Below are 81,935 nucleotides of genomic sequence, written 5' to 3'. Positions count from 1 at the left end.
GGCGCTTTCCACTTTGACGATGTCGGAGATTTGCGCAACATCCAGCAGAGCGGCCACGCGCGGCATAAAGTTTTTGCCGTTGGTGGTCGCCGGGGCCAGAATGTGGCTGTAATCACCGGCTAAAGACACAACCAATGTGCCCATATTTTCCGCGAGTTCATGATCATAAGCCGCGTCATCGGCCAGCAGAACTTTGGACACACCGTCGATTTTCGCAGCGGCATCGCCTGCGGCCTGACAGCCGTTCCCGGCAACCAAAACGGTAATGTCACCCAAGGCCTTAGCCGCTGTAACGGTGCTCAATGTTGCGTCTTTGATGGACGCATTATCATGTTCAGCAATAACAAGAACGCTCATCTTAGATCACCTTCGCTTCGTTTTTCAGTTTATCCACCAGTTGCGCAACGCTGTCGACCTTAACCCCGGCAGAGCGTGCAGCAGGTTCTTCAACCTTGAGAACTTTGAGGCGAGGCGTCACATCTACACCGAAGTCAGCCGGGCTGACCGTATCCAGCGGCTTTTTCTTGGCTTTCATAATGTTCGGCAGCGCGGCATAACGCGGTTCGTTCAAACGCAGATCCGATGTTACGATGGCCGGCAAATACAGCTTCACCGTTTGCAAACCACCGTCCACTTCGCGGGTCACGTTGACAGCGCCATCGCCCAATTCAACCTTGGAAGCAAAGGTGCCTTGCGGCCAGCCCAACAGCGCCGCCAGCATTTGACCGGTTTGACCGTTATCATCATCAATGGCCTGTTTGCCCAGAATAATCATATCCGGGTTTTCTTTTTCAACAATGCCTTTGAGGATTTTGGCAACCGCGAGGGGCTGCAAATCTTCGTCTGTTTCGACCAGAATGCCACGATCGCCACCCATCGCCAAGGCGGTCCGGATGGTTTCCTGACATTTCTTTTCGCCCATGGAAACAACAACGACTTCATCAGCCTTGCCTGCTTCTTTCAGACGGATTGCTTCTTCAACCGCGATTTCGTCAAACGGGTTCATCGACATTTTGACGTTCGCTGTTTCTACACCTGTGTTGTCCGATTTGACACGGATTTTCACGTTGTAATCAATTACGCGCTTTACTGCGACGAGGACTTTCATGGAATTCCTTTCTCAGAAGTCGTTTCGTTAACGCCTGAGGCTTTGTTTTTAAGCGTGGGAGCCTACCCTATGCTTATCACGTTTTTCGCATTGCACAATACGGGTTGCCGAAATGAATGTCAACTCATGCAACTGTTGGACAATGCCTCTCCTCAGGCAGTGAATCTCCCCAGATTTAACGATGGGCACCCGGTTTCCACAAAACGTCTGATTTCCCCTTTTCATTGAGGAAACGAGCCATGACGAATGCGTGGTCCGATAGTCGGTTAAGGTATTGGACACAAAGGGAATTAATCGTGTCCCGTTTGGCAAGTTCCGTACAGAGACGTTCTGCGCGGCGGCACACGGTCCGACATAAATGCAAATAGGCGGATGCGGCACTGCCACCGGGCAATACAAATGACGTGAGCGGGTCGAGTTGATCGTTCATGTCATCAATTTCCGATTCGAGACGTTTGATCTGTTCACCAACGATACGCAAAGCCCCTTCGCTTTTGCGTCCGTCTTCGGGGGTACAAAGATCGGCACCCAGATCAAACAGATCGTTTTGAATACGTTCCAGCATTTTGTCGCATTCACCGTTTGTGTGTAACCGGGCCAGACCGAATGTGGCATTGGTTTCATCAACGCAGCCGTATGCGTCGACGCGCAGGTCGTGTTTGGCAATGCGGGTCCCATCGCCAAGCGAGGTTTCGCCCTTATCGCCACCACGAGTATAGATTTTGGTTAATGTCACCATGGGTCAATCCAGCCTTTTATTTTGGTAAATGTGCAAAAAAAGTGCAGGGCAGACTTTTGAAGTTTTTGGGCTGCGGGTCAAGACTAAAGAGGTAAAAAAATGTTAAGGGGGCGAACAAAATAACATATCGATTGTAAATACGTTATGAATTAGAGGTCAGGTTGTCATTTCGGGCCATATTGATCAGGCGATAGGTTCCCTTGCCCGCCTGTTTGGCCTGATACATTGCCGTATCGGCACACATAACCAGATCGTGAATATCGCTTTCATGTCCAAAGAAGCGAACGACACCAATAGAAAGCCCGATTTTAGCCATTTTCCCCTCTTTCTTATAAGGCGTGGAAATGGCGGTTTGCATTTTTTCAACAACGGCTTCGATGGCGCGTATATCTTCAATCCCATGCGCGATAATGGCGAATTCATCCCCGCCTAAACGGGCACCTATATCGCTTTCGCGCAGGACATGGCGCAATCGTAAACCGACCTGATCAAGAACCCAGTCCCCAAAATTATGACCGTGGGCATCGTTAACCGCCTTGAAACCGTCGAGATCAAAATAAAAAAGGACGCCGGGACGGTCGGTTCGTGCCGCCAGCGCAATCGCATTATGAAGATGTTCTTCAAACAGGCGGCGGTTGGCCAATCCGGTCAGGGCATCGTGATGGGCAAGATGGGCAAGGGCTTCTTTGGTGTGTTTATGTTCGGTAATGTCGAACGCCCACCAAAGAATGGCTTCATGCCCACCATATTCGATCAGGCGTGTTGTGATTTGTGCCCAGAACGGATTGCCGTTCGTGCGTTGACATTGGGTTTCGATATTATCCAGATGTTTGCCCCTGCGCGTATCGACCCAATGGCGGCGATGCATACGCGGTTCTTTGTAGAATTTGCGGGTGTCGAAACCGATGATGTCGTTGCGCGGAATTTCATACATCTGTGCCAGTCGTTTGTTGGCAAATAACAGTTTGAAGGTTTTAACGTGGCTGATCCCAATGGCGATGGGGCTGGTGCCTAAAATCCGGCGCAGGCGTTCTTCGGAAATGCGCAAGGCTTCCTCGGCTTGACGATGTTGGGAGATATCCAGCATCAACCCGTTCCAGACCGTATCGCCATTGACCCCTAAATGGGTGCGACCACTGGCGCGAACCCATTTGATGGTTTCATCGTTGCGGTGGCGGATTCTGACATCGGTTGTCCAGAGATCGTATTCCTGAGCGGCGCGTTCCAGTGTTTCACGAAAACGCCCACGGTCCTGACGAATAACGATCCGTTCAAATAAGCTTGGATCATTTTGCATATCGGCGGGGCTCCAACCGGTGAGGTCGGCAACGCCCTGACTGATATAACTAAAAGACAGTTGCCCGGCTTCTGTGCGCCGGATTTGATAGACAATGCCGGGAATATTGGCCCCGACATCGCTGAAACGGCGTTGGGTTTCTTTTAAAGACCAGGCGACTTCTGTTTGGGTGAAGGCATTGCCAAGCAAGTTGCCGACAACTTTCAAGGTATCGACATCCTGGTCAGACCAGCAACGTGAATTTTCAAAAGTATGTATGCCGATAAACCAAACGGCATCATCGGCTTGCAGAACCGGAACGAGGATGCAGGCTTTGGTGCCGCTGGTGCGCAGGACCGCGCATTCTTCCAACACATCGGGGGCCAGATCGCTGAGACGGTCGATCTTGACGACATCGCCGTTGCGCAACTGATCCAGAACCCAGTGGCACATTTCGTGACGTTGTGGCGTTTCCGGTAAATCTGGAATATGGGGATTGCGCCATATATAACGAAAATCCATGCTGCGATTTTGGACATCAACACGTGCGGCATAGCTGGCATCGACATCGAAATAAAGCCCGGCTTCGTGCACCGCATTCAGGGCGGCTTCGTCCGGGGAAAGTTCAATGAATTTTTTGGCAATGGTGCTGTAAAGCCGTTCACGTTCTTCGGAAAGACTGATCCCGGCACGACGACCAACCATGAGCATGCAGGCGGTTAATCCACCGGTATGTTCTGAAGGAAGGTCGGTGATGCTGACGCGGAACGTTTTGGTGACGGCTTCCCCATCGGTAATGGAGAGGAGCGCCTGTTGGTTTTGGTCAATCTCGCCAAGTTTGAATTGGCAGGCGCAACAGCTGTCTTTGTCACGAACGTTGCAGCTTACAGCCGTATGGAAGGCGTTGTTTGCATAAAGCAGTCTAAAACCGTCGCGGCAATCCGGTGTTCTTTGAATGACAAGATATATGTCCGGACTGTAGCGCGCGGCCTGCCCAACCAAGCCTTCGAAATTCATCTTATTCCCAACTAGAAAGCGCTTCTACGTAATTTCTGCGCGAGAATAACACCGTTTACGTGTTCATAAAAGAGTCATTTTAATTTGTATTACCAATTTAAGTTGCCATGTCCCTTCAAAAGGCAGAAAAAAAGGCCCTTCCCCGTTGGTTGAGGAAGGGCTCAAGTCGGCTTCGCTGTCTGCCTTTTCCTTTGGGGATCCCAATGGAAGGCGCGCCTAAAAGATAAGTGGATGGCAGGGTCCATGTTAGGGCTTATCGCGCGCCAGTTCACGATCAGCCTTTATCCCAAAAGGAGAGGGAAGGATAAAAACTGCACATGAAATCTGGCGCAAACCCCTCTGATATAAGAGGTTTGCGCTGTTTTTGATTTAGCGACGAGTCAAAAGACCGCGTGCGATAACGCCTGCCTGAATTTCAGCCGCCCCTTCAAAGACATTGAGGATACGGGAGTCACACAGAACGCGAGAGATCGGGTATTCGGTCGCGTAGCCATTGCCGCCATGAATTTGCAGGGCGTTATCGGCGTTGGTCCACGCCACGCGGGCGGCCAGCAGTTTGGCCATACCGGCTTCGATATCGCAACGCACATCGTGATCTTTTTCCCAACCGGAGAAATAAGTCAGCTGTTTTGCAATCATGGTTTCCACAACCATCCAGGCGATTTTGGAATGAACACGCGGGAATTCAAAGATCGGTTTACCGAACTGAACACGCTCGGTCGCATAACGCAGGCCGAATTCCAAAGCTGATGTTGCCACGCCGGAAGCCCGTGCGGCTGTTTGAATACGTGCGGATTCAAACGTTTCCATCAGTTGTTTGAAGCCTTGACCTTCTTCGCCGCCCAGCAATTGAGCTTTTGGAACTTCAAAGCCGTCAAAGGCCAGTTCATATTCTTTCATACCGCGATAGCCGAGAACGTGGATTTCACCACCGCTCATACCTTCAGCCGGGAAGGCGTCATCATCAGTGCCACGGGGTTTTTCTGCCAGCAGCATAGACAGGCCTTTGTAACCTTTTTCATCCGGGTTGGTACGACATAGAAGCGTCATTAAGTCGGAACGCGATGCGTGGGTAATCCATGTTTTGTTGCCCGTGACCTTGTAAACATCACCTTCCAGAACGGCACGTGTTTTCAGAGAACCGAGGTCGGAACCTGTGTTTGGTTCTGTGAAAACCGCAGTGGGGAGAATTTCGCCGCTGGCAATTTGCGGCAAATACTTTTCTTTTTGTTCTTCGGTGCCGCCCAGACGGATCAATTCCCCGGCGATTTCGTTACGGGTCCCAAGCGAACCAACGCCGATGTAACCGCGTGACAATTCTTCGGTGACAACGCACATGGCGGTTTTACCCATGCCCAACCCGCCATATTCTTCGGGGATAGTCAGGCCGAACACGCCCATTTCGGCAACTTGTTCGATGATTTCCAGCGGGATCAGTTCATCGTTATCGTGCCATTTGGGGGCTTGGTCGATGACTTGTTCGTTGACGAAACGGCGGAACTGATCGCGGATCATTTCCAGTTCTTCGTCCAGACCGGTTTGTCCGAAGGACCCGGTATCCAGACCGTCTTTGGCATATTCAGCAATTTTACGGCGTACCGCAGGTGTGTTGGCTTTGTATTTGAAGGCGGTCACATCCTTGGTCATATATTCGTGGCATTCTTTGGCGGTGAGGCCAAGATCGTGCGGACGGATAACTTCAACCTGTGAAATTGCAATACCGTGGGTCAATTGCGTACAATATTCACCAAAGGCACATTGCAGGATCAATTGTTCAAATTCGCTGAAATGGCCTTCTTCTTGCAGCTTTACGCCCCATTTGTGCATTTGGCGCAAGGCTTCGACATAAGTTGCCATCCAGGACAGGCCATGAGCAGCGGTTTGTTCAATTTCCAGTTTCTGGGAATCGATACGACCGTCTGTCATAACTTTTTCAGAAACAGCGTCTTTGGCTTGTTCCAGTAATTTATCGGCGGCTTCGACTGCACGCGCACAGGAGCCGAGAAGGTCGGAGAGGATAAGATCGCTCATGGATCGGTCCTTTCAAAAAGAAATAGAGATGAAAGCTTTCCCCTAATAAAGATAGGGGTTTCTCAAGGAGAAACGGCCCCGAACCGGGTTCGGGGCGCGCCTCGCTAATCGAAATTAATCGAGGTTTTCTTCCAGTGTTTTCAGGCCGGTTGTTTTGGCGTTGACCAAAACTGCCATGTTGCCCGGCAAGTGCTGGTTCGCCAGCATTTTCATGTGTGCTTCGGGGATTTCATCCCAAGGGAAGACTTCGGACATACAAGGGTCAATTCGGCGCTCTACGACCAGTTTGTTGGCTTGTGAGGCTTGTTTCAAGTTGGCAAAGTGGGAACCTTGGATACGTTTTTGACGCATCCAGACGAAACGGGCATCCATCGTCAGGTTAAACCCAGTTGTACCGGCACAGAAGACAACCATACCGCCGCGTTTCACCACGTTACAGGAAACCGGGAACGTTGCTTCGCCCGGGTGTTCAAACACGAAATCCACATCGTTGCCTTTACCGGTGATTTCCCAGATGGCTTTACCGAATTTGCGGGTTTCTTTCATGTAATCGTTGAAACCTTCGCCGTTTACCGTTGGCAATTGGCCCCAACAGTTGAAGTCTTTACGGTTCAGAACGCCTTTGGCCCCCAGACCCATAACGAAATCACGTTTCGATTCGTCAGAAATAACACCGATTGCATTGGCACCGGCAACGGCACACAGCTGAATGGCGAAGGAACCAAGACCACCGGACGCCCCCCAAACCAGAACGTTGTGACCGGGGCGCAGAATGTGGGGACGGTGACCGAACAACATCCGATAGGCGGTTGCCAGCGTGAGTGTATAACAAGCGGACTCTTCCCAAGACAGATGTTTGGGGCGTTCCATCAATTGTTGTGCCTGAACGCGGCAGAACTGAGCAAAGGAACCATCCGGTGTTTCATAGCCCCAAATCCGTTGGGAAGGGGAGAACATCGGGTCGCCGCCGTTACATTCTTCGTCGTCGCCATCATCCTGGTTACAATGAACAACAACTTCGTCGCCCACATGCCAGCGTTTGACTTTATCACCAACGGCCCAAACGATACCGGACGCATCGGAACCCGCGATATGGTAATCTTCACCGTGAACGTCGAAGACGGAGATCGGCTTGCCAAGGGCAGCCCAAACGCCGTTGTAGTTGACACCGGCAGCCATGACGTAAACGAGGACTTCGTGGCTATCAAGCTTCGGTGTTTCGACGACTTCCAATTGCATGGCCGTGTCGGGGTTGCCGTGGCGTTCGCGACGGATAGCCCAAGCGTACATTTTTTCAGGCACATGACCAAGCGGCGGGACTTCACCGATTTCGTAAAGGTCTTTCTTTTCCTGATTCGCTGTGACTTCGGCGAGGTAACTCATATCGGGATACTCCCATCGTTTTTTCAAAGACGTTTCATAAATCTGACCGCGTTGTTTTTTATGCGGCGTTTAACATTACTATCTGGTTTACACCATTTTGACAGGCGGGCAAGTTTTTTTTGCATTGCGACACAAAAAAGTGGTTACACTTGCAACTATATTGTAAAAAATCTTAGTTTATAACGCATTTCTAGCTTTTTTTGCGATGCAGTAAGTGGTAGATTGCAAGCCAATGAGGATTCGACCGGGCAATAATCAAATCAAAACGCTGTCGCCCACGGATATTTTATTACGCTTAGGAGCGCCCAAGAAATGACTGAAAAACAAACGGTTCAAAAGGATCGCCCGTGGCTGTTTCGGACCTATTCCGGTCACAGTTCAGCCGTGGAAACCAATAAACTTTTCCGCACGAACTTAGGTCGCGGTCAGACGGGTTTGTCTGTTGCTTTCGATTTGCCGACGCAAACGGGCTATGATTCTGATCATGTCCTTTCGCGTGGTGAGGTTGGTAAAGTTGGTGTGCCGATTTCTCATTTGGGCGATATGGAAACCCTTTTTAAGGATATTCCACTCGAAAAAATGAATACGTCCATGACGATCAATGCCCCGGCAGCGTGGCAGTTGGCGCTTTATATCGCGGCGGCCGAACGTCAGGGGGCGAAACGTTCCGATCTGGCAGGCACAACGCAGAATGATATTATTAAAGAATATCTGTCTCGTGGCACCTACATTTTCCCGCCGGAACCAAGCTTGAAGCTGATTACCGATATCGCGGCCTTCACCTATCGTGAAATCCCGAAATGGAATCCGATGAACGTCTGTTCCTATCACTTGCAGGAAGCTGGCGCGACACCCGAACAAGAACTGGCCTTTGCCTTGGCAACCGGGATTGCGGTCTTGGATTCTGTTAAGGCCTCCGGTCAGGTGCCGGATGAAGATTTCCCCAAAGTTGTCGGTCGTATTTCGTTCTTTGTGAACGCGGGTATCCGCTTTGTCACCGAAATTTGTAAAATGCGTGCCTTCACCGAATTGTGGGACGAAATCTGTCGGGAACGCTACGGCGTGGAAGAAGAAAAATATCGCCGTTTCCGCTATGGTGTTCAGGTGAATTCCTTGGGTCTGACCGAACAGCAGCCGGAAAACAACGTCTATCGTATTTTGTTGGAAATGCTGGCGGTGACTTTGTCCAAAAACGCGCGTGCGCGTGCGGTGCAGCTTCCGGCCTGGAACGAGGCGCTGGGCCTGCCGCGTCCGTGGGATCAGCAATGGTCTTTGCGTTTGCAACAGATTATGGCCTATGAAACCGATCTGCTGGAATATGGCGATTTGTTTGACGGATCGGCAGAAGTCACCCGTAAGGTTGAAGAACTAAAAGCCGGTGCGCGTGATGAACTGGCCCGAATCGATGAAATGGGGGGATCTATTCCCGCAGTTGAAACGGGTTATATGAAGCAAAAACTGGTTGAAGCCAATGCAACCCGTTTGGCGGCCATTGAAGCCGGGGAACAAATTGTCGTTGGCGTAAACAAGTTTGCTGAAGGGGAAGACAGCCCATTAACCGCAGGGGATGGGTCTATTTTAACCGTTGATCCGGCGGCAGAAGCAGAACAGATCGAACGTTTGAAAGCGTGGCGTGAACAACGCGATAACGCCAAGGTCGATGCGGCGCTGGCAGAATTGAAATCAGCCGCGCGTGAAGGTCGCAATATTATGGAACCGAGCATTGCAGCGGCCCATGCCGGTGTGACCACAGGTGAATGGGGCACTGCCTTGCGCGAAGTTTTTGGTGAATATCGCGCGCCAACCGGTGTCGGTGGGGCATCCAGTGCCGCACATGGTGACCAACTGGCGGAAGTGCGGACCCGTGTGGACGCTATTTCCAGTAAAATGGGCCGCCGTGTCAAAATGCTGGTGGGGAAACCGGGGCTTGATGGTCATTCTAACGGGGCCGAACAAATTGCCGTTCGCGCACGTGATGCCGGTATGGAAGTGGTTTATGAAGGGATTCGTCTGACCCCGGCGCAAATCGTCAATGCCGCCTTGGAAGAAGGCGTTCATGTCATTGGTTTGTCCATTTTGTCCGGTTCCCATATTCCTTTGGTGACAGAGGTTTTGGAACGCATGAAAGAGGCCGATATCAACGATATTCCGTTGGTTGTCGGCGGGATCATTCCACCGGAAGACGAGGCGGTCTTGCTGAAAGCCGGTGTCTCGCGCATCTATACGCCCAAGGATTATGAAATCAATATGATCATGGCGGATATTGTCGGTCTGATTGAACAGAACGAAGCCGCCTAACAAGGTGACATCCTCGAAAAAGCCCTTCTGCGCCTGATGCGGGAAGGGCTTTTTTTTATTGCTGATTGAGGATTGTCAGATCATAGAAACGACGAAAACGGGGCAGGTTTTCGGGAACCATCCACGATTCCAGAATTGTGCGCAATTCCGGACTGGCGGCTTTTTCTTTTAAAATTTTGTTGGCCGCCGAAATGACCCGTTGTCCTTCAGGACTTTTCGTACAGGCGAGATAGCCGAAACGCTCAAGGCGATCTTCTTTGATCGGGATGTTATAGAGTTTGCGCGTCCCTGTATGCATTTTGTTGTAATAGGTTACGCTGTTCTCAATATCGAGAAAATGAATAATGCGGCCCTTTTCAATCATCGTGAATAGCTGCTGGGTGCCCATTCGGCTGCGTTTGGCTTGACCGTTTTGTATGGCCTGATCAATGATACGGTCAAGGATCGGTCCATAGGAACGTTCTGCCTGTACGATGAGGCCATCCGGGTCAGCCTTTATAAAATCACTTAAACTGATGCCTTCTTCGGGATAGTCAATAGGATGTGTACTGACAAGAATATGGGCGTAGGCAGGTTTCATCGCGTTGGAATAAGCAAGAAAGGCTTCCCGGTTTTTTGTCTTTAACAAAAGAGGGTTACAGACAAGATCGCCCTGTTCAGCTTGCGCATAAAATCGCGCCATGTTCATGGGGACGCGGATATGTTGGTATTGGGGCAGATAGGTTTCAAAAAAACGGATCCATTGGTCCGATATGCCTTGCTCTTTATAGGCACCGTCATTGATGTAGAAGGGAATGAGATCGTTGGTTGCCCAGTTCAGGGTCGGTTTGGCCGAGGCACCGGTGTGAAATCCCGCCAGAAGAAGGAGGAAAGCGGCGCTTAACAAGAAGGTGTTTAGAAATGTTTTTATATGCCGCATAAGGTCTGGATTCCTTATATGTTTTACTCAAACATATAAAAGTATGTATCCTAGTCAGCGCAATGGCAAGTCGATTATATATCGGAAAATTTTATCTTTTTATTATATTTCAGCTTAACAATGTTACACGGTCTTCGCTTTATAGGCGCACAGGTCATAGACTTTGCATTGTCCACATTCAGGTTTGCGGGCTTTGCAGATATAACGACCATGTAAAATCAACCAATGATGGGCATGCAGCATATAGGTTTTGGGTACGGCCTTGATTAATTTTTTCTCGACTTCCAATGGGGTTTTGCCCTTGGCCAGCCCGGTGCGATTGCCGACTCGGAAAATATGGGTGTCAACCGCGATGGTGGGAACGGCCCATGCGATATTGCGCACGACATTGGCGGTTTTGCGTCCAACACCGGGGAGTTTTTCAAGCGCGGCTTGATTGTTGGGCACAATACCTTCATGGTTATCCACCAACATTTGCGCCGCTTTTATAACGTTTTTGGCTTTGGAATTATATAATCCAATGGTTTTGATATGTTCTTTCAAGCCCGCTTCGCCCAAATCCAACATGTCTTGTGGTGTTGAGACTATCTGGAAGAGCTTTTCAGTCGCTTTATTGACACCGATATCGGTGGCTTGTGCCGACAGGGCAACAGCCACCAATAAAGTATAGGGATTGGTGTAGTTCAACTCGCCTTTGGGTTCGGGGTTATCTTCCCAAAGACGACGGAAAAATTCTTCACGATTAGCCTTGTTCATGGATCAGTCTTTCAGGCCCAACACATCTTGCATATCATAAAGTCCGGCCTCGGCAGATTGGGTCCATAGCGCACCAGTGACAGCACCGCGTGCGAAAATTACCCGGCTGGAAGCCTTGTGGGTAATCTCGAAACGTTCGCCTTCAATGGCAAACATGACTGTGTGATCGCCAACCACATCACCACCGCGCAATGTGGCAAATCCGATGTCACCTTTTTTACGCTCTCCGGTAAAGCCATCACGGACTTTATCTGCCACTGTGTCCAGATCGACACCGCGTCCTTTTGCAGCGGCGCGGCCCAGTCCAAGGGCGGTGCCGCTGGGGGCATCGACTTTATGTTTGTGGTGCATTTCGACGATTTCGATATCCCAATCGTCACTTAACATGGAAGCCACTTTTTCCGTAATGGCAAAAGCCAGATTGACACCAAGGCTCATATTCGGAGCCTGAATAATGGTTGTGGATTTTGCAGCTTCAGCAATGATGGCCTGATCATCTGCACTTAATCCCGTTGTGCCGATCACAAGTCCGGTTCCGTGTTTTGCAGCCAGCTTGGCATGTTCAATCGTGGCTGTCGGCGCGGTAAAATCGATAACGGCATCGGCCTTGGCAAACAGTTCATCTGCGTTGGCAGTAATGACGGCCCCGCTGGGCACCTCACCGGCAACAACGGCCGGGTCTTGCCCGATAAAGGGGGAGTTTTCGCGTTCTGTTCCACCGGCCAATTCGGCGCCCTCTGTATTGACAACAGCCTGAACCAACATACGCCCCATGCGGCCTGTACAGCCGACAATACCGATTTTCATTTTTAACGCTCCGCGAAGTAAGAAACTTTATAAATTTGACGGAGAAACTATCACAGCTTTAAAAATATGTGGGGAAAAAAGAGTCTGAAAAAAGGAATGCAGTTCCATTGACCGGATAAATTGTCTTTCCTGGCTCTATCTGGCCTTGCTCTTGGCAACGCTTTGTCCTATTTTGCGCGCAATATAGTACGCATCTTTTCGAGGCGATTTTGATATGAGCGACATTAAAAAAGTAGTATTGGCCTATTCCGGTGGTTTGGATACCTCCATCATCCTGAAATGGCTGCAAGACACCTATAACTGTGAAGTGGTGACCTTTACGGCTGATCTTGGTCAGGGGGAAGAAGTTGAACCGGCCCGCAAAAAAGCCGAGATGTTGGGCATTAAGCAAATCTTCATTGATGATTTACGTGAAGAATTTGTGCGCGATTACGTCTTTCCGATGTTTCGGGCCAATGCGGTTTATGAAGGTGTTTACCTGTTGGGCACATCCATTGCCCGTCCGTTGATTGCCAAGCGTCAAATTGAAATCGCCCGCGAAGTCGGTGCGGATGCCGTGTCTCATGGTGCAACCGGGAAAGGTAACGATCAGGTCCGTTTCGAATTGGGTTATTACGGCCTGCAACCGGATATTAAAGTCATTGCACCGTGGCGCGAGTGGGATTTGAATTCCCGCACAAAATTGATCGAATATGCGCAGCATCACCAAATTCCGGTGCCCAAGGATAAGCACGGCGAAGCACCTTATTCGATGGATGCGAACCTGCTGCATATTTCCTATGAAGGCAAAGCATTGGAAAACCCGTGGCAGGAATATGACGAAAGCATGTTCTTGCGTACCGTTTCACCGGAAAATGCACCGGACGTACCGACATATATCGAGATCGAATATGAAAAAGGCGACCCCATTGCCTTGAACGGTAAAAAACTATCCCCGGCGAGCATGCTGACCGCCTTGAACGAAGTGGCGGGTAAAAACGGGATCGGTCGTCTGGATCTAGTGGAAAACCGTTTTGTCGGTATGAAATCACGTGGCGTTTACGAAACACCGGGCGGCACCATTATGCTGGCGGCGCACCGTGCAATGGAATCCATCACACTGGACCGTAACGCAGGCCATTTGAAAGACGAATTGATGCCACGTTATGCCGAACTGATTTACAACGGTTTCTGGTGGTCACCGGAACGTGCAGCCTTGCAAGCCTTGATCAACAAAACACAGGAAAATGTTTCCGGTGTGGTTCGTCTCAAGCTTTATAAAGGCAACGTGATTGTTGTCGGTCGTAAATCTGATTTCTCTTTGTATTCCGAAGAACACGTCACGTTTGAAGAAGATGAAGTTTATGATCAACGCGATGCAGAAGGTTTCATTAAATTGAATGCCTTGCGCTTGCGTATGTCGGCGGTGAAACCGGACCTCGGCCAAGCGGGCTAAAAGCGGTTTTATAAAAAGATTGAAAAGGGAGGGCTTCGGTCCTCTCTTTTTTTATGGGCGAGAATATTCTTTACCTTGCCAAATGAATAAGGGATTCTGAATATTGTCCTGAAATGATGGAGTTGTGTTGTTGGTGAGACGGTTTTTCATCTTTGCAGTTTTATCCTGTCTGATCACTTTCCCGGTTCTTGCTCAAGAACAATGGGAAGTCGGGCAGGAATTCAGTGATTGCGCAGGTTGCCCCAAAATGAAAGTGGTGGGTCCCGGTTCATTCACGATGGGCGATGACCACGGTTATAAATATGAACGTCCCGCCCATCGGGTTACCATTGATTATGCGTTTGCCTTGGGGGTCTATGAAATCACCTTTGATGAATGGGAGGCTTGCGCACAGGAACTGGCCTGTAAAGAAGCCCCGGACGATCATGGTTGGGGCAAGGGACGTTATCCGATCATCAATGTGACCTATGAGGATATTGGGGATTATCTGCAATGGTTGAGTGAGAAATCCGGACGAACGTACCGTCTGCCCAGCGAGGCGGAATGGGAATATGCCGCGCGTGCCGGAACCACAACCCAATATTGGTGGGGGGATGAGGTTGGTAAAAATAATGCCAATTGCCGCAAATGTGGGTCGAAATGGTCCGGGTTTGGCTCTGCCCCGGTGGGATCGTTCAAGGCGAACCCGTGGGGGTTTTATGATATGCACGGCAATGCGTGGGAATGGGTTGCCGATTGTTGGAGCCCCCATTACGCCTTGGCCCCGGTTGACGGTAGCGCACGCATGGATGGAAATTGCAAGGAACCGGTGACGCGCGGCGGGTCATGGTATTATTTCCCCAAACTGTCCCGATCCGCCTATCGTTACAAAAATGCCGAGAATGTCTTTAGTTATAATATTTCATTTCGGGTTCTGGCAGAGCTGAAAAAGTGATCCCTTGTTGCATTCAGGCGATGATCGGCTAAATTGAATTTCACCTTTATCATCTTGAAAGCGATTTCCATGCTGCGCCTGTTTGCCATTTTGACTTTTTTACTGATTGCTGTACCTGTTCAGGCCAATGAGCCGTCATTAAGTGCAGACCAGCAGGCCTTGGTGGAAAAAATCCGCAGTTATCTGAACGATTTAAAAACATTAAAAGGCAGTTTTGCGCAAATCAGTTCGGACGGTACCTATGCCGATGGGAAAGTCTATATGTCACGCCCCGGTAAAATGCATCTGGTTTATAATCCACCTGTGAAAACAGAAATTATCGTGCGGCGTGGGACAATCATTTACCACGATAAAGAATATCAACAGGTGAATTATTATCCGCTAAGCTCAACCCCGCTTGCCGTTTTATTGGATGAAAAAATCAATTTTGAAAAAGGCGTTCAAATCGTTGATTTGGCCCAAGGCACTGGCGTGATTGAACTGACGCTGGTGGATCGGGAAGATCCGGGTATGGGCTCCGTTACACTGATTTTCAGTGATGCGCCGTTGGAATTGCGCAAATGGTCGATCGTGGATGCCCAAGGTGTGATGACGCAGGTTTCCTTGTTGAACGCGACCTATGGCGGGGCGATTGATGCCAAACAGTTTGATTTTGTTGATCCAAAATATGATGTACAAAACAACTAATAATCTATGTGTTTTTGACATATCAGGGTTGCATTATTTGCATTTATGAATCTGAATGTGTGACCCCATCTAAAGATTAGAATGGCTGTTCACCTACCATAGCCACTCGCAGGTGGTTCCCCTGCCACCTGAGACCTCTCAGCCATGAGAGAAAAAGCCTTTTGCGCCCGACTGCCCCCTAGTCGGGCGCTTTTCTTTTCTGCTACAAGTCTTTTTTAAATGATTTCAAAACAGGATTAGTCAATGAAACTGGTGACCTGGAATATTAATTCCGTGCGTATTCGTCTGGACCATGTGCGTCAACTGGTAGAAACCGCCAACCCGGATGTGATTTGTTTTCAGGAAACCAAGGTGCGTGATGAACTGTTTCCTGTGCTGGATTTACAAGCACTTGGGTTTGAACATATCCATTTTGCCGGGGAAAAAAGTTATAACGGGGTTGCCATTCTGTCCAAGATCCCGTTTGATGAGACCGCTGCCTTATCATGGTGTGGACGTGAAGACAAACGTCATGTCAATGTCCGTCTGGCAGGGGGGATTGAGCTGCATAATTTCTATATTCCGGCCGGTGGTGACGAACCCGATGCAGATGTTAACCCGAAATTTGCCCATAAGTTACAGTTTCTGGATGAAATGACGGATTGGGCGGCGCAGAGCTATGAAGAGGGGACCCGCCGGATTATGGTGGGGGATTTTAATATTGCCCCGCTGGAAACCGATGTCTGGGATCATAAAAAACTGAAAAATATCATTACTCATACGGTGGTTGAAATTGATCGCCTTGATCGTTTGCAGGCAGCCGGTCAATGGGTGGATGCCATGCGTATGCATATTTTACCGGATGAAAAATGTTTTACGTGGTGGAGCTATCGCGCACGTGATTGGCGCACCGCAAACAAGGGACGACGACTGGACCATGTATGGGTCAGCCCCGCCTTAAAGGACGGGGTAAAATCCTGCGAAGTTCTTTTGGATTTACGCGGGCTTGAGAAGCCTAGTGACCATGCCCCGGTCATGGTTGAAATTGATATCTAGATCTTCATAAACCCAGTAAGGCGAGGGCCATACCTGCGGTCAGGGCAAGGGCGAGAATAACGCCATTGCGGATGCTGACTTTCAAACTGTTTGCATCTTGGGCAGGCGGGTGGTTTTTCACAGGTGTTTTGACGGAAGTATCAAATTGAACCGGATCAGCATGGGCGGTAATGGTATCATCTTTCAACCATTGTTTCAGCCCGCTGACGATTGTGTCACGATAAGCGGCAAGGTCTTTGTTGTCGCCTTCTTCCTGTGTCCATTGCAGGCATTCTGCACAGGCACGGATATAGGCGCGCGCGCCTTGTGAATTGGGGGAATGGAAGATAACAGGGCGACCGAGAAAGGCGCTTTCGGCAATTTTGGGTTCAACCGGAATGGCGTTTTGGAAAACATGTTCTTTGAAATGGGCACGCACTTCGCGATCTACCAGTTGATGCAGTTGCTGGCTTGGGTCACTAAGGGTCATCAAGATGCGAAAATCAAGATCATGCCCGGCTTCAACACGTATATCGTTAATGGACGATTCCATTTGTTGTAATCCGGCAATGGCGAAGCTTTCGCTTTGTACCGGGACGATTACTTTATGGGCTGCCACCAGCGCATTGAGACTGAGAATCCCAAACGAAGGTGGGCAATCAATCAGCACATAATCAAAGGGAATGTCATCTTGTTCGAGACTTTCGCGCAACCAGTATTCCGGGTCTTCATCATCCGGGGAAACTGAACTGAGGGCGGCAAGCTGAAAGGTTGCGGGGACGAGAGACAGGTTTGGCAAATCTGTTTTATGAATAACGTCTTGAAGTTTCTTATCACCAAGAATCAGTTCATAACTACCGGCTTGAATGGCTTTGGCATTCAGGCCTAGCCCGGTTGCGGCGTTGCTTTGCGGGTCCATATCGATAATCAAAACGGCATTGTTGCCCGCCGCAAGGGCGCTGGCCATATTCAGTGTGGTGGTGGTTTTTCCCACCCCGCCTTTATGATTCATAATGGCAATGACAGCCGTCATTGAATACCTCAAGTCCAAATTCGATCAAACAAGAGTAAGGATTTATACCTGACTCGCCAAGCAGGAAATAATCTTGGTCAATTGATTAAGGTTGAGAAACGTGCCGATAGGGTGCGCAAGGCGTTTGGCTGCTTGCGTTACAGCTTATATGACGAAATGATGAAAAAAATTTATAAATCGGGGTATCTATAAAACATTCGATCGATAAAACTACGCCCCGCTTGGAAATAGGCGCGGCGTAGTTTTATGTTGATTTTAGCCGCGACGGGGCATCAGGACCCAGTAATCGAGGTCAAGAACCACGTCAGGGTGATATTTACCCTCGTCATCCTTGTAAGGGAAGTCATCTGCCGGGTGGTCTTTGGTGGCAACCAGACGCAGGCGCAGGGCCCCCATGTCGGAACGGCCCTTGATTTCCTGCTTATCCAGAACTTCAGACCAGGCAAAAATTGTATTTCCGGCGAAGGTCGGGTTGGCGTGTGCACCGGCATTGATGGCGGCAACTTTGAATGCATTGCCCAATCCATTGAAGGAAAGCGCGCGCGCCAATGAAATAATGTGACCGCCGTAAATCAGACGTTTGCCGAAACGGTTATCTTTGGCAGCAAACTGGTCGAAGTGAACTTTGGCCGTGTTTTGATAGAGACGGGTCGCCATTTGGTGTTCGGCTTCTTCAATGGTCATGCCGTCGATATGGTCGATTTTCTCACCAATTTGGTAATCTTCCCACAGGTGTGGGGAACCTGCCAGTTCCACATCGTAACTTGAAAAATCCAGACCTTCTGCGATCACAAGATCATCGACATCAACGGCTTTGGGCAGGTCGGGAATAATGGTGTCCGGTGTCGGTGCATTCAGATCTTTCTTTTTCACCATGACCCAACGGACATAATCCAGAACGACTTCGTCTTTTTGGTTAATGCCGATGGAATTGACATAGACAACACCCGTTTTGCCGTTGGAGTTTTCTTTCAATCCAATGACAGTGGAGGTCGTGCGCAGCGTATCACCGGCATAAACCGGGGCACCAAACCGTCCAACGGCATAACCAAGGTTGGCAACCGCGTTCAGGGAAACATCGGGAACCGTTTTGCCAAACACCATATGGAAGGCCAGCATGTCATCCAGCGGCATGGCTTCAAACCCCAAACCCATTGCGTAAGGTTCGGCGCTGTGCGGCATATGTCGAAAACCGTAAAGGGCGGTGTAAAGCGAGACATCGCCTTCTGTCACGGTGCGCGGTGTGGCGTGAACGATTTCCTGACCGAGGAAGAAATCCTCAAAGAAATTGCCCGGGTTTGTTTTTGTCATTTTAGGACGTCCTCATTTTTTTTGTGTCATTTGGAGGGGTTCTAGCATTTTTTGCAGCGCAATAAAAGGTGTTTTTAAACGCTTGCATTGAAATTATATTTCTTTGATTGCGGTGTTATTACGACTGTTTTACGTTTTTTGTTGCACTGCGTTCAAGTAAAAACGGGCTATATGGGTCATGCTGACGATAGGCGTCTTTCGCCTGCGCATCATTGTAGGTCGCATAACAATACTGGCAGCCATGCAGGCAACTGTTATAGGCACCGATATCAACCGATTGAACGCATCCGCAGGCTTTGCGTTGGCCTTTGTCTTTGCGCAAATGTTGGTCTGTTTTGGAAATTTTACGAATGAGATCGTCGTCGATGCATTTGCCATGTTCAATGGAAAAGGCGCGCCAGTCTTGTTCCTGCGCACAGGATTTTAAAGACAGCCCACAGGAACGCGCAATGGTCGATAAAGCTGCCAGCAACCGGTTGAGTTCCTCTTCTTGTTGGGCGATATCCTGATAGGTAAGGGCGCTGATTTTCTTGAGGTTGCGTTCTGTTTTGGCATAAAAATCGGTCAAGGCGAACATGACGCTATGGGTATGGCCCTGTAAGGCATGGGCAATTTTATCAAACCTGTCGATATGATAATCAATAGGGGTGAGATTGGATAAAAGAATGGGATCATAGCGCCAGATAACACGATCCGGCCCGATTTTTTGGGACAGGGTTTTAAAATGATGTATGGCCTGTTCGAGCGATAGTGTGCTGTTTTCAATTTCGCGCGGGTAGCCTGTAATCGTCATGTGAAAGTACGAGGCAAATGGACGTTTTTCCAGCATGTCAAGATGAGGGAAAAGCGGTGCCGGGTTGCGTGTCCAGAAAACAAAACAATCGACATCTTCGGGTCGCAGGGAAATATCACGAACTTGATTGGGGTTAAACGGGTTGCGTGTTTTTACAAATCCGGCCTGAACCCGATTGATAAACCAGTCGCTATAAAAGGCGGCAATGTCGGTGCGGCGGCTGATACTGACGATTTGTCCCATGATGTTGCCTATGCGTATCAGGCTGCATCCGTTGTATCGGCAAGATATTGCGAGATATCAACCTCGTCGATTTGTTCGGGTTTGAGGAATTTCTCTGCATATTCCAGATATTTCCCCGAGGTGAGGAACAGCTCAAACAGATCCTTGTCGAGATGGTCGTCCTTGACCATAAAGGACATGATCCTGATGGATTGAGACAGGGTTTTCGGTAATTTATACGGACGGTCTGCAGCCGTCAGGGCCTCGAAAATATCGGCGATTGCCATCATACGGGCAGGAAGGGACATTTCATCGGCACGCAGCTTGCGGGGATAACCGGTTCCGTTCATTTTTTCATGGTGCCCACCTGCATATTCCGGGACACGGCGCAGATGACGCGGGAAGGGCAATTGATCCAGCATAATAATGGTTTGAACGATATGATCGTTGATCTTGAAACGATCTTCTTCGGTCAGGGTGCCAGCCTTGATTTTCAGGTTATAAAGCTCGCCCAGATTATACAGATTATCCGGCGGCGTCATTTTGAAACCAAAGGGATTATCGGCGGCAAACAGCGATTTGTCACGGCGTGCGATAATATGGTCCGCACGATCAGCAAGAACCGATTCTTCCACAGGCAAGGGTGCTTCGGGTCCGCAGGCTTTTTTGCGGGTTTCTTCTTCATGTCCGATGCCGAGACGGTCGGATAACGTACGTGTCCAGGTTTGTTGGGCAATGTGATCCAGACGATCCATCCGGTCGGGGGCCATAAATTCACCGCCGACATTGCATTCTGCAACAAAGGCAAAATCATCATCCAGTTGGGCCAGCTTTTTGTCTAATGCCTTTTTCAGAACAGCTTCATCTTCGCCCTGATGCAGACCTTTCCAATAGTCAATTTCCGCATCGCGTTTCATCACTTCAAAGCGCATGCGGACTTCGTGGATACGGTCGTAAATGGTTTCCAGTTTCGTGGCTTTATCAACGATATATTCCGGGGTGGTGACTTTGCCGCAGTCATGCAGCAAGCCTGCAATATGCAATTCATATTGTTCTTCTTCGCTCATGTTAAAATCAGCGAATTGACCGGATTTTTGGTCAATTGCGGCTTGAGCAAGCATATCGGTCAGGACGGGCACGCGCTGGCAATGTCCGCCGGTGTAGGCAGACTTGGCATCAATCGCGCCGGCGATTAAACTGATGAAGGAAGCCAGTAATTCTTTTTGGGCTTCGACCAGCAATTGATTGTCGAGTGCGATTGCGGCTTGTGCGGCCAATGCCTCGACAAACGGTTGCAAGGACGTGTCGAAACCGATGACTTCGCCGGTGTCGCGGTCCTGCGCGTTTAACAATTGCAGAACCGCGATGACGCGGCGTTCATTATTGTACAGCGGGACGGTCAGGAATGATTTGGAACGATAGCCGGTGGCTTTATCAAAATTTTTGGTGCCCTGGAAATCAAAATCCTTGAAGACATAGGCATCATCAATACTGATCGTTTTTTTGGACAGGGCGCAATAAGATGCGACATTTTTATGGTTTTCTTCCCCCGTTTCAGGATCAAAAAGTTCGACCGGAGGGAGATTGATTTCTTTACCCGATGTTCCGCCGTTATAAATGCCGAGACTGTCATTACGCATAATCTCAAAACGCAGGCGTTGATCGTTATCGACCACGCGATAAAGCGTGCCGCCATCGGCATTGCACATGGACTTTGCTTCATCGAGAATTTTTTCCATCAAGCGAACGGAATTGCGTTCGGTCGACAGGGCCAGTCCGATGTCTAAAAGTTTGCGATAATGTTGTTCTCGTGAATCGACCATTGCGCCCGTATCTATGTCCGGTCTCTATTCGTTTGATTATCCTCACCTATTCTAACAGTTTTCTGCCTTTTGGAAATTAAAACCTTGTAAAAAAAGTGTACTCGTTAGTTTATAACTTCAAGATGTGGCCTTGTGGGTATCGTGGCGTATATGGCGACTGCTATATCCAGATAATCAATCAAAGCGTTTAACCGGCGTTGCGGGTTGTTGTCTTGGCAGTCGGGGTCTTGTTCGATCAGGGACAGGACAACGGAGAAATCATCTTCTGCGCGAGAAAGTACCGTGCAAAGGTTGTGATATTGCGTTTCTAAAAACAATGTGGTTTCGCTTGTGTCAGCTTCATCGGGGAGATGTTTTTGCAAGTCGAGGCGCAGGCTTTGCAAAAGGCTATGGGTTGTTTTGGCGGTGAGCATTATAAAATGTCCTGTCTTTTTTTCGATAAAGTTCTGTAAGTCTGTTGCGCAGCTTGTTATGAGATGACGTGACGGATTTTTTCTCGGAGTGTCAGATGCCCTTTGCTTCTTTGCGCGATTTTATGGACCGGCTTGAAAAAGAAGGCCGCCTTGTCCGCGTAAGCGAACCTGTGTCGCCTGTTTTGGAAATGACAGAAATTCAAACCCGCTTGCTGGCAGAAGAAGGCCCGGCTGTTTTGTTTGAAAATGTGGTCGATGAAACGGGCCGGAAATATGACATACCGGTTTTGGTCAATTTATTCGGTACGGTTGAGCGGGTGGCCTGGGGCATGGACCGCGAACCCCATCAGTTGCGCGAAGTCGGTGAGACGCTGGCCTTTTTAAAACAGCCGGAACCACCGGGCGGTTTTAAAGATGCGCTGAAGATGCTGCCTTTGGTGAAAACCGTTTTATCCATGAAACCCAAGACGGTCCGGTCTGCGCCTTGTCAGGAAGTGATTTTGGAAGGGGACGATATCGACCTTGCCAAGCTGCCGATCCAGACGTGCTGGCCGGGGGAACCTGCCCCTTTGATTACATGGCCTTTGGTCGTGACGCGGGGACCGGGGCAGGGAAAAACGGATAATTTTAATCTTGGCATTTATCGCATGCAGGTTTTGGGTAAAAACCGTTGCATTATGCGATGGTTAAAACATCGCGGCGGGGCGCAGCATTTTGCGCGCTGGGTTAAAGAAAAAAATGAACCCATGCCGGTTGCCATTGTGCTGGGGGCGGATCCGGGGACGATTTTGGCGGCGGTGACGCCTGTGCCCGATACATTGTCTGAATATCAGTTTGCCGGATTGTTGCGTGGCAAAAAGGTGGAACTGGTTGATTGTAAAACCGTTCCGTTGAAAGTGCCATCCGAGGCAGAGATCGTTCTGGAAGGTTATGTGCGCCATGATGAAGAGGCTGCCGAAGGACCGTATGGCGATCACACCGGATATTATAACAGCGTGGAAGATTTCCCCGTGTTTGAAATTACCGCTGTGACCATGCGCAAAAAACCGATCTTCTTGTCAACCTTTACCGGACGCCCGCCGGATGAGCCATCTGTGTTGGGCGAAGCCTTGAACGATGTCTTTGTTCCTTTGTTGCAACAACAGTTCCCTGAAATTGTTGATTTCTGGTTACCGCCGGAAGCCTGCTCGTACCGGGTGGCGGTGGTGTCGATCAAAAAGGCTTACCCCGGTCATGCCAAGCGGGTCTTGATGGGATGCTGGTCGTTTTTGCGCCAGTTTATGTACACCAAGTTTATTATTGTGGTGGACGACGATATTGATTGTCGTGACTGGAAAGATGTCTGGTGGGCGGTCTCGACCCGCATGGATCCGGTGCGCGATACCATGATGGTGGAAAACACCCCGATCGATTATCTGGATTTCGCCTCACCTGAAAGCGGTCTGGGCGGCAAAATCGGGTTTGATGCCACCAATAAAATGGGCAATGAAACCCACCGGGAATGGGGTGAAAAAATCCGTATGGATCAGGATGTGGTCGATAAAGTGTCTGATATGTGGGACAAGCTTGGCCTGCCCGGGTCCGGTAAACCCATCTGGAAAGACGGCGCTTGATTGTTTAGCTATTTGGAATATGTTTTTAGAAATAGACTCGATAGATTTAAGGATAAAATATGAGCCAGCATCAAAACAATCTCGACCTGCTGAATGACCTGATTGCAAAGGCGCGTCAAAAAGGGGCCGATGCGGCGGATGCGGTTTTGGTGCAGGGCACGTCTTTGTCCTTGTCCCAACGTTTGGGGCAACCGGAAAATCTGGAACGCGCCGAAGGTCAGGATTTGGGCTTGCGTGTCTTTATCGGTAAACGTCAGGCGATTGTTTCTTCTGCGGATTTCAAGGCTGACGCTTTGGATGAATTGGCGCAACGTTGTGTGGATATGGCCCGTGTGGTACCGGAAGATCCATTTTGTGGATTGGCGGATACGGACCAATTGGCAACAGAATTTCCCGATGTCGATGGATATGATCCGTATGAGCCGGACGAACAAACCCTGATTTCATGGGCAACCGAGGCTGAAGATGCTGCGCGCGCGGTTGAGGGTGTGACAAATTCCGAAGGGGCGGAAGCCTCGTGGTCGCGCAATGATGTGGCGATTGCGGCGTCCAACGGATTGGCCCATGCCTATCGCTCATCGGGGTGTTCGGTTAGTGCCTCTGTTTTGGCGGGAACGGGGACGCAGATGGAACGTGATTATGATTATACCTCTGCTGTTTATGCCGAAGACCTTGAAGATTTTGCGCTGGTGGGGCAACGTGCCGGGGAAAAGGCCGTTAAACGACTAAATCCGCGCCGTGTGACCAGCCAGCAGGTGCCGGTGGTTTATTCAACCCGTGTGTCGCAAAGCTTGCTCGGGCATTTAAACGGGGCGATTAATGGCAATTCGATTGCACGCGGGACAAGTTTTCTCAAAGACAAAATGGGACAGACCATTTTTAATCCCGATATTTCAATTGTGGATGACCCGCACCGAAAGCGGGGGTTGCGTTCCAAACCAATAGACGGGGAAGGACTTGCCAATAAAAAGCGCGAGATTGTTAAAGACGGTGTCTTGCAAAGCTGGATTCTGGATTTACGCTCTGCCCGTCAATTGGGATTGGAAAGTACAGCACATGCTGCGCGCGGGGTCGGCTCGCCGCCATCGCCCAGTGTCACCAATTTTTACATGGAAGCCGGAAAACATAGTCTGGAAGAATTGATCGGCGATATCAAACAGGGCTTTTATGTGACGGAATTGATCGGCATGGGGGTCAATGGTGTCACCGGGGATTACAGCCGTGGGGCTGCCGGTTTCTGGATTGAAAACGGCGAAATCGCGTTTCCGGTTTCTGAGTTGACGATTGCAGGGAATTTGAAGGATATGTTCCTGAATTTAACGCCTGCGGACGATCTGGAATTTCGTTATGGCACGAATGCGCCTAGCTTGCGGATCGAAGGATTAACCGTTGCCGGATCATCTGCCTGATTTTACTTAAGCGACCCTTTTAAGGCTTCAATAACAAGCAGGGCGTGGCGCAAGTCGCGCCCCAGTTTTTTGCGAAATGGTTTTAACAGGAACGTCAAAGGTATTGCCCAACGGATGACACCGCGAATATGGGGCCAAACGGCAGACGGGGATTTGTCTTGATAGATTTCCATAATGGCACGCAGTAAGGCCCCGTCACCGCCATCAAAGCGAACGGACGAGATCAAAAACCGCAAAATATCACGGGCTTGAGCGGCTGATGCGTCCATTGCTTCCCCGACATTTTCTTCGAAATCGATAAAACCGATTTCTCCATCCGGACACAGGATCATATCACGTAATTGTCCGGTGCCATGCCAGCCGCCAGCTTGATGCAGCGTGCTGAGTGCATTGGCAGCTTTTAAGATCAGAGTTTGCGGGTCGTTATGCCTGTTGATCTGCTCAAACAGGCTGTCGCCGATATCGTCCAGTAAAATCCATCCCGGGCGTTGGGCAATAACACTGGGAACGCGCACGCCGCGCGTCGCAATTTTGTGTAATCGTCGGGCTTCGGCGTTTAACCCGTCATCCATTGCATCGGAAACGGTGGCGCGCAGCATGGGGCATCGTAACAATCCGGCAAACAGGTTTTGAAACCGATGCCAATTGTTTGCTTGTTCACGCAGGGCGATTTTGATCCAGTAGCGTTTGCCTTGCCAGTCAAAGGGGACGCTCCGTGCGCCAACGCCCTGATCGACGGTTTGTTGAACGGCGCTTACGATTTTATCTTCCATAGGCGTTCTTTACTCTATCTCTTCTTTAAACACAAACAATGAAATGAAGCGGTAGCACAATCGACAAACCCGTGATATTGTCCGCAAAATTTGACGACCCCCTATGAGGAACAGCTCTCGTTGGAACCGAAAACACAGCTTGATACACGTACTTTTTCCCTGATGAAACGCCTCATCAAGGAAAGCGTACGTCCTTATATCACGCAATTGACGCTTGCCCTTTTGTTTATGGGTATTTCGTCGGCGGCGGCAGCCCTGAGCATGTGGCTGTTGAAGCCCGTTGTAAACGATATTTTCGTCAGTAAAAACGGTGATATGTTATGGCCCTTAGGTTTGGCAATTGTCTTTGTCTTTGTTGCCAAGGGGTTGGCGCAATTTGGGCAAACGGTGGCGATGTCGTGGCTGGGTTTGCGTATTATTACCGACCTTCAGGTGCGCCTGTATGATCATTTGATGGGGCTGGATCTGGCTTATTTCCATGCTAATCCATCCGGTACGCTGGTGTCGCGTTTTACCAATGATGTGTTGTTGATGCGGGCCACGGCAACCAAGGTTTTGACCAGTGCGGGCAAGGACAGCACCTTGCTGGTCGGCATGATCATTGTGATGGTCTCGACCAATTGGCAGTTGGCATTACTGGCCTTGGTCGTGTTTCCGGTCACAATCGGTCCGGTTCTAAAAATCGGGAAGCGGATCCGCAAAGTGACGGTTAATACGCAGGTGCAGATCGGGCAGCTTGTGACATTGTTGTCCCAGACTTTATCGGGCATTCGTCATGTCAAAGCCTATCGTATGGAAAAATATGAACGGACCCGTGTGCGTGATTTAACCGAGATTGTACGCAAGCTGGTTTTTAAGGCGGAGCGTACAAAGGCGCTGAATTCGCCGATTATGGAAGGGGTTGCCGGTTTTGCCATTGCGCTGATTATTGTCTATGGCGGATATCAGGTGATCGAAGGTGTGAAAACCCCGGGGGATTTCTTTGCCTTTATCGGGGCGGCCTTCATGGTTTACGAACCGGCAAAACGTTTGGCTCACCTCAATTCAGAAATGCAAGGCGGTTTAGCCGGGGCAGAACGCCTTTATCGTTTGTTGGAAGTGGACTCGACCATTAACGATGCGCCGAACGCAAAACGGATTTCGGTTCAAGGCGGAGATATTCGTTTTGAAAATGTTGATTTCTCCTATGAAGAAGAAAAAACAGCCCTGCGCAAATTAAACTTGCATGTGCCTGCCGGTAAAACCGTTGCCTTGGTGGGTCCGAGCGGGGCGGGCAAATCAACAGTTCTCAATCTGGTGCCCCGGTTCTACGATGTGAATGCAGGGACGGTCTCTATTGATGGACAGGATGTGCGCGAGGTAAGCATTGCCTCGCTTCGCAAAGCCTGTGCGTTGGTCAGTCAGGAAATCGTTCTGTTTGACGATACCATCCGCGCCAATATCCTTTATGGGCGTATGGACGCCAGCGAGGAAGATGTGATCAAGGCTGCGAAAAATGCGGCGGCGCATGAATTTATTATGGAATTGCCCGATGGTTATGACACGATGGTCGGTGAAGGTGGCCTTAAGTTATCCGGTGGGCAACGCCAGCGGATTTCCATTGCGCGTGCCATGTTGAAAAATGCACCGATCCTGTTGCTGGATGAAGCGACCTCTGCCTTGGATACGGAAAGCGAGCGCAAAGTTCAGGCGGCCTTGCAGGAATTGATGAAAGATCGCACAACGTTGGTGATTGCCCACCGTTTGTCTACGGTTGTAGATGCCGACCTGATCTATGTGATTGACCGTGGTCGCGTGGTTGAACAGGGCAATCATCAGCAACTGGTTGATATGGACGGAATTTATGCTCGTCTATATGCCATGCAGTTCAGCGAAGAAGCAACGGAGGCTTAAATGAGCCTTTTGAAATCCATCACAAAATCGGACGGGTTTCGAAAAATCCTGTGCTGGATCGGGGCGCAGTACATTCGCTTTGTGTATGCCACGGGCCGTTGGCAGGTGATCAATGGCGCGGTTGCTCAAGACTATTGGGATGCGGACAGGCCGTTTATTCTGGCCTTTTGGCATGGGCGCATTTTGTTGATGCCTTATTGCTGGAACCGCAAAAAAACCATTCACATGCTGATTTCCCAACATCGTGACGGGCAATTGATTGCACGCACTGTTGGTCATTTTGGTATTCAGACGATTGAAGGCTCGACTTCCAAGGGTGGTGCAACAGCCTTGCGTTCAATGTTGAAGTCTTTGAAAAATGGTGAGTGTATCGGCATTACACCGGATGGGCCGCGCGGACCGCGTATGCGGGCTTCAAACGGGGTGGTCAATGTTGCCAAGATGGCGCAAGTTCCGGTTATCCCTTGTGCGTTTGGCAGTGTTTCTAGAAAGCATGTGCGCAGTTGGGATCGTTTTTGTGTGGCCTTTCCCTTTAGCAAAGGTGTGTTCGTCTGGGGCAATCCGATCCATGTGCCCAAAGAGGCCAAAGGGACGGAACTGGAAGCCTACCGTTTAAAGGTGGAAGAAGAACTGACACGTATCACCAACGAAAGCGACCGCCTGACAGGCCATCCCCCGGTGGAGGCCGTATGATTTATTCGCTTTATCGCGGTTTAACAACGATTATGGCCCCGCTGATTTCCCGATATCTGCAAAAACGCTTGCACAAGGGTAAGGAGCATCCGACCCGCTATGCAGAACGCCTAGGGCAAACAAATTTGCGTCGACCAACGGGGCCCTTGATTTGGTTACATGGTGCGAGCGTGGGCGAGGCCATTTCCCTATTGCCCTTGATTAACGCCATGCGCCGTGATTACAGCGATTACCATATTTTATTGACAACCGGTACGGTAACATCGGCCGCCTTGATGGAAAAAAGATTACCTGATGGTGTGACCCATCAATTTATTCCGGTGGATCGTTTGCCTTATGTGCGCCGTTTTCTGGATCATTGGCGACCGGATGTGGCCATTTGGGCGGAAAGCGAGCTGTGGCCCAATCTGATTTGCGAAACGCGTAAACGCGGTGTTTCGATGGCGTTGATTAATGCGCGTATGTCCGATAAATCACTGAAAACATGGCAACGTGTGCCGGGGTTTGCGAAAAAGCTTTTAGGGGCATTCGACTTATGCCTTGCCCAAACCGACGAAGATGCGCAGCGTTATCGTGATTTAGGGGCGCAAAATGTGCAGTGTCCGGGCAATTTGAAATATGCGTCACCAGATTTACCGGTAGATGATGCAGAATTAGCCCAATTGCGAAATAAAATAGGGAAGCGCCCGGTCTGGATGGCGGCAAGTACGCATGATGGCGAAGAAGTTCTGATCGCTCAGGCCCATCGCCGTCTGAAAGAACGTTTGCCCGATGTGTTGACGATTATTGCCCCGCGCCACCCGGAACGGGGGCCGTCCATTGCGGCTGATCTGCGGGCGCAATCGTTATCGGTGGCGCAGCGCAGTATTGCAGAAGATTTAAACCCGGCTTGCGATATCTATCTTGCCGATACGATGGGGGAACTGGGTTTGTTCTACCGTTTGTCCCCGATCGTCTTTATGGGGAAATCGCTGGAACCTTTGGGGGGGCAAAACCCGTTGGAGGCCGCACGTCTGAATTGCGCCCTTCTGTGCGGCCCCTACATGACGAATTTTGCAGAAATTATGGCCCGTTTCGCCGAACAAGACAGTGTTATGATCGTCCATGATGAAACCGAGATGGTTAAGGCCGTGACGTTATTGTTGTCGGATGAAGCCTTGCGGGAAGAAAAGGCACAACGCGCCCTTAAGGTTGCTGTGGGGGAAGCTGCGGTTTTGCAGCGGACATTGTCGGCTTTGGCCCCGTTCATCGGTGGGGCAGGAAGGGGGCATGTATGAAACAGGCACCGTCTTTTTGGGCATATGGATATAACAGCCTGTGGGCAACGCTATTGTCGCCACTGGCTTGTCTTTATAATAAAGTCACCCGAACACGTGCGGAACGTCCGGCACGGTGGAAAGCCCCGATTCCCGTTATTTGTATTGGGAATTTGACAATGGGCGGGGCAGGGAAAACGCCAACGGCGATGGCAATTGCCCAGTATTTGCAAACAGCCGGGAAGAACCCTTATTTCTTGTCACGTGGATTTGGCGGGCATATGAAAGGTCCGCTTATGGTCGGTGGACATGGCACCCATGAAGTCGGCGATGAACCGTTGTTGTTAAAAGAAATTGCCCCGGTTTGTGTATCGCGTGATCGGGTTGCCGGGGCGAAATTGTGTGTTAAAAAAGGGGCGGACGTCATCATCATGGATGACGGCTTTCAAAACTCGCATTTACACAAGGATGTGTCCTTGCTGGTGGTGGATGGTGGCTATGGTCACGGCAATGAAAAAGTTTTTCCGGCCGGACCCTTGCGCGAAAGTTTACAAAGCGGGTTACAACGCGCCGATGGTTTGGTTTTAATCGGGGCAGATATCACCGGGGCACTGGAACGCGTACAGAAAATACGCGCCGATATCCCGGTGTTGCAGGCCTATATTCAGCCTTTGGAGCGCCCTGACCTGGTGGGGCGAAAGGTGCTGGCATTTGCCGGGATCGGTCGGCCGGAGAAGTTTTTTGAAACGTTGCGCACTATGGATTGTGATTTACTGGATTGCGTGCCTTTTCCTGATCACCATCCTTATTTGATCGACGATATCCGGCCATTGCGGGACCGGGCAAAGCTGGCCGGTGCGCGTTTGATTACAACGCGTAAAGATTATATGCGCTTGCCCAAAGAGTTTGCTCAGGAAGTCGATGTCATAAAAATCTCTCTGGTCTGGCAGAGGGTAGACATGTTAAAGGCAGTGCTTTCTAAAATTACGGATCCAGCCTGATGAAAGCGTTACGACAGAAATATATCAGTCACCCATTGCAGGGGGCGCTGGCCTATGGGCTTTATTTTCTGATCCGTCTTATGTCATTTGAGACAGCGTCCAATCTTGGCGGATGGCTTGCCCGAAAGATCGGTCCACACACCAAGGCCAATAAAGTCGGGCTTGAAAACCTGCAACGGGCTTTTCCTGAGAAAACACCGGCTGAAATTAACGAAATTTTGTTGGGGGTTTGGGATAATTTGGGCCGGGTTGCGTTTGAATTTCCCCATGTCGGCTCTATGAATGTCTATGAAGACACGGACCGTTTTGAAATCATCAATCCGCACTATGTGGATTTGTTGCGTGATGACGGCAAATGCGGAATGTTTTTTTCCGGCCATTTTGCCAATTGGGAATTGAGTGCGCGCGCCAGTGCACAACGTACACCAAGTTTGCCGATCCATATGATTTACCGCGAACCCGATAATCCTTATGTGCGTGATTTGTTTGCCAAACGTATGCCCACGCCGGAATGCAGCTTGTTGCCCAAAGGCACAAAAGGGGCGCGTCAGGCCTTGAATATTTTAAAGAATGGCGGGCATCTGGCTTTATTGGTTGATCAAAAAATGAACGATGGCATTGCGGTGCCCTTTTTTGGTCGTGATGCCATGACAGCCCCGGCCATTGCGCAATTTGCCCTGAAATTTGACTGTCCGATCATTCCGATGCAATTGGAACGGATTGAGAAGACACGTTTTCGCATGACCTTTTATCCGCCGTTGCAAATTGAAAAAACCGGTAATCGTCAAGATGATCTTATGAAGATTATGACGGAAATTAACCGTATTCTGGAAAACTGGATCCGGGAAAAACCGGAACAATGGCTTTGGCTTCACCGACGTTGGCCCAAAGGCGAATAACAATCTTTTTATTTGAAGTAAGAATACAGCAGGACGAGATTGTAATCTGCAATTTGTGTCCAGACGGTCAGGGTCGGCAGTTTGTTGATGGGGATATCAACAATGGTGTTGTCCGGATGATCCGCCATAAATTTCTGAATGTCGGGCTGGGCCTGAACGGCAGCCGGAAAGCTGACGATCTTTGTGCCGTTGGTCTTGAAAATAGAGACCACACATTTTTTACAGATTTTGGTCCGTTGCAATAAATGGTCCGGCGTCATAATCGCCACACCGACACCGGTGATGTAACCTTGATCATTAAAGATCGGGCGCGACAGGGGCAAGCTGTCATAGGCGACAATGGCGTTTTTAATCGGTTCACCGATATAAAGCTCGTTACTGGTTAAACGCAATGCATTGTTGATATAGGCGCGATCTTTCAGATCCAACGCGCGGGTCGGATAGCGAAAGCTGTCATGTTTCAGGTTGCCATTCACATCTGTGGTGAACAAGGCGCTGAGACCGGGAACGCGCTCAACATGGCGGTTCAGGGAATTATGAATGATCAGGTCGTTAATGGCGCTGGTTTCTTTGTGGCTGAACAGGCTGGTGATCCCGACCAATGTAATATCGACAGAACGCAACAGGCCTTGGGCATGAACAGCTTGATAAAGCGCAGATAACTTGAGTTCCCTGTCCATATTGGCGTATGCATGAACGCCACTGAACAGAAACATCAAGGTTAGAAGGAAAAAACGCACCATTAGACCACTCTAAGAAGAAACCGAGGCAACCATATCAGTACGTAACGTAGAACACAATCATAGCGAACTTATTGGAATAAAATTATTATTTATTCGCGAACTTGCTGACGCTGACGCGAACATTGTATTTTTTTAATATAATAACCCAGGTTTGAATTTTATGCTCATTAATTGTCCCATTCAGTTCGCCATTCGTATTTAACGCGTTGATTTTTTCAATAAAGTCCCCGGGGTAGTGGGTATTGGAGGGGTAGCTGACCAAGACTTCATTGCGATCATTGAACAGGCTGACAATACATTGCGGACATAATGCATCTTGTTTAATCAAAAAACCGGGATGGATAATGCCGGCAATGGCACCGAGGGCTTTTTTATCAGAATCCAGCAAAGCGCGCGCGAAGGGAACAAAGGCTGCGCCGGAAGATCGTCCGACCAGCGGGGAACCAATATATAAGTCGCGTTCCTCGGCGTTGAGGACCGTTTTGACATATTCGCGATCCGACAAATCAATGTCTTTTGCCGGATAGGTAAAGCTGTCGATCTTTAATTGACCCGTGCGGTTTGTTGAGATGATGGCGCGCAAGCCCGGTGTGCGTTCAACATATTTTGCCAATGTGGTGTGCAAAACCAGTTCTTCCGCCTCTGGGTTGCGCTCAATCAGTTCGCTGGCATCCAGCAATGCCAGATCAATTGCCTGAATGGTTTTCTCGGCATGGAATGCCTGAAATTCCGCGTAATCCCGTATATCGTCTGCGGCATAAGTGCTTTGTGCAGCGACGACAGAAAGAAGCAAGGCGACGAAATACAGCATATCGCTATCCATATTGAATTTCCAAGACTCGCAACCTACTCATCTTTTGGTTTCAAGACAAGTCCGCTTTTGCTTGACTCTGTGTTTGAAAGCCAGTAGAACAGCGCCAAATTCACAGGCCTCTTTGACATTATTGTCACCTTAAGGGGTGCCGCCAGTCCTCGAGTATCGGGCACTGGCGCGTTTTGCGTTGGGATTTAATATGTTTGAAAGTCTTCAGAGTCGCCTTGGCGGCATTTTTGATAAACTCACAAAACGTGGCTCATTGTCTGAGTCTGACGTTAGCGAGGCGATGCGCGAAGTACGCGTTGCTTTGCTGGAAGCCGATGTTGCCCTGTCGGTTGTGAAAGATTTTGTCAAAAAAGCTAAAGAAAAGGCAATTGGCGAAGAAGTCTTGAAAGGGATTAATCCGGGCCAGATGGTCATTAAGATCGTGCATGACTGCATGGTTGAAATGCTGGGTTCGGATGATACGGCGATTAATCTGAAGGCCGTTCCCCCGGTTGCGATTTTGATGGTTGGTCTGCAAGGTGCGGGTAAAACAACCACCTCTGCCAAAATCGGTCTGATGCTCAAGAAGAAAGAGCGCAAAAAAGTTTTGCTGGCCAGCCTTGATGTTTATCGCCCGGCCGCTCAGCAGCAGCTTGAGGTCCTCGCCAAACAGGCGGAGTTGAACTCGTTGCCGATCGTCTTTGGCGAACAACCGGTTGCCATTGCCAAACGTGCGATGGTTGAGGCCCGTAAGGGCGGTTATGACGTGGTTATCCTCGATACGGCAGGTCGTCTGCATATTGATGAAAAACTGATGGATGAAGTCGCACAGGTTCGTGACGTTGCCAACCCGGCGGAAACCCTGTTGGTTACGGATGCCATGACCGGGCAGGATTCTGTCAATGTTGCCAAGGAATTTAATGACAAGATCGGCATTACCGGTATTGCCCTGACCCGTGTGGACGGCGATGCGCGCGGTGGTGCGGCCTTGTCCATGAAAGAAGTCACCGGCGCACCGATCAAGGTGATGGGTGTCGGTGAAAAAATTAACGAGTTGGAAGCTTTCCACGCAGATCGTGTGGCTGGTCGTATCCTCGGTATGGGCGATGTGGTCTCGTTGGTGGAAAAAGCACAGGAAACCATCGAACAGGATAAGGCCGAAGCCTTAGCCAAACGGGTTATGAAAGGCTTGTTCACGCTGGAAGATATGCTGGAACAGCTCAATCAAATTCGCAAGATGGGTGATGTGGACGGATTGCTGGGTATGTTGCCCGGTATCGGCAAGATGAAAAAACAACTGGCCGAAGCCAAGGTGGACGACAAGATGATTGCCCGCCAACAAGCAATCATTCTATCCATGACGGTAAAAGAGCGTCAAAATCCCAAGATTATCAAGGCATCGCGCCGCCAGCGTATCGCGGCAGGCTGCGGCCTCACAGTTCAGGACGTGAACAAGTTGCTGAAACAATATCAGCAAACGGCAACCGTCATGAAAAAAGTCGGAAAGATGAATAAAAAAGGCCTGCTCGGCAAATTGGGCGGCATGATGGGTGGACCGGGGGGCGCGATGCCGCCGGGTGGGCTCAACGGTTTGCCCGGACTGGATGGTCTGGGTGGACAGGGTGGCTTGCCACCGGGACTGCCGCCTTTCAAAAAGTGAAGGCCTTTGATGTTTGAATTTTCGATTTAACCTTTTGTACTAAACCCAAACCATAGGAAAGACCAACAATGGCTCTTACAATCCGTTTGGCACGTGGCGGGGCTAAAAAGCGCCCGTTCTATCGTATCGTTGTTGCAGACAAGCGCGCTCCGCGTGATGGCCGTTTCATTGAGAAAGTCGGCACATACAACCCGATGCTGGCCAAAGACGACGAAAACCGCGTGAACATGAACATCGAACGCGTTGATTACTGGATCGCTCAAGGCGCGAAGCCGTCTGATCGCGTTCTGCGTTTCTTGGTAAATGCCGGTAAAGCCGAACGTGCTATTCCGCAGCAAACCAAAAAAGCGGAACAGTCTGAAAAGACTAAAATGCGTATCGAGGAAAAAGAAGAGAAACGCCGCGAAGCTGAAGAAGCTGCAAAAGCTGCTGCTGAAGAAGCCGCTGCTGCCGCTGCTGCACCGGCTGAAGAAGCTGCTGAAGCTTAAGTCTTCTTTTGAATTTTTTCGTTTTTGGATAGAGATTTACAGATCATGTCTTCACACACACCCATACAGGATAATGAAAGTGCGCGCGTTTGCGTGGCGGCTTTTTCGTCCGCGCACGGTGTAAGCGGGGCCATGCGTCTGAAAAGCTTTACTGAAAATCCAGATGACGTTGCGGCCTTTAAGGTGTTGCAAAGCGAGGATGCATCCCGAACTTATGAAATCGAGGTTGTCAGCCATACAGGCAAAGGCGAATTGATTGTCAAAGTTGAAGGTGTGCAAACGCGTGAAGCGGCTGAATTGCTGAAAGGCGAACGTCTTTATGTCTCACGTAGCGAATTACCTGATGCCGGGGACGAGGAATTTTACCACGCGGACCTAATCGGTCTGGCGGTCAAAACGACCAGTGGCAAGACCCTTGGAACTGTGCGTGCAGTGTTTGATTTCGGTGCGGGCGACATGCTGGAAATTCTCCCCAAAGAAGGGGCACTGATTATGGTGCCGTTCACCAAGGCAATTGTACCGATTGTGGATATTGAAAAAGGGCGTGTCGTCGTCGATCCACCGGAAGGACTGTTGCCGGAAGAGAAAAAGAAAAAACGCCAAAAGCCGCCAAAGGCGAAAGGCAAGGAGGACTCGCAATGAGCCCTCAATTGTTGCCTTGGACGGCTTGTGTGTTGACGCTTTTTCCCGAAATGTTTCCCGGTATGCTGGGGCATTCCTTGGTGGGACGGGGGCTGGAAGAAGGTCGTTGGTCATTGGATACCCTCCAGATCCGCGATTTTGCGACAGACAAACATAATACAGTGGACGATACCCCTTGTGGCGGTGGTGCCGGTATGGTGATGCGACCCGATGTGGTTGCGGATGCGTTGGAGGCGGCCTCGGTTCGTTTCCCAATGGCCAGGAAGGTGTTTTTAACACCGCGTGGCAAAACATTGACGCAGGAAAAAGTGCGCGAACTGGCTGAAGGGCCGGGCGTAATTTTGCTTTGCGGTCGCTATGAAGGCATTGATCAACGTGTTCTGGATGAGCATGATGATCTGGAAGAAATCAGTATCGGAGATTACGTTCTTTCCGGCGGTGAATCTGCTGCAACCGTGTTGTTGGATGCCTGTGTGCGTCTGCTGCCCGGTGTGATCGGCAAAGAAGCCAGCCACGAGGACGAAAGCTTTGAAGCCGGGCTTCTGGAATATCCGCATTATACCCGCCCGCGTGTGTGGCGGGGACGTGAAGTTCCTGAAACCCTGTTATCCGGGCATCACGAAAAAATTCTGGCTTGGCGTAAAAGTCAGGCACAACGCATTACGCAGGACCGCCGCCCCGATCTGTGGGAAGCCTACTGCAAAGAAACCAAAGGAAGTGCCTGAGATCGGCACCTCTCCATTGACTGAGATCACTCCTTTTTTAGAAGGTCGAGACCATGAATATTGTAGAACAACTCGGTAAAGAGCAGATTGAAAAGCAAACTGCTGAACGTGAAATCCCGAAATTCGGCGCAGGTGACACCCTGCGTGTGCAAGTTCGCGTAAAAGAAGGCGATCGTGAGCGTTTACAAGCGTTTGAAGGCGTTTGCATTGCACGTAAAAACGATGGCATCAACTCTGCTTTCACACTGCGTAAACTGTCTTTCGGTGAAGGCGTAGAGCGCGTATTCCCGCTGTACTCCCCGAACCTCGCAGAAATTAACGTGGTTCGCCGTGGTGACGTTCGCCGGGCGAAACTTTACTACTTGCGTGGCCGTACGGGTAAAGCTGCTCGTATCGCCGAGAAAAAAGACTGGTAAAAAAGTGTTGGCGTTTCTGTTTCAAAGAAATGGCAGCGCCCCTTTTCGAACAGACGACCTCTCGGTTTCTCTCTGCTTTGTGTAAGTAGAAGAGCCACTGTTGGCAAGCGCCGTGTCCTTTGCTCACTTGTCGAGCGTAAAGGACGCGGCGCTTTTCGCTTTTTTAGGGCCTGTGTGCAGAAACAGGCATAGTGCGTTTAGGGAATGTTTTTTCCGACCCACAGCGCGCGTCCGATAACCTGCATCTGATGAAGGTGATTGTTTTTGATAAGATAGGGCGGATAAAGGGCTTGATTGTCGCTGATAACCTCAACCCCGTCTATAATGTTGATAATCCGCTTGATGTTAATCTGGTCTTTAAAGATAAAGGCATAGATGCCGTCTTCAAGTTTGGTCTGGGCACGGTCAACAAGAACGTAATCCCCGCTACTCATGGTGTAATCCATTGAATCGCCATGAACTTTGAAAAGACAGAGTTGATCAAATTCCTGATGTCCCAGACGTTCTTCGAGAAAAGATTTCGAAAAAGGCATATGGTTTTGCAAGACCAGCCGTTCGTTGAAGGATTTGTCAGACTCTTTCAAGTCCTTGCTGATGACCGGAACATGAACAATGGCAAAGGTGTCGTCGACACGTGTGCCAAGTGGTTGTTTGGGTTTGGCCCCTGTGACAAGCCAGTCGATTGTAACGCCTGCGGCCTGGGCGATTGCGGCGATACCGATAATTTTGGGTTCGCTTGATCCGGCCAACCAGTTGGCGAATGTGCGTTCGGATACGCCTGATTTTTCACAAAGGGCGCGATTGCCACCGCATTCCTTGGCAATTTCTTTCAGGCGTACTTGCAATTGATCGGTCAAAACGAAATCTCCCTCGAAGTCGTATTATGGGGCCGTGGGAAAGATTTTTTATGTTGGTCTTGAGATTGAATATTGAAACATAAAATCTCTAGATTTGTTTTTCCCATATATGGCATACTCTATTCGTTGGGATGAAAAAGTTGGTTGGTTTGCCATTTAGAGTTCTCATCCCGATCGTGATAATTGTGTAACCAAAAAAATCCGGAAATATACCGGACCAGAATTTGGGGATTCTATGCCGTACTCAACATGCAGAACCAAAAACGCGCACCCGGAAGATGTAAAAGCCGCCGTTCGGAAAAAAGTTGGCTCAATGGCTTCCTTGGCGCGTTGTCATGGTGTATCAGACTCCGTCGTACGTGCTGCGCTTATTCGTCCCCAGCCGACTGGAAATAAAATTATTGCAGATTGTCTCGGTGTCCCTCTCCATTCATTATGGCCTGAGTGGTACAGTGAAGATGGTCGTCGCATACCCCCAAATCGACTGGCAGAATGATAATCATTTGTCCGGTGTTTTCCAAACACGAAACGGCTAAATTGGTAAAGAAATTCCAATATTCAACCGTAGCAATTCTTTTTGGTTCACCATTCTATTTGGGCGCTTATCAAATGCATATATAGCTTGTAATGAATTCCAGCCTGAATGGCTGAAATAACAAAAAAGTGCTTTTTGGTTGTGCGCTGACAGGTGGAATCATTCCATTCTGTGCGCAAGGCTTTCTTTCAGATCCCCATGTTATGGGGAAAGAACGATTCGCAGCCTTGAAAAAGAAGAAATATTCTTGCTTTCCAAAGGGCGATAGCGATATGAATTTGATTAATTTTCAACCCATAAACGACATTAAGATAAAGTGCGTGACCTTTCGCCTTAAAACTTTTATAGAAGGGGCGCATTTCTTATATAGATATTAGACATTCGAACTCATTCGGAGAAGAACGACATGGGCAACCCCCGTACACTCTTTGACAAGATCTGGGACAGCCATCTGATTGAAACACAGGACGATGGTACAAGTCTGATCTTCATCGATCGCCACATGGTACATGAAGTGACCTCACCGCAGGCCTTCGAAGGGCTACGTTTGGCGGGGCGTAAGGTACGCCACCCGGAACTGACCCTCGCTGTTGCCGACCACAATATCCCGACATCTGACCGTTCGAACGGTATTGTGATTACCAACGAGGAATCACGTATTCAGGTTGAAGCGCTGGAAAAAAATACCAAAGATTTTGGCGTTCCCTATTTTGCGATGGATGATATTCGTCAAGGTGTTGTGCATATCGTTGGACCTGAACAAGGGTTCACACTGCCGGGTGCCACAATCGTATGTGGGGATTCCCATACGGCAACGCATGGGGCCTTTGGCTCCCTTGCCTTCGGTATCGGGACGTCCGAGGTTGAACACGTTCTGGCAACGCAAACCTTGTTGCAGAAAAAATCCAAAAACATGGAAGTCCGTGTTGAAGGCGCTTTGCCGCCGGGTGTTACTGCTAAAGATCTGATTCTGGCGATTATCGGCAAAATCGGTACGGCTGGCGGGACAGGTTGCGTGATCGAATTTACCGGTCAGGCAATTATGGACCTGTCTATGGAAGGCCGTATGACGGTTTGTAATATGGCCATTGAAGGCGGTGCCCGTGGCGGTTTGATCGCTGTGGACGAAAAAACCATCAATTATGTAAAAGGTCGCCCGATGTCCCCGAAAGGGGCGGCATGGGAAGCTGCCATTGAATATTGGAAAACATTGAAGTCTGATGAAGGTGCGGTTTACGACGAAACCGTTATCATCAAGGCGGAAGATCTGGTTCCTTATGTGACATGGGGCACCAGCCCGGAAGATGCCTTGCCGATTACGGCAAAAGTACCATCCCCGGCTGAGGCACGCGATGCAGGCAAAGCCAGTGCGATTGAACGCGCCCTCAAATATATGGGGCTGGAAGCAGGCACGCCGCTGAATGAAATCGAAGTCGATCACGTTTTCATCGGTTCCTGTACGAACGGTCGTATTGAAGATTTACGGGCGGCTGCTGCGGTTGCAAAGGGCCGTAAAGTGGCTGACGGAATGAAAGCAATGGTGGTTCCGGGCTCCGGTCTGGTCAAAGAAATCGCTGAAGAAGAAGGTTTGGATCAAATCTTTATCGAAGCCGGTTTTGACTGGCGTGAGGCCGGTTGTTCCATGTGTCTGGCGATGAACGATGATCGTCTGGCACCGGGGGAACGTTGTGCATCCACATCCAACCGTAACTTCGAAGGCCGTCAGGGCCGTGATTCGCGCACCCATCTGGTCAGCCCGGAAATGGCTGCCGCAGCTGCAATCACCGGCAAACTGACAGACGTTCGCGACTTGTTGAAAGAGGGGAACTAAGAACATGGAAAAGTTCACCACACTGACCGGTATCGCTGCACCGATGCCGTTGATCAACATCGATACCGATATGATCATTCCGAAACTGTTCCTCAAGACCATTAAGCGTTCCGGTCTGGGTGTGCATTTGTTTGACGAAATGCGCTACAACCAAGACGGTTCGGAAAAACCGGATTTTGTTCTTAACAAAGAACCGTACCGTAATGCCAAGATCATTATCGCTGGGGATAATTTCGGTTGCGGGTCCTCGCGCGAACACGCCCCGTGGGCCATTGCTGATTTCGGGATCCGTTGTGTGATTTCTACAAGCTTCGCCGATATCTTCCATAATAACTGTTTCAAGAACGGTATTCTGCCGATCCGTTTGCCGAAAGAAGATATTGATAAGTTGATGGACGATGCCTCACGCGGGGCAAACGCGACCATCACAATTGATCTTGAAAATCAGGAAATTAAAGGCCCGGACGGCGGCACCATCAAATTTGATGTAGACCCGTTCCGCAAGCACTGTCTGATCGAAGGTCTGGACGATGTCGGGTTGACCTTGCAACGCGAAGAACAGATCAAAAATTTTGAAGAACAACGCGCGGCCTCTATGCCGTGGTTGGTTCGTTAATTAAGGGAAAGACAATATGTCCGATGCTAAAAACCTGTTGTTCTTGCCGGGTGACGGCATTGGCCCGGAAGTCATGGGTCAAGTCCGTAAAATCATTGATTGGCTGACAAAAAACCGTTCCGTCAATTTTAATATTACCGAAGGCCTCGTCGGTGGTGCCTGCTACGAAGCGCATAAATGCGCTGTTACAGACGAAACCGTTGCCGATGCAATGGCGGCGGATGCGGTTATGCTGGGTGCTGTCGGTGGCCCGAAATGGGATAACGTGGAACGTCATGCCCGCCCCGAAGCCGGCCTGCTGCGCCTGCGCAAGGAAATGGACCTGTTTGCCAACCTGCGCCCGGCGATGGTCTTTGATGCGCTTGTTGACGCATCAACCCTGAAGGACGAAGTGGTTCGTGGTCTGGATATCCTGATCATGCGTGAATTGACCAGTGGTGTCTATTTCGGTGAACCGCGTGGCGTGGAAGACCTGCCCGGTGGTGGTCGCAAAGGGTTTGACACACAAGTCTATACGGATGCAGAAATCATCCGTGCGGCGCATGTGGCCTTTGATCTGGCGAAAAAACGCGGCAATAAAGTCCATTCCGTTGAAAAAGCCAACGTTATGGAATCCGGTAAATTCTGGCGTGAAGTTGTGACCAAACTGCATGCAGAAGAATATGCAGATGTCCAATTGGAACATATGTATGCCGATAACTGCGCCATGCAGTTGGTGCGTAACCCCAAACAATTCGACGTGATCCTGACAGATAACCTGTTTGGCGATCTGCTGTCCGATTGCGCAGCCATGTTGACCGGTTCACTGGGGATGCTGCCGTCTGCATCTTTGTCCGGTAAGGATGAAAATGGCAAGGTCCGCGCGATGTACGAGCCGGTCCACGGTTCAGCCCCGGATATTGCAGGTCAAGACCTTGCCAACCCGTTGGCAACGATCTTGTCGTTCTCCATGTGCTTGCGTTACAGCTTTGACATGGGGGCAGAAGCCGACCTGTTGGATCAAGGTGTCCAAAATGTCCTGAATGCGGGTATTCGCACCGGCGATATCATGCAGGCTGGTATGCAACAAGTCGGTTGTGCAGCAATGGGCGATGCGCTGATTGCCGAGTTAAATAAACTCGTCTAACAGATTTGCTCAAGCCTTTTCTAAAGAACCCGGCAGGTGATTGAACCAGCCGGGTTCTTTATTTTTATGACTAGAACATAGTTTTTTTCTATGGTCTGGATTGATTAATAGTATTTCCTTTCATTTGACTAATTCTACATCATTGACCTGCCCATCTTTGGGGGGTGGGGTCGGGGTGTTATGCCCCGGATACCGTTTCACTAATGGAGAAGACAATGAAACGTATCTTTGTAGGATTATCGCTTATTGCAGCCACATGCGCATTCGTACAGCCGGCAATGGCGGCTGACGATCTACTGGCACGCGCAAAAGAAAGTTTTAAGGCTATTCCGACGACTGTGCCGGAAATTGCCGACAACAAAGTGACTTCCGATAAAGTCGAACTTGGTAAAATGCTGTTTATGGACCCGCGTTTGTCTGCCAGTCATTTGATCAGCTGTAACACCTGCCATAACGTTGGTATGGGCGGGGATGACAACCTGGAAACATCCATCGGTCATGGTTGGGCCAAGGGGCCGCGTAATGCACCAACCGCTTTCAATGCCGTGTTCAACATTGCCCAGTTCTGGGATGGTCGTGCAGCGGATTTGAAAGCACAGGCCAAAGGTCCGGTTCAGGCCGGTGTTGAAATGAACAACAAGCCCGAACGCGTTGTGGAAACATTGAAAAGCATGCCCGATTATGTCGCCATGTTTGCCAAAGCCTTCCCGAACGATAAAGATCCGGTAAGCTTTGATAATATGGCGCGCGCAATTGAGGCATTCGAAGCCACCTTGATTACACCAAATTCCAAATTTGACCAGTTCCTGATGGGGGATAAATCCGCCCTGAATAAAGTGGAAGCCGAAGGTCTTGATCTGTTTATGGAAAAAGGCTGCGTGGCGTGTCATGCCGGCACAAACTTTGGTGGCGAAGGGTATTACCCGTTCGGTGTTGTTGAAAAACCCGGTTCTGAAATTTTGCCCGAAGGCGACAAAGGTCGTTTTGCTGTTACCGAAACCGCCGATGATTCCTATGTCTTCCGTGCTGCACCGTTGCGTAACATTGAATTGACAGCGCCTTATTTCCATTCCGGTAAGGTTTGGGACCTGAAACAGGCGGTTTCCATTATGGGAACAAGCCAGTTAGGTGAAAAACTGTCTGAAAAAGAAGTTGAGTCTATCACAGCTTTCTTGCGCACTTTAACGGGCGATCAGCCAAAAATCGAGTATCCGATTTTACCTAAGTCAAGCGCGACAACGCCAAAACCTTTAGAAATGAAATAAGTAAAAAGTAAAGCAGTTGAAAAGAGGAAGAGGCGGCAAATGTCGTCTCTTCCCTCTTGGCGTTTTAAGCGTAAAAGGAACAGGTCCGTGAAGATTACACAGTTGCGTTATGCCTTGATGGTGGCTCAGGAAAAGAATTTTAGCCGGGCGGCCGAACTTTGTCATGTGTCCCAACCCTCCCTGAGTGTGGCAATTAAAAATCTGGAAGAGGAACTGGATGTCACGCTGTTTGAAAGAATTAAGAATTCTTTGAAAGTAACAGAGGAAGGCAATAAAATTTTACCTCAAATCGCCAAGGCTGTGGGAGAGGTCGACCGCATTAAGGAAATCGCAGACGGTCTGCGGGGGGAACTCTCCGGCACACTGCGTTTGGGGGCAATTTATTCGGTTGGTCCTTATATTTTTCCGAATCTGATTCCGAAAGTTCATCAAAATGCCCCAAAACTGACCTTGTTGATTGAGGAAAATTTCACCTCGACCCTGTTGGAGTTTTTGGCCCACGGTCGTATTGATATGGCACTGGTTGCCCTGCCCTTTGATCATCCGGGGATGAGCACGATCCCCCTTTATAAAGAACCCTTCGTTGCCGCTGTTCCCAAAGGACACGCTTGGGAAGGTCGCAATGACATTGGCGGGGATGAACTGGCGGATGAGAAATTGCTACTGTTGGGGAAAGGTCATTGTTTCCGCGATCAGGTGCTGGAAATTTGCGAAGCCCCCCATAGTTTTGAAGACAGCAGCAAAGGGGTCCATAATATTATTGAAGGCAATTCCCTTGAAACCATCCGCCATATGGTCGCGGTGGGGACCGGTATTACGGTGCTGCCGACTTCGGCGCTGGAAAATTTCTTGTGCAAATCCGAACATACCTGCCCGAAAAGCGCCAGCAAAACGGTGCGCTATGCCTATTTTAAAAATCCGGCACCGTCACGTGATATTGCCTTGGCGTTCAGAACATCCTATCCCAACATGCAAATTGCTGAAATGTTGAAAGAAACCATTTTGGCAAATCTGCCAAACGGTTGCTTCCCTTTAGATCCTGCCTGAAGGGGAGAGTTACGTTTTTCTCAACTAATTTCTTGACCTTTATAGTCAACTATCCCACTTATAGTCCGATGCCAAGGGGTGCCTGAATAGGGCTGAGAGTCCGAACATGTGACAACCCTTTGAACCTGATCCGGGTTATTCCGGCGTAGGGATGGACGTAATTTCCCCCAACGCTCACCTCCCGGATCTCCTGACCCAAATTGATTGGAGATCCTCAGACTATGAGCAACGACACTTCCAAACTTGATATCACCACCGGCCCTTTGCCGGGTTCCGAGAAAGTATTTTTTGGTTCTGACACGATGGACGATGTCACTGTCGCCATGCGTTGTATCCACCTTGAAGGTGGGGAACAACCGGTTGTGACCTATGATACGTCCGGTCCCTATAGTGATCCGAACGCGACCATCGATATCAACGTGGGCCTGCCCAAATTGCGCCGCCAGTGGATATTGGATCGTGGCGATGTGGTTGAATATGAGGGCCGTGATGTCAAACCCGAAGATAACGGCCTGTTAAAAGAAGACGACCAACCCGGTGTGGAACCGTTTGTGCGCGGTGATTTGAAACCGTTACGTTCCAAAGACGGATCGGCCGTGACCCAACTGGCCTATGCACGACGCGGCATGGTCACACCGGAAATGGAATATGTCGCCATTCGTGAAAACGAAGGCCGCAAGGAAGCTTACTTGCGTGACGGCGAACCCTTTGGTGCGGAAATCCCGGATGTCTGCACCGGTGAATTTGTTCGCAGCGAAATCGCGCGTGGTCGGGCGGTTCTGGTGTCCAACGTCAACCACCCGGAACTGGAACCGATGATCATCGGGCGAAACTTCCTGACCAAGATCAACGCCAATATCGGTAACTCTGCCGTGACCTCGTCTGTGGCTGAAGAAGTCGATAAAATGGTCTGGGCGACCCGTTGGGGGGCCGATACGGTGATGGACCTGTCCACCGGAACCGACATTCACAATATCCGCGAATGGATTATCCGCAATTCCCCGGTGCCGATCGGAACCGTGCCGATCTATCAGGCGCTGGAAAAATGCCGGGGCATTGCCGAAGACCTGACATGGGAAATTTTCCGCGATACCCTGATCGAACAGGCCGAACAAGGCGTGTCCTACTGGACCATCCATGCCGGTCTTTTGCTGGAACATGTGCCGTTGACGGTCAACCGTGTCACCGGGATTGTATCGCGTGGCGGGTCGATCATGGCGAAATGGTGTTTGCATTATCATAAGCAAAACTTCCTGTGGGATCATTTCGACGATATTTGCGACATTGCCAAGCAATATGATGTGGCGATTTCTTTGGGTGATGGCTTGCGCCCGGGGTCTATTGCGGATGCCAATGATGAAGCCCAGTTTGCCGAATTGCGCGCCCTTGGCGTTTTGCAAAAGAAATGTATGACCCATGACGTTCAGTGCTTTATCGAAGGTCCGGGCCATGTCCCCATGCATAAAATCAAGGAAAATATGGACTTACAGCTTGAAGTCTGTGACGAGGCGCCGTTCTATACACTAGGGCCGCTTGTTACTGATATTGCGGCAGGCCATGATCATTTGGCCTCAGCCATCGGGGCGGCGATGATCGGCTGGTACGGTTGTGCGATGTTGTGTTACGTCACCCCGAAAGAACATTTGGGTCTGCCCAACCGGGACGATGTGAAAGAAGGCGTAATGGCCTATAAGGTTGCCGCTCATGCGGCCGATTTGGCCAAAGGGCACCCCGGGGCGCGTCTGCGTGATGATGCCATGAGCAAGGCGCGGTTTGAGTTCCGTTGGCGCGATCAGTTCCATCTGGCGCTTGATTCGGAAAAATCACTGGAATTCCATGACGAAACCCTGCCGGCAGAAGGTGCGAAGATTGCGCATTTTTGTTCGATGTGCGGACCGAAATTCTGCTCCATGCGCATCAGCCATGAAGTAAAGGCAGAGGCGCAAAAAGGCATGGCGGAAATGTCGGAAAAATTCAAAAAAGAAGGCGGCGAGATTTATAAAAAGATCGATGCAGCGGAATAAACCTAGAAATTGAGATAAATTTTTTAAAGGGTGTCATCAGGCACCCTTTTTTTGCCCGCAAATACGTAAAAAATTCATACTCCCTTATGAAATTTGAAAAATTTGGGTGATTGGCCAATATTTATGCTGGAATTTCCTTGTAATATTCACATAATAGGTTGTGCGAGGGTAAGTTATACGCCTTTCCATCATAGGTTTATAAAAAGCCTCTCGCGTCACAAAATGAACGATATAAAAATGTTTGCTCGGGAAATGCATAAAAGACTGTTTCTGATTTTTTTGTTGGCTTCTTTGATCATGTCTGTCAAGGCATCCGCGCAAGAATGGGTTATGTCTGTACAGCATGCTGATCTTTCCCCGTTTAAACATCGTAATGGATTTGGCCCCGGTGGGATCAATGTGGATATTATGTCTGCAATTGCCCATGAAATCGGCGTGGATTTAAAATTTGTCGATTTTACGATTGCTGAGGGGCGCAAAAAATTTAAAACAGGCGATGTGACGGTTGATTGCTGTTTGAATGAAATCTGGTTTCCAAAACAACAAGATGTTCATGTCTTCAGCAAGCCGATCTATCATTTGATCGAGGTTTTTGTTTTTCCAAAAGGGAAAACCTTTCCTGTGCCGGATACGACAGTTTTAACCGATAAAACAGTTGCGGGCATTCGCGGGTTTACATATCCGGGGCAGGAAAATTATGGTCGCCGTGTAGATGGGGACAACCCGTTGGAAGTCTTGCGGCTGGTGCATGAAGGCAAGGTGGATGTTGGCGTGTTGGAACGTCATGCGGCCTCGTTTTACATAAATTCCAACAAATTTAAAGTCCAGTTTGGTGACCCTTATTATTCTGTTGAAGTCTCTGTGCGTTTGCATCGATCCTTGGAAAACCGATTGGAAGATATCAATCATGCGATTGATAGGCTGAAATCAAATGGCATGATTAAGCAAATCATTGCCCGCAATTTGCGATAAGATCCGTTTTTTCCAAAAAAATTAAATAAGGCAAAAAAAGGCAGATTTGGCGCATAATACTGCCCCATTTGCGGTGTTAAATAAGAAATATGGAAAGAACGGTGTGTTGAGGAATATCCCCCTCGCGATAATCCCCAAAGCCCTTAAACGGTTTTATCCCATCAAACACACACACTCGATACACCGCTTGGACCATAACCGAATCGATCATGCTAGAACTCATCAAATCATCCTCGGACTTGCCCCCCGGGGATGATTTGTTTTAACAATAGGCTGAACGGTATGAAGGGGAAAGTCATGGCGACTTTTGCAGGACGGGATTTGGTCTGTATCCGAGGGGAGCGACTGGTCTTTTCAAAATTGAATTTTGCGATGGAAAGCGGGGGCTGTTTGACCCTGATCGGTCATAATGGCGCGGGGAAGTCTTCCTTGCTGCGCATGATGGCCGGTTTGCTTCACGCCGCCAGTGGTGACATGTTGTGGGATGATCAAGTGGTTTCTGACGATATGGATGAACACCGCGAACGTTTACATTATGTCGGACACCATGACGCGATTAAGCCGGTTCTGACAGTGGAAGAAAACCTGAAATTTTGGGCGGGCCTGCGCAGTGATGCGTCTGAAGCCCAAGCAAACTTTAAAGAAGCCCTGGATATTTTTTCCATCGGTCATTTAATTGATGTGCCGGGACGTTTCTTATCTGCCGGACAAAAACGCCGCGCCAATCTCGCCCGTATCATTGCGTCGAAATCTCCTTTGTGGTTGTTAGATGAACCAACAACGGCGTTGGACAAGGAATCCATCAAAAAACTCGAAGATGTGATTGAAAGTCACCGCGCCAACGGGGGCATGGTGGTTCTTTCAACACATTCTGATATGAACATCAAAGACCAGCAAATTTTAAATGTCAGTGAATTCAGTGCTGCACGCGGTCACGAAAGCGCATCTTTACTGGCGGAGGGCATCTAATGGGTCGTTTTCTTTCTATTGTGCGCCGTGATTTGCGCCTTGCCCTGCGTCAGGGTAGTGACAGCGTGATGGTCGTGATGTTTTTTGTTTTGACGGTTGTGTTATTTCCGTTCGGGATTGGACCTGAAGGCAATATTCTCGCCCGTGTCGCCAGCGGGGTGATTTTTGTTGCGGCGCTTTTGGCCTCTATGCTGTCGTTGGAACGTCTGTTTCAAACCGATTATGAAGATGGCTCGCTGGAACTACTCACCCTAAGCCCCATGCCGTTGGAAATCATTGTTTTGGCCAAAATTACCGCGCATTGGCTGACAACAGGCCTTCCTTTAATGATTGCCTCGCCCTTATTGGCGGTTTTGATGAATATGGACGGCAACGGTTTTGCCATGTTGATGTTGGCCTTGTTGCTCGGCACCCCGGCGTTAAGTTTGATCGGGGCAATCGGGGCGGCCCTTGTGTTGGGGTCACGGCGCGGCGGGGTGTTGATCTCCCTGCTGGTTCTGCCGTTGTTTGTGCCCGTTTTGATTTTCGGTGTGGGATTAATTGAAGCCGCGATCGGCGGATTTGCGGTTAAATCACAAATCCTGATCTTGTCGGGTATCTTGTTTGCCTGCCTTGCCTTTTGCCCGTTTGCGGCTGCGGCTGCGGTCCGTCAATCGGTTGAGTAAGTGGCGTGCAGGGTTACCCCTGCATCCACGGTAGGCCGGCAACTTTCCAGCCATTGACAGTGCCCCGGTGGCGTTGGTCGTCGTGATCGCCTTCAAATCCACCTTCGATATTATAGCAGGTTTTGTAACCGGCAGCCGTTAGGGCGATGGCGGCATATTTGGAGCGTACACCGGAACGACAGAGCATGAGCAGTTCTGTTGTTTGGTTGGGGACCAGTTTGGCGACATCTTCGATAAAGGTTTCGTTGCGCATCCCACCGGGAAAGCGGTTCCATTCCACCAACAGATGTTCTTTTTCCAAGGAAGACAGATTGACCTGACCGACCCAGGCCCATTCGGCCTCGGTCCGTACGTCGATTAAAACGGCATCTTTGGATGATTGAAGGATTTCCCAAGCCTGCTTGGGGGTGATGTCTCCGGCATATGGTTCAGACACGGTGTACTCCCTTGGTATTGTGTCGCGATGCTTTCTTGTTACACCTGTTTACAGATCCTGCAAAAGTATCTTTTCCAAAATGTTCACGCAATTGTCTTTAGCGGCATAATGATTGTAAAGTTCATCCTAGACAAAGTGGATGAAAAGGCCATAATGCGCGGCGTTTCAAGTGCCATACAAGCAAGGCTAATTGCCCATGATCACCACACCAGAGATGTCCGTTGTTGTTCCTGTTAAAAATGAAGCGGAAAACATCCAGCCCCTGATTGAAGAAATCTGTGCGGCACTGGCGGGGAAAATCTCGTTTGAAATCGTTTATGTAGATGATGGCAGTGATGACGACACCCCGCAAAAATTACGCGATATGCAGACCAAACTGGATAACCTGCGTGTGGTGACGCACCGTCAATCCTGTGGTCAAAGTACGGCTGTACGTACAGGTGTGAAACAGGCCCAAGGGCGTGTGATTGCAACGTTGGACGGGGACGGGCAGAACGATCCGGCGGACATTCCGGCGTTGTATGACGAATTGGTCAAAGACGATAATCAGGATTTTCTGTTGATGGCGGGATGGCGGGCCAAGCGTCACGACAGCGCCTTTAAATTATGGCAATCGCGCAACGCCAATAAAATTCGTGCCGGTCTGCTGGGGGATAACACACCTGATACCGGATGCGGATTAAAAGTTTTTACGCGCGAAGCATTCCTTGACCTGCCTTATTTCAATCACATGCACCGTTTTTTACCGGCATTGATGATCCGGCGCGGTGGACGTGTGCAGTCGGTACAGGTTAATCACCGCGCGCGTGAACGTGGGGTGTCTAAATACGGCATGTGGAACCGCCTGTGGGTCGGCATTGTCGATATTATGGGTGTGATGTGGTTGCAAAGCCGGGGCAAGGTGCCTGAGATTGTACCGTCCAAGGAAGACGCATGAATTTTAAGGTCTTCATAAAGGGCCTGGTTTTCCTCTGTTCGCTCGCCGGGGCGGCTTATCTGTTGTCTTTGGGGATGGATGAAAGCTGGATCGACGAGAATGTGCGCGGTCAGGGCTTAAAAGGCTGGGTGATTTTTATTTCGCTGGGCGGTGTGTTGGCCGCTGTTGGTTTCCCGCGTCAAATTCTGGCATTTATGGGCGGTTATGCCTTTGGCGTTGTGAAAGGCACCACGATCACGGTGCTGGCCGTTGGTGTGGGCTGTATTTTGACCTTTACGTACGCACGGGCCTTGGGTCGAAATTTTGTCAAACGCAAATTTCCCCGCAAAGTGAAACGGATTGACGCATTTTTGTCGGAAAGTCCGTTCCTTATGTCTTTGTTGATCCGTTTATTGCCAGCGGGCAGTAACGTTGCGACAAATGCAGCCGCCGGGGTGTCCGGCGTGCGGGCGCTGCCTTTTGTGATCGGCTCGCTTATCGGATATATCCCGCAAACGATTGTCTTTGCCTTGGCAGGCAGTGGTGTGGACGTGGACCCGGTTTGGCGGATCGGGTTAAGCGCGGTGTTGTTTTTATGCTCCGGCTTGCTGGGGGTCTATCTTTATCGTCGATATCGTCATGGCAAAACATTGGGCCGCGAGATCGAAAGCCAGCTGAGCGGTGATGAAGACGAGGCCGAAGCCATTGTTCGCGAATGTGATCGCGGTTCTTCTTCATCGCAGGCTTGAAGCCAACCTTTTTCAATGTCATAAACGCCCGTCGCCTATCGGCAAGGAAAGTGTGGATAATGTTGCAGAAATACTGGTCGCCCGTCACGTTTACAGTCATGTGGTTGGTGTTGGTCGTGGTTGCGATCTGGACCCGTCCGGCCTTGCCGGTGGATGAAACACGCTATTTGGCGGTGGCGTGGGAAATGTGGCAACGCGGGGATTTTATTGTTCCGCATTTGAACGGAGAAACCTACAGTCATAAACCGCCTTTGCTGTTTTGGGTGATGAATGCGGGCTGGGCGGTTTTCGGGGTAAATGACTGGTGGCCGCCGTTGGTTGCGCCCTTGTTTGCATTGGCGTGTTTGTTTTTAACCCGCAGCATGGCACAAAAACTGTGGCCCGAACGTCCGATGATTGCGGACCTTTCCCCGATTATTTTGCTGGGGGCGGCCTTTTGGACTGTGTTTACCACCGTGACGATGTTCGACATGCTGGTGGCCGCCTGTACCCTGTGGGGATTGCTCGGCCTGTTGATGGTCTGGCGTGATGGCAATGTGAAAGGCTGGTGGTTTTTGGCCCTTGCCATTGGCTTTGGTGTTCTGGCCAAGGGGCCGGTGATCTTGCTGCAAATTTTGCCAATCGCCTTGTTGTTGCCGTTTTGGGATTGTGAAAAACGCATCAAGAATCGCAAGCGGTGGTATCTGAATATTCTGCTGTGTGTACTGGGCGGGGCGGTTATTGCCTTGGCATGGGCAATCCCGGCCGGCATTCAGGGTGGTGAAGAATATCGCAATGCCATATTTTGGGGACAAACGGCAGGTCGTGTGGTGCAATCTTTTGCCCATGCGCGCCCGTGGTGGTGGTATCTGGCGGTCATCGGTCCCTTGTTACTGCCTTGGGTCCTTTGGCCGAGCTTATGGCGCGGTTTGATCCAAAAGGCAGGCGTGATTTTTAAAGAAAGCCAGATCCGGTTTTGCCTGTTGTGGTTTGTGCCAATCTTCGTGGCCTTTTCCTTGATCAGCGGCAAGCAACTCCATTACCTGTTGCCGATCTTTCCGGCCTTTGCCTTTGTCTTGGCGCGTGTGCTGGATGAAGGTGAATTGTTTTCATCCCGTCTGGGGCGTTTACTGCCTACCGGATTTATGATTGTGCTGAGCCTGGTTTTAATGGCGGCACCTTATTTGCCGATCCGTAAATTGCCCGATTGGGTGGGAATATTGCCGACTTATTGGATGCTGATCCCCTTCATAATCGCCCTTTATATGATTGCCAAACCGGTTTTGAATAACAAATCTGCGGTGATTGGTTTTACCAGCATGATGGCGGGCTTTGTGGTTGCGCTTCATTTTGCGCTTGCGCCGTATCTTGCACAGTCTTTTGATCTGCATGCGATGGGGCGCGAGATCAAAAATATGCAGGACGATGGATACGAAGTCGCCTTTGTCGGTAAGTATCACGGCACGTTCCAGTTTCTAGGGCGTTTGGAAAAACCGATTGCAGAATTGGCAACCGATCGTGGGGATGATATGGCCGATTGGGTGCTTGCACATCCACGCAGCAAGGTGATTACACTTTGGAAACAGCCTGCCCCGGATGATAAGGCCGTGGATTTTGTGCAAGATTTTCGCGGTAGTAATTTCATTATTTTGGATGTGGAAAAACTGGGAGGGGAGCTTGATCTCCTCCATCGTCGCGGTAAAGAGTAAAATTTGCAAATGCTGCGGTGCAATATGGTTTTTTATCGACGGGTCATCAAAAAATAGTAATTCATGGCTTGACAGAAAGGGGGGCACAAATTACCTCTGTTAGCACTCGGACCTAACGAGTGCTAATCATTGACTCGTTCGGGTCATTACTTTGGTGACTATCACGGAGTTTAAAACCATGAAATTTCGTCCTCTGCACGATCGCGTCCTCGTAAAACGCGTAGAGCAAGAAACTAAAACCGCTGGCGGCATCATTTTGCCGGAAGCTGCACAAGAAAAACCGTCCGAAGGCGAAGTGATCGCTGTGGGTGCGGGTGTGCGCAATAAAGACGGCGAGTTTGTCGCGCTTGACGTAAAAGCGGGTGATCGCGTTCTGTTCGGCAAATGGTCCGGTACAGAAGTCAAAGTCGACGGTGACGATCTGTTGATTATGAAAGAATCCGACATCATGGGTGTGATCGAAGCTTAATCGGCTTTGTTCATCACATTTCATAGATAATTTTGACTGCTTAAAATAAGGGTCTAGCTCACATGGCTAAAGAAATTAAATTCGGCACAGAAGCTCGTGCAAAAATGCTCGAAGGTGTTGATCTTCTTGCAAACGCTGTAAAAGTAACACTCGGCCCCAAAGGCCGTAACGTTGTTCTGGACAAATCCTTCGGCGCTCCGCGTGTCACAAAAGACGGTGTGTCTGTCGCCAAGGAAATCACACTGGAAGACAAATTCCAGAACATGGGCGCGCAAATGATCAAGGAAGTTGCGTCCAAGACAGCCGATATGGCTGGTGACGGTACAACAACAGCAACTGTATTGGCGCAGGCAATCGTTCGCGAAGGCACGAAATCCGTTGCTGCTGGTATGAACCCGATGGACCTGAAACGTGGTATTGACATCGCGGTTGCAAAGGTTGTTGAAGACGTTAAAGCACGTTCCAAGCCTGTTTCTACAAACGAAGAAGTTGCACAGGTCGGTACGATCTCTGCCAACGGTGAAAAAACAGTTGGCGATCTGATTGCACAAGCAATGGATAAAGTCGGCAACGAAGGCGTTATCACTGTTGAAGAAGCAAAAGGTCTGGATACAACGCTTGACGTTGTTGAAGGTATGCAGTTCGACCGTGGTTACACATCTCCGTACTTCGTGACCAACTCTGAAAAAATGATTTGCGAACTGGACAACCCGTACATCCTGATCAACGAAGGTAAACTGAGCTCTTTGCAGCCGATGTTGCCGCTTCTGGAAGCCTCTGTTCAGTCTTCCCGTCCGCTGTTGATCATCGCAGAAGACATCGAAGGCGAAGCACTGGCAACTTTGGTTGTCAACAAGCTGCGCGGCGGTTTGAAAGTTGCTGCGGTTAAGGCACCGGGCTTTGGGGATCGTCGTAAAGCCATGTTGCAAGACATCGCCATCCTGACAAACGGTCAACTCGTTTCCGACGAACTGGGTGTGAAACTGGACAGCGTGACTATTGACATGTTGGGTACTGCCAAATCTGTGGTTATCACCAAAGAAGAAACCACAATCATTGAAGGTGCAGGCGACAAAGACGATATCGTTGCACGTTGCAACCAGATCAAAGCACAGATCGAAGAAACAACTTCTGACTATGACCGCGAAAAACTGCAGGAACGTCTGGCCAAACTGGCTGGCGGTGTTGCTGTTATTCAGGTTGGCGGTGCAACCGAGGTCGAAGTGAAAGAACGCAAAGACCGCGTTGACGATGCCCTGCACGCAACACGCGCTGCTGTTGAAGAAGGCATTGTTTCCGGTGGTGGTACAGCTTTGTTGTACGCAACCAAAGCACTGGAAGGTCTGGAAGGTGAAAACCCGGATCAGAAAGTCGGTATCGACATCATCCGTCGTGCGCTGCAAGCACCGATCCGTCAAATCGCGGAAAACGCGGGTCACGACGGTGCGGTTGTTGCGGGTAAATTGCTGGAATCCGATAACACAAGCTTCGGTTTCAACGCACAAACCGGCGAATATACCGACCTGGTGGCTGCGGGCGTTATCGACCCGGTTAAAGTTGTCCGTGCAGCGCTGCAAGATGCGGCCTCTGTTGCGGGTCTGTTGATCACAACCGAAGCCATGGTTGCTGATCAGCCGGAAGCCAAAGGTGGACCGGCTATGCCTGACATGGGCGGTATGGGCGGTATGGGTGGCATGGGCTTCTAAGTCCAGACCAACCATCAGCTTTACAAGCTTAGTAAAAAAGGGTCGTGCCTATCTGGTGCGGCCCTTTTTCCTTTGCAGGGCGGGGTGGTCTTTGATATAAACTTCTTCAAGTTTACGTTGACGTAAAGGTAAACATTTTTTAGGAGAAGGATATGAACGTTCAAGGTTTGGCTGCAATCGTTACAGGTGGTGCGTCTGGTTTAGGGGAAGCCACGGCACGCAAGCTTGCCAGCGAAGGGGCGAAAGTTGCCATTTTCGACATGAATGTGGACGCTGCACAAAAAGTCGCTGATGAAATTGGCGGGATTGCGGTTGAATGTAACGTGTCCGATGCCGCCAGTGCCGAAGCGGCATTTGCCAGCGCGCGTGAAGCACATGGCCCGGCCCGTGTCGTTGTGTCTTGTGCGGGCATTGCCCCGGCTTCTAAAATCGTGGGGCGCAATGGTGCTCACGATCTGGACCTTTTCTCGAAAGTGATTAACGTCAATCTGGTGGGGACATTCAACATGACCCGACTGGCCTGCGCCGATATGCTGGAACTGGACCCGGTAAATGGGGAAGAGCGCGGCGTGGTGGTCAATACGGCCTCCATCGCATTTGCCGATGGTCAAATCGGTCAAGCGGCCTATGCGGCCTCCAAAGGTGGGGTGGTCTCGTTAACATTGCCGGTGGCCCGCGAAATGGCCCCCAAAGGCATCCGTGTTATGACGATTGCACCGGGGATCATGGCAACACCAATGTTGTTGGGTATGCCTGAGGAAGTTCAGGATGCGTTGAATAAATCTGTGCCTTGCGGCCGTATGGGCAAACCGGAAGAATATGCCGATTTGGTTAACCATATCGTCAATAATGCGTACCTGTCCGGTGAAGTTATTCGTATGGATGGTGCCTTGCGTATGGCCCCGAAATAATTGGTTGTTTAAGCCGCATTTAAAATGGAACGGTCCTTACCTGTGTAAGGGCCGTTTTGTTTATTGGACTCCGCTGCAAAGCGTGTTAAACAGCGCGTCTAGGTTTTTATCTCGATGCAAAGAGGCCCAAGGTGCAATACGTTTCCACACGCGGCAAGGCGCCCGCACTTTCCTTTGATGATGTTCTGTTGACAGGTTTGGCCCGTGATGGCGGTCTTTATCTGCCGGAAAGCTGGCCCCAGTTCAGCGCCGATGATATCCGCGATATGCGCGGCTTATCTTATGCCGATATGGCTGTTCGTGTGATGTACCCGTTTGTGGAAGGGTCTATCGCGCATGCGGATTTTAACGAATTGGTGCAGGGTGCTTACAAGGATTTCGGTCATCCGGCGGTTGCTCCGTTAAAACAACTGGATTCTGACCAATGGGTTATGGAACTGTTCCACGGCCCGACCTTGGCCTTTAAAGATTATGCACTGCAATTACTGGGTCGTTTATTTGATTATGTGTTGAAAAAACGCGGGGAACGCGTGACCATCGTGGGCGCCACATCCGGCGATACCGGGTCGGCGGCGATTGAAGCCTGTCGCGACCGTGAATGTATTGATATTTTTATTATGCATCCGAAAGGGCGCGTGTCTGATGTGCAACGCCGCCAAATGACGACGATCTTGTCTTCCAACGTACATAATATCGCCTTGGAAGGCACATTTGATGATTGTCAGGATGCGGTTAAGGCCATGTTTAATGATATGGATTTCCGCGATAAATATAATCTTTCTGCGGTGAACTCGATCAACTGGGCGCGCATCATGGCGCAAATCGCCTATTATTTCTGGGCGGCTGTTCAGGTCGGTGCACCGGATCGCAAGACCCGTTTTGCCGTGCCGACCGGGAACTTTGGCAACGTTTTTGCCGGATATTGTGCCAAAAAAATGGGTTTGCCGATTGAAAGTTTTGTGATCGGGTCCAACCGAAATGACATTTTAACCCGTTATTTCAAAACGGGCGTGATGAAAATGGAAACGGTGGAACCCAGCTTATCCCCGTCTATGGATATTCAAATTTCATCCAACTTCGAACGTTTGCTGGCGCAACATTACAAGGCGGATGGTTCTGCCTTGGCACAGGCTTTGGCAGATTTCCGCGATACCGGCGAAGTTGATTTTGGTGCAGATCGCTGGAAAGCCATGTGTGAAGATTTCACGGCCCAATGTTTGAACGACGAAGAAACCAAACAGGCGATTAACGCCTTTTATCAGCAAACCGGCGAATTGCTGGATCCGCACAGTGTCATCGGTTGCGCCGTTGCGCGCGATGCGGTGAAAACCGATGCGGTCACCATTGCCTTGGCAACGGCGCATCCGGCGAAATTCCCGGCGGCGGTTGAAGAGGCTTCCGGTGTTCATCCGGCCTTGCCGGAACGTCTAAGCGATTTGTTTGATCGCGAAGAACGTTTTGACGTGCTGGAAAATGACTTACCCACCATTCAGTCCTATATTGAAAAGACCCTTGCCTAAATGAACGTTCGTATTACGACACTGGACAACGGCTTGCGCGTTGTCTCCAACCACATGGCGTCTGTCCAGTCGGTTTCCCTTGGGGCATGGATTGAAATTGGTGCCCGTCACGAAAAGCCGGAACTCAACGGCATTTCACATATGCTGGAACATATGGCCTTTAAGGGGACGACAACGCGCAATGCCTTGCAACTGGCTGAAGAGATTGAAAATGTCGGCGGGCATATCAATGCCTATACGTCGCGGGAAAACACGGCCTATTATGCCAAGGTATTGAAAGAGGATGTCGCCCTGGCGGTTGATATCATTTCAGACATCTTGCAGAATTCCGTGATTGATGGTGAAGAACTGGAACGTGAACGCAGTGTCATTTTACAGGAAATTTATCAAGCCAATGATACGCCGGATGATATCGTTTTCGATTATTTCCAACTGACGGCTTATCCTGATCAGGCAATGGGCCGACCGGTTTTGGGCGAGTCGGATATCGTCAAATCCCTGTCTCGTGATACGGTTTTGTCCTATATGCAGGATAATTATGCGACATCGCGCATGGTCTTTAGTGCGTCCGGCAATGTGGACCATGACACATTGGTCGCAATGGTCGAAGAAAAATTTACCGCGTTGCCGCGCGAAACACAGATATTGCCGGACCCGACCCGTTATGTCGGGGGACATTTTGTGGAAAATCGCCCCAATCTGGAACAGGTTCATCTGGTTGCCGGGTTTGATGCGGTTAAATATGATGATCCCGATTTTTACAGTCTGTCGGTCATGTCGACCCTGTTTGGTGGCGGTATGTCGTCGCGACTGTTTCAGGAAATCCGCGAAAAGCGCGGGCTGGTCTATTCGATCTACAGCTTTGTTTCTGCTTATGATGATGGCGGGATGCTGGGGCTTTATGCCGGGACGGGCCGCGATGAAATGAAAGAACTGGTTCCGGTGTTGGCTGATGAAATTACCAAGGTTTGTGAACGCGTGAGCGAAGATGAAGTGCAACGCGCACGTGCGCAATTGAAATCCAGTATTTTGATGTCTTTGGAAAGTACTTCAACCCGATGCGAACAATTGGCCCGCCAATTGACAGTGTTTAACCGTATTATTCCGGTGGAAGAAGTGGTCGAAAAAATTGATGCCATTGATGTGGATGCAGTTTGCAAGGTGGCCCGCCGCGTCTTTGCAAGCAAACCGACCTTGACCGCGCTTGGCCCCTTGACGGAAATTCCTGAATTTACAATTTAATTTCGCACAGCCAAGGCAACGCCAACGCTGACCACGGCCATACCGATCAGGGCACTGAGACCAAGTGTTTCGCCAAACAGGAAGAAGGCCTCCAACGCTGTTACAGCCGGGACCAGATAAAACATGCTGGCCACCTTGGAGGCTTCGCCTTGCTTGATCATCCACATCAATAAGCTGATGGCCCCGAACGAGGGCACGAAGATCAACCAGAACAGGGCGAAGATAAATTCCCCCGTCCACTGGATTTCCATGGTTTCAAGACCGGAGGCCAACAGGCCGTAAATCAGGCAGGCCGCAAAATACTGGATGAAAGTCCCGCTCATCAGCGGCATGGTTGTGCAATATTTCTTTTGATAGACCGAGCTTATGGTAATGCAGACAACCGCACCAAAAGCGATAAAAACGGCGTTTAAGGGGAAGCCTTCAAACAAGGCGGTATTGTTCAGGTCAATTTTTTCACTGAGGACCAAGACCGTTCCGATGATCCCCAGCACCAAGCCTGCCCATTGAACCGGGCGCACATTTTCCCCGAGAACAGGTTTGGCAATAAAGGCCGTCAGCAAAGGCTGAAACCCTGCAATCAAAGCTGTTAAGCCGGAAGGTAGGCCCATTTTGATTGCTGTAAAAACCCCACCAAGATACCCGACATGGATGAGAATGCCCGAGATTGCGACATGTCCACTTAAGCGGCGGCTTTTCGGCCATTCTTTTTTGAGGACCAGCAGGACAACAAGCAAAATGGCGCAGGTGAGTGTCATGCGCACAAACAGGAAGGTATAAGGTTCGGCATAGGGCAGGCCGAACTTGGCCCCGATAAAACCGGTGCTCCATAAAAAGACAAACAGGAGAGGGATGAAACGGGTCACAGTTCGATATTGGCAACGTCACGATAGACGTTTTGCAAGCACCCGGCAGCTTCGATATCGCCTTCTTTATGACGGGTTTCCAGAACGCGTAGGCAAGCTTGCGCGATGGCTTGGACCTCGATGGTGTCCAGTTCGTTGAAGAAAAGCTGCGGGTTGGTTTTCAGGCCAATGATGAACGGGTTAGACATGTGTCTCTCAATGCTCCTTTCGAAATCTGTGCCCAATCTAGTTTTTTCTGAGCAAAAAGAAAAGCTTCATATAGGCTGACTTGTCAAATCGTCTTTACGGGCCTAGTCTTTTTTTCGCACAGCTTGGTCGTTTTTGGGAAGAACACAATATTAGGTTGACGGAAATCGATGCGGGAACGATCGAGTCGTTGCAGGCAAGACAAGAACGGTCTGCCCGGCGTGTGATCACCCCCAAGGCCATTTCGAATTATTGGCGGAGAATTGGTAAGGACATAACGATGTTAATCAACGTTGCACAGGATATCTGGATTGGCGAAGGCGGTCTGGTGGATTTTTACAGCTGTCCCTATCCCACTCGTATGGTCGTTGTACGACTGGCAGATAACAAATTATGGGTCTGGTCCCCGATTGAACTGAGTACGGATTTAAAAACGGAAATTGATGCATTGGGGACGGTTGCCCATCTGGTCAGCCCCAATAAAATTCATCATCTGTTTTTGGGGCCGTGGCAACAGGCTTATCCAAAGGCTTGTTTATGGGGACCGCAATCGACCATTGATAAACGCAAAGACTTGCAGTTTACAGGGGGGCTTGGGGATCAAGCGCCGCAGGAATGGGGTGATGTCTTTGATTTGATCTGGTTTAACGGGTCGTTTTTTATGGATGAAGTGGTGTTTTTCCATCGTCCGTCCCATACCGTTATTATGGCGGATCTATCGGAAAATTTCAGCGAGACCTTCATTCAAAAACACTGGAACACGTGGCAGCGCGTGATTGCGAAACTGTGGGGGATCGTAGAAGGACGGGGGTATGCCCCGCTTGAATGGCGACTGAGCTTTTTTAAACGCAAAGCCACTCGCCAAGCCAAGGAACGTTTGCTGTCTTTACCCGTGGAAAAGGCCATCATGGCGCACGGGGAATGGCAACCCAGTAATGCCCGGGCTTTTCTGGAAAAATCCCTTTCGTGGATTTAATTTTTTTTGTGGGAGCGTTGGAAAAGGACCAAAGCAATCCCGCCTAATGTGGCAAGGGAGGCCAGAACAAGACGAAGGGTCAAGGTTTCGTCCAGCAGTACCGTTCCACCCAGGGCGGCAATGATTGGAACGCACAATTGAACGGTGGCAGCTTGGGTGGCTTTCAGGTAACGCAAGGCCGAATACCAAATGGTATAGCCGCAGCCGGAAGCGAATGCCCCTGAGGCAATTGCCAAAAGAACGCCGTGATTACTGAGAACAGTTTGATCCAGAAAAAACAGGTTCATCACAATAACGGGCACCACGCAGTAAACAAAGTTCATGGCGGTGCTTTCCAGTGGTTTGGTCGTGCCCCGTCCGGCCAGTGAATAAAGCCCCCATGCAATTCCGGCGATAATCATTAAAAGGCTTCCGATCAAGTCCGGTGCATTCAGACCGGGGGAAACCAGATAAATAATCCCGCTGACGGCAATTCCCAGGCCCAGCCAGGATAAAAGACTGAAATGTTCCCCGATTTTAAGGGCATAGACAAACATGGTAAGCTGAACGGCCCCGAATAAAATCAAAGCCCCCGTTCCGGCCCCTAGGGAAAGGTAAGCAAAAGAAAAGAACACCATATAGGTGAACAGCATGGCGGCGCTTTTGATGTTTCCGTCTTGTCTGGATAAGGGACGGCGGCGGATCAGGACGATCAGGCACAGCATCACAGCACCGGAAATAATCCGAATGGAGGTAAAAGAAGCTGCGTCAATTGCACCGGTTTCAAGGGCTTGCCGACAGAGGATAGAATTGGCTGCCAGTGGGATCAAGGCGCAAGCTGTAAGCAAAAAAGCGTGCATGGAATAACTTTAAAAAGAATAATCAAACTATTCCAAGCTAGAGAAATTTATCCACAGGTACAAATCTTTTTATATAAAGGAGGATGCGACTTTAGTTTATCCACACCCTCCTTCAAGGTCCTATTTCGTTGTACTTAATCGTTTCACCGCGTTGACAAAGCGATTGAGGGTTTGGGAAATTTCGCCGCGTTCCAGCATGATTTCGATCAGTTGGAAACAGGATGTATCATTTTGGGCAGCTTCTAAGGCCTCGATCAATTCTTTACGGGTGGTGACGCGCACACCTTTCCCGCCCATCGGGGCTGCCATTTGGGCGAATTTCCAATCATCCAGATCGTGATAATCCGGCCCCGGCTGGAAGGTGCGCAGCATTTCCCAGCTGCGGTTGTTAAACAGCAAAACAATCGGGTTCCAACCATATTGGCGGCAATTGCCCAATTCCCAGCCTGTCATTTGAAAGGCACCATCGCCAACCATGATCAACGGACGTTTGCCGGATGTGGCCTGTATGCCGAGCCCTGCTGGTACCCCCGGCCCCATCGAGGCATAATAACCCGGTGCAATCAAGGCGGTATTGGCGATATCCATTGCGGTAAACAAGCAATCTCCCATGTCCGATGCGATGGGCATTTTGCCATGTTTGGCAAACATATCGTTGACGGCGCAGGCGATATCAGTTGGCGCGATGGCTTTATCATCAGCGCTGAGATTACGCGGATAGACAGGGGCGGGGTGTCGTTTGGCATCGCCAATGGGCTGGGCGATTTCAATCAAGGCTTCGATCAAACATTCCAGCGTGACTTCACGGTAAGTGTGATGGGCGAAATTGACCTCACGGTCAAAGGCATGAACGCAGGCGCGCATGTCAATTTCGCGTTTGGAAACCCCGAAGTTGGTATCGGACAGGATGACGCCCAACATCAACAAACCATCAGAACGTTCAACCGCTTTGCGGACTTTTTCTGTACCGGCAAGGCCCAGATAAGTACCGATCAAGGGGACTTCGCTGTCGGCGAGAATGCCGCGCGCCATGAAAGAGGTGACAACCGGCACACCCAGAATATTGGTGAGTTCTGCCAGTTTCTTTTCCAGACCAAAACGACGAATTTCCACACCGGCCATAATGCAGGGCTGTTTGGCGGCGCGCAAATGTTCCAGAACTTCTTCGGCGCAGGCGCGTGCTCCATCCATATTGTCACAACCGGGATGAAAGGCGGGAACAGCCGCAATATCTTCGGACACCATGTCACGCGGTAATTCAATATAAACCGGGCGTGATTGTTGAATGCAGGTATCCAACGCGTGCGCGATTAAATGTGGCGCGGTCTGAACATCGTCCAAAATGACTTGCGCGCAGGTGATTTCTTCAAAAATCTTATATTGGGAATCGATTCGTTTGACCTGATGGTGCAGACCAAGGCCGCGCTGGCTTTCCAGTTTCCCCGGGGCACCGGAAATGACGACGAGGGGGGATTTTTCCACATAAGCCTGTGCCACCGGATTAACCATATTAAGGGCGCCTGCGCCATACGTCACGGCGGCAACCCCGAGACGGCTGTTGAAACGTCCCGCAGCATCAGCGGCAAACCCGACACCGGGTTCATGGCTGAGCGTATAAAGCGGAAGAATTTTGGTATCTTCCAGAATTTTGAAATAGGGAAGGGCAAAATCGCCGGGAATTCCTATAACCTCGGTAGCGCCACGATCTTTCAGGGCACAAAAAAGGGCTTCGGCAAGCTGCATGTAAAAGGCCTCTCTGATATGATTTCATTTGAAACTAGCTTATCAGAAAAAATTTGAAATGAATGCTCAAAGTTGGGCTGATTCTGATAATAACCAGTCGCGAAAGGCCTTGATTTTATACCTTTCCGTCGCACCTTTCGGGCACACAAAATAGTAGGCAACATTGGTGGAAATACTGTAATCAAACAAACGCACAAGCCGCCCGGCATCCAGTTCGCTCTGGATCAGGGCGGATCGTCCCAATGCCACCCCTTCGCCCACCATACAGGCCTGCATAACCATATGGGTATGTGAGAACTTCGGCCCTCTGGTATGATCGACGCCTTTGATACCGGCTTCCCTTAGCCAGTATTTCCACGCAAGGTGGGCTTCGGCATCGCTATGGATGGCGTAGTCATGGATCAAGGTGTGATGTTTCAGGGCTTGCGGTGAAACCAGTGAGGGGTGTTTTTCCAGATAAAGCGGAGAGCATACCGGAAAAACATCTTCCCCCATAAAACGTTCTTCATAGACATCGGGCCAGTTGCCCAATCCGTATCGAATGGCACAATCGACATCATCGCGGGCAAAATCGGTCAAACTGTCGTCTGCTGCAATGCGAACGTCAATATCGGGGTATTGATTAGTAAAATTTTGCAAACGCGGCACCAGCCACAGGGAGGCAAAGGACGGCATGACCGATACGGTCAAGACACCGTTGAGGTCGGATTTCAATAAACTTTCCGTTGCACGCGATAACTGATCTAAGGCATCGCGCACATCGGGATAATATTGCTGGCCATCATCTGTAAGCATCAAAGCACGGTTTAAACGCTTGAAAAGCTTGAGTCCCAAGTGATCTTCCAACGCTTTGACCTGATGGCTGACGGCGGCCTGAGTCACATAAAGTTCTTCTGCCGCCCGTGTAAAGCTGAGATGACGAGCAGCGGATTCAAATGCGCGCAATGCATTCAATGGGGGGAGTTTGCGGGCCATTGTTTCGATACAATCCTGTTATTCGGATTACTTTTACTTATGCTGTATAGCAAAAAAGATCGTTTGAGAACAGAAGAAAACATCTGTAGAAAGAAACCATAAGAGGCGCGCCTCTATTGACTAAACCTTAAACGTGATGGAGATCGTTATGTCAGTAGAAACTCTTAACATTATTGAATGCTGTTCACCCCATAACGGCGAAAAAGTACAGGCACGTTTGGGTACAACGCTGAAGACAGTACACAAAACGCTTTTTGTTTGGCTTCACCGCCATAAATCCCGCAAGTCTCTTGCGTATTTGAGTGACCACATGTTGAAAGATGTCGGTCTGACCAAAGCACAGGTGGAAGCTGAAATTGCCAAGCCGTTTTGGGTGAGATAAATTAATGCTTACGGTTACGTCATCCCGTCGCACCGGGATCTGAATACTCCCGTGAATTCAGGCTCTGGCTTTCGTGCCAGAGCGACGTTTTTTGAACAAGGCGAAATGAATTCAGCATGCCCAATGCCTTTCTTTATATAACAACGGTTTTGATTTGGGGCTCGACGTGGCTTGCGATCAAATATCAGTTGGGCGTGGTTGCGGTGGAAGCCTCCATCGCATACCGTTTCGCATTAGCCAGTATTTTATTGCTGGCTTTTTGCGTTTTGACACGGCGTTCGCTTGCGTTTGATCGTAAAACCCATATATGGTTCGCCCTTTTGGGCTTGTGCCTGTTTTCCGGCAATTACTTCTTTATGTATATCGCCAGTGGACATATTACCACCGGGTTGGTCAGTGTCGGCTTTTGCTCTATGGTGGTGATGAATATTATCTTAAGCCGGTTGTTCTTTAAAACGTCCATATCCGGGCGTGTGGTTCTGGGGGCAACACTGGGCATGGTCGGGACATTTATGGTTTTCTGGCCCGAGGTAAAACATTTTGACCCATCCGATAGCGGTTTCTACGGCATGACATTGGTTTTACTGGGCACGTTATGTGCCTCGTTTGGTAATATGGTGTCGGCCCGCAATCAGAAAAAAGGTGTTCCGGTGATGCAGGCGAATGCCTGGGGAATGGCCTATGGGGCCTTGTTCATGGCGATTTTTGCCAGCTTCAACGGGGTGGAATTTACCTTTGACCCCCGTTTTGAATATATCTGGTCGCTGTTCTACCTTGCCGTATTTGGATCGGTAATTGCGTTCGGGTGTTATTTGACGCTGCTTGGCAATATCGGGCCTGAAAAAGCGGTTTATAGTGTTGTGCTCTTTCCGATTGTCGCGCTGAGTTTGTCAACCGTTTTTGAAGGATATCACTGGCCGATGGCCGCAGTGGTCGGTGTGCCGCTGGTCTTGTTCGGGAATGTGCTGGTGCTTACAAAACTGGGGACGTTTCGCAAGGTTGCCCGCGTTTAAAGCCCGTTTGGAAAAGCGCGTTGATAGGCATCGCGAAAGGCGTTTACGATTTCCATCGATGTGTTCAAGCTAAATGCCATATAAAGCGGTCTGGAAATTTCATTCAGGTAATAAACCGACTCCAGAACATCAGGGGAAAGTCCCATTTTTTCAAGACGGTATTGGGTTGCCGTGATATCGGCAGGCATAAGGTCCAGACGGTTGTTCAGAAGAAGCTTAATCCCGTTTTCCTCGCTGGTCAGTTCGGTGATAGCGATTTTTTGTTTCTTCAAATATTGTCCTTTGACATCTTTGCGTAAAGCGCCGATTTGATAGTTCCTCAGTTCTGCAAGATTATGGACTTGAATGTCTTTGCGATCTTTATGTTTGAAAATATGAACATCAAAGCCAACAACAGGCCCTATCCAGTGGAATTTTTCTTCGCGTTCAGGTGTGCGGGCCATAGAAAAAATAAGGGTGTTGGGTGAATTTAACGCAATGTTATATGCGCGCGCCCACGGGTAGACGCTGATATTGGGGAAAAAATGGAGCTGGGCAAGAATTTTACGAACCTGATTGACCGCGATTCCTTGCGCGGCGCCTTCTTCGGCGAAGCTATAGGGTTCGTAAAAGGAGGTGATGACCTTCACTTTGGAGAAGTCCGGTTGAGCAAAGCTGTTTGTGCTGAAAAAGAAAACAGCGCAAAAAATCGCTTTTGCTAAACGTTTCATTATGTTGGCGTCCTTAAAATTCTTATCTTATTTAGATATAACGCTCTCCTAATCTTTTTTCTATACGCAATACTATCTATATTGCTGGAAATATTGTTTGGAATGCTTACATTTAGCGATTGATTATTTTAAAAATAAGGAATGCCACATGGGCAAAAAAGCATGGACGGTCATTATTTGCGGGGCGCTTATCTTGGCACTCGGCATGGGGATGCGTCAAAATCACGGTCTGTTTATTGAACCGATGCGTATGGATTTGGGCTGGCAGTTGGGTGTTTTTGCCCTCGCGCTTGCCATTCAAAATTTGATGTGGGGGATTGCCCAGCCGTTTGCAGGGGCTTTGGCCGATAAATATGGCACGATGCCTGTGTTAATGAGCGGTGTGTTCATTTATGTGCTGGGCCTTGTCGGGATGGCTTTTCCGCAAGGTCCGTTGATGTTTCATATGAGTGCGGGCGTCTTTATCGGTCTGGGTGTGGCGGCGATGGGTTTACCCGTGGTTTTAGGGGCCGTTGCCCGCATGGTGTCTGAGGAAAAACGCAGTACCGCCTTGGGTATTGCCTCAATGGGTGGCTCTTTTGGTCAATTCCTTTTTGCACCGATTTCTCAAAGTCTGATCAATCAATATGGCTGGTCTTTTGCGCTTGCCTGTTTGGCGGCGATTGCGGCTTTGGGTGTTTTTCTGGCCTTGCAGGTCAATGCAAAACCGGCGGATGGCCATATTGAAACCCATGAACCGAAACAAACACTGCGTGAAGCCTTGCATGAGGCGTTTGGGACCAACAGCTATATTTTATTAAATTTGGGCTTCTTTGTTTGCGGTTTCCATATTGCCTTTATCGTGACGCATCTGCCGATGTTTTTATCGACATGCAATATTTCACCGGATGTCGGGGCGACAGCTTTGGCTGTTATTGGTTTGTCTAACATGGTGGGCACCTATGTTTCCGGTGTCTTGGGCGGGAAGTATTCGAAAAAATATCTCCTCAGTATCATTTACTTCAGCCGCGCCGTTGCCATCCTTATTTATACATTAATGCCGATTACCGTCTTTTCAACAATGGCATTTTCTGTTGCAATGGGGGCATTGTGGTTATCGACTGTGCCGCTGACCAGTGGATTGGTCGGGGTCATGTTTGGCACCCGCTATATGAGCACCTTGTTTGCCATTACGTTGTTCAGCCATCAGGTTGGTGCGTTTTTCGGGGCATGGCTTGGCGGTTACTTCTTTGATCTGACCGGCAGTTTCCAAGGCGGCTGGCTGGCATCTATTGCGCTGGGATTATTTGCAGCCGTGGTACATTTGCCGATCAAGGAAATGTCGGTGCGTGATCGTCGGGTGACGGCTTAAACTTTTTTAGAACCGGATTGGCGAACCGTTTCATCTTTCCAGATGTACATGGTTTCGCCGATCAGGTGACTTGTTTGTTGCCAAATGGGAAGACGGGACAAGAGATAAAGATAAAAAGCACGTGAAAAAATGGATTTTCCCTGCTTGCGTTTTGCCCATTTCCATGCCCGGCCCGCACATCGTTTAAAGGCGAGACGTTGAAGGTCGGCGCTTATATCCGGGTTATCCATTAGAAAATAATACATCGTGGCAGACAGGTCGTGAATAACAGTGGCCTGTGCATCCAAAATACGGCCATCGGCATTTTCGGGGCCGAAAACAACCAGCAAATCTGTGCAAGCCATGCGATGTTTTTTGCTGAGACGCAGCGGGAGGGAGAAATCCTGAACGAAGACCCGTTCGTCACAGCCGCCGACATCTTTAAAAGCACGGGTACGGATCATGGTGGAGGTTGATCCCCCCATACCGACTTTAAAAAATTCAGAGAGAGGATTCTCTAAAATATCAAGAGATGCGTCGGTTTCTAGTGCATTTTTAGAATCGGTTTCTATATCCGGGCTGAGCTTCCATTCGGCGGCAATCTGGTCAAGGTTATGCGCGCGCATCATGTCAAGCAGGCGGCGACTGGCATAGGGGGTCATCGCATCATCGGCATCAACGATTTTGATGAATTCGCCTTTTGCCGCAAAACCGCCTGTGTTGGTGGCAACACTGACACCTGCGTTTTCTTGTTCAAGAATACGAACATTGGGCCAGTCTTTGGTGCGTTCGCGGATGATATCTAGCGAATGATCCGTGGACCCATCATCGACAAAGATAAATTCACGGCTGAAATCGCCCTCTTGTCGTTCCAGTGCATTCAGCATGGGGGCGATGTGATCGGCCTTGTTGTAAACCGTGATGACATAAGAAATGTCGATCATAATTCTACCACCAGATGATCGCGGTGGATCATTTCATCGCGACCGATATAGCCAAGTTTTTCTTTAATCTCGCTGGATTTGACACCGATGATTTTACGGGCATCCTCGGACCCGTATGCAATCAGTCCCCGTCCGATTTCGCGGCCATCCGGGCCTTTGACGCTGACGGCTTCCCCGCGCATGAAATCGCCGTTGACCGCCCGTACACCGATGGGCAACAGGCTTTTTCCGGCTTTCAGGGCTTTTACGGCACCGACATCGACGACAATTTCCCCCATTGCTTTCAGGCTGCCGGAAATCCATTGTTTGCGCGCATTGCGCGGTGTGGCCTCGGGCAGGAACCATGTGGCCTTTTCACCGTTTTCCAGTGCTTTCAGGGGATGGGCGCGTTCCCCCTTGGTAATGACCATACGGCACCCCGCGTTCAGGGCGATTTTGGCGGCGGCAATTTTTGTGGTCATGCCACCGGACCCGACATTGCTGGCGGCACCACCGGCCATTGCCTCGATCTCGTGCGTGATTTGTTCAACAACGGGAATGAAACGTGCGTCCGGGTTTTTGCCGGGATCCGCAGTGTAAAGCCCGTCGATATCAGAAAAAAGAACCAAGGTGTCGGCACTGACCATTGCGGCGACACGGGCGGCAAGACGATCATTATCGCCAAAACGGATTTCATCGGTTGCAACCGTGTCATTTTCGTTGATCAGGGGGATGGCCCCAACGCGCAGAAGGGTTTCAATGGTGTTGCGCGCATTGATATAGCGTCGGCGGTTTTCGCTGTCTTCCAAGGTAACCAGAATTTGTGCGACCGAGATTTGATGATGCCCGAGGACTTCCTGATAAGCATGGGCGAGCCGGATATTGCCACAAGCGGCGGCCGCCTGTTTTTCATCCAGACGGAGACTGCCGTTTGGCAGGTCAAGGTGTCGCCGCCCAACGGCAATGGCACCCGAGGTCACGATGACGACTTCTTGGCCGCGTGCACGGGCTTGGGCAATATCTTGTGCAAGGCTTTCCAGCCATTTGCGATGAACGGTCCCGTGTTTTGCATCCACAAGAAGGGCGGAACCGATCTTGATGACGATGCGTTTGGCATCTGTGATCTGCGTGCTTTTTTGAAGATCGCCCATGATAAAGTCTTACCTTGAATTTGGTCCAATACCAAGTTTGAGACGTTTATAAGCCAGTTCTTTCATCTCTGTCACGCTAAAGGATCAAAAGGCTTTGATTCTTCTTCAAAAAACTCTTCTTCCGGTTCTTCGACGGGACCATCGTCCCACGGGCCGGCGGTAAACTCAATCGGGCCACCGTCTTCGCCTTTGATAATCCGGTGCATTTCCAGCAACAGTTCCGGGACATTTGTGCGTGCCACACCGGAAATTGCGTGAATTTTTCCGTTATAGACTTTTGCCAACTCTTCTTTTTGTTCGGCAACCTGTTCGTCCAAAAGCGCATCGCATTTATTCAAGGCGACGACTTCAGGTTTTTTCGCCAGTTCAGGGCTGTAGGCTTCCAATTCGCGGCGAATTGTGGTGTAGGCGCCAGCGACATCGTCTTGCGTGACGTCGATCAGGTGCAGTAAAACGGAACAGCGTTCCACATGACCGAGGAAACGGTCCCCAAGGCCTTGACCTTCATGGGCGCCTTCGATCAAGCCGGGGATATCGGCAATAACGAATTCGCGACCATCCTTTTGATCCCCGGCATGGACAACACCCAGATTGGGGTGCAAGGTTGTAAACGGGTAATCGGCAATCTTGGGCTTGGCGCGCGACACAGCCGCCAGAAAAGTGGATTTCCCGGCGTTGGGCAAGCCGACAAGACCAGCGTCTGCAATCAGTTTTAAACGCAGCCAGACCCAGCGTTCCACACCCGGCCAGCCGGGTTCATTTCGCCGGGGCGCCTGATTGGTGGAGGTTTTGAACTGTGCGTTTCCGCGACCACCGTCCCCGCCGCGCATCAAAACGCGCCGCACGCCGGGTTCCAGAAAATCAGCCAGCACCGTTTCTTTATCTTCATCCAGAATTTGTGTGCCGACCGGAACTTTAAGGACAATGTCGTTGCCTTTTTTACCGGAACGATTGCGCCCCATGCCGCCTTCGCCGCGCTGGGCTTTGAAATGCTGCTGGTAACGGTAATCAATCAGGGTATTCAAATTGTCGACGCATTCAACAATGACATCACCGCCGCGACCGCCATCACCGCCGTTAGGACCACCGAATTCGACATATTTTTCGCGTCTAAAGGAAACGCAGCCATTGCCGCCGTCACCGCTTTTGAGGAAAATCTTCGCCTGATCTAAAAATTTCATGATGATTACCGTCCTCGCCCGGGCGGGGAGCTTTCTTGAGATGAAGGTGGTTATTCGGGGAATGTCAGAATAACCGTCTTGTTTGAACGAAAAAAGAGGAATGGAAAACCACCCCTCTCTTTCCTAACCTGTTATAAGCGAAAAATCGCTTATTCGGCAGCGTCTACGCTGACGTATGTGCGGCCTTTGGCTTTGGTGCGGAAGTTCACTTTACCTTCTGCTTTTGCAAACAGTGTGTGATCTTTACCCATGCCAACGTTGTCGCCTGCATAAAATTTGGTGCCGCGTTGACGGACCAGAATGTTACCAGCGAGAACGGCTTCGCCACCGAATTTTTTAACGCCGAGGCGTTTGCTTTCGGAATCGCGACCGTTACGGGACGAGCCACCAGCTTTCTTATGAGCCATAACTTGATCTCCTTAGTTTAACGGCCTTAGCCTTTGATAGACTTAATGCGCAAAACGGTCTGTTCCTGACGGTGACCTTTTGTGCGGCGATAGTTTTGGCGACGCTTTTTCTTAAAGATGATCACTTTATCACCTTTGCCTTGTTCGATCACTTCTGCTGTGACAGAAGCCCCTTTTACAAGCGGCGTACCAACAGTGGTTTTGCCTTCTGCACCAACCAGAAGAACGTCTTCCAGTGTGATTTCAGAACCGGCTTCACCAGCCAATTTTTCAACGACGATAACGTCATTTTCAGCGACGGTGTACTGTTTACCGCCGGTTTTAACGATAGCGAACATGGTTCGACATACCCTTTAATAAACGCGCCTTACGGTGCCGATCAATGCGGACTTTCGAACTTGATAATCAAGAACCTCAAGCAGCGTGCTACAACAAAATCCGACTATGCGCAAATGCGCACTCGGACATAAAGTGGGCGAAATATACGTATATTTATTCAAGAGTCAATGTTTCTGTGTTTTTTGGCAAAAATAAATATCTGAATGAAGTAGTTTTACTGATGTACTTTTAGAAGGGAGCTGCCTAAATTACAATGATAATAGCTGAAAAGAATAGAGGTTCTCAGATGGCGAATAATGACACCACTTTAACCGGGGTTGAGCGCGCATTTGGCGATAATGAGATTATTGTGAGTAAGACGGACCTGAAAGGCCGTATCACCTATGCAAACAAGGTGTTTCTTGATGTTGCCGGGTATCGATTGGATGAAGTGATGGGGCAACCACACAGTATGATCCGCCATCCCGATATGCCCAGAAGTATCTTCAAGCTTCTTTGGGATAAAATGACCAGTAAGGAAGAACTGTTTGCCTACGTTATGAACCGTTGCAAAAACGGTGATCATTATTGGGTTCTGGCTCATGTCACGCCGAGTTTTGATGCTGACGCCAATGTGGTCGGCTACCATTCGAACCGGCGTGTCGCAAAACGTGATACACTGGATAATGTCATTATTCCGCTGTACGGCAAGCTTCTGCAAATCGAGCAATCCCACCAGAATCGCAAGGACGGGATGCAGGCTTCCACACAGGCTTTGATGGATATATTAAATAATAAAGGGGTCGCATATGACGAGTTCATCCTCTCCATCTAAATCAAAAGGGAATGTTTTTTCCTATCTTGGCGTGGCAAGTTTGGTTGCGTTATTCGTCCAGATGGTTGTGACAACGGGCTTTTCGATCATTCCGGCCCTTTTAATCGTTGTGGCGCTGGTGTTTGTGCTGTTTGGTGTTTTTGCGGGTTCGGGGACGGCGTCTTTGGGGGCTGGGTCTGCGATTGATGAAGTGATCCATGTGTGTAATGAAATTGATCAAGGAAACTTCGAAGCGCGAATTACCCGTGGGGCACATGGCAAAGAACAGGAAATGTTCGATGCGGTGAATGCTGCGATTGACCGCACAGATGCCTTTGTACGTGAAGCGGCTGCTGCGATGGAACATGTGGCGCAGAAAAAATACTACCGCACCATTATTGAAACCGGCATGACCGGGGCTTTCCTGAAGGGTTCGCGCGATATTAATGGATCTATTGCCAATTTGGCGGACATGCAGAAATCGGCACTGACCTTGCAGGGGCAGGTCAATACCGTTGTGGAACGTGTGATTGACAATGCAAAATCCATTGTCAGTGAAGCTGAAAATATGGGTAAACGGATCGATAAAAGTTCTTCAGGGACGATTGATGTCGCCGATTCTGCGATTCAAACGTCAGAAAGTATTACATTGGTTGCGGCTGCGACGGAAGAATTGGCCTCTTCGGTTGCCGAGATTACCCGTCAGGTTTCTTATGCCAGTGAGACATCACAATTGGCGATGACAAATGTAAACAGCATTCAGGAAGATATTACGGCCCTGTCCACCGAAGCACGTAACATTGGGGAAGTTATTCAACTGATTTCCGATATTGCCGCGAAAACCAATCTATTGGCCTTGAATGCAACGGTGGAAGCGTCACGTGCAGGCGAGGCAGGAAAAGGTTTTGCCGTTGTGGCGGCTGAGGTGAAAAACCTTGCAGATCAAACAGCAAAGGCAACGGACCGTATTGCGCAGCAGATCGGCAATATTCAGGACGCGACAGAAGAGGTCGTGCGTAAATCCGGCGAAATTTATCACACCATCAACGAAATTAACGAGGTTTCCAGCGCGATTGCGGCTGCGGTTGAAGAACAGGGTGCCGCCACCAACGATATTTCGGAAAAAGTCGGTATCGTTGCTGATCAATCCAGCAAGGTGTCCGATCGTATCGGGGATATTGCGCAGGCTTCTGCCGGGTCTTATGCCGGTGCAATTACAGTGATTTGGGCGGCCGGGGATCAAATCGACCCGGTTCGAGAACTGGATGACGACCTGAAAAAATTCTTCAGTATGCTTTAATCCAGTAACATTCGGGAAGCCGGGAGAGGGATGATCTTTCCCGGCTTTCGCATGTCTCGGGCCAGACCCCGTCCATTGAGGTAGGCGCTTTGCTCCTGCAAGGCGCGCTCGATATCCTGCTTATTTTTTACCCCCCATGTACAAAGATGTTTTTTGTACTTATGGGCCATTTTCGCAATCGCGCTCAGGTGACTTGTGTGGTGGGTATTGGGGGAAGATAGCGACATATCATAGCTGACAAAGGATATGGCCTCATTTTCAAGAATATCGCGTGGGATATCTTGGTTTTCAATTTGGATGCCGATATGCGGCAGATCATTTTGGTGTAGTTGCAGGGCTTTAAAGAGAGCCTCGGTTGATTTAAGTTGACCAAGCCCGATAATTTCAATCCTGAGCCTGTGACGCATTTGTTCCGGCAGGTTATGTAACGGGTTGAGGGGGGAAGCCTTTTTTTCTGCCAAAATACTTTCCAGATGGAACGGTAAAAAAATCGTCTTTTGATCCAGTTGGCTGGTGTGTTCCAGATGTTGCACACCTTGTTTGGCAATGGCTTTGTCGATGCGGTGAATGGTTTTGGCAGGTGCAGAGGCCGGATAGAATTGATCTCCTTTGAAAAGGGTGTTGTCTTGATGACGAAAAGCAAACCCGACATAACAATCAATACGTTCTGTATGACGTTGCCACGTGGGATGAAAGGCGAGAACCACATCGCCTAGTTGGCGCAATCGGGTGGGTTGAACGCCCAGTGATTTGGGCGGCAGCGTTTGGGCTTGACGTTCCGCTGCGGTGTTTGCGGGGGAAGGTTGCGGCGTGTCGAGCCAGGACCGCGCTGTTTTGGCTTCATGGCTGTGTTGTGCTTTTTGCCCGATTGTTGATTGCCATTGCTGTGCAGGTGGCGGATTGTTTTTCGTCGGGGTTGATGGTGTGAGGTTGGTTTCAGTCGGTCTTGCGCGTGTGGGCTGTGTTGTCCAATCGCCGTAGTCTTTTTTTGCGGGACGTGGTGGCAAGGGGACATATTGGGTGGGGTCTGTGGCTTCAATACTGATTTTCCCATCCTGCCAGTTGGTATCGGTTGGGCCGGATATGTTTTTTTCCACCACCAGCTTGATGGCCTTTTTGGCCCGCTGAATATTGAATGTCCCGTCCGGGTTTACGATGTCTTGCGGTAAGACACGGGTCATCGGGATGTCTGGTTTTCGCTCGCCACTGGTATAGCGATCGCCTAAGAGACGGGCACCGATTTCGTCAATAATGCCAAGGGCGGCGTTATATTCCTCAACCGCATCATTTTTGTGAATGTGAAAGGCGTAAAACGCATCAACGTGCATATAGCCCACACCTTTTTCGCCACACCGTGTTTTTAGAATACCTTCTGTAACCGGGGGGATACTGGGGCGCAGCTCTTTGACCAATGCTTTGCGAAAGGCGGATGTATCCAGCAAGTAAGCGCGCGCACCGTGACGCCCGTGTTGAATGTGAATAACATCGTCACCGGAAACAGAAGGTTTCTTGCCGAATTTTTTTTCTTCTTCCATTTGTGCGGCATATTGTTTGGCAAACTCAGCCAGCCCCCCATCGTCCGCTAACATATCGGGAGGGGGGGAAGCAGAACCAAAGATTTGATCCATTATGGTTTGAAACAGACCGACCATGAAGACCCCAAATACAACATAACCCTTATACAACTGGATATATTTTCTTGAAAAACAAGAGGGGCTTTAAATGAATTTTATCCGTCTGATGTTTCGGCACGAGGCAGTAAAATGGTAAAGGTGGACCCTTCGTCCAGTTTAGAAATAACGGTGATCGTCCCGTTCATTTTTTCAAGTAAGGCTTTTGAAATCGTCAGTCCCAACCCTGTTCCCCCCTTGTGACGTTGATCGGAACTGTCGGCCTGAATAAACTTATTGAAAATTTTGTCGCGCATATCACGGGGAATGCCGCGCCCGGTATCAATGACGGAAATGGCGATTTTGTCATTGCGCGTATGGGCGCGAATTTTAACCGTGTGCCCTTCATGGGAAAATTTTATGGCGTTGGAAACCAAATTGGCCATGACCTGCATGAGACGGTCGGGGTCTGCAAGGATCTGATAACTGTCGCCCGATTGATCGTAATCCAGATCGACTTTGAATTTCCCGGCGTAAGAGCGATGATTTTCAATCACTTGTGGCAGGAAGCTGTCAAGCGAGATCACAGAAGGAGAAAAAGTCACATTCCCGGATTGCAATCGGTCCATATCCAGAATGTCATTTACCAGAAAGTTTAGACGTTCGCTGTTGTTCTGGGCGATGCGTACAAGTTTGCGGGCGGGCTCGGACAGTTCCTCTCCATAATGACCGTCAAGCAAACCGATGGCACCGTGAATGGCGGTCAGCGGAGTGCGCAATTCATGGGAGACAATCGAGGTGAATTCGGATTTGGCCTGTTCCAGTTGTTTGAGTTCCGTGACATCGGTATGGGCGCCGATCAGACGTATGGCGCGGCCTTGTTCATCGCGCAAGGCATAGGCACGCACCAAAATGAAAACCGTATGACCTTTTTTATGATGAAAACGCTGGATCATTTCAAAACGGTCCAGCTCACCGCGAAAATGTGCGTCCATCATGTCCATCGCTTGAATGCGATCCTCGTCGAAAATCAGATTGGCCCAGCTTTCAAAACTGTTTGAGATTTCATCTTCTTCATAGCCAAGCTGCGCTTTCCATTGTGGCGAAAACCACATTTGGTCGGTTTGCAGATCCCAATCCCAAATACCGTCCGATGTGGCGCGAAAGGCCATTGATAAGAGTTCTTCTTTACTGCGCAGGCTGGCTTGATGGACGCGTTCTTCGGTGACGTCCTGCAAGATGCCAAACAGGCTACGCACAACACCGCTGGCATCATATTCACAAACGGCGCGAACCGCGATGGTGCGTCTTTCATTGTCGTCGCGTTTGAGAACCAGTTCCGTACTGATTTCCCGACCATCATTTATGGCGTGTTGGATAAGTGACCAGAATTCCTTTTGGTGGCTGCCGGAAAACGCATCAATAAAATCGTCAAGGGTGATAACAGCCTTGTTCGGGCGCCGCCCATAGATGTTATAGACCTCGTTTGACCATTGAAGTTCCCCTTTGGAGACATCGAGTCGCCAATGACCGATCCGGGCGGTCTGTTCAGCCAATTCCAGCAGGCGGACATCGTTATCAATGGCAATTTGCTTTTGTTTGCTTGTGCTGATATCGCGTGCGCTTGCGTAGATGGCCTTGTGGGGTAACCCGCTCAGGCAAAGAGTCCAACTCAGCCAAATGTATTGACCATTTTTTTGGCGCCAGCGGTTTTCGATGTTTTGCTGGGGAAGGTTTTCAAGCACATTTTGTAAGGCCCCTCGCATGCTCGCGACATCTTCGGGGTGCAGAAAATCAACCAGTTGTGAACCGATTAATTCACCCTCAGTCCATCCGGTTGTCTTTGTCCATGCCGGGTTTATTTGGTTCAGGCAGGTGGTTTCATCGAAAATGCACAAGAGATCAAGCGCATTTTCGAACCAGTCATTCAGCATGTTTTGTTGGTTTTCTGACATTTTTCGTCACTTCTTCTAAAACTTTGGCAAGCAAGATACAGTAATTGTTACAAAAAACCAATTCACTGGTTGTGAATTATATAAACGCTCGGCTACACTGCTGATCGCAAGTAACCGGTTTGGCAATAAAACAAGGACGAAACGTGTCTGTATTTAGTTTGAAGAACCTCCTCATCTGCGCAACAATTTGTGCCCCGGCTTTGATTACCGGTTGCACAACGGCCAGTGAACCGCAAATGCCTCCGTTAAAACCGGGTGAGTCCTCCTTGTCAAATTATCTTGTGGGGCAATATGCGGTACGCCATCGTGATATGGAGAATGCAGCCGATTTTTTAAGTACTGTGCATGAATCGAAAGATTTCCCCACTGAATTGGACGATAACCTGAAACGCCAATTATTTGCCATTTATGCCAGCGAAGGCCGTTTTGAACAGGCGGCGAAGATTGCAGGTGAGATTAATAACGAAAATCTGATGGCGAAACTGGTTTTGGCCATGGAAGATGTGGTCGCGGGTGATATGGCGGCGGCACGCACCAAGGTTGATGACATACCGGGCAGCGGCCTTGGTGCCTATGTGAAACCGTTAATCCAGACATGGTTAATCGCAGCGACCGATGGGGTGGATGCGGCGTTGAAGGCGATTGCCCCGATGCAAAAAGAAAAAGGGCTGGAAGCACTTTATCATTTGCACACCGGTTTATTGTACGATTTTAAAGGCGATGTTGGGAACGCAGAAAAACATTATAAATTGGCGGCACAGGGTGAAAACGGTATGTCCCTGCGTCTGGCGGAACTTTATGCCGCCTTGCTGGTCAAACAGAATCGCGTGAATGATGCGCAAGCTGTCTATGGACAGTATTTCTTGGCGCACCCCGATTCCCTTTATATTCAGGCTTTGTTGGACGAACTCAATAGCGGCATGTTGGCGAAAACACCGGCAATTACGGTCAAAGACGGCTTGGCGGAGGCTTTATTCGGTCTGGCTTCTTCCCTGCGTTCGCACAGTACCCGGCAAGTTGGCTTGATCATGGGCCATATGACCCTGCATGTGAAACCAAAATTCCCGATTGCCCGTATTTTGGTGGCAGAAATTCTGGAAAGTGATCGCCGTTTTGCCGATGCCAATAAAATCTATGCGACGATTGATAAGAAAAACCCGTTTTCATGGTCTGCGCGTTTGCGTATGGCGCTGAACCTAGATGATCTGGGCGATCAAGACGGGGCCATTGCCATTTTGGAAGAGATGGTGGCACAACATCCCGATCGTCTGGAAGTTCTGGTGACATTGGGCGATGTTTTGCGTCACCATGAAAAATTTGAAAAAGCGGAAAAAATCTATGGGCAGGCAATCGATTTAATTGGTCAAGAGGTTGCGGCCCATCATTGGAATTTGTTTTATTCGCGCGCCATTTCGCTGGAACGTCTGAAACGTTGGGATGAGGCGGAACCTTTATTTTTAAAAGCATTGGAACTGGAACCGAACCAGCCGTTTGTTTTGAATTACCTGGGCTATTCATGGATTGAAAACGGTCGTCACCTTGAACGTGCGCAAGCAATGATCGAAGAAGCCGTTGCCCAACGCCCGCGTGATGGATATATCGTTGATAGCCTCGGCTGGGTGCTTTATCGACTGGGACAATATGAAAAGTCCGTTCCTCATCTGGAACGTGCTGTTGAATTGCAACCCAGTGATCCGGTGATTAACGATCACCTTGGCGATGCTTACTGGAAAGTTGGGCGCAACCGCGAGGCCCGTTTCCAATGGTATCGGGCAAAAAGTCTCAACCCAACACCGGATGTTCTGGAAACAATCGAACAAAAAATTGCAAATGGTCTCGAGACAGAATGAGCATTACGCAACAGGCCTATGCAAAGGTAAATTTATACCTTCATGTATGTGGACGGCGCGAAAACGGTTACCACGAACTCGATAGCCTGATCGTGTTTGCCCAGACGGGTGATCTGTTACATGTGGAAGCCGCAGACCGTTTGTCATTGGATGTCGTTGGCCCGATGGCGTCTTATATTGATGTGTCGGGTCCAGATAATCTGGTGATGAAAGCGGCTTTGGGGCTGCAAAAACTCTGCAAGACCGATTTGGGGGCGCAGATTACGCTGGATAAACGTTTGCCGGTGGCTGCCGGTATTGGTGGTGGCTCCGGTGATGCGGCCGCCACGTTGAAGGCGCTTTGTCAGTTATGGCAGGTGTTTCCCGACCCATTGGGATTGGAAGAATTGGCCCTGTCCTTGGGGGCGGACGTTCCGATCTGTATGAAAGCCCATGCCAATCATGTCGGCGGGATCGGTGAAGTGATAACACCTCTTCCCCCTATACCGGACTGCTGGATGGTTTTGGCTAACCCGATGATTGCGCTATCCACACCATCTGTGTTTAAGGCCCGCACAGGCGGGTTTACGGATGCGGCGCCGATGGGTGGGGAATATACGTTTGCGACCTTTATCAAGGCCTTAAAAGAACGTACAAACGATCTGATGGCACCTGCGGTTCAGATTGCGCCTGAAATTGCAAATGTCTTGCAGGCTTTATCTGTTCAGCCCGAGTGCGCATTGACCCGTATGTCGGGCAGTGGGGCAACCTGCTTTGGTTTGTTTGAATGCGAAAAGGATGCGCAAGCTGCTGAGAAAGCATTGCAAAAATGCTATCCGAAATGGTGGGTTTCCTGTGGAAAAATAATTTAATTTTTTTTCAATTACCCTCTTGCACTTTCTAAAATTTGGTCGTATGTTCCGCGCCACCACACAGATGGGGCATCGCCAAGCGGTAAGGCAACGGTTTTTGGTATCGTCATCCCCAGGTTCGAATCCTGGTGCCCCAGCCAAAAGAAAGTTATTGGAAAATAAATAACTTAATATTTAGAAAACCCGACTGTGTACGCCCTGTGTGTACTGGTTGGGTTTTTTAATTAAACGGGTTTCCCTAGAAAAGAGGGTGAAATTTAAAATGGGAAGAACGTGCCTTTATAATCACCGTTTTGATAAATTTGTACAGCTTCCTGATTTTTCATAATGCGGTTCATGCGCTTCCTGAAATAACTGAGTGCATAGGATTTTTTGGAAGGCATTTCCTTGTAGGCCTCGATTGCTTTCAAGGAAGCCAACCGCTGGAACTCCATATAGGATTGACTTCTTAAGTAATCATCTGCGCGACTTGGCGAAAACCATGACAAAAGTTCGATGCCTTTATTATGAGTGTCATTCAGGCGTTGCATCATCTCAGTGACTGTATTAGGCGCGGGCAGTACCTGATTGATGACGATGTTACGTCGTTGACGTTTTTCTTCCATTAAAGGACCAAACTTCCAGACAGGCTCATGGTGTGCGATTCTGTTTCTTAGTTGGTTAATTGCATACACTCTGCCAAAAAAGATATCTTGGTGGGCTCGTCGTTTCCAATAATTCGGGTTTGGTGCTGTTTGGCGATGTCCGATAATGATATTGGGGAAAATAGTATCCCAATTGATATTATTGTCATGAACGTCAGTGCGACAGTCATAGAGGTGCATCCAGAAACCATAGTTCAGAGCTGCAATGGTTTTATCTGGATATTGATATTGGCTGTGTTCTTGAATAGTGTTTAATGCAGACCTTTGGCGAATGCCTATATGATTATACCAATCATTAGATTGCTGAGTACCTTGTGCAATGCCTGTATAATGGCTACTTAATGCAGCGTGATAGCGATTGCGCATAGTGATTTCTATACTGGACACAAGTTTAAATAGTTCAGCCGCTAGTGTTTCGTTCCAGCAGTATAGGCCATATGTCTCGTTGTCTGTACGTGTATTGAAGAAACGCCTGTATGTGTTCAGTCTTGGCTCTGATATGGCTTCAACCGTATCTAACTAATTTTGCGGTTGCAAATGCTATTCCCCCTGCCTATACTATAAATGTAGCCGTTCGGAGCAAGTCTTAGGACCACTCTTATTTGATAACAGTACCTAATACCCGTTCGCAATGATATTATCGAAAAAGGTCGCTAACGCGGCCTTTTTTGTGTTTCAGGGATATATCTCATTATCTGTAGCCAGTCACAGCTTGACTTAATAAGAATCCAATGTGTACTATACACGTGTACCAGTCAGGCGGACTGAAAAACATTATTTTATTTTTTAAATCAATAACTTATGAGTGCAATAGGAGTTATTCTCCTGGTGCCCCAGCCAAAAAAAACGAGAGTTTTTGCTCTCGGGGTTTTTTGTTGTGTAAACAGGGTAAGATAATTAGAGCATATCCCACTTATTCGGGTTCACATCCAGCGGCTTTGAAATAGTTTCTGATTTCTTCTTGTTCGAGACTGTCAATAGCATCCCTGATAGCGTTCCAAAGTTTTTCTACTTCACGGGCACAGGCTTTTCTCAGAAGCGCCTTGATCTTTGAAAAAGCCATCTCTATCGGATTGAAGTCCGGGCTATAAGGCGACAAGAACAAAAGGGTTGCACCAACCTTTTCAATGGCTTCTCGAATGCCTGCTGCAATTAGATTTGATAGAAATAAAATAATTAACAAAAAGCAGCGGTGTTAATTGTCAAGCGCCGCTGCATAATGTTGTCTCATTCTTGCGTTTAAAATACCGATCATCTTTCTGATGACGGCGACGACTGCCACTTTTCCCGGTTTTCCTTTGGTGCGCAATCGATTGTAAAAATCTGCCATATCCGGATCAAAGCGAATTGCGGGC

75 protein-coding genes, 1 tRNA gene, 3 pseudogenes and 1 riboswitch are annotated in these 81,935 nt (G+C 49.5%); of the genes and pseudogenes, 44 read left to right on the top strand and 35 right to left on the bottom strand.

Annotation, left to right across the window (positions count from 1 at the left end; all coding sequences use genetic code 11):
- The 6 genes and pseudogenes from IEW74_RS12690 to ccrA all read right to left on the bottom strand — a co-directional run.
- Positions 1-357: pseudogene (locus IEW74_RS12690) on the bottom strand (electron transfer flavoprotein subunit alpha/FixB family protein); the annotation flags it as partial.
- Position 358: 1 nt separating this feature from the next.
- The gene (locus IEW74_RS12685; RefSeq protein WP_188665753.1) at positions 359-1,108 is read right to left on the bottom strand and encodes an electron transfer flavoprotein subunit beta/FixA family protein; all 750 of its coding nucleotides are present in this window, start codon (positions 1,106-1,108) and stop codon (positions 359-361) included.
- Between the two features lie 175 nt (positions 1,109-1,283).
- A complete protein-coding gene (locus tag IEW74_RS12680; protein ID WP_188665751.1) occupies positions 1,284-1,847 on the bottom strand; it encodes a cob(I)yrinic acid a,c-diamide adenosyltransferase in 564 nt (187 codons plus the stop codon).
- 142 nt (positions 1,848-1,989) lie between these two features.
- Positions 1,990-4,140: a sensor domain-containing diguanylate cyclase gene (locus IEW74_RS12675; protein ID WP_188665748.1), complete on the bottom strand. Its 2,151-nt coding sequence runs from the start codon at positions 4,138-4,140 to the stop codon at positions 1,990-1,992.
- A gap of 369 nt (positions 4,141-4,509) precedes the next feature.
- Positions 4,510-6,171, bottom strand: a complete 1,662-nt coding sequence (locus IEW74_RS12670; protein WP_188665736.1) for an acyl-CoA dehydrogenase family protein — start codon at positions 6,169-6,171, stop codon at positions 4,510-4,512.
- A 114-nt stretch (positions 6,172-6,285) separates the two neighbouring features.
- Positions 6,286-7,554 carry a crotonyl-CoA carboxylase/reductase gene (gene ccrA / locus IEW74_RS12665; RefSeq protein WP_188665733.1) on the bottom strand — a complete coding sequence of 423 codons (1,269 nt, stop codon included), beginning with the start codon at positions 7,552-7,554 and terminating at the stop codon, positions 6,286-6,288.
- A gap of 312 nt (positions 7,555-7,866) precedes the next feature.
- Between ccrA and IEW74_RS12660 the strand changes: the two genes are divergently transcribed.
- Entirely contained in the window at positions 7,867-9,852 is a 1,986-nt protein-coding gene (locus IEW74_RS12660) for an ethylmalonyl-CoA mutase (RefSeq protein WP_188665724.1), read from the top strand.
- A gap of 55 nt (positions 9,853-9,907) precedes the next feature.
- On the opposite strand, the gene IEW74_RS12655 is transcribed toward IEW74_RS12660, so the two are convergent.
- The 3 genes from IEW74_RS12655 to dapB all read right to left on the bottom strand — a co-directional run bounded on the left by IEW74_RS12655 (position 9,908) and on the right by dapB (position 12,334).
- On the bottom strand, positions 9,908-10,771 hold the full coding sequence (locus tag IEW74_RS12655) for a TIGR02285 family protein (RefSeq protein ID WP_188665721.1): 864 nt from the start codon (positions 10,769-10,771) through the stop codon (positions 9,908-9,910).
- Positions 10,772-10,894: 123 nt separating this feature from the next.
- A complete protein-coding gene (gene nth, locus IEW74_RS12650; RefSeq protein WP_188665717.1) occupies positions 10,895-11,527 on the bottom strand; it encodes an endonuclease III in 633 nt (210 codons plus the stop codon).
- Between the two features lie 3 nt (positions 11,528-11,530).
- A complete protein-coding gene (gene dapB / locus IEW74_RS12645; RefSeq protein WP_188665715.1) occupies positions 11,531-12,334 on the bottom strand; it encodes a 4-hydroxy-tetrahydrodipicolinate reductase in 804 nt (267 codons plus the stop codon).
- 214 nt (positions 12,335-12,548) lie between these two features.
- Between dapB and IEW74_RS12640 the strand changes: the two genes are divergently transcribed.
- From IEW74_RS12640 to xth, 4 genes are all read left to right on the top strand, one after another.
- Entirely contained in the window at positions 12,549-13,769 is a 1,221-nt protein-coding gene (locus IEW74_RS12640; RefSeq protein ID WP_188665713.1) for an argininosuccinate synthase, read from the top strand.
- A 133-nt stretch (positions 13,770-13,902) separates the two neighbouring features.
- The gene (locus IEW74_RS12635; RefSeq protein ID WP_229734350.1) at positions 13,903-14,703 is read left to right on the top strand and encodes a formylglycine-generating enzyme family protein; all 801 of its coding nucleotides are present in this window, start codon (positions 13,903-13,905) and stop codon (positions 14,701-14,703) included.
- A 33-nt stretch (positions 14,704-14,736) separates the two neighbouring features.
- Entirely contained in the window at positions 14,737-15,390 is a 654-nt protein-coding gene (locus IEW74_RS12630) for a LolA family protein (protein ID WP_188665711.1), read from the top strand.
- 243 nt (positions 15,391-15,633) lie between these two features.
- A complete protein-coding gene (gene xth / locus IEW74_RS12625) occupies positions 15,634-16,425 on the top strand; it encodes an exodeoxyribonuclease III (RefSeq protein ID WP_188665709.1) in 792 nt (263 codons plus the stop codon).
- Between the two features lie 4 nt (positions 16,426-16,429).
- Here xth and IEW74_RS12620 read toward each other — a convergent pair whose 3' ends face one another.
- The 5 genes from IEW74_RS12620 to IEW74_RS12600 all read right to left on the bottom strand — a co-directional run bounded on the left by IEW74_RS12620 (position 16,430) and on the right by IEW74_RS12600 (position 21,999).
- Complete coding sequence (locus IEW74_RS12620; protein WP_188665705.1) at positions 16,430-17,437, bottom strand: ParA family protein; 1,008 nt, start codon at positions 17,435-17,437, stop codon at positions 16,430-16,432.
- Positions 17,438-17,692: 255 nt separating this feature from the next.
- Positions 17,693-18,748 carry a MaoC family dehydratase gene (locus tag IEW74_RS12615; RefSeq protein ID WP_188665702.1) on the bottom strand — a complete coding sequence of 352 codons (1,056 nt, stop codon included), beginning with the start codon at positions 18,746-18,748 and terminating at the stop codon, positions 17,693-17,695.
- Between the two features lie 118 nt (positions 18,749-18,866).
- Positions 18,867-19,784: a DUF1848 domain-containing protein gene (locus IEW74_RS12610; protein ID WP_188665701.1), complete on the bottom strand. Its 918-nt coding sequence runs from the start codon at positions 19,782-19,784 to the stop codon at positions 18,867-18,869.
- 17 nt (positions 19,785-19,801) lie between these two features.
- Complete coding sequence (locus tag IEW74_RS12605; RefSeq protein WP_188665698.1) at positions 19,802-21,586, bottom strand: HD domain-containing phosphohydrolase; 1,785 nt, start codon at positions 21,584-21,586, stop codon at positions 19,802-19,804.
- A gap of 104 nt (positions 21,587-21,690) precedes the next feature.
- Positions 21,691-21,999 carry a hypothetical protein gene (locus IEW74_RS12600; protein WP_188665696.1) on the bottom strand — a complete coding sequence of 103 codons (309 nt, stop codon included), beginning with the start codon at positions 21,997-21,999 and terminating at the stop codon, positions 21,691-21,693.
- Positions 22,000-22,094: 95 nt separating this feature from the next.
- On the opposite strand from IEW74_RS12600, the gene IEW74_RS12595 reads away from it, so the two are divergent.
- Together IEW74_RS12595 and IEW74_RS12590 are read left to right on the top strand one after the other, a co-directional pair.
- Positions 22,095-23,612 (top strand): UbiD family decarboxylase, encoded by a 1,518-nt coding sequence (locus IEW74_RS12595; protein WP_188665693.1) that lies wholly within the window; start codon positions 22,095-22,097, stop codon positions 23,610-23,612.
- A 59-nt stretch (positions 23,613-23,671) separates the two neighbouring features.
- Positions 23,672-25,021 (top strand): TldD/PmbA family protein, encoded by a 1,350-nt coding sequence (locus IEW74_RS12590; RefSeq protein ID WP_188665690.1) that lies wholly within the window; start codon positions 23,672-23,674, stop codon positions 25,019-25,021.
- Between the two features lie 2 nt (positions 25,022-25,023).
- Here the strand turns inward: IEW74_RS12590 and IEW74_RS12585 are convergent, their stop codons facing one another.
- Positions 25,024-25,794: a BUD32 family EKC/KEOPS complex subunit gene (locus IEW74_RS12585; protein WP_188665687.1), complete on the bottom strand. Its 771-nt coding sequence runs from the start codon at positions 25,792-25,794 to the stop codon at positions 25,024-25,026.
- A gap of 120 nt (positions 25,795-25,914) precedes the next feature.
- Between IEW74_RS12585 and IEW74_RS12580 the strand changes: the two genes are divergently transcribed.
- From IEW74_RS12580 to IEW74_RS12560, 5 genes are read left to right on the top strand one after another with little or no spacing between them, the layout of a single operon-like run.
- Positions 25,915-27,687 carry an ABC transporter ATP-binding protein gene (locus IEW74_RS12580; protein WP_229734349.1) on the top strand — a complete coding sequence of 591 codons (1,773 nt, stop codon included), beginning with the start codon at positions 25,915-25,917 and terminating at the stop codon, positions 27,685-27,687.
- Positions 27,688-28,380 (top strand): lysophospholipid acyltransferase family protein, encoded by a 693-nt coding sequence (locus tag IEW74_RS12575; RefSeq protein ID WP_188665684.1) that lies wholly within the window; start codon positions 27,688-27,690, stop codon positions 28,378-28,380. It begins immediately after the preceding gene.
- Positions 28,377-29,657, top strand: a complete 1,281-nt coding sequence (locus tag IEW74_RS12570; protein WP_188665681.1) for a 3-deoxy-D-manno-octulosonic acid transferase — start codon at positions 28,377-28,379, stop codon at positions 29,655-29,657. The genes IEW74_RS12575 and IEW74_RS12570 overlap by 4 nt, the downstream gene beginning before the upstream one ends.
- Positions 29,654-30,637 carry a tetraacyldisaccharide 4'-kinase gene (gene lpxK, locus IEW74_RS12565; protein WP_188665678.1) on the top strand — a complete coding sequence of 328 codons (984 nt, stop codon included), beginning with the start codon at positions 29,654-29,656 and terminating at the stop codon, positions 30,635-30,637. Before IEW74_RS12570 ends, lpxK begins: the two co-directional genes overlap by 4 nt.
- Complete coding sequence (locus IEW74_RS12560) at positions 30,637-31,536, top strand: lysophospholipid acyltransferase family protein (protein ID WP_188665675.1); 900 nt, start codon at positions 30,637-30,639, stop codon at positions 31,534-31,536. The genes lpxK and IEW74_RS12560 overlap by 1 nt, the downstream gene beginning before the upstream one ends.
- Positions 31,537-31,544: 8 nt before the next feature.
- Here IEW74_RS12560 and IEW74_RS12555 read toward each other — a convergent pair whose 3' ends face one another.
- Positions 31,545-32,279 (bottom strand): PDC sensor domain-containing protein, encoded by a 735-nt coding sequence (locus IEW74_RS12555; protein WP_188665672.1) that lies wholly within the window; start codon positions 32,277-32,279, stop codon positions 31,545-31,547.
- Between the two features lie 85 nt (positions 32,280-32,364).
- Entirely contained in the window at positions 32,365-33,102 is a 738-nt protein-coding gene (locus IEW74_RS12550) for a PDC sensor domain-containing protein (protein WP_188665669.1), read from the bottom strand.
- A 190-nt stretch (positions 33,103-33,292) separates the two neighbouring features.
- On the opposite strand from IEW74_RS12550, the gene ffh reads away from it, so the two are divergent.
- From ffh to rplS, 5 genes are all read left to right on the top strand, one after another.
- Complete coding sequence (ffh, locus tag IEW74_RS12545; RefSeq protein WP_188665666.1) at positions 33,293-34,741, top strand: signal recognition particle protein; 1,449 nt, start codon at positions 33,293-33,295, stop codon at positions 34,739-34,741.
- A 68-nt stretch (positions 34,742-34,809) separates the two neighbouring features.
- Positions 34,810-35,229: a 30S ribosomal protein S16 gene (gene rpsP, locus IEW74_RS12540; RefSeq protein ID WP_188665663.1), complete on the top strand. Its 420-nt coding sequence runs from the start codon at positions 34,810-34,812 to the stop codon at positions 35,227-35,229.
- Positions 35,230-35,274: 45 nt separating this feature from the next.
- A complete protein-coding gene (gene rimM / locus IEW74_RS12535) occupies positions 35,275-35,871 on the top strand; it encodes a ribosome maturation factor RimM (protein ID WP_188665660.1) in 597 nt (198 codons plus the stop codon).
- Positions 35,868-36,596 (top strand): tRNA (guanosine(37)-N1)-methyltransferase TrmD, encoded by a 729-nt coding sequence (trmD, locus tag IEW74_RS12530; protein WP_373283811.1) that lies wholly within the window; start codon positions 35,868-35,870, stop codon positions 36,594-36,596. Before rimM ends, trmD begins: the two co-directional genes overlap by 4 nt.
- Before the next feature lie 53 nt (positions 36,597-36,649).
- Positions 36,650-37,012 carry a 50S ribosomal protein L19 gene (rplS, locus tag IEW74_RS12525; protein WP_188665657.1) on the top strand — a complete coding sequence of 121 codons (363 nt, stop codon included), beginning with the start codon at positions 36,650-36,652 and terminating at the stop codon, positions 37,010-37,012.
- Between the two features lie 197 nt (positions 37,013-37,209).
- Here the strand turns inward: rplS and IEW74_RS12520 are convergent, their stop codons facing one another.
- A complete protein-coding gene (locus IEW74_RS12520; RefSeq protein WP_188665654.1) occupies positions 37,210-37,869 on the bottom strand; it encodes a S24 family peptidase in 660 nt (219 codons plus the stop codon).
- A 235-nt stretch (positions 37,870-38,104) separates the two neighbouring features.
- On the opposite strand from IEW74_RS12520, the gene IEW74_RS17650 reads away from it, so the two are divergent.
- The 10 genes from IEW74_RS17650 (at position 38,105) to ccmB (ending at position 48,919) form a co-directional block, all read left to right on the top strand.
- Positions 38,105-38,365: a helix-turn-helix domain-containing protein gene (locus tag IEW74_RS17650; protein ID WP_188665651.1), complete on the top strand. Its 261-nt coding sequence runs from the start codon at positions 38,105-38,107 to the stop codon at positions 38,363-38,365.
- Between the two features lie 445 nt (positions 38,366-38,810).
- A complete protein-coding gene (gene leuC, locus IEW74_RS12510; protein WP_188665648.1) occupies positions 38,811-40,235 on the top strand; it encodes a 3-isopropylmalate dehydratase large subunit in 1,425 nt (474 codons plus the stop codon).
- A gap of 4 nt (positions 40,236-40,239) precedes the next feature.
- On the top strand, positions 40,240-40,851 hold the full coding sequence (gene leuD, locus IEW74_RS12505) for a 3-isopropylmalate dehydratase small subunit (RefSeq protein WP_188665645.1): 612 nt from the start codon (positions 40,240-40,242) through the stop codon (positions 40,849-40,851).
- Between the two features lie 16 nt (positions 40,852-40,867).
- A complete protein-coding gene (gene leuB, locus IEW74_RS12500; protein ID WP_188665642.1) occupies positions 40,868-41,977 on the top strand; it encodes a 3-isopropylmalate dehydrogenase in 1,110 nt (369 codons plus the stop codon).
- 215 nt (positions 41,978-42,192) lie between these two features.
- A complete protein-coding gene (locus IEW74_RS12495; protein ID WP_188665639.1) occupies positions 42,193-43,242 on the top strand; it encodes a cytochrome-c peroxidase in 1,050 nt (349 codons plus the stop codon).
- An 87-nt stretch (positions 43,243-43,329) separates the two neighbouring features.
- Positions 43,330-44,289 (top strand): hydrogen peroxide-inducible genes activator, encoded by a 960-nt coding sequence (locus IEW74_RS12490; protein ID WP_229734347.1) that lies wholly within the window; start codon positions 43,330-43,332, stop codon positions 44,287-44,289.
- Between the two features lie 64 nt (positions 44,290-44,353).
- A riboswitch (TPP riboswitch) is annotated at positions 44,354-44,458 on the top strand.
- A gap of 52 nt (positions 44,459-44,510) precedes the next feature.
- Positions 44,511-46,313 carry a phosphomethylpyrimidine synthase ThiC gene (gene thiC / locus IEW74_RS12485; RefSeq protein ID WP_188665632.1) on the top strand — a complete coding sequence of 601 codons (1,803 nt, stop codon included), beginning with the start codon at positions 44,511-44,513 and terminating at the stop codon, positions 46,311-46,313.
- Between the two features lie 330 nt (positions 46,314-46,643).
- On the top strand, positions 46,644-47,285 hold the full coding sequence (locus IEW74_RS12480; protein ID WP_188665629.1) for a substrate-binding periplasmic protein: 642 nt from the start codon (positions 46,644-46,646) through the stop codon (positions 47,283-47,285).
- 297 nt (positions 47,286-47,582) lie between these two features.
- Entirely contained in the window at positions 47,583-48,254 is a 672-nt protein-coding gene (gene ccmA / locus IEW74_RS12475; protein ID WP_229734346.1) for a heme ABC exporter ATP-binding protein CcmA, read from the top strand.
- Positions 48,254-48,919: a heme exporter protein CcmB gene (gene ccmB, locus IEW74_RS12470; protein WP_188665623.1), complete on the top strand. Its 666-nt coding sequence runs from the start codon at positions 48,254-48,256 to the stop codon at positions 48,917-48,919. Before ccmA ends, ccmB begins: the two co-directional genes overlap by 1 nt.
- A 13-nt stretch (positions 48,920-48,932) precedes the next feature.
- Here the strand turns inward: ccmB and IEW74_RS12465 are convergent, their stop codons facing one another.
- Positions 48,933-49,355: a rhodanese-like domain-containing protein gene (locus IEW74_RS12465; protein WP_188665620.1), complete on the bottom strand. Its 423-nt coding sequence runs from the start codon at positions 49,353-49,355 to the stop codon at positions 48,933-48,935.
- A 196-nt stretch (positions 49,356-49,551) separates the two neighbouring features.
- Between IEW74_RS12465 and IEW74_RS12460 the strand changes: the two genes are divergently transcribed.
- From IEW74_RS12460 to IEW74_RS12425, 8 genes are all read left to right on the top strand, one after another.
- Positions 49,552-50,292 carry a glycosyltransferase family 2 protein gene (locus tag IEW74_RS12460; protein WP_188665617.1) on the top strand — a complete coding sequence of 247 codons (741 nt, stop codon included), beginning with the start codon at positions 49,552-49,554 and terminating at the stop codon, positions 50,290-50,292.
- Positions 50,289-51,020 carry a TVP38/TMEM64 family protein gene (locus tag IEW74_RS12455; protein ID WP_188665614.1) on the top strand — a complete coding sequence of 244 codons (732 nt, stop codon included), beginning with the start codon at positions 50,289-50,291 and terminating at the stop codon, positions 51,018-51,020. The genes IEW74_RS12460 and IEW74_RS12455 overlap by 4 nt, the downstream gene beginning before the upstream one ends.
- 59 nt (positions 51,021-51,079) lie before the next feature.
- Positions 51,080-52,708 (top strand): ArnT family glycosyltransferase, encoded by a 1,629-nt coding sequence (locus IEW74_RS12450; RefSeq protein ID WP_188665611.1) that lies wholly within the window; start codon positions 51,080-51,082, stop codon positions 52,706-52,708.
- Between the two features lie 178 nt (positions 52,709-52,886).
- The gene (gene groES, locus IEW74_RS12445) at positions 52,887-53,177 is read left to right on the top strand and encodes a co-chaperone GroES (protein ID WP_188665609.1); all 291 of its coding nucleotides are present in this window, start codon (positions 52,887-52,889) and stop codon (positions 53,175-53,177) included.
- A 62-nt stretch (positions 53,178-53,239) separates the two neighbouring features.
- Positions 53,240-54,883: a chaperonin GroEL gene (gene groL, locus IEW74_RS12440; protein ID WP_188665606.1), complete on the top strand. Its 1,644-nt coding sequence runs from the start codon at positions 53,240-53,242 to the stop codon at positions 54,881-54,883.
- Positions 54,884-55,035: 152 nt separating this feature from the next.
- Positions 55,036-55,794, top strand: a complete 759-nt coding sequence (locus tag IEW74_RS12435; RefSeq protein ID WP_188665603.1) for an SDR family NAD(P)-dependent oxidoreductase — start codon at positions 55,036-55,038, stop codon at positions 55,792-55,794.
- Positions 55,795-55,925: 131 nt separating this feature from the next.
- Positions 55,926-57,314 carry a threonine synthase gene (gene thrC / locus IEW74_RS12430; protein WP_188665600.1) on the top strand — a complete coding sequence of 463 codons (1,389 nt, stop codon included), beginning with the start codon at positions 55,926-55,928 and terminating at the stop codon, positions 57,312-57,314.
- Positions 57,315-58,556, top strand: coding sequence for a M16 family metallopeptidase (locus IEW74_RS12425; protein WP_188665596.1), 1,242 nt, complete (start codon positions 57,315-57,317; stop codon positions 58,554-58,556).
- Here IEW74_RS12425 and IEW74_RS12420 read toward each other — a convergent pair.
- Positions 58,553-59,422 (bottom strand): DMT family transporter, encoded by an 870-nt coding sequence (locus tag IEW74_RS12420; protein WP_229734345.1) that lies wholly within the window; start codon positions 59,420-59,422, stop codon positions 58,553-58,555. The genes IEW74_RS12425 and IEW74_RS12420 overlap by 4 nt on opposite strands.
- On the bottom strand, positions 59,419-59,610 hold the full coding sequence (locus tag IEW74_RS12415; RefSeq protein ID WP_188665590.1) for a hypothetical protein: 192 nt from the start codon (positions 59,608-59,610) through the stop codon (positions 59,419-59,421). The genes IEW74_RS12420 and IEW74_RS12415 overlap by 4 nt, the downstream gene beginning before the upstream one ends.
- Positions 59,611-59,888: 278 nt before the next feature.
- Here IEW74_RS12415 and IEW74_RS12410 point away from each other — a divergent pair, with 278 nt between their 5' ends.
- Positions 59,889-60,584: a DUF4336 domain-containing protein gene (locus tag IEW74_RS12410; protein ID WP_188665587.1), complete on the top strand. Its 696-nt coding sequence runs from the start codon at positions 59,889-59,891 to the stop codon at positions 60,582-60,584.
- Here IEW74_RS12410 and IEW74_RS12405 read toward each other — a convergent pair.
- From IEW74_RS12405 to IEW74_RS12395, 3 genes are all read right to left on the bottom strand, one after another.
- Complete coding sequence (locus tag IEW74_RS12405; protein WP_188665583.1) at positions 60,581-61,423, bottom strand: DMT family transporter; 843 nt, start codon at positions 61,421-61,423, stop codon at positions 60,581-60,583. The two genes, IEW74_RS12410 and IEW74_RS12405, sit on opposite strands and share 4 nt — an antisense overlap.
- Positions 61,424-61,543: 120 nt before the next feature.
- Complete coding sequence (ipdC, locus tag IEW74_RS12400; protein WP_188665580.1) at positions 61,544-63,166, bottom strand: indolepyruvate/phenylpyruvate decarboxylase; 1,623 nt, start codon at positions 63,164-63,166, stop codon at positions 61,544-61,546.
- Between the two features lie 66 nt (positions 63,167-63,232).
- Complete coding sequence (locus IEW74_RS12395; RefSeq protein WP_188665577.1) at positions 63,233-64,141, bottom strand: transcriptional regulator GcvA; 909 nt, start codon at positions 64,139-64,141, stop codon at positions 63,233-63,235.
- A 148-nt stretch (positions 64,142-64,289) separates the two neighbouring features.
- Between IEW74_RS12395 and IEW74_RS12390 the strand changes: the two genes are divergently transcribed.
- Both IEW74_RS12390 and IEW74_RS12385 read left to right on the top strand, forming a co-directional pair.
- Positions 64,290-64,523 (top strand): DUF1127 domain-containing protein, encoded by a 234-nt coding sequence (locus tag IEW74_RS12390; protein WP_188665574.1) that lies wholly within the window; start codon positions 64,290-64,292, stop codon positions 64,521-64,523.
- A 116-nt stretch (positions 64,524-64,639) separates the two neighbouring features.
- The gene (locus IEW74_RS12385; protein WP_188665572.1) at positions 64,640-65,536 is read left to right on the top strand and encodes a DMT family transporter; all 897 of its coding nucleotides are present in this window, start codon (positions 64,640-64,642) and stop codon (positions 65,534-65,536) included.
- Here IEW74_RS12385 and IEW74_RS12380 read toward each other — a convergent pair.
- Positions 65,533-66,246, bottom strand: a complete 714-nt coding sequence (locus IEW74_RS12380) for a substrate-binding periplasmic protein (RefSeq protein ID WP_188665570.1) — start codon at positions 66,244-66,246, stop codon at positions 65,533-65,535. The two genes, IEW74_RS12385 and IEW74_RS12380, sit on opposite strands and share 4 nt — an antisense overlap.
- Positions 66,247-66,394: 148 nt before the next feature.
- On the opposite strand from IEW74_RS12380, the gene IEW74_RS12375 reads away from it, so the two are divergent.
- Positions 66,395-67,597, top strand: coding sequence for an MFS transporter (locus tag IEW74_RS12375; protein ID WP_188665568.1), 1,203 nt, complete (start codon positions 66,395-66,397; stop codon positions 67,595-67,597).
- Here the strand turns inward: IEW74_RS12375 and IEW74_RS12370 are convergent.
- From IEW74_RS12370 to rplU, 5 genes are all read right to left on the bottom strand, one after another.
- Positions 67,594-68,520: a glycosyltransferase gene (locus IEW74_RS12370; protein WP_188665566.1), complete on the bottom strand. Its 927-nt coding sequence runs from the start codon at positions 68,518-68,520 to the stop codon at positions 67,594-67,596. The genes IEW74_RS12375 and IEW74_RS12370 overlap by 4 nt on opposite strands.
- Positions 68,517-69,650, bottom strand: coding sequence for a glutamate 5-kinase (proB, locus tag IEW74_RS12365; protein ID WP_188665564.1), 1,134 nt, complete (start codon positions 69,648-69,650; stop codon positions 68,517-68,519). Before proB ends, IEW74_RS12370 begins: the two co-directional genes overlap by 4 nt.
- 71 nt (positions 69,651-69,721) lie before the next feature.
- Complete coding sequence (gene obgE / locus IEW74_RS12360; protein WP_188665561.1) at positions 69,722-70,831, bottom strand: GTPase ObgE; 1,110 nt, start codon at positions 70,829-70,831, stop codon at positions 69,722-69,724.
- Positions 70,832-70,980: 149 nt separating this feature from the next.
- Positions 70,981-71,238, bottom strand: a complete 258-nt coding sequence (rpmA, locus tag IEW74_RS12355; protein ID WP_188665558.1) for a 50S ribosomal protein L27 — start codon at positions 71,236-71,238, stop codon at positions 70,981-70,983.
- A 26-nt stretch (positions 71,239-71,264) separates the two neighbouring features.
- On the bottom strand, positions 71,265-71,576 hold the full coding sequence (gene rplU / locus IEW74_RS12350; protein ID WP_188665555.1) for a 50S ribosomal protein L21: 312 nt from the start codon (positions 71,574-71,576) through the stop codon (positions 71,265-71,267).
- 287 nt (positions 71,577-71,863) lie between these two features.
- Between rplU and IEW74_RS12345 the strand changes: the two genes are divergently transcribed.
- Entirely contained in the window at positions 71,864-72,391 is a 528-nt protein-coding gene (locus IEW74_RS12345) for a PAS domain-containing protein (RefSeq protein ID WP_188665552.1), read from the top strand.
- Positions 72,366-73,670: a methyl-accepting chemotaxis protein gene (locus IEW74_RS12340; RefSeq protein WP_188665551.1), complete on the top strand. Its 1,305-nt coding sequence runs from the start codon at positions 72,366-72,368 to the stop codon at positions 73,668-73,670. The genes IEW74_RS12345 and IEW74_RS12340 overlap by 26 nt, the downstream gene beginning before the upstream one ends.
- On the opposite strand, the gene IEW74_RS12335 is transcribed toward IEW74_RS12340, so the two are convergent.
- Positions 73,667-75,322 (bottom strand): hypothetical protein, encoded by a 1,656-nt coding sequence (locus IEW74_RS12335; protein ID WP_188665548.1) that lies wholly within the window; start codon positions 75,320-75,322, stop codon positions 73,667-73,669. The two genes, IEW74_RS12340 and IEW74_RS12335, sit on opposite strands and share 4 nt — an antisense overlap.
- 77 nt (positions 75,323-75,399) lie before the next feature.
- Positions 75,400-77,235, bottom strand: a complete 1,836-nt coding sequence (locus IEW74_RS12330; protein ID WP_188665545.1) for a PAS domain-containing sensor histidine kinase — start codon at positions 77,233-77,235, stop codon at positions 75,400-75,402.
- Positions 77,236-77,378: 143 nt separating this feature from the next.
- Here IEW74_RS12330 and IEW74_RS12325 point away from each other — a divergent pair, with 143 nt between their 5' ends.
- The 3 genes from IEW74_RS12325 (at position 77,379) to IEW74_RS12315 (ending at position 80,076) form a co-directional block, all read left to right on the top strand.
- A complete protein-coding gene (locus tag IEW74_RS12325; RefSeq protein ID WP_188665543.1) occupies positions 77,379-79,085 on the top strand; it encodes a tetratricopeptide repeat protein in 1,707 nt (568 codons plus the stop codon).
- Entirely contained in the window at positions 79,082-79,936 is an 855-nt protein-coding gene (locus IEW74_RS12320; RefSeq protein WP_229734344.1) for a 4-(cytidine 5'-diphospho)-2-C-methyl-D-erythritol kinase, read from the top strand. The genes IEW74_RS12325 and IEW74_RS12320 overlap by 4 nt, the downstream gene beginning before the upstream one ends.
- Positions 79,937-80,001: 65 nt before the next feature.
- Positions 80,002-80,076: transfer RNA gene (locus IEW74_RS12315), tRNA-Gln, on the top strand.
- Between the two features lie 117 nt (positions 80,077-80,193).
- Here IEW74_RS12315 and IEW74_RS12310 read toward each other — a convergent pair.
- The 3 genes and pseudogenes from IEW74_RS12310 to IEW74_RS17365 form a co-directional block, all read right to left on the bottom strand.
- Positions 80,194-81,066 (bottom strand): Abi family protein, encoded by an 873-nt coding sequence (locus tag IEW74_RS12310; protein WP_229734351.1) that lies wholly within the window; start codon positions 81,064-81,066, stop codon positions 80,194-80,196.
- 427 nt (positions 81,067-81,493) lie between these two features.
- Positions 81,494-81,727, bottom strand: a pseudogene (locus IEW74_RS17370) (transposase); the annotation flags it as partial.
- Between the two features lie 48 nt (positions 81,728-81,775).
- Positions 81,776-81,935, bottom strand: a pseudogene (locus tag IEW74_RS17365) (IS110 family transposase); the annotation flags it as partial.

It is taken from the genome of Terasakiella brassicae (assembly GCF_014641495.1).
Lineage (GTDB): Bacteria > Pseudomonadota > Alphaproteobacteria > Rhodospirillales > Terasakiellaceae > Terasakiella > Terasakiella brassicae.
This window is presented reverse-complemented; position numbering and strand designations above follow the sequence as displayed.

Coding starts and splice junctions, on each gene's coding strand:
- IEW74_RS12685 (WP_188665753.1), bottom strand. CDS start 1,108: ATGAAAGTCCTCGTCGCAGTAAAGCGCGTAATTGATTACAACGTGAAA.
- IEW74_RS12680 (WP_188665751.1), bottom strand. CDS start 1,847: ATGGTGACATTAACCAAAATCTATACTCGTGGTGGCGATAAGGGCGAA.
- IEW74_RS12675 (WP_188665748.1), bottom strand. CDS start 4,140: ATGAATTTCGAAGGCTTGGTTGGGCAGGCCGCGCGCTACAGTCCGGAC.
- IEW74_RS12670 (WP_188665736.1), bottom strand. CDS start 6,171: ATGAGCGATCTTATCCTCTCCGACCTTCTCGGCTCCTGTGCGCGTGCA.
- ccrA (WP_188665733.1), bottom strand. CDS start 7,554: ATGAGTTACCTCGCCGAAGTCACAGCGAATCAGGAAAAGAAAGACCTT.
- IEW74_RS12660 (WP_188665724.1), top strand. CDS start 7,867: ATGACTGAAAAACAAACGGTTCAAAAGGATCGCCCGTGGCTGTTTCGG.
- IEW74_RS12655 (WP_188665721.1), bottom strand. CDS start 10,771: ATGCGGCATATAAAAACATTTCTAAACACCTTCTTGTTAAGCGCCGCT.
- nth (WP_188665717.1), bottom strand. CDS start 11,527: ATGAACAAGGCTAATCGTGAAGAATTTTTCCGTCGTCTTTGGGAAGAT.
- dapB (WP_188665715.1), bottom strand. CDS start 12,334: ATGAAAATCGGTATTGTCGGCTGTACAGGCCGCATGGGGCGTATGTTG.
- IEW74_RS12640 (WP_188665713.1), top strand. CDS start 12,549: ATGAGCGACATTAAAAAAGTAGTATTGGCCTATTCCGGTGGTTTGGAT.
- xth (WP_188665709.1), top strand. CDS start 15,634: ATGAAACTGGTGACCTGGAATATTAATTCCGTGCGTATTCGTCTGGAC.
- IEW74_RS12620 (WP_188665705.1), bottom strand. CDS start 17,437: ATGACGGCTGTCATTGCCATTATGAATCATAAAGGCGGGGTGGGAAAA.
- IEW74_RS12615 (WP_188665702.1), bottom strand. CDS start 18,748: ATGACAAAAACAAACCCGGGCAATTTCTTTGAGGATTTCTTCCTCGGT.
- IEW74_RS12610 (WP_188665701.1), bottom strand. CDS start 19,784: ATGGGACAAATCGTCAGTATCAGCCGCCGCACCGACATTGCCGCCTTT.
- IEW74_RS12605 (WP_188665698.1), bottom strand. CDS start 21,586: ATGGTCGATTCACGAGAACAACATTATCGCAAACTTTTAGACATCGGA.
- IEW74_RS12600 (WP_188665696.1), bottom strand. CDS start 21,999: ATGCTCACCGCCAAAACAACCCATAGCCTTTTGCAAAGCCTGCGCCTC.
- IEW74_RS12595 (WP_188665693.1), top strand. CDS start 22,095: ATGCCCTTTGCTTCTTTGCGCGATTTTATGGACCGGCTTGAAAAAGAA.
- IEW74_RS12590 (WP_188665690.1), top strand. CDS start 23,672: ATGAGCCAGCATCAAAACAATCTCGACCTGCTGAATGACCTGATTGCA.
- IEW74_RS12585 (WP_188665687.1), bottom strand. CDS start 25,794: ATGGAAGATAAAATCGTAAGCGCCGTTCAACAAACCGTCGATCAGGGC.
- IEW74_RS12575 (WP_188665684.1), top strand. CDS start 27,688: ATGAGCCTTTTGAAATCCATCACAAAATCGGACGGGTTTCGAAAAATC.
- IEW74_RS12570 (WP_188665681.1), top strand. CDS start 28,377: ATGATTTATTCGCTTTATCGCGGTTTAACAACGATTATGGCCCCGCTG.
- lpxK (WP_188665678.1), top strand. CDS start 29,654: ATGAAACAGGCACCGTCTTTTTGGGCATATGGATATAACAGCCTGTGG.
- IEW74_RS12560 (WP_188665675.1), top strand. CDS start 30,637: ATGAAAGCGTTACGACAGAAATATATCAGTCACCCATTGCAGGGGGCG.
- IEW74_RS12555 (WP_188665672.1), bottom strand. CDS start 32,279: ATGGTGCGTTTTTTCCTTCTAACCTTGATGTTTCTGTTCAGTGGCGTT.
- IEW74_RS12550 (WP_188665669.1), bottom strand. CDS start 33,102: ATGGATAGCGATATGCTGTATTTCGTCGCCTTGCTTCTTTCTGTCGTC.
- ffh (WP_188665666.1), top strand. CDS start 33,293: ATGTTTGAAAGTCTTCAGAGTCGCCTTGGCGGCATTTTTGATAAACTC.
- rpsP (WP_188665663.1), top strand. CDS start 34,810: ATGGCTCTTACAATCCGTTTGGCACGTGGCGGGGCTAAAAAGCGCCCG.
- rimM (WP_188665660.1), top strand. CDS start 35,275: ATGTCTTCACACACACCCATACAGGATAATGAAAGTGCGCGCGTTTGC.
- trmD (WP_373283811.1), top strand. CDS start 35,868: ATGAGCCCTCAATTGTTGCCTTGGACGGCTTGTGTGTTGACGCTTTTT.
- rplS (WP_188665657.1), top strand. CDS start 36,650: ATGAATATTGTAGAACAACTCGGTAAAGAGCAGATTGAAAAGCAAACT.
- IEW74_RS17650 (WP_188665651.1), top strand. CDS start 38,105: ATGCCGTACTCAACATGCAGAACCAAAAACGCGCACCCGGAAGATGTA.
- leuC (WP_188665648.1), top strand. CDS start 38,811: ATGGGCAACCCCCGTACACTCTTTGACAAGATCTGGGACAGCCATCTG.
- leuD (WP_188665645.1), top strand. CDS start 40,240: ATGGAAAAGTTCACCACACTGACCGGTATCGCTGCACCGATGCCGTTG.
- leuB (WP_188665642.1), top strand. CDS start 40,868: ATGTCCGATGCTAAAAACCTGTTGTTCTTGCCGGGTGACGGCATTGGC.
- IEW74_RS12495 (WP_188665639.1), top strand. CDS start 42,193: ATGAAACGTATCTTTGTAGGATTATCGCTTATTGCAGCCACATGCGCA.
- thiC (WP_188665632.1), top strand. CDS start 44,511: ATGAGCAACGACACTTCCAAACTTGATATCACCACCGGCCCTTTGCCG.
- IEW74_RS12480 (WP_188665629.1), top strand. CDS start 46,644: ATGTCTGTACAGCATGCTGATCTTTCCCCGTTTAAACATCGTAATGGA.
- ccmA (WP_229734346.1), top strand. CDS start 47,583: ATGGCGACTTTTGCAGGACGGGATTTGGTCTGTATCCGAGGGGAGCGA.
- ccmB (WP_188665623.1), top strand. CDS start 48,254: ATGGGTCGTTTTCTTTCTATTGTGCGCCGTGATTTGCGCCTTGCCCTG.
- IEW74_RS12460 (WP_188665617.1), top strand. CDS start 49,552: ATGATCACCACACCAGAGATGTCCGTTGTTGTTCCTGTTAAAAATGAA.
- IEW74_RS12455 (WP_188665614.1), top strand. CDS start 50,289: ATGAATTTTAAGGTCTTCATAAAGGGCCTGGTTTTCCTCTGTTCGCTC.
- IEW74_RS12450 (WP_188665611.1), top strand. CDS start 51,080: ATGTTGCAGAAATACTGGTCGCCCGTCACGTTTACAGTCATGTGGTTG.
- groES (WP_188665609.1), top strand. CDS start 52,887: ATGAAATTTCGTCCTCTGCACGATCGCGTCCTCGTAAAACGCGTAGAG.
- groL (WP_188665606.1), top strand. CDS start 53,240: ATGGCTAAAGAAATTAAATTCGGCACAGAAGCTCGTGCAAAAATGCTC.
- IEW74_RS12435 (WP_188665603.1), top strand. CDS start 55,036: ATGAACGTTCAAGGTTTGGCTGCAATCGTTACAGGTGGTGCGTCTGGT.
- IEW74_RS12425 (WP_188665596.1), top strand. CDS start 57,315: ATGAACGTTCGTATTACGACACTGGACAACGGCTTGCGCGTTGTCTCC.
- IEW74_RS12415 (WP_188665590.1), bottom strand. CDS start 59,610: ATGTCTAACCCGTTCATCATTGGCCTGAAAACCAACCCGCAGCTTTTC.
- IEW74_RS12410 (WP_188665587.1), top strand. CDS start 59,889: ATGTTAATCAACGTTGCACAGGATATCTGGATTGGCGAAGGCGGTCTG.
- IEW74_RS12405 (WP_188665583.1), bottom strand. CDS start 61,423: ATGCACGCTTTTTTGCTTACAGCTTGCGCCTTGATCCCACTGGCAGCC.
- ipdC (WP_188665580.1), bottom strand. CDS start 63,166: ATGCAGCTTGCCGAAGCCCTTTTTTGTGCCCTGAAAGATCGTGGCGCT.
- IEW74_RS12395 (WP_188665577.1), bottom strand. CDS start 64,141: ATGGCCCGCAAACTCCCCCCATTGAATGCATTGCGCGCATTTGAATCC.
- IEW74_RS12390 (WP_188665574.1), top strand. CDS start 64,290: ATGTCAGTAGAAACTCTTAACATTATTGAATGCTGTTCACCCCATAAC.
- IEW74_RS12385 (WP_188665572.1), top strand. CDS start 64,640: ATGCCCAATGCCTTTCTTTATATAACAACGGTTTTGATTTGGGGCTCG.
- IEW74_RS12380 (WP_188665570.1), bottom strand. CDS start 66,246: ATGAAACGTTTAGCAAAAGCGATTTTTTGCGCTGTTTTCTTTTTCAGC.
- IEW74_RS12375 (WP_188665568.1), top strand. CDS start 66,395: ATGGGCAAAAAAGCATGGACGGTCATTATTTGCGGGGCGCTTATCTTG.
- IEW74_RS12370 (WP_188665566.1), bottom strand. CDS start 68,520: ATGATCGACATTTCTTATGTCATCACGGTTTACAACAAGGCCGATCAC.
- proB (WP_188665564.1), bottom strand. CDS start 69,650: ATGGGCGATCTTCAAAAAAGCACGCAGATCACAGATGCCAAACGCATC.
- obgE (WP_188665561.1), bottom strand. CDS start 70,831: ATGAAATTTTTAGATCAGGCGAAGATTTTCCTCAAAAGCGGTGACGGC.
- rpmA (WP_188665558.1), bottom strand. CDS start 71,238: ATGGCTCATAAGAAAGCTGGTGGCTCGTCCCGTAACGGTCGCGATTCC.
- rplU (WP_188665555.1), bottom strand. CDS start 71,576: ATGTTCGCTATCGTTAAAACCGGCGGTAAACAGTACACCGTCGCTGAA.
- IEW74_RS12345 (WP_188665552.1), top strand. CDS start 71,864: ATGGCGAATAATGACACCACTTTAACCGGGGTTGAGCGCGCATTTGGC.
- IEW74_RS12340 (WP_188665551.1), top strand. CDS start 72,366: ATGACGAGTTCATCCTCTCCATCTAAATCAAAAGGGAATGTTTTTTCC.
- IEW74_RS12335 (WP_188665548.1), bottom strand. CDS start 75,322: ATGGTCGGTCTGTTTCAAACCATAATGGATCAAATCTTTGGTTCTGCT.
- IEW74_RS12330 (WP_188665545.1), bottom strand. CDS start 77,235: ATGTCAGAAAACCAACAAAACATGCTGAATGACTGGTTCGAAAATGCG.
- IEW74_RS12320 (WP_229734344.1), top strand. CDS start 79,082: ATGAGCATTACGCAACAGGCCTATGCAAAGGTAAATTTATACCTTCAT.